Source organism: Actinopolyspora mortivallis DSM 44261 (genome assembly GCF_000384035.1).
Taxonomy (GTDB): domain Bacteria; phylum Actinomycetota; class Actinomycetes; order Mycobacteriales; family Pseudonocardiaceae; genus Actinopolyspora; species Actinopolyspora mortivallis.
Genome location: NZ_KB913024.1, coordinates 1,979,584 through 2,094,926, shown reverse-complemented (window position 1 = coordinate 2,094,926; position 115,343 = coordinate 1,979,584). Strand labels below are relative to the sequence as shown.

At 68.4% G+C, this 115,343-nt stretch carries 84 protein-coding genes, 1 tRNA gene and 1 riboswitch (1 of these 86 running past the window's edge); of the genes, 49 read left to right on the top strand and 36 right to left on the bottom strand.

Annotation, left to right across the window (positions count from 1 at the left end):
• Both ACTMO_RS0109935 and ACTMO_RS0109925 read right to left on the bottom strand, forming a co-directional pair.
• Nucleotides 1–82 carry the beginning of a GMC family oxidoreductase gene (locus ACTMO_RS0109935; protein ID WP_019854540.1) on the bottom strand. The gene continues 1,478 nt to the left of window position 1, outside the view, so 82 of the gene's 1,560 nt are visible here — the first part of the coding sequence; its start codon is at nt 80–82; the stop codon falls past the left edge of the window.
• A 275-nt stretch (nt 83–357) separates the two neighbouring features.
• Complete coding sequence (locus ACTMO_RS0109925) at nt 358–1,890, bottom strand: aldehyde dehydrogenase family protein (RefSeq protein ID WP_019854538.1); 1,533 nt, start codon at nt 1,888–1,890, stop codon at nt 358–360.
• 425 nt (nt 1,891–2,315) lie between these two features.
• Here ACTMO_RS0109925 and ACTMO_RS0109920 point away from each other — a divergent pair, with 425 nt between their 5' ends.
• A complete protein-coding gene (locus tag ACTMO_RS0109920) occupies nt 2,316–2,924 on the top strand; it encodes a TetR/AcrR family transcriptional regulator (protein ID WP_019854537.1) in 609 nt (202 codons plus the stop codon).
• 263 nt (nt 2,925–3,187) lie between these two features.
• Nucleotides 3,188–4,183 (top strand): coiled-coil domain-containing protein, encoded by a 996-nt coding sequence (locus ACTMO_RS0109915; protein ID WP_019854536.1) that lies wholly within the window; start codon nt 3,188–3,190, stop codon nt 4,181–4,183.
• 286 nt (nt 4,184–4,469) lie between these two features.
• Here ACTMO_RS0109915 and ACTMO_RS0109910 read toward each other — a convergent pair whose 3' ends face one another.
• Nucleotides 4,470–4,973, bottom strand: coding sequence for a SixA phosphatase family protein (locus ACTMO_RS0109910; RefSeq protein WP_019854535.1), 504 nt, complete (start codon nt 4,971–4,973; stop codon nt 4,470–4,472).
• Nucleotides 4,974–5,028: 55 nt separating this feature from the next.
• Nucleotides 5,029–5,421, bottom strand: a complete 393-nt coding sequence (locus ACTMO_RS0109905; RefSeq protein ID WP_019854534.1) for a DUF2237 family protein — start codon at nt 5,419–5,421, stop codon at nt 5,029–5,031.
• Between the two features lie 281 nt (nt 5,422–5,702).
• Between ACTMO_RS0109905 and ACTMO_RS22370 the strand changes: the two genes are divergently transcribed.
• From ACTMO_RS22370 to ACTMO_RS0109885, 4 genes are all read left to right on the top strand, one after another.
• The gene (locus tag ACTMO_RS22370) at nt 5,703–7,145 is read left to right on the top strand and encodes a GH25 family lysozyme (protein ID WP_019854533.1); all 1,443 of its coding nucleotides are present in this window, start codon (nt 5,703–5,705) and stop codon (nt 7,143–7,145) included.
• A gap of 261 nt (nt 7,146–7,406) precedes the next feature.
• A complete protein-coding gene (locus ACTMO_RS0109895) occupies nt 7,407–8,645 on the top strand; it encodes a glycosyltransferase family 4 protein (protein WP_019854532.1) in 1,239 nt (412 codons plus the stop codon).
• Nucleotides 8,646–8,649: 4 nt separating this feature from the next.
• Nucleotides 8,650–9,378 (top strand): methyltransferase domain-containing protein, encoded by a 729-nt coding sequence (locus tag ACTMO_RS0109890; protein ID WP_019854531.1) that lies wholly within the window; start codon nt 8,650–8,652, stop codon nt 9,376–9,378.
• Nucleotides 9,371–10,459, top strand: coding sequence for a hypothetical protein (locus ACTMO_RS0109885; protein ID WP_019854530.1), 1,089 nt, complete (start codon nt 9,371–9,373; stop codon nt 10,457–10,459). Before ACTMO_RS0109890 ends, ACTMO_RS0109885 begins: the two co-directional genes overlap by 8 nt.
• Here the strand turns inward: ACTMO_RS0109885 and ACTMO_RS0109880 are convergent.
• Together ACTMO_RS0109880 and ACTMO_RS0109875 are read right to left on the bottom strand one after the other, a co-directional pair.
• The gene (locus tag ACTMO_RS0109880; protein WP_019854529.1) at nt 10,424–11,110 is read right to left on the bottom strand and encodes a class I SAM-dependent methyltransferase; all 687 of its coding nucleotides are present in this window, start codon (nt 11,108–11,110) and stop codon (nt 10,424–10,426) included. The genes ACTMO_RS0109885 and ACTMO_RS0109880 overlap by 36 nt on opposite strands.
• Before the next feature lie 82 nt (nt 11,111–11,192).
• Nucleotides 11,193–11,747, bottom strand: coding sequence for a GNAT family N-acetyltransferase (locus ACTMO_RS0109875; RefSeq protein ID WP_019854528.1), 555 nt, complete (start codon nt 11,745–11,747; stop codon nt 11,193–11,195).
• Nucleotides 11,748–12,090: 343 nt separating this feature from the next.
• On the opposite strand from ACTMO_RS0109875, the gene ACTMO_RS0109870 reads away from it, so the two are divergent.
• Genes ACTMO_RS0109870 through ACTMO_RS0109860 form a run of 3 tightly spaced genes read left to right on the top strand, consistent with a single transcriptional unit; the run spans nt 12,091 to nt 21,877 of the window.
• Nucleotides 12,091–13,854, top strand: a complete 1,764-nt coding sequence (locus ACTMO_RS0109870) for a fatty acyl-AMP ligase (RefSeq protein ID WP_026449055.1) — start codon at nt 12,091–12,093, stop codon at nt 13,852–13,854.
• Nucleotides 13,847–20,299, top strand: a complete 6,453-nt coding sequence (locus ACTMO_RS0109865) for a type I polyketide synthase (RefSeq protein ID WP_019854526.1) — start codon at nt 13,847–13,849, stop codon at nt 20,297–20,299. The genes ACTMO_RS0109870 and ACTMO_RS0109865 overlap by 8 nt, the downstream gene beginning before the upstream one ends.
• 42 nt (nt 20,300–20,341) lie before the next feature.
• Nucleotides 20,342–21,877: a carboxyl transferase domain-containing protein gene (locus ACTMO_RS0109860; RefSeq protein ID WP_033401860.1), complete on the top strand. Its 1,536-nt coding sequence runs from the start codon at nt 20,342–20,344 to the stop codon at nt 21,875–21,877.
• A gap of 59 nt (nt 21,878–21,936) precedes the next feature.
• Here the strand turns inward: ACTMO_RS0109860 and ACTMO_RS20870 are convergent, their stop codons facing one another.
• Nucleotides 21,937–23,178 (bottom strand): PucR-like N-terminal domain-containing protein, encoded by a 1,242-nt coding sequence (locus ACTMO_RS20870; RefSeq protein WP_019854524.1) that lies wholly within the window; start codon nt 23,176–23,178, stop codon nt 21,937–21,939.
• Nucleotides 23,179–23,586: 408 nt separating this feature from the next.
• A tRNA-Pro gene (locus ACTMO_RS0109850) sits at nt 23,587–23,663 on the bottom strand.
• A gap of 135 nt (nt 23,664–23,798) precedes the next feature.
• Here ACTMO_RS0109850 and ACTMO_RS0109845 point away from each other — a divergent pair.
• The 3 genes from ACTMO_RS0109845 (at nt 23,799) to ACTMO_RS0109835 (ending at nt 26,544) form a co-directional block, all read left to right on the top strand.
• Nucleotides 23,799–24,185 (top strand): DUF5313 family protein, encoded by a 387-nt coding sequence (locus ACTMO_RS0109845; RefSeq protein ID WP_033401858.1) that lies wholly within the window; start codon nt 23,799–23,801, stop codon nt 24,183–24,185.
• A 187-nt stretch (nt 24,186–24,372) separates the two neighbouring features.
• Entirely contained in the window at nt 24,373–25,683 is a 1,311-nt protein-coding gene (locus ACTMO_RS0109840) for an aspartate aminotransferase family protein (protein WP_019854522.1), read from the top strand.
• A gap of 255 nt (nt 25,684–25,938) precedes the next feature.
• Nucleotides 25,939–26,544 (top strand): class I SAM-dependent methyltransferase, encoded by a 606-nt coding sequence (locus ACTMO_RS0109835; RefSeq protein WP_019854521.1) that lies wholly within the window; start codon nt 25,939–25,941, stop codon nt 26,542–26,544.
• Nucleotides 26,545–26,638: 94 nt separating this feature from the next.
• Here ACTMO_RS0109835 and ACTMO_RS0109830 read toward each other — a convergent pair whose 3' ends face one another.
• Nucleotides 26,639–28,165 (bottom strand): glycosyltransferase family 39 protein, encoded by a 1,527-nt coding sequence (locus ACTMO_RS0109830; RefSeq protein ID WP_019854520.1) that lies wholly within the window; start codon nt 28,163–28,165, stop codon nt 26,639–26,641.
• A gap of 146 nt (nt 28,166–28,311) precedes the next feature.
• Here ACTMO_RS0109830 and ACTMO_RS0109825 point away from each other — a divergent pair, with 146 nt between their 5' ends.
• The 15 genes from ACTMO_RS0109825 (at nt 28,312) to ACTMO_RS0109755 (ending at nt 46,635) form a co-directional block, all read left to right on the top strand.
• Complete coding sequence (locus ACTMO_RS0109825) at nt 28,312–28,944, top strand: TetR/AcrR family transcriptional regulator (RefSeq protein ID WP_051099253.1); 633 nt, start codon at nt 28,312–28,314, stop codon at nt 28,942–28,944.
• Between the two features lie 739 nt (nt 28,945–29,683).
• Entirely contained in the window at nt 29,684–31,573 is a 1,890-nt protein-coding gene (locus tag ACTMO_RS0109820) for a 2-oxoacid:acceptor oxidoreductase subunit alpha (RefSeq protein WP_019854518.1), read from the top strand.
• Complete coding sequence (locus ACTMO_RS0109815) at nt 31,570–32,631, top strand: 2-oxoacid:ferredoxin oxidoreductase subunit beta (protein ID WP_019854517.1); 1,062 nt, start codon at nt 31,570–31,572, stop codon at nt 32,629–32,631. The genes ACTMO_RS0109820 and ACTMO_RS0109815 overlap by 4 nt, the downstream gene beginning before the upstream one ends.
• Before the next feature lie 83 nt (nt 32,632–32,714).
• The gene (locus ACTMO_RS0109810) at nt 32,715–33,488 is read left to right on the top strand and encodes a polysaccharide deacetylase family protein (RefSeq protein ID WP_019854516.1); all 774 of its coding nucleotides are present in this window, start codon (nt 32,715–32,717) and stop codon (nt 33,486–33,488) included.
• Nucleotides 33,489–33,560: 72 nt separating this feature from the next.
• Nucleotides 33,561–34,925, top strand: a complete 1,365-nt coding sequence (locus tag ACTMO_RS0109805; protein ID WP_019854515.1) for a nucleotide sugar dehydrogenase — start codon at nt 33,561–33,563, stop codon at nt 34,923–34,925.
• A 9-nt stretch (nt 34,926–34,934) separates the two neighbouring features.
• Nucleotides 34,935–36,302, top strand: coding sequence for a carboxylate--amine ligase (locus ACTMO_RS0109800; protein ID WP_019854514.1), 1,368 nt, complete (start codon nt 34,935–34,937; stop codon nt 36,300–36,302).
• A complete protein-coding gene (locus ACTMO_RS0109795; RefSeq protein ID WP_019854513.1) occupies nt 36,299–37,528 on the top strand; it encodes an FAD-dependent oxidoreductase in 1,230 nt (409 codons plus the stop codon). The genes ACTMO_RS0109800 and ACTMO_RS0109795 overlap by 4 nt, the downstream gene beginning before the upstream one ends.
• Nucleotides 37,525–39,033, top strand: coding sequence for a sugar transferase (locus ACTMO_RS20865; protein WP_019854512.1), 1,509 nt, complete (start codon nt 37,525–37,527; stop codon nt 39,031–39,033). The genes ACTMO_RS0109795 and ACTMO_RS20865 overlap by 4 nt, the downstream gene beginning before the upstream one ends.
• Nucleotides 38,942–40,099 (top strand): glycosyltransferase, encoded by a 1,158-nt coding sequence (locus ACTMO_RS0109785; RefSeq protein ID WP_051099067.1) that lies wholly within the window; start codon nt 38,942–38,944, stop codon nt 40,097–40,099. Before ACTMO_RS20865 ends, ACTMO_RS0109785 begins: the two co-directional genes overlap by 92 nt.
• Nucleotides 40,096–41,097: an NAD-dependent epimerase/dehydratase family protein gene (locus ACTMO_RS0109780; RefSeq protein ID WP_019854510.1), complete on the top strand. Its 1,002-nt coding sequence runs from the start codon at nt 40,096–40,098 to the stop codon at nt 41,095–41,097. The genes ACTMO_RS0109785 and ACTMO_RS0109780 overlap by 4 nt, the downstream gene beginning before the upstream one ends.
• A gap of 58 nt (nt 41,098–41,155) precedes the next feature.
• Complete coding sequence (locus ACTMO_RS0109775) at nt 41,156–42,259, top strand: glycosyl hydrolase family 18 protein (protein WP_157063020.1); 1,104 nt, start codon at nt 41,156–41,158, stop codon at nt 42,257–42,259.
• Between the two features lie 52 nt (nt 42,260–42,311).
• Nucleotides 42,312–43,766 carry a glycosyltransferase family 2 protein gene (locus ACTMO_RS0109770; protein WP_019854508.1) on the top strand — a complete coding sequence of 485 codons (1,455 nt, stop codon included), beginning with the start codon at nt 42,312–42,314 and terminating at the stop codon, nt 43,764–43,766.
• Between the two features lie 100 nt (nt 43,767–43,866).
• Entirely contained in the window at nt 43,867–44,544 is a 678-nt protein-coding gene (locus tag ACTMO_RS0109765; RefSeq protein WP_019854507.1) for a LuxR C-terminal-related transcriptional regulator, read from the top strand.
• Between the two features lie 86 nt (nt 44,545–44,630).
• Nucleotides 44,631–45,758 (top strand): glycosyltransferase family 4 protein, encoded by a 1,128-nt coding sequence (locus ACTMO_RS0109760; protein WP_033401854.1) that lies wholly within the window; start codon nt 44,631–44,633, stop codon nt 45,756–45,758.
• Nucleotides 45,759–45,975: 217 nt separating this feature from the next.
• A complete protein-coding gene (locus tag ACTMO_RS0109755) occupies nt 45,976–46,635 on the top strand; it encodes a response regulator transcription factor (RefSeq protein WP_019854505.1) in 660 nt (219 codons plus the stop codon).
• 42 nt (nt 46,636–46,677) lie between these two features.
• Here ACTMO_RS0109755 and ACTMO_RS0109750 read toward each other — a convergent pair whose 3' ends face one another.
• A complete protein-coding gene (locus ACTMO_RS0109750; RefSeq protein WP_019854504.1) occupies nt 46,678–47,511 on the bottom strand; it encodes an alpha/beta fold hydrolase in 834 nt (277 codons plus the stop codon).
• A gap of 89 nt (nt 47,512–47,600) precedes the next feature.
• Complete coding sequence (locus ACTMO_RS0109745) at nt 47,601–49,466, bottom strand: glycoside hydrolase family 2 protein (RefSeq protein WP_026449053.1); 1,866 nt, start codon at nt 49,464–49,466, stop codon at nt 47,601–47,603.
• A gap of 196 nt (nt 49,467–49,662) precedes the next feature.
• Here ACTMO_RS0109745 and ACTMO_RS0109740 point away from each other — a divergent pair, with 196 nt between their 5' ends.
• The 7 genes from ACTMO_RS0109740 to ACTMO_RS0109710 all read left to right on the top strand — a co-directional run bounded on the left by ACTMO_RS0109740 (nt 49,663) and on the right by ACTMO_RS0109710 (nt 62,450).
• Nucleotides 49,663–51,405 carry an AMP-binding protein gene (locus tag ACTMO_RS0109740; RefSeq protein WP_019854502.1) on the top strand — a complete coding sequence of 581 codons (1,743 nt, stop codon included), beginning with the start codon at nt 49,663–49,665 and terminating at the stop codon, nt 51,403–51,405.
• Nucleotides 51,406–52,221: 816 nt separating this feature from the next.
• Nucleotides 52,222–53,919, top strand: a complete 1,698-nt coding sequence (locus ACTMO_RS0109735; RefSeq protein WP_019854501.1) for a glycine/sarcosine N-methyltransferase — start codon at nt 52,222–52,224, stop codon at nt 53,917–53,919.
• Between the two features lie 65 nt (nt 53,920–53,984).
• Nucleotides 53,985–55,178, top strand: coding sequence for a methionine adenosyltransferase (metK, locus tag ACTMO_RS0109730; protein WP_019854500.1), 1,194 nt, complete (start codon nt 53,985–53,987; stop codon nt 55,176–55,178).
• 158 nt (nt 55,179–55,336) lie between these two features.
• Nucleotides 55,337–56,311, top strand: coding sequence for a carbohydrate kinase family protein (locus ACTMO_RS0109725; RefSeq protein WP_019854499.1), 975 nt, complete (start codon nt 55,337–55,339; stop codon nt 56,309–56,311).
• A 20-nt stretch (nt 56,312–56,331) separates the two neighbouring features.
• The gene (metH, locus tag ACTMO_RS0109720; protein WP_019854498.1) at nt 56,332–59,937 is read left to right on the top strand and encodes a methionine synthase; all 3,606 of its coding nucleotides are present in this window, start codon (nt 56,332–56,334) and stop codon (nt 59,935–59,937) included.
• A 58-nt stretch (nt 59,938–59,995) separates the two neighbouring features.
• Nucleotides 59,996–61,459, top strand: a complete 1,464-nt coding sequence (gene ahcY, locus ACTMO_RS0109715; RefSeq protein ID WP_019854497.1) for an adenosylhomocysteinase — start codon at nt 59,996–59,998, stop codon at nt 61,457–61,459.
• A 97-nt stretch (nt 61,460–61,556) separates the two neighbouring features.
• Nucleotides 61,557–62,450, top strand: a complete 894-nt coding sequence (locus ACTMO_RS0109710; protein WP_019854496.1) for a methylenetetrahydrofolate reductase — start codon at nt 61,557–61,559, stop codon at nt 62,448–62,450.
• Nucleotides 62,451–62,623: 173 nt separating this feature from the next.
• On the opposite strand, the gene ACTMO_RS0109700 is transcribed toward ACTMO_RS0109710, so the two are convergent.
• From ACTMO_RS0109700 to ACTMO_RS0109680, 5 genes are all read right to left on the bottom strand, one after another.
• Nucleotides 62,624–64,831: a thiamine pyrophosphate-dependent enzyme gene (locus tag ACTMO_RS0109700; protein ID WP_019854494.1), complete on the bottom strand. Its 2,208-nt coding sequence runs from the start codon at nt 64,829–64,831 to the stop codon at nt 62,624–62,626.
• An 81-nt stretch (nt 64,832–64,912) separates the two neighbouring features.
• Nucleotides 64,913–65,836: a LysR family transcriptional regulator gene (locus ACTMO_RS0109695; RefSeq protein ID WP_019854493.1), complete on the bottom strand. Its 924-nt coding sequence runs from the start codon at nt 65,834–65,836 to the stop codon at nt 64,913–64,915.
• A gap of 24 nt (nt 65,837–65,860) precedes the next feature.
• Nucleotides 65,861–67,561 (bottom strand): aldehyde dehydrogenase family protein, encoded by a 1,701-nt coding sequence (locus ACTMO_RS0109690; protein WP_019854492.1) that lies wholly within the window; start codon nt 67,559–67,561, stop codon nt 65,861–65,863.
• Between the two features lie 166 nt (nt 67,562–67,727).
• Nucleotides 67,728–69,353, bottom strand: a complete 1,626-nt coding sequence (locus tag ACTMO_RS0109685; RefSeq protein WP_019854491.1) for an amidohydrolase — start codon at nt 69,351–69,353, stop codon at nt 67,728–67,730.
• Complete coding sequence (locus ACTMO_RS0109680) at nt 69,353–70,222, bottom strand: hypothetical protein (RefSeq protein ID WP_019854490.1); 870 nt, start codon at nt 70,220–70,222, stop codon at nt 69,353–69,355. The genes ACTMO_RS0109685 and ACTMO_RS0109680 overlap by 1 nt, the downstream gene beginning before the upstream one ends.
• 307 nt (nt 70,223–70,529) lie before the next feature.
• Between ACTMO_RS0109680 and ACTMO_RS0109675 the strand changes: the two genes are divergently transcribed.
• On the top strand, nt 70,530–71,456 hold the full coding sequence (locus ACTMO_RS0109675; protein ID WP_245556295.1) for an NAD-dependent epimerase/dehydratase family protein: 927 nt from the start codon (nt 70,530–70,532) through the stop codon (nt 71,454–71,456).
• Nucleotides 71,457–71,480: 24 nt separating this feature from the next.
• Here ACTMO_RS0109675 and ACTMO_RS0109670 read toward each other — a convergent pair whose 3' ends face one another.
• Both ACTMO_RS0109670 and ACTMO_RS0109665 read right to left on the bottom strand, forming a co-directional pair.
• Nucleotides 71,481–71,663: a hypothetical protein gene (locus tag ACTMO_RS0109670; RefSeq protein WP_019854488.1), complete on the bottom strand. Its 183-nt coding sequence runs from the start codon at nt 71,661–71,663 to the stop codon at nt 71,481–71,483.
• A 112-nt stretch (nt 71,664–71,775) separates the two neighbouring features.
• Complete coding sequence (locus tag ACTMO_RS0109665; protein ID WP_019854487.1) at nt 71,776–72,546, bottom strand: enoyl-CoA hydratase-related protein; 771 nt, start codon at nt 72,544–72,546, stop codon at nt 71,776–71,778.
• Nucleotides 72,547–72,916: 370 nt separating this feature from the next.
• Between ACTMO_RS0109665 and ACTMO_RS0109660 the strand changes: the two genes are divergently transcribed.
• Nucleotides 72,917–74,350, top strand: a complete 1,434-nt coding sequence (locus tag ACTMO_RS0109660; RefSeq protein WP_019854486.1) for an MFS transporter — start codon at nt 72,917–72,919, stop codon at nt 74,348–74,350.
• Nucleotides 74,351–74,608: 258 nt separating this feature from the next.
• Here ACTMO_RS0109660 and ACTMO_RS0109655 read toward each other — a convergent pair whose 3' ends face one another.
• The 3 genes from ACTMO_RS0109655 to ACTMO_RS0109645 all read right to left on the bottom strand — a co-directional run bounded on the left by ACTMO_RS0109655 (nt 74,609) and on the right by ACTMO_RS0109645 (nt 80,544).
• Nucleotides 74,609–76,723, bottom strand: coding sequence for a catalase (locus tag ACTMO_RS0109655; protein ID WP_019854485.1), 2,115 nt, complete (start codon nt 76,721–76,723; stop codon nt 74,609–74,611).
• 247 nt (nt 76,724–76,970) lie between these two features.
• A complete protein-coding gene (locus ACTMO_RS0109650) occupies nt 76,971–78,617 on the bottom strand; it encodes a beta-N-acetylhexosaminidase (RefSeq protein ID WP_019854484.1) in 1,647 nt (548 codons plus the stop codon).
• Between the two features lie 184 nt (nt 78,618–78,801).
• On the bottom strand, nt 78,802–80,544 hold the full coding sequence (locus ACTMO_RS0109645; RefSeq protein WP_019854483.1) for a high affinity choline transporter 1: 1,743 nt from the start codon (nt 80,542–80,544) through the stop codon (nt 78,802–78,804).
• A 1,115-nt stretch (nt 80,545–81,659) separates the two neighbouring features.
• On the opposite strand from ACTMO_RS0109645, the gene clsA reads away from it, so the two are divergent.
• The 6 genes from clsA (at nt 81,660) to ACTMO_RS0109610 (ending at nt 88,397) form a co-directional block, all read left to right on the top strand.
• Nucleotides 81,660–82,334 carry a cardiolipin synthase ClsA gene (gene clsA, locus ACTMO_RS0109635; RefSeq protein ID WP_019854481.1) on the top strand — a complete coding sequence of 225 codons (675 nt, stop codon included), beginning with the start codon at nt 81,660–81,662 and terminating at the stop codon, nt 82,332–82,334.
• Nucleotides 82,335–82,602: 268 nt separating this feature from the next.
• Nucleotides 82,603–83,073: a glycogen accumulation regulator GarA gene (gene garA, locus ACTMO_RS0109630; RefSeq protein ID WP_019854480.1), complete on the top strand. Its 471-nt coding sequence runs from the start codon at nt 82,603–82,605 to the stop codon at nt 83,071–83,073.
• A gap of 343 nt (nt 83,074–83,416) precedes the next feature.
• Nucleotides 83,417–83,893 (top strand): bifunctional nuclease family protein, encoded by a 477-nt coding sequence (locus ACTMO_RS0109625; protein ID WP_019854479.1) that lies wholly within the window; start codon nt 83,417–83,419, stop codon nt 83,891–83,893.
• Nucleotides 83,894–84,180: 287 nt separating this feature from the next.
• Complete coding sequence (locus ACTMO_RS0109620; protein ID WP_019854478.1) at nt 84,181–84,753, top strand: MerR family transcriptional regulator; 573 nt, start codon at nt 84,181–84,183, stop codon at nt 84,751–84,753.
• Nucleotides 84,754–84,856: 103 nt separating this feature from the next.
• A riboswitch (glycine riboswitch) is annotated at nt 84,857–84,958 on the top strand.
• Between the two features lie 188 nt (nt 84,959–85,146).
• Complete coding sequence (gene gcvP / locus ACTMO_RS0109615) at nt 85,147–88,044, top strand: aminomethyl-transferring glycine dehydrogenase (protein WP_019854477.1); 2,898 nt, start codon at nt 85,147–85,149, stop codon at nt 88,042–88,044.
• Between the two features lie 68 nt (nt 88,045–88,112).
• On the top strand, nt 88,113–88,397 hold the full coding sequence (locus ACTMO_RS0109610) for a hypothetical protein (protein ID WP_026449049.1): 285 nt from the start codon (nt 88,113–88,115) through the stop codon (nt 88,395–88,397).
• 51 nt (nt 88,398–88,448) lie between these two features.
• Here the strand turns inward: ACTMO_RS0109610 and ACTMO_RS0109605 are convergent, their stop codons facing one another.
• Together ACTMO_RS0109605 and ACTMO_RS0109600 are read right to left on the bottom strand one after the other, a co-directional pair.
• A complete protein-coding gene (locus tag ACTMO_RS0109605; protein WP_019854475.1) occupies nt 88,449–89,309 on the bottom strand; it encodes a hypothetical protein in 861 nt (286 codons plus the stop codon).
• A 264-nt stretch (nt 89,310–89,573) separates the two neighbouring features.
• Nucleotides 89,574–90,188, bottom strand: a complete 615-nt coding sequence (locus tag ACTMO_RS0109600; RefSeq protein WP_019854474.1) for a PadR family transcriptional regulator — start codon at nt 90,186–90,188, stop codon at nt 89,574–89,576.
• A gap of 64 nt (nt 90,189–90,252) precedes the next feature.
• Between ACTMO_RS0109600 and ACTMO_RS0109595 the strand changes: the two genes are divergently transcribed.
• Entirely contained in the window at nt 90,253–90,936 is a 684-nt protein-coding gene (locus ACTMO_RS0109595) for a hypothetical protein (RefSeq protein WP_019854473.1), read from the top strand.
• 76 nt (nt 90,937–91,012) lie between these two features.
• Here the strand turns inward: ACTMO_RS0109595 and ACTMO_RS0109590 are convergent, their stop codons facing one another.
• The 3 genes from ACTMO_RS0109590 to ACTMO_RS0109580 form a co-directional block, all read right to left on the bottom strand.
• A complete protein-coding gene (locus ACTMO_RS0109590) occupies nt 91,013–92,053 on the bottom strand; it encodes a hemolysin family protein (protein WP_019854472.1) in 1,041 nt (346 codons plus the stop codon).
• Entirely contained in the window at nt 92,050–93,417 is a 1,368-nt protein-coding gene (locus ACTMO_RS20860; protein WP_019854471.1) for a hemolysin family protein, read from the bottom strand. Before ACTMO_RS20860 ends, ACTMO_RS0109590 begins: the two co-directional genes overlap by 4 nt.
• Before the next feature lie 331 nt (nt 93,418–93,748).
• Entirely contained in the window at nt 93,749–94,309 is a 561-nt protein-coding gene (locus ACTMO_RS0109580) for a TIGR03086 family metal-binding protein (protein WP_019854470.1), read from the bottom strand.
• A 266-nt stretch (nt 94,310–94,575) separates the two neighbouring features.
• Here ACTMO_RS0109580 and ACTMO_RS0109575 point away from each other — a divergent pair, with 266 nt between their 5' ends.
• Nucleotides 94,576–96,060 carry a peptide MFS transporter gene (locus ACTMO_RS0109575; protein ID WP_019854469.1) on the top strand — a complete coding sequence of 495 codons (1,485 nt, stop codon included), beginning with the start codon at nt 94,576–94,578 and terminating at the stop codon, nt 96,058–96,060.
• Nucleotides 96,061–96,582: 522 nt separating this feature from the next.
• A complete protein-coding gene (locus tag ACTMO_RS22925; protein WP_157062855.1) occupies nt 96,583–96,930 on the top strand; it encodes a hypothetical protein in 348 nt (115 codons plus the stop codon).
• A 129-nt stretch (nt 96,931–97,059) separates the two neighbouring features.
• Here the strand turns inward: ACTMO_RS22925 and ACTMO_RS0109570 are convergent, their stop codons facing one another.
• The 3 genes from ACTMO_RS0109570 to ACTMO_RS0109560 all read right to left on the bottom strand — a co-directional run bounded on the left by ACTMO_RS0109570 (nt 97,060) and on the right by ACTMO_RS0109560 (nt 101,044).
• Nucleotides 97,060–98,127: a DUF3616 domain-containing protein gene (locus ACTMO_RS0109570; RefSeq protein ID WP_026449048.1), complete on the bottom strand. Its 1,068-nt coding sequence runs from the start codon at nt 98,125–98,127 to the stop codon at nt 97,060–97,062.
• A gap of 74 nt (nt 98,128–98,201) precedes the next feature.
• Nucleotides 98,202–100,313, bottom strand: coding sequence for an FUSC family protein (locus tag ACTMO_RS0109565; protein ID WP_019854467.1), 2,112 nt, complete (start codon nt 100,311–100,313; stop codon nt 98,202–98,204).
• A 137-nt stretch (nt 100,314–100,450) separates the two neighbouring features.
• A complete protein-coding gene (locus tag ACTMO_RS0109560) occupies nt 100,451–101,044 on the bottom strand; it encodes a TetR/AcrR family transcriptional regulator (protein ID WP_019854466.1) in 594 nt (197 codons plus the stop codon).
• A gap of 108 nt (nt 101,045–101,152) precedes the next feature.
• On the opposite strand from ACTMO_RS0109560, the gene egtA reads away from it, so the two are divergent.
• The 4 genes from egtA to egtD are packed head-to-tail and all read left to right on the top strand — an operon-like array spanning nt 101,153 to nt 105,642.
• Entirely contained in the window at nt 101,153–102,502 is a 1,350-nt protein-coding gene (egtA, locus tag ACTMO_RS0109555) for an ergothioneine biosynthesis glutamate--cysteine ligase EgtA (RefSeq protein WP_245556100.1), read from the top strand.
• Nucleotides 102,499–103,845 (top strand): ergothioneine biosynthesis protein EgtB, encoded by a 1,347-nt coding sequence (gene egtB / locus ACTMO_RS0109550; RefSeq protein ID WP_019854464.1) that lies wholly within the window; start codon nt 102,499–102,501, stop codon nt 103,843–103,845. The genes egtA and egtB overlap by 4 nt, the downstream gene beginning before the upstream one ends.
• 14 nt (nt 103,846–103,859) lie before the next feature.
• Nucleotides 103,860–104,666: an ergothioneine biosynthesis protein EgtC gene (egtC, locus tag ACTMO_RS0109545; protein ID WP_019854463.1), complete on the top strand. Its 807-nt coding sequence runs from the start codon at nt 103,860–103,862 to the stop codon at nt 104,664–104,666.
• Nucleotides 104,667–104,670: 4 nt separating this feature from the next.
• The gene (egtD, locus tag ACTMO_RS0109540) at nt 104,671–105,642 is read left to right on the top strand and encodes an L-histidine N(alpha)-methyltransferase (RefSeq protein WP_026449047.1); all 972 of its coding nucleotides are present in this window, start codon (nt 104,671–104,673) and stop codon (nt 105,640–105,642) included.
• A gap of 157 nt (nt 105,643–105,799) precedes the next feature.
• On the opposite strand, the gene ACTMO_RS0109535 is transcribed toward egtD, so the two are convergent.
• From ACTMO_RS0109535 to ACTMO_RS20855, 7 genes are all read right to left on the bottom strand, one after another.
• Nucleotides 105,800–106,021 carry an HC3 family zinc finger protein gene (locus ACTMO_RS0109535; RefSeq protein ID WP_019854461.1) on the bottom strand — a complete coding sequence of 74 codons (222 nt, stop codon included), beginning with the start codon at nt 106,019–106,021 and terminating at the stop codon, nt 105,800–105,802.
• 204 nt (nt 106,022–106,225) lie between these two features.
• Entirely contained in the window at nt 106,226–109,030 is a 2,805-nt protein-coding gene (locus ACTMO_RS0109530) for an aconitate hydratase (protein WP_026449046.1), read from the bottom strand.
• A gap of 269 nt (nt 109,031–109,299) precedes the next feature.
• A complete protein-coding gene (locus ACTMO_RS0109525; RefSeq protein ID WP_019854459.1) occupies nt 109,300–110,070 on the bottom strand; it encodes a sirohydrochlorin chelatase in 771 nt (256 codons plus the stop codon).
• Nucleotides 110,067–110,390: a nitrite reductase small subunit NirD gene (gene nirD / locus ACTMO_RS0109520; protein ID WP_019854458.1), complete on the bottom strand. Its 324-nt coding sequence runs from the start codon at nt 110,388–110,390 to the stop codon at nt 110,067–110,069. Before nirD ends, ACTMO_RS0109525 begins: the two co-directional genes overlap by 4 nt.
• Nucleotides 110,387–112,927, bottom strand: a complete 2,541-nt coding sequence (nirB, locus tag ACTMO_RS0109515) for a nitrite reductase large subunit NirB (RefSeq protein WP_019854457.1) — start codon at nt 112,925–112,927, stop codon at nt 110,387–110,389. The genes nirD and nirB overlap by 4 nt, the downstream gene beginning before the upstream one ends.
• Nucleotides 112,924–114,360: an FAD-dependent oxidoreductase gene (locus tag ACTMO_RS0109510; RefSeq protein ID WP_019854456.1), complete on the bottom strand. Its 1,437-nt coding sequence runs from the start codon at nt 114,358–114,360 to the stop codon at nt 112,924–112,926. Before ACTMO_RS0109510 ends, nirB begins: the two co-directional genes overlap by 4 nt.
• The coding region (locus ACTMO_RS20855; protein ID WP_019854455.1) for a molybdopterin oxidoreductase family protein at nt 114,345–115,343 on the bottom strand (999 nt) is incomplete at its 5' end. The genes ACTMO_RS0109510 and ACTMO_RS20855, both read right to left, overlap by 16 nt.

Here is a 115,343-nt window from a genome sequence, read left to right as displayed (position 1 = left end):
CCGAAAGACGTGCGGCCAGGGCCGCTCCGGCACTGCCGCCGCCGACGACGACATAGTCGAAAGTGGTCGCCTCGTCGCTCATCGTTGCTCTCCTGTTCTGTTCACGCCGACGCGAACTCCTCCTGGGCACGGGGGTGGAGGAGGGCCCGGGGTGGGGTAGCGGTGATCGGTTTCCGGCCGGGGGTCCCACGCTTCGGGGCGGTTCTGATCGGGACGGGGGAGGGTGGGGCCGAGCCGGCACGCCGGGGGGTCGGGGGCACGCCGTCCGGTTCCGTACCGGTACGGCCGTCGTCCGACCCGGCCCCGTCCACCCGGGCGCTCCGGGTGGGCAGAACCGGGTGAGGTGGTGGACCGGACTCACTCGCCGGAGAACCAGCGCTGTGGCTCCGGACGCAGGTTCTGGTAGACGTGCTTGGCCTCCTGGTACTCGCGGAGACCACCGCCGCCGAGTTCGCGGCCGATGCCGGACTGCTTGAAACCGCCCCACTCGGCCTGGGGCAGGTACGGGTGGAAGTCGTTGATCCACACGGTGCCGTGGCGCATCCGGTTGGCGACCCGCTGCGCCTTGCTCACGTCCGAGGTGAACACCGCCCCGGCCAGGCCGTAGTGCGTGTCGTTGGCGATGCGGACGGCGTCGTCCTCGTCGGTGAAGCGCTCGACGGTCAGCACCGGTCCGAAGGACTCCTCGGTCACCGCCTGTGAGCCCTGGCGCACCTCGTCGAGCACGGTGGGGAGGTAGAAGTAGCCGGAGGCGTACCTCTCACCCTCCGGACGGCGTCCGCCGGTGCGCAGCACGGCGCCTTCCTCGATCGAGCGTTTCACGTAGTCCTCGACCTTGGCGCGGTGCTCGGCGGAGATCAGCGGGCCGGTCTCGGCGTCCTCGTCGAAGGGGCCGCCGAGCCTGATGGTCTCCGCCCGGCGGACGATCTCGTCCACGAGCGCGTCGTGGATCTCGTCCTGCACGATCAGTCGAGCTCCGGCGGAGCACACCTGACCGGAGTGCAGGAAGATGGCTGTCAGCGCGTAGTCGACGGCGGTTTCGAAGTCCGCGTCGGCGAAGACCACGTTCGGGTTCTTCCCCCCGAGTTCGAGGGCGACCCGTTTGACGGTGGTGGCCGCCGAGGCGGCGATGGCGCGCCCGGTGTGCAGCCCGCCGGTGAACGAGACCAGGTCGACGTCGGGGTGTTCGGACAGTGGGGCCCCGACCTCGTCACCCCGCCCCAGCACCAGGTTGCCGACCCCGGCGGGCAGCCCCGCCTCGTGCAGTGCGCGCATGAGCAGCACCGCCGTACTCGGGGTGAGTTCGCTCGGTTTGAGCACGAAGGTGTTGCCCGCGGCCAGGGCGGGAGCGACCTTCCAGGCCACCTGTAGCAGCGGGAAGTTCCAGGGTGTGATCAGCCCGCAGACCCCGACGGGTTCGTAACGCACCCTGCTGATGGCCTCGGTCGAGCCGGTGTCCACCACGTGCCCGGGATCGGTGCCCGCGATCTTGCCGTAGTAGCGGAAGCAGGCCGCGATGTCGTCCATGTCGTAGCCGCTCTCCACCACGCGTTTGCCGGTGTCCAGTGACTCCGCCCTGGCGAACTCCTCCCGGTCCCGGACGAGGATGTCACTCACGCGCAGCAGCAGGTCCCCGCGCTCCCACGCGGAGGTGTTCGCCCAGCTTCCCTCGTCGAAGGCCGCGCGCGCGGCCGCGATGGCCCGTTCGGCGTCGGAACGGTCACCCTCGGAGACGCGGGCGACCAGGGATCCGTCCGCGGGGCAGCGGATGTCACGGGTGTTTCCCGCCGCCGCGGCCCGCCACTCACCGTCGATGTAGAGGGTCCGCGTCCGCCCGACCACCTCCGATCGGGAGGTCGTGTCGTTCGCTGGACCGTCGGTCTGCGACATAGTGAAATTCCTGTCGGTGCTTTCGGCTACTGGGCACTATCGCTGTGGGGAACTCGCCCCGGACGAGCCGCGAGCCCGCCTCGTCCGTGTCGTTCGTCGACCGTTCGGGTGATTCGAACTCGGAGTTCGGGGCACGACCCGGTGTCCGGCCGGGTCGCCGTCACCGCCGCGTGTGGGGTCGAACGGGGCGGAACCCGTTGCGGGAGCGACTCTAGCAGGTTTTGTGTACATATGTACATGAAAAGGTCCGCGCATCCGGGAAAGCGATCAATCTTGGCGTTCTGACCAGCGATGACTCTTTTCGGGTGATGTGGGTCGCATCGTCGTCGGGTGGTTTCGTGGCACTGTGTCCCGGTCCGGAGGCGAACGGCTCTCCGGGGACGGAACGCGGAAGGCGCGCACCGCCGGGAGGTGTACGGCAGGCGATGACGACGACGGAGTCCGAACAGTCTCGAACCACGGGCCGGACAGGTCGTGGACAGAGCGGTTCGCGCAAGGATCCCGGGCGCCGTGAGCGGATCGCCCGTGCCGCCATCACCGTCGTCGCCGAGCGTGGGATCGAGAAGCTCACGCACCGCGCCGTGGCCGCCGCGGCTGGGGTTCCGCTCGGATCGACCACGTACCACTTCGCCACCCTGGACGACCTGCTCGCGGTGGCGCTGCGGCAGGCGGCCCAGGACAACGTGGCCGAACTGCGGGAGTACGCGGGCGAGATGAACGCCGCCGGCGACCTGGCCTCCGTGCTGACCGATCTGGTGCTGCGCTACCTCGGCCCGGAAAGGCGCCGCACCGTGGTCGAACACGAACTGTACGTCGCGGCGTTGCATCGTCCGGCTCTGCGTGCGGCCAGCACGGAGTGGGACGCCGCCCTGCGGGACCTGTTCACCTCCTACACCGACGAGGTGTCGGGAAAGATGTTGGCTGCGGTCTTCTGCGGTCTGCTGTGGCAGGGAATCGTTCGTGAACCGCTTCCGGACCGAAACGAGATCGAGACCATTTTCCGTCGTGCTCTGGGCTCGCACGCGGTCCACTGAACAACCTCGACGAAGGTTGATCCCGGCTACACCGGACGGTTACTCGGTTTTTGGCCCCTGCCGTTGATTCGTTCGCTCACCCGTGTGGACAATGGCGGGAGCGATCCGTTGACGCCTGTGCTCGACACGACGTGGTCCCGCCGGTTCGGCTGACCGGAGCACATCGTGGAGCGCCTTTCGGGTGTGCAACGGAACATGCCGCGTCGGGGGGCGTGGCTCGCTCCAACCGAACAACCGCTGTTTATCAGGGATGGGGTGAGACCGTGGGCCAGAACGAGAACCGGGAACTGGTGCCGCTCAAGTCGGATTTCGACGTCGTCTGGCGAGGATTCCGGCGTTCCCAGGTACAGTTCTACATTCAACAGACCGAGGCCGAAGTGCGGATGCTGACCGAGGACCGGGATTCGGCGCTCAGTCAGGTGTCCGAGCTCAACGTACAGCTGGAGCAGGCCCGGGAGGAGATCGAGTCGCTGCGTAAGCGGCTGGACGACGTCTGCCGGACCCCCATCGACGAGTCGGCGCTGTCCGACCGTTTACGCCGGATGGTCCAGCTCGCCAACGACGAGGCGGCGGAGATCATCTCCTCCGCGCGTGCGACCGCCGAGCACGAGTGGTCCCGTTCGGAACAGGCCGCCTCCGAGCTGCGTGAGAGGTACGAACGGCTGGTGGCCGAGGCCGACGACTGGCGCCGACAGGCACAGCAGCAGCGTCAGGAGGCCCTGGAACAGACCAGTCGCGAGATCGAGCGGATGGCCGACGAGGCGGAACAGCACCGCCGCAGGCTGGACCGGGAGGCCGAACAGCGGCGTAACGAGATCGAGCGGGACTTCGAGCTCTCCATGGCCGCGCGTCGGGAGGAGGCGATGCGCGAGCTCGCCGAACGCGACCGCGCCAGCAGGCAGGAGGCGCAACGACGTATCAGTGAGGCCGCCGCCGAGGCCGAGCGACGTACCCAGCGGGCCAACGAGCAGGTCGAGGCGATGCGCGAGCTGCGTCGCGAGCTCGCCGAGCAGGTACGTGCCGGACAGCAGCTGCTCAACGAGGCGGAGCCCTTCCTCAGCGCGTCGGTGACCGGCACGGAGTCGAGCCAGGCCGACTCCTACGTGTGGGCGGACTCCGCCTCGGACGGCGAGCAGCACCCCTCGACCGGGCAGGTGGAGGTCCCGAGACAGCGTGCGCTGCGTGAGCCTCCGGAAGCGGAGGAGGAGAACGACAACGGGGTGCTCTCCGGAACGCCGGCCAGCGCCACGGAGAACTGAGGCGGGGCGTCGGCGGGACGGGTGTTCCCCTCGCCGGGACGGTGACGAAGGCCTCCTCGGAACGGCATTCGCCGCGCGCGGTACTCGTTCGGCGGGTCCGAGCGGGAACCGGGCACGATTCGGAATGTCCGGGGCCGCCCGGTCACGACGGTTTCCGAAACGCGGAGATCCCGGAGCGGGTGGTCGTGGAGGTTCCGTGGTGGATGCCTGATCCGGTCGGCCCCCGGGCGAGGGAGCCGACCGGTGCGGGATCTCCAGCCGGGGAACGGTTCGCGGGACCGGGACCTCACGGTGCCGTGGGCGGGCGCGGCGTGACCGTCTCGACGAGGACGGAGTGGCCGGGAGCGGTTCCGGACCAGGGGTTTTCCTGTTCCAGTACCGCCATCGCCGAGGTCTTCAGCTCCACCGCCTGCCCGGAGAGCGCTCCCACCAGCTCCGAGAGTCCGGGATTGTGGGCGATCAACAGCGTCGTGTGGGCGTTCTCGGGCAGACCGTGGATCACCTCCAGCAGGGTGGCCGCGTCAGCCCCGTACATCCGTGGGTCGAATACGACCTCGGGGTCCGTTTCCAGCTCCGCGAGCACGGCCTCGCAGGTCTGACGTGTCCGCAGGGCCGTGGAGCACTGGAGGAGGTCGACCCTGTGCCCGTGTTCACGCAGCCAGGAGCCCGCCAGCGGGGCCTCACGCCGTCCTCGTTCGGCCAACGGTCGTTCGTGGTCGTCGACCGGGTGGTTCCGCTCCGATTTCGCGTGCCGGAGCACGATCACTCGGTGCCGCGTCGTGGTGGACATGCGGTCTTCTGCTCCTTCCCGGATCCGGATGCCGGGCCCGTGACTCGGTGGGAGCTCAGGTCAGCGCGCTGGGGTCGGAGGGAACGTCGACCGCGTGGCGACGCAGCGTCTCCAGCGGTATCACCTCCACGGCCCGTTCATGGGTGGCCGCCAGCACGACCGGAGGGGCGACCCCGGCCCGTTCCGCCTCCAACCACCGTGTGGCGCAGACACACCAGCGGTCTCCCGCCTGCAGACCGGAGAAACCGAACTGCGGCAACGCGGTGGTCAGGTCGTTGCCCGCTTCGCGCTGCTGTTCGAGGAACTCACGGGTCACCACCGCGCAGACCGAGTGGTTGCCGAGGTCCTCCGGGCCCGTGGTGCAGCAACCGTCGCGGTAGAAGCCGGTCAGCGGATCGGTGCCGCACTGTTCGAGGGGTTCGCCGAGTACGTTGCGTTCGTCGGACATGCTCCCAGCATGGCAGTTGTACCGTGCGGGATCATGGGAGAGGACGCGGTGTCTGGGAGTTGTTCCGGAACGGCCCGCCGGTCCGTCCGGGCGGCCCCGCACCTGATTCGGTCTCCCGCCGGGCCCGGTGCGTCCGCCGAGTGGGATGTCGGAAAGGACATCAAAAACACGTACGGTGTTGAATTGCTTCTTCTGGGTGGCCCGAGGGGGGCAATCTAGGTAGTCGCCTGCGTGTTTTCCGGCGGTTACGTGCACGGTGAGTGCTGGGAGTCTGGGGACCTGTGAGAACCCCCGGCCAAAGTAACCCCGAAGAAGAACCACGAGAAACGGTCGACTTCACGGAGTCGGCGGACGCCGCCGGACGGCGGACGTCCCCGGGGCGCACCCCGAACGCCCCGAACGAGACGAGTTCCCGGCAGCCTGTCACGGGCCGTGTCGAGCAGCTCGTACACCGGACCTGGACCGGAGTCCAGCGCGGGGCCCGGCTGTTCGTGCGGTGGTTGCGGCACTCGCTGGCGGTGTTGACGGCACTGGCCGAACGTGTGGCCCGGTGGAGCGCCCCCCGGGTGCGTCGGGGCCACGAACGTCTGGTCGTCGGCGTCGAGCGGGTCCGGGACCGGCTCGCACCGTGGGTCCGTCGGCTGTGGCGGCGGCTGAGTCCGCTGGTCGAGCGCCTGCGGCGACGGTGTGCCCCCTTCGCCGAGCGGGCGCGACGGAGACTGGAACCGGTCGCGCGCCGTGTGGGAACGAAGGTGGGCCCCCACCTCTCCACCGCCCGCGCCAAACTGGCCGCGACCACGAGTCGCTCCCGGGTGTCGCCGCGCACACGCTCGGTGCAGCTGACCGCAGCGGTCGCCGCCGTCGGCGTGCTGGCGGTACTCGTGGGCACGGTCGGTCCGGACACCTCCGAACGAACCACCCCGGCCGCGCACACGGTGGATCTGCCGACGCAGCGACACACGGAGGCTGGTGACCCCGGTGTGCTGAGTGCCCCGAACAACGACGGCGGAGCGAAGGAGCGGGCCGAGTCCGGCGAACAGAAGTCCGCCGCGGCGGGCAGGCGCGTCTCGCCCGAGGCCGCTGCCGCCGTGGGGCCGAACGCCAGTGGGATCGACGTGTCCAACCACAACGGCTCCATCGACTGGAACGCCGTGGCCGGATCCGGGCAGAAGTACGCCTTCGTGCTGGCCACCGACGGTGGAACCTTCACCAACCCGATGTTCTCGGAGCAGTTCCACGGAGCCAAGCAGGCGGGACTGCTCACCGGTGCCTACCACTTCGGCAGGCCCACCGGATCCGCCGTGGCCCAGGCCGACCGGCTGATGGACACCATGGGGCCGACCGGGGACGGACGTACGCTGCCTCCGGTTCTCGACCTGGAGGTCTCGCCGAGTACCGGCGGGTGCTACGGAAAGACCACCGCCCAGATGCACACCTGGACCCAGAATTTCCTGGACCGGGTGCAGGAACGCAGCGGCCAGCGGGGCATCATCTACGCCAGTCCCTCCTTCTGGAGCACCTGCATGGGTGGCTCCCAGGCCTTCGCCCAGCACCCGCTGTGGTTGGCCTCCTACGGGGTCTCCCAGCCGAGCGTGCCCGGAGGATGGAACAACTACTCGTTCTGGCAGTACACCGAGAAGGGCAGAGTGCCCGGTATCAGCGGTCCGGTGGACATGAACAGGTTCCAGGGCAGCGGTGCCGACCTGCTTCGACTCGCGCGGTGACGCGGTGTGCGTGACCCGACAACGGGGGCGTCCTCCCTTCTCGGGGGGAGGCCCCCGTTTTCTCGTTCGGATCCCACGCGAGGAGGAGTCGGGAGGGCCTCGGTGTGGCTTCCGGGTTCGGAGAGTGCACAGGGGGATCGGATGCGGAGTTTCCTCCAGGAGGGTGATCGGGTCGAGTTACCACCGGGTAGGCTTAGTCCGGTGTCGGAGCCGAAACCAGTCGAACCTCGGCTTCGTGACGTTCCGGTCGTGAGGTGAGTCGTGCGAATCGCTCTGCTGTCCTACAGAAGCAAGCCGCACAGCGGCGGGCAGGGGATCTACGTGCGCCACCTCAGCAGGGGACTGGCCGAACTGGGACACCGGGTGGAGGTCTTCTCCGGGCAGCCGTACCCGGAACTGGACGACGGAGTGGGGCTGACCAGGGTGCCCAGCCTCGACCTGTACCGCGAACCCGACCCGTTCCGTACACCCAGTCCGCGGGAGATACGCGGACCGGTGGATCTGGCCGAGCTCGGCATCATGTGGACGGCGGGGTTTCCCGAGCCGTTGACCTTCAGCCTGCGCGCGGCGCGGATACTGCGTTCCCGGGCCCACGAGTTCGACGTGGTGCACGACAACCAGTCACTGGGATACGGCCTGCTCATGCTGCGACGTGCCGGCATACCGCTGGTCGCCACCGTGCACCACCCGATCACCCACGACCGCCGGGTCGAACTGGACGCGGCCACCGGCTGGCGCAGACTGGGAGTGCGCCGCTGGTACGGCTTCCTGCGGATGCAGCGACGGGTGGCTCCCCGCGTTCCGCGCGTGCTGACCGTCTCCCGCTCCTCGGCCGAGGACATCGTCTCCGAGTTCGGAGTGCCCCGCAGGAACCTGCGTGTGGTCCCGCTCGGAGTGGATCCCGAGGTGTTCCGGCCTCCGGAACGTCCGCGCGTCCCGGGACGGATCGTGGCCATGGCCAGCGCCGACACACCGATGAAGGGAATCGACACCCTGCTCGAGGCGGTGGCCAAGCTGCGCACCGAACGTTCGGTGGAACTGGTGCTGGTGGCGAAACCGGTCAAGGGGGGTGCCACCGAGAGGCTGATCGACGAGCTGGGGATCGGCGACATCGTCCACACGGTCCACGGGCTCACCGACGAAGGGCTCGCCGAGTTGTTCGGTTCCGCCGAGATCGCCTGCGTTCCCTCCCTCTACGAGGGGTTCTCGCTGCCGACGGTGGAAGCCATGGCCTGCGGCACCCCCCTGGTGGCCAGCAGGGCCGGAGCCATTCCCGAGGTGGTCGGCACCGACGGGACCACCGCCGAACTCGTTCCGCCCGCGGACGCCCAGGCTCTGGCCGGAAGGCTCGGAGCGTTGTTCGACGATCCCGCGAGAAGGGCCGCACTGGGCGCGGCGGGTCGGGAACGGGTGCTGGAGCGTTACAGCTGGGCCTCGGTGGCCGCGGCCACGGTGGAGTGCTACGCCGAGGCGATCGAGTCGAGCAGGAAAGGGCAGTGAGGCGTTGCTGACGGTGGATTTCGACAAGCTCGGGGTGCTGCCGGGCCAGCGGGTGCTGGACCTGGGGTGCGGCGCGGGCCGCCACGCCTTCGAGCTCTACCGCAGGGGGCTGCGTGTGGTGGCCTTCGACCATGACGAGGCTGAGCTGGACGACGTGGCCGCGATGTTCGCCGCCATGGAACAGCAGGGGGAGGTTCCCGCCGGAGCCGAGGCCACCACCGTCCGCGGTGACGCGCTCGAACTGCCCTTCCCCGCGGAGTCCTTCGACCACGTGATCGCTTCGGAGATACTCGAGCACATCCCCGCCGACGACCGGGCCATGCGTGAGCTGGTGCGGGTGCTCAAACCCGGCGGCCGGGTCTCGGTAACCGTGCCCAGCTACTTTCCCGAACGGGTGTGCTGGGCGCTGTCGGAGGCCTATCACAACGTCGAGGGCGGACACGTGCGGATCTACCGCAGGGGGGAACTGCTCGACAGGCTGCGGGCGGCGGGGCTGCGTCCGGTGCACCACCACCACGCGCATGCCCTGCACTCCCCGTACTGGTGGCTGAAGTGCGCGGTCGGGGTGAACCGCACGGAGCATCCGCTGACCGGGCTCTACCACCGGATGCTGGTGTGGGACATGCTGCGCGCACCGTGGGTGACCCGTTCCCTGGAACGTGCGCTGAACCCCGTGCTGGGCAAGAGCCTGGTCACGTACCTGTACAAGCCCGCGGGGGTGGCGGTTGCCTGAGCTGCCGGCCGTCGACGGGGTGTTGTCGGCGAGCGCCGCGGCGGCCACCGTCGACTCCATCGCGGCCGCACAGGAGAGTTCCGGAGCCATTCCCTGGTACCCCGGCGGACACGTGGATCCCTGGGACCACGTGGAGTCGGCCATGGCCCTGTCCGTGGGCGGACGCTACGCCGAGGCGGAGCACGCCTACGAGTGGTCGGCGCGCACCCAGCGCTCCGACGGGTCGTGGCCGCTCCGGATCCGGAGGGGAGCTGTCGAGGACCCCGGATCGGACACCAACTTCTGTGCCTATCTCGCCGTGGGGGTGTGGCACCATCTGTCGATCACGGGGAACCGTGTGTTCGCGGAACGGATGTGGCCGACCGTGCGGGACGGGATCGACTTCGTCCTGGCCGCCCAGCATCCCCGAGGGGAGATTCCCTGGGCGCTCGACACCCGGGGTCGGTGTCTGCCGGAAGCGTTGCTGACCGGCTGCTCCAGCATCCACCACAGCCTGCGTTGCGCTCTGGCCCTGGCCGAGTGGGTGGGCGCGTCCCGTCCCGACTGGGAGACGGCACTGGGACGACTGGGGCACGCGCTCCGTGAACACCCCGAGGCGTTCGCGGCCAAGGAACGCTACTCCATGGACTGGTACTACCCGGTTCTCGGCGGGGCGTTGCGCGGCGGACCCGCCTGGGAGCGGCTGCGACAACGCTGGGAGGAGTTCGTGGTCGACGGCCTGGGCGTCCGGTGTGTCACGGACCACCCGTGGGTGACGGGAGCGGAAACCTGCGAGTTGGTGCTGAGTCTGGACGCCGTGGGATGGCGGAGCGCGGCGCTGGAGTTGTTCGCCGCCGTCCAGCACCTGCGGGAGGACGACGGTTCCTACTGGACGGGTCTCGTCTACACCGACGGGAGGAACTGGCCGGTGGAGCACACAACCTGGACCTCGGCGGCGATGGTGCTGGCCGCGGACGCCCTGTCCGGGACCACCCCGGCGAACGGAATCTTCCGTGCCGAGAGGCTTCCGGGGGCACCGTCGTGGCGGGACGGGCCGTGCGGATGTCTACAGGGAGCCGACCTGGCCGCCGACGCGTCGTAGCACCCGCAACGAACCGGTCACCGAGATCTCCTCGAACCGTCCGCTGTCGAGTGCTCTGCGGTACACGTGGAACGGCGGGCGTCCCCCGTCGGCGGGGTCGGGAAAGACGTCGTGGATCACGAGAGCTCCCCCCGGTCGTATCCAGGGAGCCCAGTTCGTGTAGTCGTTCTGCGCCGCGGTCTCGGTGTGCCCGCCGTCGACGAACAACACCGAGATCGGGGTGTTCCAGATCGAGGCGGCCGTGACCGAGTCCCCCACCACGGCCATCACACGGTCCTCCAGGCCGGCCTCGGTGAGGGTGCGCCGGAAGCGCCCCAGGGTGTCCAGGCGTCCGCTGTGCGGATCCACCAGCTCGGGGTCGTGGTACTCCCAGCCCCGCTGGTGTTCCTCGGAACCACGGTGATGGTCCACGGTGACCACCAGCCCCCCGGTGACGCGGGCGGCCGCGCCGAGGTAGACGGTGGACTTGCCGCAGTAGGTGCCGATCTCCACGGCCACGCCGTCGCCGAGGTGGCGCACGGCCGCCTCGAACAGGGCCTCGCCCTCCTCCTCGGGCATGAAGCCGGTGGCGGAACGGGCCACCGCGAGCAGTTCCGGAGGGACCCGTTCGCCGGTGGGGGTCGTTTCGGGGGACGGGGAGACTCGGTTCACCCGGATCCTTTCGTGGGAGACGGCGACAGCGGGGATCCTAGTCGATCCGGGCACGGAGGCGACGGTGTGCTCGCCGGTCGGGTCACGAAGGGGGCGGGACGGGGCCGTCGAAGTCGGCCCTGCGGAGGCGGAAGACCTGCAACAGCAGGCCGTAGTACTTGGTGGTCTCGCCCACCCACTCCATGCCGAGCCTGCGGGCGGTGGCCACGGCCCGGGAGTTCGAGGAGCGGGCCACGGCGAAGATCTCGTCGACGTCCTGGGAGAAGGCCCAACCGATCAGGGCGCGGGCCCCCTCGGTGGCGTAGCCCTTGCCCCACTGGTCCTGGCGCACCTGCCACCTGATCTCTATGTCCTCCTCGTAGGGAGGCAGCAGTCGCAGTCCCAGGCCACCGACGAGTTCGTCGTCCGCGCGACGGACCATCGCCCACCTCCCTGTGGGAGGGGCGAGGTTGGGGGCGGCCTCGATCCAGGCGTCCAGCACGGAACGCATCGCCTTCGGGTCGCCGACCCGCTGCATGACCGGTGCGAGCCACACGGCGACCTCGGGGTTCCCGTAGATCCGGAAGGCCGCCTCGGCGTCCTCGGCGGTCCAGTCGCGTATCAGCAGCCGTTCGGTACGCAGCGACAGGGGCGCCATGTCGCACACGGTACCCGAGGGGAGAGCTCCGGGCCGGGTGTTCCGGGCTCCGTCGGGATCCCCGCGTGGTGGCTCCGGAGTCGCGCAGCGTCCGGTTCGCTCCCGGAGGCGGGGCGGACACGACGACCTCCCCGTGGGAGGTGATTGTCATCGTGGTGACAAGAATTGTTTTTCCGTGGCGCACCACAATGCGTTCGTGGTGCTTTCCTCGTTTTTTTCGAATCGGTCGGTGTTGACAGGGTTTCGGACACCGTGAAATCTTCGTCCCGCTGTTCGGACGGACTTGTCCGACAATTTTTTCCCTTTCGGACTGGTGTTTTTGCCGCTGAGGCGGGAAGGTTGTATGGAATCAACTGTCGCGGTCCCCGTGTATCGGCGAAACGAGGTCGCCCTGACTGACTGTCTGACCCGTTTCGCGACGACACGCGGAAACGCCACCGCGATCACGTTCGTGGACTACGCGACGAGTCCCGACGGGATCACGCGCTCGTTGACGTACTCGGAACTGCACGACCGGGTGTGCGCCGTGGCCGCACGACTCCGGCGTGATTTCCGTCGAGGACAGCGAGCGGCGGTCATGGCCCCCCAGGGGGTCGAGTACGTGGTCGGCTTCCTGGGGGCGATCCACGCGGGCCTGATAGCCGTCCCCCTGTTTCCGCCGGGCCCGGAGGGAGGGCCCGGCAGGATCGCCTCCGTGCTCGCGGACTGCGAACCCTCCTGCGTGCTCACGGTGGAGGAGGAAGACGAGCGACTCGCCCGGACGCTGCGGGAGTGTGGCTTCCCCGACCTCGAACGCGTGGCCGTCGACGTGCTCGCCGAGCGGGCGGGCGACCAGTACCGGCGTCCGGAGACCGATCCCGGTGAGGTGGCCTATCTGCAGTACACCTCCGGATCGACACGAACCCCCACGGGGGTGGAGATTACCCACGCCAACGTACTCTCCAACGCCGCGCAGGCCCTGGAGGCCTATGTGGGCGAGGACCCGGACGCGAGCACGGTGAGTTGGTTGCCCCTCTACCACGACATGGGGTTGGTGCTGTCGGTGGCCGCGCCACTGGTGGGGGGTATCCACACGGTGTTGATGGATCCGGCCGCCTTCCTACGGCGGCCGGTGCGTTGGTTGTGGCACCTCTCGGTGAACTCCCCGTCCGTGACCGCGGCCCCCAACTTCGCTTTCGACTACTGCGCCGCGAAGGTGTCCGAGAAGGACAGGGCGTGGCTCAGTCTGGACGGGGTCCGTTCGGTGATCAACGGCAGTGAACCGGTGCGACCCGCCACGATGGAACGGTTCAACCGCGTGTTCGCCCCCTGCGGACTGCCCCCCGAGAGCCACCGCTGTTCCTTCGGTCTGGCCGAGGCGACCGTGTTCGTCTCGGCCAGCCGGGCGCACCGACAACCGAGGACCGTTCGTTTCGATCGTGTCGCCTTGGGGGAAGGTCTCGCGCGGGTGGCCGAGACGGGAGCGGAGTACAGCGAACTGGTCTCCTGCGGCGGCCCCATCGGACAACGGGTGGCCGTCGTCGACCCGGACACGCATCGTCCGTTGCCGGAAGGGACCGTCGGAGAGATCTGGGTCAACGGCCCCAACACCGGCCGCGGCTACTGGAAACACGACCCGGCCGAGTCCGCGAGCGTGTTCGACGCCCACCTGGTCGAACCGGGGGAGCTGCCGGGCGACGGGTGGCTGCGCACCGGTGACCTCGGAGTCCTCCACGAGGGCGAACTCTACGTGACCGGGCGGATCAAGGACCTGATCGTGCTGGACGGTCGCAACCACTACCCCCAGGACGTCGAGGAAACCGTCGAGCGGCACGAGCAGCTGCGCAAACACCACACCGCGGCGTTCCCGGTGACCGTGGACGGAACCGAACGGCTGGTGGTGGCCGCCGAGTACGCGCGTTCCACACCGCCGCACCTGCGGAATCCGGAGGAGACCGCGGCGGCGGTGCGCAAGGAGGTGGCCGCCGAGCACGGGATCTCGGTGCACGAGTTGCTGCTGCTCGAACCGGACACCGTGCCGCGGACCTCCAGCGGCAAGGTCGCCCGGCAGCTGTGCAAGAGGCGCTACCTGGACGACGAGTTGGGATCCGAGGACCTACATGGCTGATCACTCCGAGATCCGGGAGTGGCTGACACACCGGATCGCCGAGCACACCGGTCAAAGCCCCGCCGATGTGGACACACGACGCCCCTTCGACGAGTTCGGGCTCTCCTCCCGGGACGTGGTGGCTCTGTCCGGGGAACTGGAGAGCCTGGTGGGCAGAGCGCTGCCGTCCACCCTGCTCTGGGAGCACCCGACGGTGGAACGGCTGAGCGAGGCCCTGGCCGGAGCCTCCGCACCGGACGGGACGGCCGCCGCCCCGGAACCGGGGGAGCCGGTGGCGGTGGTCGGAATGGGCTGTCGCTTTCCCGGGGTGAACGGCCCCGAGGAGTTCTGGCGGTTGCTCACGCGAGGTGCCGACACGATCGGCACCGTGCCCGAGGGGAGATGGGAGTCCTTCACCGCAGGACGGGATGAGCCCCTGGAGGGACTTCCCCGGGCGGGTGGCTACTTCGCGGACGTGTCCGGTTTCGACGCTGGGTTCTTCGGCGTGTCACCGCGCGAGGCCGAGGTGACCGATCCGCAGCAGCGCCTGCTGCTGGAAGTGGCCTGGGAGGCACTCGAACACGCGGGCAGCGCCCCCGAGAGGCTGCGCGGCTCGGCCACCGGGGTGTTCGTCGGAGCGGCGGCCACGGAGTACGCGCAGCTCACCGCCGGTGACGTCGACGCCGTCGACGCCTGGACCGGAACCGGGGCGGCCATGAGCGTGATCGCGAACCGGCTGTCCTACCTGCTCGACCTGCGGGGACCGAGCATGACCGTGGACACCGCCTGTTCCTCCTCGTTGGTGGCGCTGCACCAGGCGTGTGCCAGCCTGCGCGCGGGCGAGAGCGTCACCGCACTGGCCGGCGGGGTGAATCTGCTGCTCTCCCCCTCGGTGACGGCCAGTTTCCACCGGGCCGAAGCGTTGGCCCCGGACGGGCGTTGCAAACCGTTCGACGCCGCCGCCGACGGAATCGTACGCGGCGAGGGCTGCGGTGTGCTGGTGCTCAAACTGCTTTCCCGCGCCCGCAGGGACGGTGACGTGATCCACGCGGTCGTCCGGGGCTCGGCCGTGAACTCGGACGGACGTTCGAACGGCCTGATGGCTCCCAACCCGGCCGCGCAGGCCGAACTGCTGCGCGGGGCTTACAGGGCCGCCGAGCTCGACCCCGCCGTGGTGGACTACGTGGAGGCCCACGGGACGGGGACACTGCTGGGGGACCCCATCGAGGCTCGGGCGCTGGGCGAGGTGCTCGGACGGGGGCGGGAGGAGGCACGTCCGGTGCTGCTCGGATCCGTCAAGGCCAACCTCGGTCATCTGGAGGCCGCGGCCGGTGTGGCCGGGCTCCTCAAAGTGGTGCTCGCCATGCGGCACGGGACGCTGCCCGCCACACCGAACCACCGGGAACCCAACCCGCACATCCCGTTCGAGCGGGACCGTCTCGACGTGGTGCGGAACAGCCGGGACTGGCCGCACTACTCGGGGACGAAACGAGCCGGGGTCTCCGGGTTCGGTTTCGGCGGCACCAACGCCCACGTGGTACTGGAGTCCTGGCCTTTTCCCGCCACGGGCGGGGACTCGGACGATTCCCCCCACGTTTTCGTGTTCTCCGGCAGCGACGAGCGGAGACTGCGGGCCACGGCGGAACGGACGGCCACCTGGCTCGACGGTCCGGGCGAGGCGACACCCTCGGGGGAACTGGCCGGGGCCCTGCTGCACGACCGCCAGCACCACGTGGAACGTGCCGCCGTGGTCACCGCCGACCGGCGGGAACTGGTCCGGCGACTGCGTTCGCTGGCCGAGGGGCGTGACACGGCGACCGTGATCCGCGGACGGGCCGACGCCGCCGAGCGGGGGCCGGTGTGGGTGTTCTCCGGTTACGGTTCGCAGTGGCCGGGAATGTGCCGACAGCTGCTGCGGCGGGAACCGGAGCTCGCCGACTCCCTCGGCGAGCGCGACGCGGACTTCCGGAGAACGGCGGGGTTCTCGCTGTACGAGATGCTCTCCGAGGGAAACGTCCCGGAAGGGCTCCGCCACGTCCAGTTGGCCCTGTTCGGAACCCAGCTCGCCCTGGCGGAACTGTGGCGTCGGCGTGGTGTGGAACCGGCCGCCGTCATCGGGCACTCGATGGGCGAGGTCTCCGCCGCGGTGGTGGCGGGTGCGTTGGGGTACCAGACGGGACTGCGGGTCATGGAAACCCGCACCAGGCTGCTGGCGGAGACGGAGTCGGCCGGCGGTGGGGCGATGGCGGTGCTGGAGGCCTCCCCCTCCGAGGTCGAGAGTCTGTCCGAATGGTTTCCCGGGGTGGCCGCGGCCGTGCACACCTCCCCGCGCCGGTGCACCGTCGCCGGACCCGAGGACGAGATCGAACTGATCGTGAAACACTTCCAGCGACGGAACCGGATGGCCACGGTACTGGACGTCTCCGGGGCAGGGCACACCCGCGCGGTCGATCCGTTGCTGGAACCGCTGCGCACCGAGCTGGCAGATTTGGCCCCGGCTCCCGCCCGCGTGCCCGTGTACAGCACGGCGAGCGAGGATCCCCGCCAGCCGGTCTGCTTCGACGCCTCCTACTGGGCGCGCAACCTGCGCAACCCGGTGCGGCTGGACCGTGCCGTGCGGGCGGCGGCCGCCGACGGTTTCGACACCTTCCTGGAGGTGGCTCCCCATCCGATCGTCTCGGGCGGAGTGGAGGAAACGCTCACCGAGGCGGGCGTGAGCTCCCCCGTGGTCGCCTTCAGCTGCCACCGCGACGACGAGGTGGCGGCTTTCCGGGAGAACCTCGCGCGGCTGCTGGTCGGCGGCCACGCCGACACGCGTCCCACACGGCGACGTGTCCGGGACGTGGCACTTCCCCCCACCGCATGGCACCACGAGAGTTTCTGGTTCCCGGTGCGGGCAACACGGCGGGAGCCCGGGGAACATCCCCTGCTCGGGCGGCGGGCCGAGTTGCCGGACGGTGGGATCGTCTGGCGCGGTGACGTGGGAACGCGGTTCCTGCCGTGGCTGGGGGACCACCGTGTGCACGACACCGGAGTGCTGCCCGGCACAGCCTGCGTGGAGATGGTGTTGGTCGCGGCAGCCGCGGCCGCGCGTCGTGCTCCGGAGGAGCTGACGTTGCGGGAACTGGAACTGGACGAGCTGCTCGTGCTCGACACCGAGGTTCCCGTCACCACCCGTGCCGTCCCCGGTGCGGGGGAGGTGACTGTGGAGATCCACTCCGGTTCCCACGAGGAGGGATGGATCCGCCACGCCACCGCCAGGGTCTCCGCGGGGGACGGACGACTCCGGTTGACGACGTGTGAAAAACCGCCGGACCAGGCCGTGCGGCTGTACTCCGGACTGCGTTCCCTGGGGCAGGAGTACGGTCCGGCCTTCCGCACGGTGGAGTCGGTCCGTGCCGGTGGGGGACGGGCCGTGGCCGAACTGGCGTTGCCCTCGGAGGCGGGGTCGGCGGCGGGATTCCGGGCACATCCGGCGCTGTTGGACGGATGTCTGCAGACGCTGGTGGCCGCTGGTCTCGGGCCGGAGAGCCCGCTGGCGGAGACGGAACTGTGCGTTCCGGTTCGTTTCTCCGAGGTCCGGGTTCGCGGTGTCCTGCCGGGTCGGGTCAGGTGCCACTCCAGACTGGAGGAACCGGACGGAAGCGGGGAGGTGCGGGGTTCACTGCTGGTGACCGACGACCGGGACCGCCCCGTGGCCGAGATCGGACAGGTGCGGGCGCGTGGGTTGGCGGCGACTCCGGTGCCGCGCGAGTGCTCCGAGGCCTTCCTGCTGCACCACTGGAGAGAGCAACCACAGCCGGAACCGCGGGAGCGTGCGGGAAGCTGGCTGCTGTTCGGAGCACCGGACGACCTGGCCGAACGGCTGCGTGAACTCGGGCAACGGGTCTCGGTGCGCGGCCCCCTCCGGGAGGAGGTGCCCTCCGAGGCGCTGGACGAACTCGCCGCGACGGCCGAGCATCCCCCGCGCGGGGTCCTCGTCGCCGTGGACGGCAACGATCCGGACTCCCCCACAGGGGCGTCCGGGCGGTGGTTGCCGCGCCTGGCGGGGGTGGTCGCCGCGCTGCGGGAACGCTTCGGCGTCACTGTCCGGCTCTGGATCCTCGGCTCGGGGGAGTACCACTCGGCGCTGCGCTCGTTGGTGCGTGTGCTGGCCTTCGAACACCCGGGAGAACACGTCTCGCTCCTCGAAGCGCGGGAGACCCCGGCGCTTTCCCTGGCGCGGGAACTGTGTGCGGACACTCCGGAGGACGACGTCCGCTGGGAGGGACAACGGCGTCGGGTGGGCAGGCTCTGTCGCGAGACCCGCACTCCCACCCCGGAGGGGCTGCCGGTGCGGGACGGAGCGTACGTGATCACCGGGGGGTTGGGTGGACTCGGTTACACCTTCGCCCGCGAACTGGTCCGTCGGGGGGCGCGGCGCGTGGTGCTCAACGGACGTGGCGCTCCCACACCGGAGCTACGGGAGGACATGGACCGTCTGCGGGAACGTGGCGCCGAGGTCGTCGTGGTCAACGGAGACATAGCCGCTCCGGCGGTGGCCGAGCGGCTGGTCGCCGCCGCCACGGAGGGACGGACGGAGCTGTGCGGGGTGTTGCACGCGGCAGGAGTGGTCGAGGACGTGGCCTACACCGAGCTGGACGAGCGGACCCTGGAGCGGGTGTGGCGCGTCAAAGTGGACGGTGCGCTGCGGCTGCACGAGGCCACGAGGACACTCCGGCCGGACTGGTGGGCGGTTTTCTCCTCGGCGGCGGCCCTGCTGGGGTCCCCGGGGCAGGCCGCCTACGCGGCGGCCAACGGGGCGTTGGACGATCTGGTGCGGTGGCGGCGTGCCCAGGGACTGCCCGCTGTCAGCGTGCAGTGGGGTCCGTGGGGCCGGGTCGGCGGGGCCAGCGCGACGTTCTCCGACGTGCTTCCACCCCTGTCCCCCGAGACCGGTGTCCGTGCCTTCGAGGCCGCGCTCGGCGCCGAGGACGAGGTGGTCGGTGTGGCGTGGCTGAACGCGACACGGGTGGCCGAGCGTTTCCCCGAGGCGACACGACGTCCCTTCTTCCGCGAGGTGCTCGGCACCTCGGCGGAGGAGCACACGGGGATCGACCTCGACCGCCTGCGTGGGCTGGAACCCGACCAGGCGCTGCGTGGGATCACCACGCGCCTGGGCGAGCTGCTGGGGAGGGTCTCCGGTACCGAACCGGGAAGTCTCGACGTCGACACTGCCCTGACCGGACTGGGTTTCGACTCGTTGATGGCGATGCGGGCCCGCAACGCCGTCGAGAACGAGTTCGGGGTCACCGTCCCCACCACCCTGCTGCTGCGGGGAGCAAGTACCGCCGATCTCGCCCGGCACATCGCGGAACGGCTCGGTGTGCGGACCGTGGAGGAGGACACCGACGGTGCGGCCCGTGTGATCGGTCCCCGGGACGCCACGGAACGCTGGATCGCTCGGTTGTGGCGTGAGGCGCTCGACATCGACGAGATCGGCGTGGACCGGGACTTCTTCGCCTCCGGCGGGGACACCTCCGCCGCGGAGAGGGTCTCCGCCGCGGTCGCCGAGCGGCTCGGCGAGGAGGTCGCCGGGCTGTTCGAACATCCGACCGTGGAACGAATGGCCGACCTGGTCCGACAACGTTTCGAGGATGCCCGGGGGCCCGTTCGGCGGTTGCGCGCGGAGGGCGATGCCACGCCGTTGTTCCTGTTTCACCCGGCGGGTGGTCCCACCAGCGTCTACCTGCCGCTCACGGAACGGCTCGGGTCGAACCAGCCCTGCTACGGCCTGGAACGACTGGATCGTTTCGACACCGTGGAGGACAAGGCCGAGGAGTACGTCGGCCTGATCCGAGAGATCCAACCACAGGGACCCTATCGGCTGGGTGGATGGTCCTTCGGCGGCTGTCTGGCCTTCGAGACCGCGCGCAGGCTGACGGCGGCCGGCGGCCGGGTGGAACTCGTGGTGCTCGTGGACACGATCCTGCCGTCGGACTCCGAGCAGCCGCGGGACGAGCTGGTCACCCGGCGTTTCGAGCGCTTCGTCGACCACGTGGAACACACCTACGGAGTGTCACTGCCGGTGTCGCGGGAGGAGCTGGCCGGGCTGGACGAGACTGAGCAGCTGGAACGTGTGATGCACGCGCTCGCGGAGTCCGAGGCCGGGATCGGGCGGGGAGTGCTGCGACACCAGTACACCTCCTATGTGGACGCCCGCATCGCCGAACGCTATCGCCCGGGGCGTTACGACGGCCCGGTGGTGCTCTACCGGGCGGAGCGGGCCGAGCACACCACCACCAAGCTGGATCCGCGCTACCTGCGTACGGACACGACGCTGGGGTGGGACGAGTTCGCGGGTGATCTGGAGGTCGTGCGGGTTCCCGGCGACCACCTCTCGATGATCGATCCGCCGCATGTGGAGCACATCGCCGAGCACCTGCGTGGGCTGCTCCGTGACGGGGACCGTCCGGAAGGAGAGTGATCCGTGGTGGGTGAGGAGTTCCGGGACACCACGGCAGGACGCATGGCGGAGTTCGAGCAACGGTACCGAGCCGCCGTGGTCGGGACCGAGCGGCGGGCGAGGCAGAAGCAGCACCCGCGTGGCAAGCACACCGCTCGGGAACGGGTGGAGCTGCTCGTCGACAGGGGGTCCTTCGTGGAGACGGGTGAGTTCGTCCAGCACGGCGGCGACTGTCTCGACGAGGAGCAGCGTCGTTACGGCGACGGGGTGGTGACCGGTCACGCCACCGTGGACGGACGGAAGGTGTGCCTGTTCGCCCACGACTTCAGCACGTTCGGTGGGAGTATGGGCGAGGCCTTCGGCGAGAAGGTGGTCAAGATCATGGATCTGGCGTTGAAGATCGGCTGTCCGTTGATCGGCCTCAACGACTCCGGTGGGGCGCGGATCCAGGAGGGGGTCACCTCGCTGGCCTACTACGCCGAGGTGGCACGGCGTAATTCCCGGGCCTCGGGAGTGGTCCCCCAGATCTCCGTGGTCATGGGCCCGTGTGCCGGGGGAGCGGTCTACACTCCGGCGTTGACCGACTTCACCGTCATGGTGGATCGCACCTCGCGCATGTTCGTCACCGGTCCCGAGGTGGTTCGCTCCGTCACCGGCGAGGAGATCAGCGCCGAGGAACTCGGCGGCGCCGGCGTCAACGCCTCGTCGGCGGGCAACGTGCACTACGTCGCCGCGGACGAGGAGGACGCCCTCGACTGGGTGCGGACGTTGTTGACGTTCCTGCCGGACAACAACCTGCAGGCTCCCCCCGAGTTCGCCGAGGCGGAGGCCGCGTTACCCGCGAGCGAACTGGACACCCTCGTTCCGGACTCGGCACACCGTTCCTACGACATGCTTCGGGTGCTCGAGGCGGTGTTGGACGAGGGCGAGCTGTTGGAGGTCCAGTCCGCCCTGGCACCGAACGTGCTGTGCGGTTTCGGACGTCTGCGGGGACGCAGCGTGGGGGTGGTGGCCAACCAGCCGATGCACCAGTCCGGGATCCTGGACATCGACGCCAGCGAGAAGGCGGCCCGGTTCGTGCGTTTCTGCGACGCGTTCAACATCCCGGTGCTGACCTTCGTGGACGTTCCCGGGTACCTGCCGGGAAGCTCCCAGGAACGTCGGGGCGTGATCCGGCGTGGGGCCAAACTGATCTACGCCTATTCGGAGGCCACCGTGCCCAAACTGACCGTGGTCACCAGGAAGGCGTACGGAGGTGGGTACGCGGTGATGGGCTCCAAGCACCTGGGGGCCGACGTGAACCTCGCCTGGCCCACCTCGGAGATCGCCGTCATGGGGGCCGAGGGGGCGGTCGAGCTGCTCTACCGCGAGGAACTGGCAGAGGCGGCGGCCAACGGTTCGGTGGACAAGGTCCGGGCCAAGCTCCTGGCGGAGTACCGCGAGGAGTTCGCCAACCCCTACGCGGCGGCGCGGCGTGGGTACGTGGACGCGGTGATCAGACCCTCGTGGACCAGGCAGAGGCTGGCCACCTCCCTGGAGACGCTGGAGACCAAACGTGAGGAGGGCCCGCCGAGGAAACACAGTACGATGCCGCTGTGACCGTGGTGTCTCCCCGGCTGTGTCCGCCCGTGTCCTTCACGGCCCGGTGAGAGGGCGGATCACTCGGCCAGCCACTCCAGGGGTTCGTCGTGGTCGCCGGTGAGCATGTGGGAGGCGCGCAGCACGATCTCCATGTCGAAACGTGATTCGGGATCGTGCAGCGCCGCGCCGAACAGTTCGTCGAGCTGGCGTAACCGGTAGCGGACGGTCTGAGGGTGCACCCGCAGCCGCTGGGCGACCTCAGGAGCCCCGCCCCGGGTCTGCAACCAGCTCAACAGCGTGGTGGCCAGGCGGGCACGTTGCTTGGGACGCAGCGTCGCCAGCGGAGCCAGCCTGCGTCTGGCGAGTTCCTTGATCAACTGTTCGTCCTGCAACAGCAGGATGCTGGAGAGGTCGTCGTGGCAGCGGTTGACGTGTCTGTCCGGCCACATTCCCGAACGGATCAGTTCCATGAGTCGGCGGCACCAGCGCAGCGACCTGTTCGCCTGGTCGAGGGGGACGGGAGAGCCCAGCACCACCCGCCATCCGGCGAGTTCCTTCGACCAGTCGATCCGTTCCGGTTCGTCGTGGTCGCTGGGCACGAGCAGATGTGGCTCGCCGCATTCCAGGTCCACCAGCGCGTTCCAGCCGGACAGCGGATTACTGGTGCTCGGCTGGGTTCGTTCGTACTGTTCCAGTGCCGCCACGGTCACCTTGTCGGGAAGTTTCCACTGCGCGCTCGTGGCCGCCTCCTGGATGCTTCCGGCCGGGGGACGTGGTTCGGACACGAGCAGTTCGAGCAGACGTCTGCGGCGGCGGGCCATCGTGCCCGCCGCGCGGGCCTGGGCGGCGGCGTAGCCTTCCACGGACAGGGCGGTGAGCTCGTCGATGTGGGCGAAGATGGCTTCACCCAGCAGCAGCGTGGTCCGGGGTGGGATGCGGACTCTCTCGCTCAGGTGGGCGACTCGGCGCCAGGCCAGTCTGGCACCGAGTCGGTAGGCGGCCTGGAGGCTGTCCAGGCTGCGCCCTTCGCGCATCTCCGCCTTACCGAGCGCGCGGTGCACGTCGGCGCAGCGGTTCAACGGTGTGCTCGGGTCCGCGATGCGTTCGACGAACCGGCTGAGGGCCTCCTCGATTCCCCGCCTGATGGCGTGGACGTAATGTCGGTCCAGTGGTCGGGCGTATTCCGGAATGCGACGTTGGATCTCGCTCAGGATCTGGTTGGCGAGACTGGGAATCTCCGGGCGCAGCAGTGGTGCCAGGTCGTCGGGGAGCGCCGCCCACAGCCGTGTGCTCTCGGTGCTGTTCATCGCCTTCGTCATGACACTCCCTTTCGGAAGGGGCTCGCGAAAACTCTTTCCGATCCGCACCGCTTTCGTGCTACTGATGAGTAATCACTCTAGTGGGGGGTGTGCCACGAACTTAATCACCTGTTTGGGTGAGCACTTTGTCCGTTCGGTGTATATGAAAAAAGTTCGTTTTGTTGGGGTGTTCGAAAAGGAACGGCGAGCGCATTCGCCCGGATTCGGCCCCCGGCTGATCCGGTGCGCACCCGCCGGAAGGTACCGAGGGGACCGTACGGAGGCTGGCCGGAGGGCGTGCGCACGCCCTTTCGACATCCGCGAAAGGCCGTGGCCGGCAGTGTGAACCGGTCGGTTCCTCATGGGGAACACACGAAAAACCCGCCGCACCGTGTCCTCTTTCGCACACGGCACGGCGGGCTCCGCCACTGGTCGGGACGGCGGGATTCGAACCCACGACCCCCTGACCCCCAGTCAGGTGCGCTACCAAGCTGCGCCACGTCCCGTTCTCGCTCTTTCCTTGTGAACTGTGATCAGCTTACACCACGGCGGAGCGCCCCTCGCAGTGGGGGTGGGTACAACCCCTCGGAGGGGCGCGACGAGGACTACGCTGCGCCGTGATGGGAGCTATGGTCGCAGTGATGGGCACACGCAGACCCAACGCTCTCCAGTGGGTCTGGTACACGTTCGGCGGCAGACTACCCGCGCACCTGTCCGAGTGGGTGCTGCACGACGTCACCTGTCGGACCTGGGTGCTGCGTCACTTCCTGCGCGCCCTGACCCAGCTCGCCCCGTTCTGCGCCGTGGTGCTGCTGTTGCCCGGCCCACTCCACATCCGGCTGAGCTCGGTCGTCCTGGGACTGCTCGTGGGTTTGTTCTACTCGGCGAGCGCGATGGTGGAAACCAACGAACACCGGTTGATCAAACACGGCTACCCGCCGGGCATCGGCAGGGAGACCAGGGCCATCTACCGGGACCTGCGCAGAACAGCCCGGGACGAGGCGCGCAGACGACGTGGGCGGGAGTGAATCCCTGATCCGCCGGCCCGGTGCGAGTGGGGTCCGTGAGCGGGGCGCGGCCTCCGCTCTCCGTGAGTGGCCCGCTCGCCCGTACCGGAGGGCGTATTGCACCGGTCGCGATCACCTTCTAGGTTCGGGATCCGCGTGAGCGGCGGCCACGACGACGGCGGACGGGAACACGGCGGGAAGGCGGACGATGAGCGAGGGTTCCGACCACGGGAAGGGCGAGCACGCGAGTCTGGCGCGGCGGCGCGCGGCGGTGCTGCCGTCCTGGCTCGACACGCTGTACTCCGAACCGATCGACATCGAGAGCGGCTCCGGCAGACACGTCCGGGACGCCGAGGGCAACAGCTATCTCGACTTCTTCGGCGGGATCCTGACCACCATGACCGGCCACGCCGTCCCCGAGGTGACCGAGGCGGTGGCCGCCCAGGCGGGTCGGATCCTGCACTCCTCGACGCTGTACCTGAACCGGCCGATGGTCGAACTGGCCGAACGGATCGCCGAACTCTCCGGCATCGAGGATCCCCGGGTCTTTTTCACCACCAGCGGCACGGAGGCCAACGACACCGCCCTGCTGCTGGCCACCGCCCACCGCTGCTCCAACCAGATCCTGGCGCTGCGCAACAGCTACCACGGTCGCTCGTTCTCCTCGTTGTCCGTCACGGGCAACCGTGCCTGGTCGCCGAGCAGCCTCTCCCCGGTGCAGACGAGTTACGTGCACGGCAGCCGTCGGAGGGGAACCCCCTTCGCCGGGCTCGACGACGCGGAGTTCACCGCTGCCTGTGTGAACGACCTCGAGGACGTGCTGGCCCAGCTGCACGGGAACGTCGCCTGCCTGATCGCCGAGCCGATCCAGGGAGTCGGCGGTTTCACCGCCCCTCCGGACGGGATGCTCGCCCGTTTCAAGGAAGTACTCGACCGGCACGGCATCCTGTGGATCAGCGACGAGGTGCAGACCGGGTGGGGACGTACCGGTGAGCACTTCTGGGGATGGCAGGCCCACGCCGACAACGGCCCTCCCGACATGATCACCTTCGCCAAGGGGATCGGCAACGGGCTGCCCATAGCGGGGGTGGTCGCCCGGGCCGAGGTGATGGAGTCCCTGGAGGGAAACTCGATCTCCACCTTCGGCGGCAGCCCGCTGACCGCCGCGGGTGCCCTCGCCAATCTGGAACACCACCTGCGCAACGATCTGCGGGGCAACGCCCGCGAGGTGGGAGCGGTGCTGCGCGCCGAGCTGTCCGAGGCCGAGGCGCTTCCCGCCGTGGGCGAGATACGGGGAAGGGGCCTGATGCTCGGTGTGGAGCTGCTGCGTTCCGACGGTTCCCCGGCTCCGGAACTCGCCGCCGAGACGACCGAACAGGCTCGTGCCCGTGGGTTGTTGATCGGTAAGGGCGGACTCGAGGGCAACGTGCTGCGGATCGCTCCGCCGTTGAGCCTGACCGAGCAGGAGGCCAGGCAGGGAGCGCGCGTTCTGCTCGAAGCCCTGCGTGTCTCCTGCTGAACGGGTGAGCCCGCCCACCGGGTGTCCGTGGCCTCCGGAGCGGGCACGGATAGGCTGAAACCGGGAAGACCGTGACGGAACCCGTCGCGGTTCCCGGAAGCGGACCGAGCCCGGGACCGCCTGCCCCGAGTCCCGTGACCGGGGACGAGGAGCGGGCGTGTGCCCGGGCAGCACCCGACCGGAAGGCCAGTGTTGACACGATCACAGTCCCCGCGACACCCCCGAACCGGCAGCTCCGACGGCGCGGCTTCGCGGGTGAACTCCCTGTTCACCGAGTACCGCACCTTCGTGACCAGAGCGGTGCGGGAACCCTCCACCGTCGGCGCGGTGTTGCCCAGCTCCCCGGTACTGGCCAGGGAGATGGCCGCGGTGGTGCCGAGCACCGAGCGGCCGGTCGTCGTCGAACTCGGCCCGGGAACCGGAGCGCTCAGCGGGGCGATCGCACAACGGGTTCCCGAGGGGGGCAGACACGTCGCCGTCGAGATCGACCCCGGTATGTGCGAGCACCTGCGTGCCACCCACCCCGGCCTGGAAGTGCTGGAGGGGAACGCCGAGCGTCTGGGGGAGCTGTTGGCCGGGGTGGGGATCCACTCGGTCGACGCCGTGGTCAGCGGCCTGCCCTGGTCGCTTTTCGACGCGGAGTCCCAACGACGTGTGTTGCGTGAGGTGGGCGGGGTGCTGGCTCCCGGCGGAGGATTCACCACGATCGCCTACGCCCATGCGCTCGGACTGCGTGGGGCCCGGCTGTTCCGTCATCGTCTCGGGGAACTCTTCGACGAGGTGATCACCTCGCGCACCGTGTGGCGCAACGTCCCTCCCGCCCGGGTCTACGTCTGCCGCAGACCCGTCCTCCGGGGATAGGGGCCCAGCCCGGCGCCGGCGGAGCCGAAGCGGCGGTGCCCAGCGGGAACGTCGCCGTGTGTGGTGGGTGGACGAGCTCCGCGAGGTCGTGTTCTCAGAGGGTTCTGACCCGGGGCCACAGCTCGGACCAGTTCGCCCTCGGCTGCGTGTAGAGCGTCACCGGCACCCCGCGCGCGATGTTGACCACACCGTGTCTGCTGGGCACGGTGGCCAACTGCCGTCGCTGTCCGAAGTGGTGGGTGATCGCGTCCCGCCCGCCCACATAGAGCATGGCCCGCGCCGAGTCCGGAGGTTCGCCGAAGAACCAGTACCCCCGGTGCGGGCTGTAGACCCTGGGCAGCCCCAGTTCCCGTCCGTGCACGTCCAGCGCCGCGGCTATCGGATAGGTCGAACCGACGATCACGGTGTCCTCGCGCAGCGGCTCGGGCAGTTCGGCGTAGGCCTCGGCGGTGGTGTGGGCGAGTTCGTTCCAGCCGGTTTCGTACATACGGCTGTAGTTGACGATCTCCGGATGCGCGGACAGAAAGGACAGGGGATAGATCGGCAACATCGCCAGCGGAAGCAACGCCGAAACCGGATAGGCCACTCCGGCGAGCCAGCCGAAGGCGGTACCCCGCGTTCGGCCGCGTTGTTGCAGACCGACCGCAGCGGCGGCGAACAACAGCCCGAACAGCCCGGCCGGGTAGTTCGGCCTGCCGCTGACCACCAGGAAGAACCCGACAGTGCCCACCACGGTCCATCCCAGGCAGCGGTACTCGGTGAACTCCGGGCGGTGCAGCAGCGTCCAGAGCCCGTAGCAGCACAGCACCGCACCGACGAGCACACCGGAGAACAACAGCGCGTTGGGCAGGAACAGCCACCTGTCGGTCTCGGAAGCCACCACGGTGCCCATGTCCAGGGCGGGCCATCCGTTGCGGTGCTGCCACACCAGCGTCGGCAGCGCGGTCACCAGCACCCCCAGCCCGCCGAACCACAGGGCGGGCCTGGTCAGCAACCGACGGGGACCCGCCACGGCCACTCCCAGCAGGAACATCACGCAGAGTACGACCACCTGGAACTTCGTCTGCACACCCACGGCGACCACGAGCGCGGCCGCCCACAGCAGCCGGTCCCGGTGAAATCCGAGTGAACACAGCCGGATCCAGCGGGTGAGCAGCCACAGCACCACCCCCCATTCCAACGGTGCGAGGGTGGCCGCGGCGAGCCAGTGGCCGCTGAGCAGCAACCAGGGGGACAGCGCGTAGGCTGCGGCGGCCAGGGTCTGCGCGCGGTGATCGCCCCCGAGTTCCCGGGTGAGCAGGGCGGTGACCACGATCCCGGCCATCGTGACCAACGCGGGCAGCACGCGAAGCGCCACCAGGGAGCCGGGGAGGAGTTCGTCGGACCAGCGGGCCAACAGCGGCACCAGCGGTTGCTGGTCCATGTAGCCCCAGTCCAGGTGGTACTTGCCCGCCGCGAGGAAGTACAGCTCGTCGGAGAGATAGCCGTAACGTCCGCTGAGCAGCAGCAACAGTGTCCCCGTGGCGCCTGCGAGAGCCAGCACCGGGACGCGGGCGAACGTGGTCGTCCGGCCGCGCCGCCGCGGGAAGGCCCACTCCTCCGATCTGGTCGTCACGGACATGGACACGGTTCCTCCCTCGGTCGAGTGGCGGATCTGATCGTGCCAGAGTCCGGGTGGGGGAAAGGACCCGTGGTGATCCCGGTGCGGAGGCTCGGCTCGTGTTCGCAAGCCTGCCGGGAGGAGTGTGGTGGCCGACAATGGGACGGATGAACGGGCGTGAACGGGTCGAACCACTTCCGGAGGAACCGAGGAGCGGTTCCGGGCGCAGAGCACAGCTGCTGTCCATCGCCGCCCGGTTGTTCGCCGAACAGGGTTTCACGGCCACGACGGTCCGGGAGATAGCCGAGCAGGCGGGCATCCTCTCCGGCAGCCTCTACCATCACTTCGCCTCCAAGGAGGAGATGGTCGACGAGATCCTGCGTTCCTATCTCGGTGCCCAGTTGGCCGCGTTCCGGCGGGTGACCGAGGAGGGGGGTGACCCGCGCCAGGAACTGACCGGACTGATCCGGGTCTCCTTCGCCGCGTTGCCCAGGCACCGCCGGGCCATGGCGATCCTGCATCACGAGGGGGACTACCTGGCGGGCTTCGCCACGTTCGAGTACCTGGGCAGGGCCAACAGGGAGTTCGAGCGCATCTGGGTGCGGGTGCTGCGTGACGGCCAGCGTCGTGGGGTCTTCCGTCCGGAGCTCAACCCCGGGTTGGCGCATCGCCTCATCAGGGACTCGGTCTCCTCCGCCGTGCGGTGGTACAACCCCACCGGGCGGATGAGCGCGCGGGCCATCGCCGAGCACTACACCCGGATCTTCTGCGACGGAGTGGTGCTCTCCGAACGGGAGTGACTCCGAAGAGCACCCCGTTTTTCCCGCATGCTGGGAAGCGCGGGGTTCCTGCGGGTGTGATTCCGCCTCTCCGGGGGCGTGGGGAAGGGACCCAGGAAGATATGGCCGATGTCACATCCGGGGTTTTTCCGACACGGGAGAATTTCCTTTCCACCGTTCGGGAGAGGATTCTCCGCGGCGCGTGTCGTTCCTCGTGTTTTCGGGGAAACCAGGAGGAACGAGTCCGGTCGGTTCTTCCGGCAAAGGAGGGGTGTGGCCGCGGGGGCGTCTCTGCTCACGGGGGGTTCGTTTCGGAGGCGCCGGGGGAGGGAGGTGAGGTGGAGATCCTCCGGCGCAGGCGCCTGTCGGGCGAGGACTGCCGCCGGGGCGTGCCGGACGGTTCCTCCCGGGGAACGTGCCACGGGCGGTGCGGAACCGTGTGGGGCGGAATCCGTTCACGTAAAAGGGCAACCTGTGACTAATCCTTTTTTCGTGTCGATTCCTCGATGCTGTCGTCGCCGTGGTGTGGTGTTGTTCTTCGCTTTCCGTGTTCCGTCGTGGGAGAAGAGTGGAAGTGTGGTTTCCCCGAATCACGACGGAGGGGAGGAATGCGTCGACCACCCGAATCGGCGTACCGTGAGTATGTCGCGTGCGGTTGCGGCTTGATCGCCGGACGCGGTCCACGGTACGAACAGCGGCAGCGGACGAGCGGGCCACGTCAGGGGCGCGCCGTCCCGCACGGTGAAGGGGAACTGGTCAAGTGGTGGCGACGAACGGACATCGACCCGAGGAACGGACGGAGACGCGCCGTAAGGCCAATCGCGTCGTGATCCGGTTCGCCGGGGATTCCGGTGACGGTATGCAGTTGACCGGTGACCGTTTCACCTCGGAGGCCGCGGCGTTCGGCAACGACCTGGCGACGCTGCCGAACTACCCCGCCGAGATCCGGGCCCCCGCGGGAACGTTGCCCGGCGTGTCCAGCTTCCAGCTGCACTTCGCCGACTACGACATCCTCACTCCCGGCGACCGTCCCGACGTGCTGGTGGCGATGAACCCGGCGGCGTTGAAGGCCAACCTCGGCGACCTCTCCGACGGGGCCACGGTGGTGGTCAACACCGACGAGTTCACCAAGCGCAACCTGAAGAAGGTGGGCTACGAGACCTCGCCACTGGAATCCGGGGAGCTGGAGCGCTTCACGGTGCACCCGGTGGCGATGAGTGAGCTGACCAAGGGCGCGGTGGCCGAGACGGGGCTGACCCGCAAGGAGGCCGAGCGCTGCAAGAACATGTTCGCGCTCGGGCTGCTGTCGTGGATGTACTCCCGACCCACCGAGGACACCGAGCGGTTCCTGCGGGAGAAGTTCGCGAGCAAGCCCCAGGTGGCCGAGGCCAACGTGCTGGCCTTCCGGGCCGGGTGGAACTACGGGGAGACCACCGAGTCGTTCGCGGTCTCCTACGAGGTGGCCCCGGCCAGTCTGCCCCGGGGGACCTACCGCCAGGTCACGGGTAACCAGGCGCTGGCCTACGGCCTGGTGAGTGCGGGTTGGCGCAGCGAACTCCCGGTGTTCCTGGGCAGCTACCCGATCACCCCGGCCTCGGACGTGCTGCACGAGATGGCCAGGCACAAGAACTTCGGGGTGACCACCTTCCAGGCCGAGGACGAGATCGCGGGAGTGGGAGCGGCCCTGGGGGCCTCCTTCGGTGGTTCCCTGGGAGTGACCACGACCTCCGGCCCGGGGCTGGCGCTGAAGTCGGAGACGATCGGGCTGGCCGTGGCGCTGGAGCTTCCGCTGCTGGTGTGCGACATCCAACGCGGTGGCCCGTCCACCGGACTTCCGACCAAGACCGAACAGGCCGACCTGTTGCAGGCCCTGTACGGCCGTAACGGCGAGTCCCCGGTGGCGGTGGTGGCACCACGTTCTCCGGCCGACTGCTTCGACATCGCGTTGGAGGCGGCGCGGATCGCGCTGACCTATCGCACCCCGGTGCTGCTGCTGTCCGACGGAGCGACCGCCAACGGCTCCGAACCGTGGTTGATCCCGGACGTGGAGCAGCTTCCCGACCTGCGGGTCACGTTCGCCACCGAGCCGAACGCCTCCGACGGTTCGGGGGAGTTCTGGCCATACGTGCGGGATCCGGAGACACTGGCCCGGCAGTGGGCGATCCCCGGCACTCCCGGTCTGGAGCACCGGGTCGGCGGGCTGGAGAAGGTCGACGGCAAGGGCAGCATCTCCTACGACCCGGACAACCACGACGCCATGGTGCGGCTGCGCCAGCGCAAGATCGACGGCGTCGAGGTGCCCGACGTGGAGGTGGACGACCCGAGCGGGCGGGCGCGTGTGCTGGTGCTGGGTTGGGGGTCCTCGTACGGGCCCATCGGTGCGGCCTGTCGCAGGGTGCGCCAGCGGGGCATGGAGATCGCCCAGGCACACCTGAGGTATCTGAACCCGATGCCGTCCAACCTGGGCGAGGTACTGCGCGGTTACGACCGGGTGATCGTGCCGGAAATGAACACCGGACAGCTGGCCATGCTGCTGCGGTCGCGTTACCTGGTGGACGCCCGGTCCTACACGAAGGTGGCCGGGCTGCCGTTCCAGGCCGAGGAGTTGGAGAAGGTGCTGTCCGACGTGGTGCAGGGGAGCGAGCTGTGACGACGGATCTAGGGTTTCCCGCGGTGGACGGTCTGGCCGGTGTTCCGGCGGGCGGGCAGGAACTGTCGACCAAGGACTTCACCAGCGACCAGGAGGTTCGCTGGTGCCCCGGCTGCGGGGACTACGCGGTGTTGGCCGCGGTGCGCGGTTTCCTGCCCGAACTGGGCATTCCCCGCGAGAACACGGTGTTCGTCTCCGGAATCGGTTGCTCGGCCAGGTTCCCCTACTACATGAACACCTACGGGATGCACTCCATCCACGGCCGCGCCCCCACCATCGCCACCGGGCTGGCCACCACGCGTCCGGACCTCAACGTGTGGGTGGTCACCGGGGACGGCGACGGGCTGTCCATCGGCGGTAACCACCTCATCCACGCGTTGCGCCGCAACGTCAACATCACCGTGCTGTTGTTCAACAACCGCATCTACGGGTTGACCAAGGGGCAGTACTCGCCGACCTCCGACCAGGGCATGGTCACCAAGTCCACCCCGGTCGGTTCGCTGGACACCCCGTTCAACCCGGTCTCGCTCGCCCTCGGAGCCGAGGCCAGTTTCGTGGCCCGCACCCTGGACTCCGACCGTGCGCACCTGACCGAGACCCTGCGGGCCGCCGCGGCGCACCGGGGTTCCTCGCTGGTCGAGATCTACCAAAACTGCCCGATCTTCAACGACGGGGCCTTCGACGTCCTCAAGGACGCGGAGGAGAAGCAACGCAGGCTCATCCAGGTGAACCACGGCCAGCCCGTCACCTTCGGCCCGGAGGACGAGCGCTACGGTGTCGTCCGCGACGACAACGGTGAGCTCCGGGTCGCGAAGCTGGCCGAGGTCGACGAGAGCGAGGTCGTGGTCCACGACGCCCACCGCGAGGACACCAGTCACGCCTTCGCGCTCTCCCGGCTCGGGGGGCAGCACCTCGACCCCACGGTCACCGGAATATTCCGGGCCGTCTCCCGGCCGACCTACGACGACCAGGTACGGGCCCAGTTGACCGAGGCGGCGGAGCAGAAACCGGCCGACCTGCAGAAACTGCTCACCGGCAACAACACCTGGACAATCTGAGGTAGCGGAACTACCGACGGTGTCGGATCCGTCGCGAGCGTGTCCGCTCTACGCTCCCCGGGCAGACGTCCCGGGGGGTGAGCATGACCGATCCGGAAACCGTCGAGGAACAGCACATCAGCCGGTCCCTGCCTCCGGTGCTGATGTACCACTCGGTGGCCGAGTACGACAGCGATCCCTACAACGTGACCGTGCGCCCCGCACGTTTCGCACGTCAGCTGTGCTGGCTCCGGCTCCGGGGGTGGACCGGGGTCGGAGTCGGGCATCTGCTGCGGGCCCATCGCGCGGGTGACGCGCGCGGCCTGGTCGGTCTGACCTTCGACGACGGTTACGTCGACTTCGAAACCACCGTGGTCGAGCTGTTGCGCAGACACGGTTTCACCGCCACCGTGTTCGTACTGCCCGGACGGCTCGGTGGGTACAACGGGTGGGACGGGGACGGGCCGACCAAGCCGCTGATGACGGCGGAGCAGGTCCGGTGTGTGGCGGCCCGGGGCATGGAGGTGGGCTCGCACGGGTTGCTGCACCGGCGGCTGTCCACCCTGCCCCACCACGAGGCGGTCGAGGAGATCCACCGCAGCCGTGCCGAGCTCGAGGAACTGGTGCAGGACGAAGTGAGCGGTTTCTGCTACCCCTACGGTGACCTCGACACGGTGACCGAGCAGGAGGTGCGGGCCGCCGGTTACTCCTACGCCTGCGCGGTCCGCCCTCCACACCGGGGAGGGCTGTTCACCCTGCCCCGGATCTACGTGGGCGACCGTGACAACGGGCCCCGGCTGGAGATGAAGCGGTGGCGGGCCGCGCTGCGGGAGTCCGGGTCCTTCCGAGTGGGTAGACATTCTCCCCACGGTGTATGAGGCGTTCCCACCGACAAGGGTGTCACCGTCGAGCCGGATGTCCGGGAACACCGTCTGCTCCGGGGAGGGATCGTGGAGGGTTTTCCGCTGTCGTTGGCGGTCAACGGTCGGGAGTACGAGTTCGCCGACAGGTTGGTGAGCTATTCCGCCGTGGAGTCCGGTCCCTCGTCCTCCGCGGTGACACCGGAGTCGGTGGCGGTGGTCGGACTCGGCTACGTGGGGCTGCCGACCGCCGTGGAGTTCCACACGCAACACGTGCGGGTGATCGGTGTCGACGTCAGTCCCGATCGTCTGGAGAACATCCGGCGGGGAGAGGTCGACCTGGCCGAGTCCGACCGACGGCGGCTGCGCGCGGGCCTGGAGAGCGGCGGCATCCGGGTGAGCTCGGACAGTTCGCTCATCGGCTCGGTCGAGGCCGTGGTCATCTGCGTTCCCACACCGGTCGGAGCGGACAACACGCCGGACCTGGGGGCCCTGCGCGAGGCGTGCCTGGGGGTCGTCGAGCACATGCGTGCCGGGCAGACCGTCATCCTCACCTCGACGAGCTATGTGGGAACCACCCGGGAGCTGTTGGCCGAACCGCTGCGACGGCGTGGTTTCACGCCCGGCGACGACGTGTACGTGGCCTTCAGCGCCGAACGCATCGACCCGGGCAACCCGGACCACCGGCAGCAGGACACCCCTCGGGTGCTGGGCGGGATCACCGAGAGCTGCGCCAAGCGGGCAGCGAGCGTGATCAGCTGTGTCACCCGCTCCGTGTTCCTGGTGAGCTCGCCGGAGGCGGCGGAGCTGACCAAGCTGTACGAGAACGTGTTCCGGGCCGTCACGCTGGCGGTGGCCAACGAGTTCGCCGAGGTCTGTCGTGGGTTGGAGCTGGACCCCATCGAGGTGACCCTGGCCGCGGGGACCAAGCCCTACGGATTCCTCGGCGGGTTCCCCGGCCCGGGGGTGGGTGGGCACTGCATCCCCTGCGATCCGTACTACCTGCTGTGGCAGCTGCGTGAGCGGCGGGCACAGGCGCCGCTGTTGGAGCAGGTGATGCGGGCGATCCGGCAGCGACCACACCAGGTGGTGCGGCGTGCCACGGAGCTGCTGCGGGAGCACGGTGTGGCGACGCCGAACCCGCGGGTGCTGGTGATCGGGGTCAGCTACAAGGCCGGGGTGGGGGATCTGCGGGAGTCTCCCGCCCTGCCGATCCTGGGCGGGCTGCGGGCCTCGGGAGCCGAGGTCGCCTACCACGACCCCCTGGTTCCCCGGGTCGAGCTGGAGGACGGCACCGAGCTGGTCGACACCGAGTGTCCGGAGGGACAGCGGTGGGACCTGGTGGTGGTGCACACGCTGCACCCCGGAGTCGACTACGACTGGGTAATCGATTACCCGCTGGTGTTGGACGCCACCTACCTGTTCGACCGGGTCCCACACCGTCGGTTGTTGTGAGGAGGGGACGTGTTCGCCCGTGAGGAAGACAACCCGACCACGCCCGTCGGTATGGACACGAGCTCTCCGGCCCTGGTGTTCAAACTGGACGACAATCCGCTCCACCACGGTGGTCTGGGGGTGATCCGGAGTCTGGGGCGCCTCGGGGTGCCCGTCTACGCGGTGTGCGAGAGCCGGTTCGTTCCCGCCGCCGGTTCGCGTTACCTGCGTGGCTACTGGCGCTGGCGGGCCACCACGGCCTCCACGGAGGAGGTACTCGACGGTCTGGGTCGGATCGCGCGCCACCTCGGACGCCCCACCGTGGTCATCCCCACCGACGACGCCGGAGCCATCCTGCTGGCCGAGCACTCCGAGCGGGTCCCTCCGGAGCTGCTGTTCCCCGGTTCGCCCGGCGGCCTGCCCCGCAGGATGGCGGGCAAGGACTCGTTGTCCGAGTTGTGCGCGCAGCACGGGATCCCGACCCCCGTGACGGAGACGGTGGCCACCTGGTCGGCGGCCCGCTCCTTCGCTGCCGAGGTCGGTTGGCCCCTGGTGGTCAAGCTGACCATGCCGTGGCGGGCCCGCGGACGTCCCCGTCCTCCCAGCACGAGCGTGGTGAGCGACCTCGACCGCCTGCGGGAGCTGTTCGAACGAGCCGGGCAGCCGCTCCTGTTGCAGGAGTTCCTCCCCGACAGTGGGCACGAGCGTTCCGCGCGGGACTGGTTCTTCCACGGTTATCGGGGTGTCCACACCGACGAGGTCGTGGGCTGCACCGGTGTGAAGGAGCGCTCGTACCCTTCCGGAGCCGGACTGACGAGCTGCGGACGGTGGGCGAGCAACCCGGAGCTCGCACGTTCGGCCGTGGCGTTGCTCCGCGACACGGGCTACCGCGGTCCGGTGGACATGGACTGGCGCCGGGACCCGCGTGACGGGCGTTACAAGCTGTTGGACTGCAATCCCCGGCTGGGAGCCCAGTTCAGGTTGTTCAGTGACGAGTCCGGCCTGGACCTGGCCACCGTCACCTATCTGGACCTGACCGGCCAGCCCCTCCCGAGGCTGGAGGGAACCGACCGGCGCTTCGTCGTGGAGAACTACGACCCGCTGGTCGTGCTCGCCGACCGCGGTGTCGACGGCCCCCCGCTCCGTGAACGGCTCTCCCCACTGTGGCGGGCCGAGGAGAGGGCCTGGTTCGCGCGCGACGACCTCGTGCCGTTCGGGTTGATGTGCCTGCGTATGGGATGGCGCGCGTTGACCCGGCGTGTTCCGTTCCCGAGTCGGCAGCCCCGGGGACGTCCACCGCGATTCCGTCGGGCACGGGCGGTGACACCCGGGGGACCGGTGGCCTCGGGGCAACGGGTCGGACAGGAAGAACACCGAGTCGAGGGGGTCCGAGGATGAACGAGACAGTGGACGTCGCCGTCGTCGGCGCCGGACCGTACGGTCTGTCGCTGGCCGCGCACCTGCGTGCCGCCGGCGTCAGCCATCGCCAGTTCGGGGTGCCGCTGAACCTGTGGCGCACCGCCATGCCGCGGGGCATGTACCTGAAGTCCCAGGGTTTCGCCTGCAGCCTCTCGGATCCCCACGCCAGTCACACGCTGGAGACCTTCTGCCGGGAGACCGGTCGGGTCTACGCCCACATCGGTGTTCCGGTCTCGTTGGACACCTTCCTGGAGTACGGCACGTGGTTCGAGCGCAACCACGCCCCCGACGTGGAGCAGGTGCTCGTCGACCGGCTCCGTCGGACCGGGGACCGCTACGAACTCGAACTGACGGACGGTCGTACGGCGAGCGCGCGGAACGTGGTGGTCGCCACCGGGGTGGAGCACTTCGTGCGGATGCCGGACGTGCTGGCCGAACTGCCCGCCCACCTGTCCTCGCACGCCAGTGCCCACGTGGATCTGGGGGTGTTCCGGGACCGCGAGGTGGCGGTCCTGGGAGCGGGGCAGTCCGCGTTGGAGACCGCGGCCCTGCTGCGCGAGTCGGGGGCCTCGGTGCGGATCGTCGCCCGGCGCGGGCGGATCGCGTGGAACGGACTCCCCCCGGCCGAGGAGCGGAGCCTGCGCAGCAGACTCCGCGAACCCGAGGCCGGCCTGGGAACCGGATGGGCCACCTGGTTCTACTCCGAACACCCCGAGCTGTTCCGGTTCCTGCCGCCCGCCACCAGGGTGAGACTGGCCCGTACCGCCCTCGGCCCCGCCGGTGCGTGGTGGCTGCGGGACAGGGTGGACGGAAAGATCCCCATGCTGCTCCAGCGCGAAGTGGAATGGGCGGATCCGGCGGGGGACCGGGTGCGGCTCGGACTGCGTCGGGGCAGCGAGACCAGCACGCTGTCGGTGGACCACGTGATCAGCGCGACGGGGTACCGTCCCGACCTCGGACGGTTGTCCTTCCTCAGCCCCGAGCTCCGCGCCGGGGTGAGCACGCTGGACCGCACCCCCCGCGTGGGGTCCGACTACCAGTCCTCCGTACCCGGACTGTTCTTCGTCGGTCCCGCCGTCGCCCCGAGCTTCGGCCCCGTGATGCGGTTCGTCTACGGGGCGCACCACGCCTCCCGGGCGGTGACGGCGCGGATATCACCGGCCCGGGAACGCAGGGTCTTCGCCGTTCCGGGGACCCGCGGATGACCCGCCAGCTGCCCCGTCGGGACGTGGGGGGCGACGACACCGCCCGGCCCGGGACGGAGACCACATGGTCGCATCGGCCCGAGGTCCCGCTGCCGGGCCGGTGGGTGCGCCTGCTTCCCCGGAGACTGCTGCTGGGCACGGACGTTCTGGCGTTGTGTGCGGTGCTGCCGTGGCTGGGAGTGGGGCCGGTGGTGGCGCTGGTCCACTCCTGTGGGGTGCTGGTGGTGCTCTCGGCTCGGGGAGCGCACCGGCTGCGTCTGTGCGCACGGGCCTCGGACGAGTTCGGACACGTGGTGCTCGCCAGCGCCCTGTCGTTGGTTCCGTTGGCGCCCGGCCTCGGGCCGGTGCGCACGGCCGTGCTCGGCGGGGGGGTGACGGGTGCGCTGTGCGGTGCGCGGCTGCTGGTGAGCGGGGTGTTGAGCACTCTGCGTGTTCGCGGCAGGCTCGTCGAGACGGTCCTGGTGGTCGGTGGTTCCGACGCGGCGGGGGAGATCCTGCGGGATCTCGGGCGGCACCCCGAGTTCGGACTGCGTCCGGTCGGGGTGCGTCACCGCGGCGGTGTCCCCGAGGACGGACCGGTGGTCGCGGAACCGGCAGAGCTGGAGGAACTCGTCCGACGGTACGCAGCGACCAGGGTGATTCTCTGCCCGGAGAGCTCGGAAGCGGACGAGCTCGTCGACGCGGTACGACGCTGCCGCTGCCCTTCGGTGGACTTCTGCGTGCTGCCGAGACTTCCGGACCTCGGCCTCGCCGTGCCGAAGGCGGCGCTGGACGAGGTGTGGGGAATCCCGTTGCTTCCGTTGCGCACGGGGGGCCGGACGGTGGCGGCACGCTCGACCAAGCGGGTGTGCGATCTCGCCCTCGCGGTTCCCCTGCTGGTCGCGGTGACACCGTTGTTGGCGGTACTCGCCGCGCTGGTGCGGTGCGGCGGTGGACGCAGCCCTCTGTTCCGCCAGGAGAGAGTCGGCAGGGACGGGGGACTGGTGCTGGTGACGAAGCTGCGCACGGTGCTGGCGGTGGACGAGCACACCGGCTGGAGGCCGTTGCCGGAGCAGTGCGGGCGCCTGGGCACGTGGTTGCGCCGTACCCACCTCGACGAGCTCCCCCAGCTGTGGGATGTGGTGCGCGGTCGTCTGTCGCTGGTGGGCCCGCGACCGGAACGGCCGTACTACGCGGTGCGCTTCTCCGCCGAGATCCCCCACTACGCCGACCGGCACCGCGTCGCGGGGGGAGTCACCGGTTGGGCACAGGTGAACGGTTTGCACGGCGACACCTCGATCGCCGAACGGGCCCGTTTCGACAACCACTACATCGAGTACTGGACGCCGTGGACGGACCTGGTGGTGCTCGTGCGCACGGCGGGGGTGCTGGCGGGATTCGGGCAGGGACACAACGAACACGAGGAGGCCGGGAGTGCGAGTACTACACGTGATCACGGGCTTGGGTGTCGGTGGTGCCGAACTGCAGTTGTACGAACTGGTGCGGCGCAGCAGACACGACTGTGAGGTGGCCGCGCTGTACAACGCGGGCGAGGTGGCCGGGATGATCTCCGAGGCCGGTGTCCCGGTACACGACCTGGGAATGCGCAGCAACACGGAGCCGAGCGCGCTGTACAGACTGCGTTCGCTGATGCGCTCCGGAGGGTTCGACGCGGTGCACACCCACCTCTATCGCTCCTGCGTCTACGGCCGGCCGGCCGCGCGCCTGGCGGGGGTGCCGGTGGTCGTCGCCACCGAACACTCCATCGGACAGACCCATCTCGAACGCAGACGTATGACCACCGGGGTGCGGCTGCTCTACCTGGCCAGTGAGCGGTTCGGCGACACCACGGTCGCCGTCTCGGACACCGTGGCCGAACGACTGCGGCGCTGGGGTGTGCCCGGACGCAGGATACGGGTGGTTCCCAACGGGGTCGACTTCGACCGGGTGACCTTCGACCCGGTAGCCCGCCGCCGTACCCGCACCGAGCTCGGTCTGTCCGAGCGGGAACGAGTCATCGGGGTGCTGGGCAGACTCGACCCGAACAAACGTTTCGACCTGCTCATCGAGGCGGCCGCTCCCCTGCTCGACGAGCACACGCGGGTGGTGCTGGTCGGCGACGGTCCCGACCGGCAGCGGCTGGAACGGATCGCGCACGAACACGGGGTCTCCGACCGGGTGCTGTTCGCGGGGCAGCGCAGTGACGTCGCCGCGGTGCTGTCGTCCTTCGACCTCTTCGTCGCCTGCTCGAAGCAGGAAACCTTCGGGCTCTCGGTGCTGGAGGCGTTGGCCAACGGGCTCGTCGTGCTCTACACCACCTGTCCGGCCCTGGAGGGAGTGGACACCGACCGGGCCGTCGAGGTGGAGGGGACTCCGGAACGGCTCCGTGCAGCCCTGCGGGGCGAGCTGGAGGCACAACGTCCCCGTGCTCAGGTGGAGCAGCTGCGCACGCTCTACGGCATGGAGGCGGTGACCGAGCGTCTCGACTCGTTGTACGAGCACCTGTTGGCCCGCGGGGGAGGCAGCTCCTCCCAACGGGGGAGGACGCGAGACCTCACGACCGGTCCGACCACCACGGGGGTGCACCGATGAGGGCACTGGTCACCGGAGCCGCTGGTTTCCTCGGCTCCCACTTGGTCGAGCACCTGCTGGAGAACGGGCACACCGTGGTCGCCCTGGACGACGGGAGCACGGGGGACTGGCGGAACCTGGACTCCGCTCCAACCCGGCGGTTGCACCGGGTGCCCGGAAGCGTGCTCGACGCGCGCACCGTGGACGAGGCGGCCGCGGGCTGCGACGTGATCTTCCACCTGGCCGCCGCCGTGGGGGCCTTCGTCATCCGGGACCGCACGTTGGACAGTCTGCTCACCAACATCCACGGAACCCAGCACGTCATGGAGGCGGCCTCGCGGCACCGCGCACGGGTGCTGCTGGCCTCCACCAGCGAGATCTACGGCAAGAACGACAAGGTGGGACTGACCGAGCAGGACGACCGGATCGTGGGTTCCCCCCTGAAGTCCCGTTGGTCCTACTCGGAGGCGAAAGCGGTCGACGAGAGTCTGGTGCGGGCCTGGGACGAGGAACGGGGCGTGTGGTCCGTCACGGTGCGCCTGTTCAACACCGTGGGACCCCGGCAGAGCGGCCGCTACGGGATGGTCCTTCCGCGTTTCGTGTCCAAGGCGCTGCGCGGAATGCCGCTGACGGTCTTCGGAACGGGGGAGCAGATCCGGTGTTTCTGCCACGTCGCCGACGTCGTTCCCGCACTGCTCGATCTGGTCCGTACCGAACGCGCCCGTGGCCACGCGGTGAACCTGGGCAGCGCGGAACAGGTGTCCATCGTCGGGCTGGCACACCGCGTGATCGCCCTGACGGGGTCCCGCAGTGGGATCGAGTACCACTCCTACGAGGAGGTCTACGGCAGCGGCTACGAGGACATGCGACGTCGGGTTCCGGACTGCACGCTCGCGCGGGAGCTGGTCGGTTTCCACCCGGCGCACGACATCGACTCGATCATCCGTTCCGTGATCGACGAACACACCCGCACCGCCGACCGGACCACAGTGGCTTCCTCGCTGTCCGGTCGCGAGTGACCCGTGATTGGTGGCGGTGATGCGTGCCGGTTCCGGATCGTCGGGGTTTCGCCGCCGGATGCGTCTCGGCGGCTGGCGGACCGGTCTGCTCACGTGTGTGCCCGCACTGGGGTTGGTGTTGTTGATGCTGGTGTGGTCGGTCGAGTCCGGCCCCCGGTCCGGCCCCTCCTCCCGATCCGGGACCGACGTGGTGGCGGCGCTTCCCTTCTGGAACCTCGAACGGGGAAGAAGCGCTGTGCTGCGGCACAGCCGCGTGTTCAGTGAGGTGTCACCGTGGATATACGGTCTGGACTCCCGGGGTGGGGTCGTCAGCCAGGTGCCTGCCGAACGCGCCGCGGCGGCGAACTCCCTCGTGAACCGGATGCGGGACACGCGGCTGCGGATCACTCCCACCGTGGCGAACATGACCGACGGGCGCTGGTCCTACGAGGCCGTGGCGCCGGTACTGCACGATCCCCGGCGCAGGAGGGAGCACGTCCGCGAGGTCGTCGACCTGGTGCTGCGCAACGACTACGCCGGGGTGGACATCGACTACGAGGAACTCCGGGCCTCCGACCGCGCGGCCTTCAGCGCACTGGTCCGTCAGCTCGCCGCGGCCCTGCACGCCCACGACAGGTCGTTGTCCGTGGCGGTGTTCGCGAAGGCCTCCCGGAACGGCTACGACGAGCGCAACGTGGCCCAGGACTACGCCGCGATAGGTCGGTTCGCCGACCAGGTGCGTCTCATGGGCTACGACCGGCACTGGTCCACCTCCGCCCCCGGTCCGGTGGCGCCGGTGGACTGGGTCCGCGAGGTGGTGGCCTACGCCCGGGACACCATTCCCGCACACAAGATCGTGCTGGGTGTGCCGCTCTACGGATACGACTGGTCCGGGGGACGCGGTGAGCCCGTGACCTGGGCGGAGGCCATGCGGCTGGTGCGGGAGCACGACGTCGGGGTGCGGTTCGACGAACAGAGCGCGACACCCTGGTTCCGCTACACCGACGCCGAGGGAAACGGTCACGAGGTCTGGTTCGAGAACGCGACCAGTTCCCGGGCGAAGTTCGAGGTGGCGGACCGGGCCGGCATCGGTGGTGTCTACCTGTGGATGTACGGAGCCGCGGATCCGGGTACCTGGACGCGGTTGCGTCACGTGTTCTCCCGGGGAGAGGAGGGGCGATGATCTCCCGAACCCGCGCCCCGTCCCGTGTCCCGAGCGAACGGCGGAGGTGACCGTGGTGATTCCGTGGTGGCTGTTGGCGGTCCTGGTTTTCGGGGCCAACTTCGTGCTCTGGGGCGGAGTGGGGCTGCTGCGTGCCACGAGCGCCCTCCTCGGCTGGTTGCGCACCCGTGTGCTGGCGCGTTCGTGGTTGCTGCGCGCGCTGTCCGACCTCGGGAGGCTGTGTTCGCCACCGCGGGCAGTCTCGGAAACGGTTCCTCGTCGGGCGGGGCGGATCGGAGTCGAACGAGTGGCCGTGCTCATGGCCGCGCACAACGAGGAACTGGTGATACGCCGCAGCCTGGAGTCGGTGCTGGCGCTGGTTCCCGCCGAGAACGTCCACGTCGTCTCCGACGGCTCCACCGACCGCACGGTCGAGATCGCCGAGAGCACGGGGGTGAACGTGATCAGCACCCGGGCCAACGTGGGGAAGGCCGGGGCGTTGCGGGAGGCGGTGGAGCGCTTCGAGCTGGTCGAGCGCTACGCGTTCGTGCTGCTGCTCGACGCCGACACCAGACTCGACGACAACTACTTCCGGGCGGCACTGCCCCTGTTCGAGAACCCGGAGGTGGCGGCGGTGGCCGGTTTCGTCCGCAGCGACTGGGACCGGTCCGGCATGTCGTTGTTGGGACGGTTGCTCGTGTGCCACCGGCAGCGGATCTACGCGCTGAGCCAGTACCTGCTCAAGTTCGGCCAGACCTGGCTGCGCTGCAACGCCACCCACATCGTTCCCGGATTCGCCAGCATGTACCGCACGGCGGTGCTGCCCTTCATCGACATGAACCCGCCCGGGCTGGTGATCGAGGACTTCAACATGACCTTCGAGGTCTACCAGAAGGGTCTTGGCAAGGTGGGCTTCACCCCGCGGGCGGTGGCCTACACCCAGGATCCCGACAACCTGCGGGACTACGTGCGACAGACCAAACGCTGGGCACTGGGACTGTGGCAGACGGTGCGACGGCACCGCCCGCGGCGAAACCTGTTCAGCTGCATGGTGTTCCTGCTGATCACGGAGCTGCTGACCAGCAGCCTGATGATGGTGCTGCTTCCGGCGGTCCTGCTGTTGCTGCTCGTACCGGTGCTGTTTCCGGAGTTCGCCGCCGACTCCGCCCTCGGACCCCTCCACGAGGCGGTGGCCGAACACGTCTCACTGGTCACTCTGCTGTTTGGGGTGGTGCTCGTCGACCTCCTGCTGAGCCTGCTGGCGGCACTGCTGTTGCGCCGTTCCCGCTTCCTCGTGTTCGGGGCCTTCTTCCTCGGGCTGCGTGTCCTGGACTGTGCGTTGTCGCTGTACACTCTGCCGCTGGCCTGGTTGACGAGGTCGACGGGTCGGTGGAGCAGCCCGGGCCGGAGAGTGCCCCCGGGCGGTGCGACGCTCTCGAGGCCCACCGTGGCCCACACCCTGCGTGGAGAGATCCTTCCCGGAACCGGCGGCGCCTCGAACGAGCGTGCCTCCACCGGAGGGCCCTGAGGGGACTTTTCCCCGGACCGTCCCACGAGGAGTTCCGCGGAATCCTGGCCTGCGATCGTGTGTGACCTGGGGCAGAATCCGATGTGAACACCGAAGGTCAGTGGGTGTGCCGGGGGGCGGGATGCTGCGTCTGCTGTTGGTGGACGAACAACGCATGTTCGTCGAGGCGTTGGGCCAGTGTCTGTCCACCGCGCCGGACCTGTGGGTGGCGGGCAGCGCCGACCCGTTCGAACAGGAACTGGCGGACAAGATCGCGGCGGCTCGTCCGGACGTCGTGACGGTGGATCTCGTCTCCTGTGGGAGCGAGGCATCGGAGGTGCTCCGCCGACTGAACGAGGCCTGCCCCGCTGCGGGGATCGTGGTACTGGCCTCGGGACCGGGGCGGGAGCTGGCCGTGGAGGCGGCGCGTGCCGGAGCGCTCGCCTGGGTGCCCAAGGAGCGCGGTATCGCCGACCTGGTGACGGTGATCCGGGGGGTGAGTCGGGGAGAGGGGTGGTATCCCCCCGAGTTGTTGGGGCCGGTGCTGCGTTCCCTGCGACGGCAGGACGCTGGTTCCGGAGGGAGCGGGCCGCTGGAGTCCCTCAGCTCCAGGGAGCGGGACGTGCTGGCGGGGATGGTGGAGGGAAAACGATCCCGGCAGATCGCCGAGGAGCTGTTCGTCTCGGTGCAGACCGTACGGACCCACACTCGCAGTATTCTCGACAAGCTCGACGTCCACAGCCAGATCGAGGCGGTCATGCTGGTTAGGTCGGGGGAGGGGACGAGGGACCAGGCGTGATCGTGGGGCGACCTTCCACAGGAGCGGCCTCCTCCGGGACTCCGCGTTCCCGGGGAGGGCCGGGGAAGCGCGGAGCACGGGTGTTCATGGTCATCACACGCCTCGACGGGGGTGCGGGGGTCGTTGCGTTATGGTCGGCGGTGGAGCTGCTGGCGCGTTCCTACGCCGTGACCATCGTCGCCGGCGTCGAAGGCGGTCTGCTGGAACGGGCACGTCGGGCGGGAGTGCCCACGGTGGTGGAGCCGAGTCTGTGCAGGCCGATCCGACCGTGTCGGGATCTCACGGCGTTGTTCCGACTGACCTGCCTGTTCCTCCGGGAGAGGGTCGACGTCGTGCACACCCACACCGCCAAGGCCGGGGCGGTGGGAAGGCTGGCCGCCCGGTTGGCAGGTGTCCCTCGGGTGGTGCACACCTACCACGGCTTTCCGTTTCACCCTTTCCAACCAGGGGTCGTCCGGGAGAGTTACGTCCGGATCGAACGCCTGCTCGGTCCGCTCACCGACACCGTGCTCTGCGTGGGGAAGTCGGTCACCGCCGAGGCGGTGGAACGCGGGCTGGTGCCACGGGACCGCGCCCGTACGGTCGGGGTGCCGGTTTCCCGCGAGGTGCCGCGCGCCGATGCCGTGACCAGGGCCCGAGCGCGGCGCGAACTGGGCGTCTCCGAACACGGACTGTTGGTCGGGGCGGTGGGACGGCTGACGTACCAGAAGGCCCCGGAGGACTTCGTGACCGCCTTGCGGCTGCTGTCGGAGCGGCACGAGGTCCGCGGCGTGTGGGTGGGGGACGGGGAGCGTCGTGATTCCGTGGCCGCGCTGGCGCGGAGAGAACTCGGGGAAGGGCTCCTGCTGACCGGCGAACGGGAGGATGTGCGGCGGTTGCTTCCCGCCTTCGACGTGTTCGTGCTGCCGAGCAGGTACGAGGGCCTGCCGTTGGCCCTGGTGGAGGCGATGTGGTGCGGGTTGCCCGTGGTGGCCACGGCGGTCAACGCGGTTCCCGACCTGGTCGTTCCGCCGGACACGGGGCTGTTGGTGCCGCCGGAACGTCCGGACGCCCTGGCCGCCGCTGTGGCGGAGCTGCTGGGGTCTCCCGTCCTGCGTGCCCGGATGGGGGAGGCGGCACGCCGGCTGATCGACGAGCGTTTCGACCTGGCCGCGCACTGCGACGAGACGGAGCGCGCCTACCGCCTCGAACACGCCGAACACCGAGCGAAGTGAATTCTTCACTCAGTGTGCAAGCTTTGTGGTGACCGTGTACAACTGGGGTATCGGATCGGCGAGTCCGGAGCGGATGCACCGAACGAGGGTTCGTAACCCGTTCGCGAGTGTCCACCGGACAGGCCGAGCGCGTCCGGACTCGCGGCCCCGTGCGGGCACGGGCGAGGAATCCGTGCAGGGTGTGTCGCGCGGGCGCCACGGCGACGAGGGGGGACCAATGGCTCGGTTGGTGCTGGGCGATGATCACGCCGTTTTCGTGGACGCGTTGGTGACCGTGTTGCCCCAACGGGGAATCGAGGTGCTGGCCACGGCCGACACCATCGAGGGCACTGTGGGCGTGGTCCGGGACAACGCACCCGAGGTGTGCCTGGTGGAGCGGTTCTTCGTCGACGGGGACTCCCTGGACTTCCTGCACGAGATCATGGCGGCCGGAGGGCCCCACATGCGGGTGGTGCTGCTCACGGCGGATCGTGAGCCGGCGGCGGTCCGCCGTGCGATGCGGGCCGGGGCCGCGGGATACGTCAACAAGATGTGCGGGCTGACCGCCCTGGTGGAGGCGGTAGGCAAGGTGTGCGCGGGACAACCGGTCACCAGACTGCCCGCCTTGGCGCAGCGCAGGATCTGCGGTGAGGACAGTGGAAGGGGGGCGCCGTTGGAGGAACTCACCCCCCGCGAACACGAATGTCTGCGGCTGCTGGCCACGGGTGCGCACACCGCCAACATGGCCCGTTCCCTGGGCATCTCCACCGCCACGGTACGCAGCCACGTACAGGGCTTGCTGACCAAGCTGGGAGTCCACTCCCGACTGGAGGCGGTGACACTGGCCATCCGGCACAGTCTTCTCGACAGCGGTGACGCTGCCGAGCGACAGCGGTGACACCGCCCTGGGAGACACGGAGGCCTCCTCGGTTGGGTCCGCTCAGCGGTGGCCGCCGATGTGGTCGAGCAACAGCTCGTTGATCCGTTCCGGAGCCTCTTCGGACATCCAGTGGGAGATCCCACGCAGCACCTCGAAGCGGTAGTCGCCGGTCACATAGGAGGCCGTCGCCTCGGCGGCCCGGGCTCCCACGGCGGCGTCCTCGGTGCTCCACACGTAGAGGGTGGGGACGGTGATCCTTCCCACGGCTCCGGTGTGCCGCATGGCGCGGTACCAGTTCAGCGCGGCGGTGAGCGCGCCCGGTTCCCGCATCCGGTCGAGGTAGGTCGCCACGTGCTCGGCGGGAACGCGTTGCTCGAAGAACTGTTCGAGGCGTTGTGCGCCCTCGGCCAACAGGGTGTGCTCAGCGTCCTCGGAGCGGAAGAGCCGCATGTAGGCGGATCTGCGCTGTTGGTCCGGGTCGTGCGTGATCGCCTGCCCGAAGGCCTCCGGATGGGGGACGGACAGCGCGGACAACGTCCGTATCCGATCCGGTGCCGCTGCGGCGGTGGCCCAGGCCACGGCCGCTCCCCAGTCATGACCGACCAGGTCGAAACGCTCCCACTCCAGCCGGTCGGCCATCGCCAGCACGTCGCCGACGAGTTCCTCCATCCGGTACGCCTCCACCCCCTCGGGACGCACACCGGGGGAGTAGCCCCGTTGGTCGGGCGCGACCGCGTGGTAGCCCGCGCCGGCGAGAGCCGCGAGCTGGCTCCGCCACTGCAGACCCGACTGGGGGAAACCGTGCAGCAGCAGCACACCCTGAGCGGCGGGCGGCCCCGCCTGCAACGCGTCGAACTTGCCCGCCGCGGTGGGAATCGTCACGTGATCCGGCACACGGCCACCATACGCGCGATCCGCGACCGAGATCCAGAACCCGACCCACGCGAACGGGGAAACGGAGCGCCGGTTGCGTCACCGTCCGGTCACGGAACCGGCGTGCCGGCCCCGATCACGGCCTCGTTGACCCGTTCGACCCGCTCGACGACTGGTTTGACGACCCGCCTGTCGTAGGTCATCAGACCGTTGACCTCGTTCTCCACGTCGGAGAGCTGGGTGTGGACCGCCGCCGAGAGACCTCCGCGTTCGACCGCCTCGATCAGGGAGTGTCCGAGCTCCTCGTACCGGCGGGTGAGTCCCTCCCGCGTGTCGACCATCTCGTAGGCATGCGGTTCTCCCGGCCACAGATGTCCCGGTACGACCAGGCCGAGACCGCCGTACTCGCCGTCCACGGCGGCGCGTTCGGAGGTGGCTTCCGGTCTCCCCGGGCCCACGTAGGTGTGGTCGTCGTAGATGTCACCCGTGCCGGTGTCCGGCAGGGACGAGCAGCAGTTCACGCCGCTGGAGGCGTTCACCAACCTGCTCGGGTCCAGACGTCGGACCGTGCCCGCGATGCGGGCGGTGTCGAACTCGCCCCATCCCTCGTTGAACGGGACCCAGGTCACCAGTGAGGTCACACTGTCCAGCTGGTCGACGATCGTGGTCATCTCCCGTTCGAAGGCCCTGGCGGCCTCCTGGCCGGGAGGACCGTTGGTTCCACCGCTGTCCGAGTCCAGGGACGGTATGTCCTGCCAGACCAGAACTCCCGTCCTGTCGGCCCAGTAGTACCACCTCTTCGGAGCCACCTTGGTGTGTTTGCGCACCATGTTGAACCCCATCCGGCGGGCCTGGACGAGGTCGTGGCGCAGCGCCTCGTCCGTGGGAGGGGTGTGCAGACCGTCCGGCCAGAAACCCTGGTCGAGCAGGCCCTGCTGGAACAGGATCCGGCCGTTGAGCGCCATACGCTGTCGTCCCCGTGAGTCGGTGACCAGCTCGATCGAACGCATGCCCGCGTAACTGTCCACGCGGTCCAGCTCCTGTCCGTCCGGTCCCAGCAGCCGCACGGTCAGTTCGTAGAGGTACGGATCATCCGGGCTCCACGGGCGGGGGTCGGGCACGGGTGCCCGCACGGGTTCGCCGGCCGGCGTGCGGGTGCGTGACACCACCGCGCCGTCCGGACGGGAGACCGTGGTCTCCACGGCGGAGGCGTCCTCGCCCCGGATCTCGGGGGCCATCCGGAAGCTCTCGTCACCGAGGCGGGGAGTGATGTTCAACTCCGCCAGATGGGTGGGGGAGACCGGTTCGAGCCAGACGGTGCGCCAGACACCCGAGGACCCCGTGTAGAAGATCCCGCCGGGTCGGTCGCGTTGTTTGCCGAGCGGATAGGGCCCACGTTCGTTGGTGTCGGTGACCGCCACGGTCAGCCGCTGGTTCCCTCGGGGACGCAGTGCTTCGGTCACGTCGAGGGTGAACGAGGTGAACCCTCCCTCGTGAGTGCCCAGCCGACTGCCGTTGACCCACACCGTCGCCCGCTGGTCCACCGCGCCGAAGTGCAACAACACCCGGTCCTGCTGCCAACCGGGGGGAACGCGGAACTCCCTCCGGTAGAGCATGTGGTCGTCGTGCCTGCGGATCCCGGACAACGCGGACTCCACCGGGTAGGGGACCAGGATCCGCTCGGGAAGGCGCTGTCGTCGATCCGGCGGGGCGTCGCCGCCCGCGTACCTCCACTCCCCGTTGAGGTTCCTCCAGCGGGGGCGCTTCAGCTGCGGACGGGGGTACTCCGGCAGTGCGTTGTCCGGACCGACCCGTTCGGTCCACGGGGTGCTCAGGGGAGGTCGTTCCGGACGCCACCCCTCCTCCGGGGGCGCGGCCGCCGCCGGCATGACACAGAGCACGAGGAGACCGGCCAGGGCCACTCCACCGGCGGTCCGCAGGGGGTGGCGGAGACGTCTCGGCCGCGACGACCTCATGGGGGCTCCTTCGAGTTTTTCGGCGAGCACCAGCGGTCGACATTAGTGACCGAGAACACGGGCTAGGTCAACGTGCCACCCGCGTGGTTGACCCGTGGGGAGGAATGCTGTGGCCCCGAAGGGGTGAGGCGGTTAGCTTGTGAGATCCCCCGCACGTGCCGGGGCGGGAGAACACGACAGTGGAGAGTGATCGAGAATGACGGAGACCACAGCCTCCGGGCGGGCCTCCCGGTCCGAGCGGCCGGAGGAGGGCACCGCGACCGAGCAGTTCCGCTCAGCCCGGGACTTCCTGCTCCGCAACGCCGAGGACTACGAGGCGGCACGCGCGGGCTTCCGCTGGCCCGAACCGAGGTATTTCAACTGGGCACTGGACTGGTTCGACACCATAGGCGGCGAGGTGGACCGGACGGCGCTCTGGATCACCCGTCCGGGAGGAGACTCCGAGCGGGTCTCCTACGCGGAGCTGACCACGCGGTCGAACCGGGTGGCCAACTGGTTGCGCGGACTCGGGGTGAGTCGTGGGGACCGGCTGCTGCTCATGCTCGACAACCGTACGGAACTCTGGGAGACCCTGCTGGCCGCGATGAAGCTGGGGGCGGTGACGATTCCGGCCACCCCCTTGCTCGGCCCCGGGGAGCTGGGGGACCGCCTCGAGCGGGGAAGGGTCCGGCACGTGGTGACCTCCGTCGAACACGTTCCCAAGTTCGACGGCATCGGCGGGGACTACACCGGCGTGTCCGTGGGTGGGGTGCGGCCCGGTTGGTGGGACTACACCGAGAGCGCGAGTGCTCCGACCGAGTTCCTCCCCCAGGGCAGAACCCGCGCCGAGGATCCGCTGCTGATCTACTTCACCTCGGGAACCACCGCCCTGCCCAAACTCGTCGAGCACACCCACCTCTCCTATCCGGTGGGGCATCTGAGCACCATGTACTGGATAGGGCTGCGGCCCGGTGACGTGCACCTCAACATTTCCTCTCCCGGCTGGGCCAAGCACGCGTGGAGCTGCCTGTTCGCTCCCTTCAACGCGACGGCGACCGTGTTCGTGCACGGTTACGAGCGGTTCGACCCCGAGCGTCTGCTGGACGAGATGTCCCGGTGTGGTGTGACCAGCTTCTGCGCTCCCCCGACGGTCTGGCGCATGCTCATCCAGTGTGATCTCGGGCGAGTGGCCAACCCACCGCGACGAGTGGTCAGTGCGGGGGAACCGTTGAACCCCGAAGTGATCGACCGTGTCTCCGAGGAGTGGTCGGTGACGGTCCGTGACGGGTTCGGGCAGACCGAGAGCAGTGTCCAGATCGCCAACACCCCCGGACAGCCCGTACGTCCGGGGGCGATGGGACGACCCCTTCCCGGGTTCGACGTGGTGCTGGTGGACCCGGTGACGGGGGAACCCTCCGACGAGGGGGAGATCTGTCTGGCGCTCGATCCCCGACCGGTGGGGCTGATGAGCGGTTACTCCGAGGAGGGCAAAACCACCGAGGTGCTGCGCGACGGTTACTACCACACCGGGGACGTCGGTCGACGGGACGCGGACGGTTACATCACCTATGTGGGACGCACCGACGACGTGTTCAAGGCCTCCGACTACCGCATCTCGCCGTTCGAGCTGGAGAGCGTGCTGTTGCGGCATCCCGCCGTGGCCGAGGCCGCCGTGGTTCCCGCCCCGGATCCGGTGCGGTCGGCCGTGCCGAAGGCCTACGTGGTGCCGGCACCCGGATACACCGCCGACCGCGACACGGCGCTGAGTGTGCTGCGTCACGCACGTCAGCACCTGGCGCCCTACCAGAGGATCCGCAGGCTGCAGTTCGCCGAGCTTCCCAAGACGATCTCGGGCAAGATTCGCCGCGTGGAGTTGCGTAACAAGGAACAGAACCGTGTCCACGACGACGCGGTCGTCGAGGAGTTCCGCGAAGAGGAATTCGACGAGCCGAAGGGGTGAGATTCCTTCCGTTCCCCGTTCCGTTCCGGTTCGGGGAACACTTCGCTCGTTCGGACCAGTGGGCCGAAATCCTGAATGCCGCACAATCGATTATGCGGATTGTCGACAATAATAAAGTAGAAAAGAATCAGGGGGCGTGGAGGTACGGAGCTAGGGGAGGTGGAGACCCCGTCCGGGGTTCTTCGGCCCTCGAAGGGGCGCTGAGCTGCGAAAAGAGGTTCCGGTTCGACTGGGGGTGGGGTGTCTCACCGTCATCGGAGTACGAGCGTAACATCCGTGCCCTCTCCTGCGATGGAACGGGCAGAAGCGAATACGGAACGCGGAAACTCCCCCTGTCGGGGCCTCGGGTTCGTCCGATCGCACTCTTGCACCTCGCGTGGTTTTCGTGATACGCGCCGCGCACGCGTATTGTACGTCAAGTTCGGATCGAACGCCTTTGTCAGATCGTGACCTGCGGGGCGAAAGAGCGAATTTCTCCAGGTGAGGGCGGATTTTTTCACGGTGGGTGATCACGTGAATCATGCGATCCTACTATTTTTATGATTAGGGTCACAGCTATTTGCTGTTGCATTTTCCGTGAATGCGCCTAAGTTGGGTTCTCGGCGTACGGAATCTGCGTCGGGATCGGACGGCAAAGGTGCCGACCGAGTGTGCTGATCGGTGTCAGTGCGCGGCCCGTCAGGCGGCTGCCCGCATCGGTCCGGCGTGCCCCTTGTGTGAGGTGACCCGGCGCGCCCGTGAAAGCTCGGGGCGGCGAAATTCGCCGCGGTTCCGAGCGGTGCAGTGGCGCTTGACCAACGCGAGTGGGAGCTGAGTATGACCAAGAGCGTGGACGATCTTGCCCGTGGTGACCAGGAAGGGGACGATCAGGACCCGGTGTACCGCGAGCAGCAGGCGTTCGGCGACAATCCGTTGGAAGTACGCGACACTGATCACTACACGCATGAGTACGTCGGCGGTTTTGTCGACAAGTGGGATGATTTGATCGACTGGAAGAAGCGCTACGAAAGCGAAGGAAACTTCTTCATCGATCAGTTGCGCGCACGCGGTGTCAAGACCGTGCTGGACGCTGCGACGGGAACCGGTTTTCACTCGGTTCGACTTCTCGAAGAGGGGTTCGAGACCGTCAGTGCCGACGGAAGCCCGCAGATGCTGGCCAAGGCCTTCAGTAACGGACTGGCCTACGGTGGTTACATCCTGCGTGTGGTCAACGCCGACTGGCGTTGGCTCAACCGGGACGTGCACGGCGAGTACGACGCGATCATCTGTCTGGGCAACTCCTTCACTCACCTGTTTTCGGAGCGGGACCGCCGCAAGACCCTGGCCGAGTTCTACGCGATGCTCAAGCACGACGGTGTCCTGATCATCGACCAGCGGAACTACGACTCGATTCTGGACAACGGGTTCTCCAGCAAGCACACCTATTACTACGCTGGTGAGGACGTTTCCGCGGAGCCGGACTACATCGACGACGGTCTGGCGCGGTTCAAGTACACATTCCCGGACAAGTCCGAATTCTTCCTCAACATGTATCCGCTGCGGAAGGACTACATGCGGCGGCTCATGCGTGAGGTCGGTTTCCAGCGGATTGACACCTACGGTGACTTCCAGGAAACTTACGGTGAGAACGAGCCGGACTTCTACATTCACATAGCGGAGAAGAACTACCGCACCGAGGACGAGTTCATCGACATGTATTCGAGTGCGGTACACACCGCACGCGACTACTACAACTCGGAGGACGCGGACAACTTCTACTACCACGTCTGGGGCGGTAACGACATCCACGTCGGCCTCTACCAGACCCCGCAGGAGGACATCGCCACCGCCAGCGAGCGCACCGTCCAGCGGATGGCGGACAAGGTGGAGATCAACTCCTCGACCAGGATCCTGGACCTGGGAGCCGGTTACGGCGGGGCCGCCCGCTACCTGGCCAGGACCTACGGATGCCACGTCACCTGCCTCAACCTCAGCGAGGTCGAGAACCAGCGCAACCGTGAGATCACCAGGGCCGAGGGCCTCGAGCACCTGATCGAGGTGGCCGACGGCTCCTTCGAGGACATCCCCTACCAGGACAACGCCTTCGACATCGTCTGGTCGCAGGACTCCTTCCTGCACAGCGGTGACCGGGGCAGGGTTCTGGAAGAGGTCGTCAGGGTTCTCAAGCCGAAGGGCTCGGTGCTGTTCACCGACCCGATGGCCGCGGACTCGGCGAACAAGAACGACCTCGGTCCCATCCTGGACCGGTTGCACCTGGATTCGCTCGGTTCGCCCGGTTTCTACCGCAAGGAGCTGGCGCGGCTGGGTCTGCAGAACATCGAGTTCGAGGACCTCAGCGAGTATCTGCCCGTCCACTACGGCCGGGTGCTGGAAGTGTTGGAGAGTCGGGAAAAGGAACTCGCCGAGTTCATCGGCGAAGAGTACCGGACCCACATGAAGACCGGACTGCGCAACTGGGTGCAGGCCGGCAATGGCGGGAGCCTGGCCTGGGGCATCATCCACGCCAGGGCATGACAGCCGTCGCGTACGAAGAACGTTCGAAGAAATCAGCAGTGAGGTGAAGTTCAGCCGTGACTGAGATGAACCGCAGGTTGTTCACCAGTGAGTCCGTGACCGAGGGCCACCCGGACAAGATGTCCGACTCGATCAGCGACGCCATCCTGGACGCGATGCTGGCCCAGGACCCCCGCTCCCGCGTGGCGATGGAGACCATGATCACCACCGGCCAGGTGCACCTCGCCGGTGAGGTCACCACCGAGGCCGACGTGGACATCCCCGCCACCGTGCGGGAGAAGATCCTGGAGATCGGCTACGACAGTTCGGCCAAGGGCTTCGACGGCAACACCTGCGGCATCAGCGTCTCCATCGACGCGCAGTCCCCGGACATCGGGCAGGGCGTCGACAGCGCCCACGAGACCCGCGTCGAGGGTGCCATCGACGAGATCGCCCAGCAGGGCGCCGGTGACCAGGGGCTGATGTTCGGCTACGCCTCGAACGAGACCGACGAGCTGATGCCGCTGCCGATCGCTCTGGCCCACCGCATGTCGCGCAGGCTGACCAGGGTTCGCAAGGAGGGCGTGCTGCCCTACCTGCGCGCGGACGGCAAGACCCAGGTCACGGTCGAGTACGCCGGGGACCAGCCCGTCAAGCTGGACACCGCCGTGCTCTCCACGCAGCATGCCGAGGACATCGACCTCGACGCGATGTTGGCCCCCGACATCCGCCAGCACGTCATCGACCCCGAGATCGAGCGGGTCGGACTGGACACCACGGACCTGCGCCTGCTGGTGAATCCGACGGGTCGGTTCGTCACGGGTGGTCCGATGGGGGACTGTGGTCTGACGGGGCGTAAGATCATCGTGGATACCTACGGGGGTATGGCGCGGCACGGTGGTGGCGCGTTCTCGGGTAAGGATCCGTCGAAGGTGGACCGGTCGGCGGCGTACGCGACTCGGTGGGTGGCCAAGAACGCGGTGGCCGCGGGGTTGGCCAGTCGGATCGAGGTGCAGACGGCCTATGCGATCGGTAAGGCCGCGCCGGTGGGTCTGTTCGTGGAGACCTTCGGCACGGAGAACGTGGATCCGGTCAAGATCCAGGCGGCGATCAACGAGGTCTTCGATCTGCGTCCGGCGGCGATCATTCGGGATCTGGACCTGTTGCGGCCGATGTACGCGCCGACGGCGGCTTACGGGCACTTCGGGCGGACGGATGTGGACCTGCCCTGGGAACGCACCAACCGCGTCGAGGCCCTGAAGAACGCCGCTGGCCTCTGACAGCCGAACACGTGACGTGACGTGTCGTCGACGCCGCGGGGCGCGGTTCTCCCGCGCCCCGCGGCGTGGCGAGCAACACCAGGTTCTTTCCGTCCCCCACATGACCGCCGGCCGGTGACGGGCCACCGACATCGGCCTTGGTGAAGGAGTTTTTCGCAGTGCAAATCGCGGTGACCGGTTCTATCGCCACCGACCACCTGATGTCTTTCCCCGGCAAGATCGCCGATCAGCTCATCGCGGACCGGCTCGACCAGGTCTCCCTGTCGTTCCTCGTCGACGAACTCGAGGTACGCAGGGGCGGTGTCGCGGGCAATATCGTGTTCGGGCTCGGCCAGCTCGGTGTGAAGTCGCTGTTGGTGGGCGCGGTCGGCGAGGACTTCGCCGAGTACCGCGCGCTGCTGGAGCGCTACGGTGTCGACACCAGTGCGGTGCACACCTCCAAGACCGCCCACACCGCTCGGTTCACCTGCACCACCGACGAGGTGCAGAACCAGATCGCCTCGTTCTACCCCGGGGCGATGTCGGAGGCCCGTGAGATCGAGCTCAAGCCGATCTCCGACCGGGTCGGTGGGCTGGACCTCGTGGTCGTCTCGGCCAATGATCCCGAGGCGATGCTGCGGCACAGCCAGGAGTGCCGCGAGCGCGGCTACCAGTTCGTGGCCGACCCGGGCCAGCAGCTCGCCCGGATGGACGGCCCGCAGATCCGTAAGCTGGTGGAGGGGGCCAAGTACCTGTTCACCAACGAGTACGAGCACAGCCTGCTGCTGCAGACCACCGGCATGGCCCACGAGGAAGTGCTGCAGCAGGTCGGCATGTGGGTCACCTCACTGGGCGAGAACGGAGTGTGTGTCGAGTCCGCCTCGGCACCGACGATCGAGATCGCTCCGGTCAAGCCCAAGCAGGTCGGCGACCCCACCGGTGTCGGCGACGCGCTCCGTGCGGGCTTCCTCGCGGGACTGGCCAACGGGCTGGAACTCGAGCGTTCCATCCAGCTCGGATGCACCCTGGCGACCACGTCCCTGGAAACCGACGGGCCGCAGGAATACGAGGTGGACAAGGGATCGTTCGTGGCCAGGTTCGCCGAGGCGTACGGCAACCAGGCCGCCAGTGAGATCGAGTCCGTGCTTCGCTGAAGCGTTCGGAAGGCAGCGTGATGACGACACAGGAAGAATCGGGCCGTCGGGACAACGACCCGAGTGGGTTTCTCACGGCCATCGCCGAACGCGTGCTCGTCGGGGACGGCGGCATGGGTACGGCGTTGCAGGAGCACGACCTCACCCTGGAGGACTTCAACAACCTCGAGGGTTGCAACGAGATCCTCAACGAGACGCGTCCCGATATCGTCCGTTCGGTGTACCGGGGCTTCCTGAAGAACGGCTCGGACGCCATCGAGTCGAACACGTTCGGCTGCAACCTGCCGAACCTGGGCGAGTACGGGATCGAGGACCGCATCCGGGATCTCGCCGAGAAGGGAGTGGCGCTGGCGCGGGAGTGCTGTGACGAGTACTCCACGCCGGAGAAGCCACGTTTCGTGCTGGGCTCCATGGGACCGGGCACGAAGCTGCCCACGCTCGGCCACGCACCGTACGCGGACCTGCGGGACGCCTACCACCAGCAGGTCCTCGGCATGCTCGACGGCGGCGTCGACGTGGTGCTGGTGGAGACCTCGCAGGACCTGCTGCAGACCAAGGCCGCCATCGTCGCCGCCAAACGCGCGATGCGGGACCAGGGCAAGTGGGTGCCGATCATCGCCCACGTCACCGTGGAGCAGACCGGGACGATGCTGGTCGGCTCCGAGATCGGTGCCGCGCTGACGGCGCTCGAGCCGCTGGGCATCGACATGATCGGTATGAACTGCGCGACCGGTCCGGCCGAGATGAGCGAGCACCTGCGCGTGCTGGCCGACCACGCGCGGGTTCCGATCTCGGTCATGCCCAACGCGGGACTGCCCGAACTCGGCCCGAACGGGGCGGTGTACCCGCTCACCCCGGAGGAACTGTCCGAGGCGCTGGTCGACTTCGTCAACAACTACGGAGCACGCCTGGTCGGCGGCTGCTGTGGTGTCACCGGTGAACACGTGCGCCAGGTGGCCGAGGCGGTCAGCGGCCTGAACCCGGCCCCGCGCGAACCCGAGATCGTCCCCTCGGTCTCCTCGGTGTACCAGGCGATCCCGTTCGAGCAGGAAGCCTCGATCCTCAACGTCGGCGAGCGCACCAACGCCAACGGCTCCAAGGCGTTCCGGGAGGCGATGCTCGAAGGGCGTTACGAGGACTGCGTCGAGATCGCCAAGGCGCAGACCCGCGAGGGCGCGCACATGCTCGACCTGTGCGTGGACTACGTGGGCCGCGACGGCACGCACGACATGCGTGAGCTGGCCTCGCGGCTGGCCACGGCCTCCACGCTGCCGATCATGGTCGACTCCACCGAGGCCGACGTCATCGAGGTCGGCCTGGAGCACCTCGGCGGCCGGTGCGCGATCAACTCGATCAACTACGAGGACGGCACCGAGGAGGGCGGTCGCTACGACCGCGTCATGAAGATGGCCGTCGAGCACGGTGCCACCGTCGTGTGCACCTGCATCGACGAGGAGGGCCAGGCTCGTACCGCGGAGTGGAAGCTGCGCGTGGCCGAGCGGCTCATCGAGGACCTGACCCGTAACTGGGGTCTGGACAAGTCCGCGATCATCATCGATCCCCTGGTCTTTCCCATCACCACCGGCCAGGAAGAGGTCCGCAGGGACGGCATCGAGACCATCAACGCGATCCGGGAGCTCAAGAAGCGGCACCCGGAGGTGCAGACCACGCTGGGGCTGTCGAACGTCTCGTTCGGTCTCAACGCGGCCGCGCGGCAGGTGCTGAACTCGGTGTTCCTCAACGAGTGCCGGGAAGCCGGTCTGGACAGTGCCATCGTGCACGCGTCCAAGATCCTGCCGATGAACAAGATCGACGAGGAGGCGCGCCAGGTCGCCCTGGACCTCGTCTACGACCGGCGGCGTGAGGCCACCGACACCGAAGAGGCCTACGACCCGCTGCAGAAGCTCATGGCCCTGTTCGAGGGCAAGTCGGCGGAGTCCAGCGGGGCCTCCAAGGCGGAGGAGCTGGCCGCCCTGCCGCTGTTCGAGCGTCTGGAGCAGCGCATCGTCGACGGTGAGAAGACCGGCCTGGAGGCCGATCTCGACGAGGCGATGAAGGAGAAGAAGCCTCTCGAGATCGTCAACGACACGCTGCTGTCCGGGATGAAGACCGTCGGTGACCTGTTCGGCTCCGGCCAGATGCAGCTGCCCTTCGTGCTGCAGGCCGCGGAGATCATGAAGACCGCCGTGGCCTACCTGGAGCCGCACATGGAGAAGGAGGACTCCGGCGGCAAGGGCAGGTTGCTGCTGGCCACGGTCAAGGGCGACGTGCACGACATCGGCAAGAACCTGGTCGACATCATCGTGTCCAACAACGGCTACGAGGTGGTCAACATCGGCATCAAGCAGCCGATCAACACCATCCTCGAGGAGGCCGAGAAGCACGAGGTCGACGCGATCGGCATGTCCGGGCTGCTGGTCAAGTCCACGGTCATCATGAAGGAGAACCTGGAGGAGATGAACTCCAGGGGACTGGCCGAGAAGTACCCCGTGCTGCTCGGTGGTGCCGCGTTGACCAGGTCCTTCGTCGAGAACGACCTCGACGAGCTCTACCAGGGCGACGTGCGCTACGCCAAGGACGCCTTCGAGGGCCTCAAGCTGATGGACCGCATCATGCAGGCCAAGAACGGCGAGTCCCCCGAGGAGGACGAGGCGGAGCGCCAGAAGAAGGCCGAACGCAAGGCCCGGCGCGAGCGCTCCAACCGGATCGCGGAGAAGCGCAAGGCCGAGCAGGGGCCGGAACCGGACGAGCGGGACGACAGCGTGCGCTCGGACGTCGACCCCGACGTGCCGGTGCCCACCCCGCCGTTCTGGGGACCCAAGGTCGTCAAGGGGCTGTCCAGCAACGACTACCTGGCGCTGCTCGACGAACGCGCGACGTTCTTCGGACAGTGGGGCCTGCGCGGTGCCAAGAAGGGACAGGGCCCCAGCTACGAGGAGCTGGTGGAAACCGAGGGACGCCCGCGGCTGCGTGCCTGGATGGACGAACTGGCCACCAAGGGCATCCTGCAGCACGCGGCGTTGGTCTACGGGTACTTCCCCTGCGTGTCCGAGGGCAACGACCTGGTCGTGCTCGACAAGGACGCCCCGGACGCCCCGGAGCGGTTCCGGTTCAACTTCCCCCGGCAGAAGCGTGACCGCAGGCTGTGCCTGGCCGACTTCTACCGTTCGCGGGAGAAGGCCGAGGCCACCGGGCAGGTCGACGTGCTGCCGCTGCAGCTGGTGACGATGGGGCAGCCCATCGCCGACTACGCGAACGAACTGTTCGCCGCCGACGCCTACCGGGACTACCTGGAGATCCACGGGCTCGGTGTGCAGCTCACCGAGGCGCTGGCCGAGTACTGGCACCGGCGCATCCGCAGTGAGCTGCAGTGGTCCTCGGGTCTGACCGTGGCCTCCGAGGACCCGGAGAACGTGGAGGAGTTCTTCAAGCTCGGCTACCGCGGTGCGAGGTTCTCGCTCGGTTACGGCGCTTGCCCCGATCTCGAGGATCGCGCCAAGATCGTCGAGTTGCTCGGCGCGGAGAACATCGGTGTGGAGCTCTCCGAGGAGTACCAGCTGCATCCGGAGCAGTCCACGGACGCGTTCGTGGCACACCACCCCGAAGCCAAGTACTTCAACACCTGAAGACTCGGCCGTCAAGGCCGCAGAAGCTGCCCGATAGAGGAAACGAGGAAGGGAAATCATGAGCCCGAAGTTGCAGAAGGCAGGCGGCATCGAATTCGCTATCGCCGATCCGAAGCTGGCCGAGCAGGGCCGGCACCAGATCCGGCTGGCCGAGCACGAGATGCCGGGCCTGATGGCGACTCGGCGTGAGTACGCGGACAGCAAACCGCTGAAGGGCGCGCGTATCGCGGGCTCGCTGCACATGACCGTGCAGACCGCGGTGCTGATCGAGACGCTGGTCGAGCTCGGCGCCGAGGTACGTTGGGTTTCCTGCAACATCTTCTCCACCCAGGACGAGGCCGCCGCGGCCGTCGTGGTCGGCCCGAACGGCACTCCGGAGAACCCCGCCGGTGTTCCGGTCTTCGCCTGGAAGGGCGAGACCCTGGAGGAGTACTGGTGGTGCACCAACCAGCTGTTCCAGGGCTTCTCCGACAACCAGGGTCCGAACATGATCCTGGATGACGGTGGCGACGCCACCATGCTGGTCCAGAAGGGCGTCGAGTTCGAGACGGCCGGGGCCGTCCCGCAGCCCACCGAGGACGACCCGGAGGAGTTCAAGGTCGTGCTCTCGGTGCTGCGTGAGAGCCTGGCCAACGACAAGCAGCGCTTCACCAAGGCCGCCAAGGAGATCAAGGGCGTCACCGAGGAGACCACCACCGGTGTGCACCGTCTCTACGAGTTGGCCAAGTCCGGTGACCTGCTGTTCCCGGCGATCAACGTCAACGACTCGGTCACCAAGTCGAAGTTCGACAACAAGTACGGCTGCCGCCACTCGCTGATCGACGGCATCAACCGGGCCACCGACGTGCTCATCGGCGGCAAGGTCGCCGTGGTCGCCGGGTTCGGTGACGTCGGCAAGGGCTCGGCCGAGTCCCTGCGTGGCCAGGGCTGCCGGGTCATCGTCACCGAGATCGACCCGATCTGCGCGCTGCAGGCCGCGATGGAGGGCTACGAGGTCAAGACCATGGACGACGTGGTCGAGACCGCCGACATCTTCATCACCACCACGGGCAACTTCGACGTGATCACCGCTGACCACATGAAGCGGATGAAGCACAACGCCATCGTGGGCAACATCGGCCACTTCGACAACGAGATCGACATGGCCGGCCTGGAGAAGATCCCCGGTATCAAGAAGACCGAGATCAAGCCCCAGGTGCACGAGTACACCTTCCCCGACGGGCACGCGATCATCGTGCTGTCCGAGGGCAGGCTGCTCAACCTCGGGAACGCCACCGGCCACCCGAGCTTCGTGATGTCGAACTCGTTCACCAACCAGACGATCGCCCAGATCGAGCTGTTCAACAAGACCGACGAGTACGACCGTGACGTCTACATGCTGCCCAAGCACCTCGACGAGAAGGTCGCCCGGCTGCACCTCGACGCGCTCGGCGTCAAACTCACCAAGATGACCAAGGCTCAGGCCGAGTACATCGGTGTGGACGTCGAGGGGCCGTACAAGCCGGAGCACTACCGCTACTGATCCGCTCCGCGCACGAACACGTGTGACACGGGTGGCCACCACTGATCGTGGTGGCCACCCACGTGTGTGGAGCCCAGGACAACAAGGAGGCCTGAACGTGACTCGGGTCGTGGACCGGCTACAGCCGGGCAGGACCGTGTTCTCGGTGGAGTTCTTCCCTCCGCGCGGCGACGCCGAAGAGCAGATCCTCTGGAAGGCCGTGCGCGAACTGGAGCCGCTGAACCCCGCCTACGTCTCGGTGACCTACGGGGCGGGCGGTTCCAGCAGGGATCGCACGATCCGCACCGTCGGGCGTATCGCCCGTGAGACCACCATGCTGCCGATGGCCCACCTGACCGGGGTGGACCATTCCAAGGACGAACTGCGACACGTCGTCGGCTCGTTGGCCGACGAGGGGATCCGCAACATCCTGGCGATCCGGGGGGATCCGCCGGGGGACCCGATGGGTGAGTGGATCCCGCACCCGCACGGCATCCTCTACGCGGACGAACTGGTACGGCTGGTCCGTTCCTGCGGGGACTTCTCGGTGGGGGTCGCCGCCTTCCCCCACATGCACCCGCGCTCCACGGACGTGGAGATCGAGACCGATCATCTGGTCAACAAGATCCGTGCCGGTGCGGATTTCGCGGTCGCGCAGCTCTTCCTGCAACCGGAGTACTTCCTCCGGCTGCGGGACCGTCTCGCCGCGCGGAACTGCCACGTTCCCCTGATCCCGGGGGTCATGCCCATCACCACCCCGAAGGTACTGAGCAAGTTCGAACACCTGGCGGGGGTTCCGGTGCCTTCCGAGGTCTCGGCGGTGCTCGATCCGCTGGCCGAGGACCCCGAGGCGTTCCGGGCGGCGGGAATCGAGCTGATCACCCGACTGTGCGAGCGGCTGATCTCCGAAGGGGTTCCCGGGCTGCACTTCTACAGTCTCAACCGGGCCAAGGCCACCCGCGAGGTGGTGGACAACCTCGGCCTGGCCGAAGGAGTACCACAACCGGTCTGAACCGTCCGGGAGGTGGAGGTGTCGCCGCCGTGTCGCCCACACGGCGACGCCTCCGGGCCGGTGTCGTCAGGGGCCGACGGAGGTCCACGGACACGCCCCCGTTCCGTGGTCCCGCTCGCCGGACCACGGCTCGTGCAGCCAACGACGGTAGAGCCCACCGGGCGTGTGCTCGGTCATCCACGCCCCCCTTCTTCCGAGTGGACCATCTCCAGCGCGGTCTTTTCGACGGTCTGCTCGTCCAGCAGCACCCGGTAGGCCGCTTCCCCGAGGGGGACGAAACAGTCCCCGCTGGTCACTCGCCGGAGGAGACCGGAGAAGCCGCCGTCGACCAGCGCGGTGACCACGCGTTCCGAGATGCCCCCGCTGGCTCTGGTCTCGTCGACCACCAGCACTCTGCCGGTGGCCGCCGCCTCCGCGTGCAGCCGCTCGCTCGGAAGCGGAGCCAGCCAGCGCAGATCCAGCACACGGACCCCGATCCCGTGCCGCCCCAACCGCCGGGCCACCCGGAGACTCATCGCCAGACCGTTGCCCGAAGTGACCAGGGTGAGGTCGGAACCGTCGAGGTACCGGCGAGCGGATCCGAGCTCCACCTCCCCCTCCGCGGGGAAGGCGGCCGTCCAGGCCCCGTCGCCGGGTTCGTACAGGTCGCGGGTGTGGTACAGCGCGATGGGTTCCAGGAACACGCAGACCCTGCCGTCCACGGCGGCAGCGGCGACACACGTGCGCAGCATGGCCGCTGCGTCGTCCGGACGGGAGGGGGAGGCCACCACGATCCCGGGGATGTCCAGCAGCGCGGCCACACTGTTGTCGTTGTGGAAATGTCCCCCGAACCCCTTCTGGTAGGCGTAGGCGGGCACCCGCACCACCATGGGGTTGCGGTAGCGTCCCCGCGAGAAGAATCCCAGGGTGCTGGCCTCCCCGCGGATCTGGTCGGCGGCGTTGTGCAGGTAGGCCAGATACTGGATCTCGGGGATGGGCAGCAGTCCGGTCAGCCCGCTGCCCAGCGCGGTGCCCAGGATGCTCTGCTCGTCCAACACGGTGTCGAAGACACGCCCGGCCCCGAATCTCCGGTGCAGGCCGCGAGTCACCCCGTAGACTCCCCCCTTGCGGGCGACGTCCTGTCCGAACACCAGGGTGCGTCCGTCCCGGGCCAGGATCCCTTCGAGAGAGCGGTTGATGCTCTGGGCCAGGGTCAGTTCCGGCCGTTGTCGTGTGGGGGAGTCCGTTGTCGGGACAGAGAGCTCCCGTGCCCGTGAGCGGATCCCCTCCGGCGTGTTCCGGGCGATCGGCTCGGCGATCTCGGCGAATCCGGTCAGTTTGCGTCTTCCCAGGGCCCACTCGGCGGTCTCGGCGACCTCGGCGCGCCTGGCCTCGTAACGGTCGATCACCTCTGCGGGGGTGAGTACCCCGTGTCGTACCAGCGCCTCGGCCGTGGCCAGCAGCGGGTCCCGTGGGTAGTCGGCGAGGATCTCCTCCCGGGAGCGGTAGCCGGACTCCACGTCGGACCCCGCGTGTCCCATGAGGCGGACGGTGCGCAGGTGCAGGAAGGCGGGGGCCCGGTGCTCGCGTACCCACGCGGCGGCCCGTTCGGCGGTCTCCAGGCACTCCAGCGGGCGGTGGCCCTCGGCGGCGAAATACGGCAGCCCCGGACGGTTCGCGAAGGTCCGACTCACCCAACCCCGCGGGGTGGCCACGCTGATCCCGATCCCGTTGTCCTCGCACACCAGCAGCAACGGTAGCGGGATCCGCTGGTAGGCACAGTGCAACGCGGTGTTGATCGCGCCGGTGGCCGTGGAGTGGTTGACCGAGGCGTCGCCGAAGCTGCACACCACCACGGAGTCCCGGGGCCACTCCGACTCGACCCCCAGCTTGGCGGCTCGTTCGAGACCGAAGGCCAGCCCCACCGCCCGGGGAAGGTGGGAGGCGATGGTGGAGGTCTGCGGCAGCACGCTCAGCTCGGCGTTGCCGAACACCTTGTGTCTGCCACCCGCGATCGGCTCCTCGGCGGCGGCGACGACGCCGAGCAGCACGTCGCGCAGTGGCTGACTGCCCGGCAGTTGGGCCGCCCTGCGCAGGTAGAAGCCCCCCGAGCGGTAGTGCAGCAGCGCCGGGTCGGTGTGCCGCAACGCCGCGGCCACAGCCGCGTTCGACTCGTGTCCGGCCGAGCCGATGCTGTAATAGCCGACCCCGCGTTTTCCCAGTTCACGAGCTGCCAGATCCAGGTGTCTGCTGCCGCACTGGCTGTCGAAGAGGTCCAGCAGCCGTGCGGCCCGTTCCGTTCCCGGGGGGAAGGAAGGGGTCTCCGGAGCGGAAAGCTCCCGAACCCTGCGCGGGAAGTTGTCGTCGACCGGTTCGGTGTGCTGGTGCTCTGACGGGGACATCTCTCTTCCGATCAGGGGAGGCGTTTTCCGGACGGGCCGAGGTCCGGACGTCCGGTTCGGCACCCCGGCGCGGGATTTGGCTCACTCCGGTTCCGCGGCGGGCCAGTTCGCGCTCAGCGCGGCACAGGACTTCGCGAGACGGTCCAGAGCCAGGGGAAGCAGGGGGTTGGTGTTGTGTGGTCGGTATATGGCCTTGACCCTGCGGCAGGGTTGCTCACCCGATATCCGCTTGACGCGCAGCTGCTCGTCGGGGACCGCCAGCGCGGGCAGCAGCGCGCTTCCGAGGCCGCGACCGACGAGGTCGCGTATCACGCCGTAGTCGTTGCTGCGGAAGACGATGTTCGGCACGAAACCGGCCGCGGCGGCCATGCGTACCAGCACTCGTCCTCCCGCGGTGTCGTCCCGGGTGCAGATCCACGAGTCCTCGGCGAGTTCGCCCAGCGCCACGCTGTCCCTGGCGGCCAGGCGGTGTTGTTCGGGCAGGGCCAGGCGGAGCGGTTCGGCCAGCAGCTCCTCGGTCCGCAGTTCCGTGGGCCAGCACCGGGGATCCAGGTCGTACTCGAAGACCACGGCGGCGTCCACGACCCCTTCGAGCACGTCCCCGAGGACCTCGTCGGGTTCCCCCTCGTCGAGCTGTACCCGTGCGTGGGGACGTTCGGAGACCAGCGCCGCCAGCACCTCGGGGAGCACCCGGGCGTTGGCCGTGGCGAAACTGGCCAGCCGCAGGCTGCCCTCGTCACCCACGGCCATGGCCCGGATCTCGCGTTCGAGTGTTTCCAGCTCCCCGAGCACCTCCCTGCCACGTCGGGCGAGTCGTTCGGCGAGGGGAGTGCAGTGGATGCTGCGCGCGGTACGTTCGAACAGGTTCGCACCGAGGGTGCGTTCCAGCAGCACCATCTGCTGGGAGACGGCCGAGGCCGTGTATCCGAGTATCCGGCCGGCCTCGGCGAACGAACCGGTGCGCACGCACTCCTGCAGGGTGCGCAGGTGTATCGGATTGAGCACGTCGTGTGTCCCCGGTGGGTGGTCTCAGCGGTGTCCACGGAGTTCGGTGGGAAGCCGGTAGTCCAACTCGGGCTCGACGGCTCCCACATCCATCTGGGCCTTCTGCAATCTCCCGGAGAAGTCCCAGTTCAGCGACTGCCAGCGGGTGAACTGGTCGATCACCCACATGCCGGATAGCCTGCTGCCGTTGCCGGACTCGCCGTTGCCTCCGAAGGGCAGGTGTGCCTCCGCTCCGGAGGTGGAGTTGTTGGCGCTGACCATTCCGGCGTTGATGCCTTCGCGGAAGCGGAAGGCTGTGCCCGGATCCGTGGTGTAGACGGCCGCCGAGAGGCCGTATCCCGGCAGGTTGCCCAGTTCGACGGCCTCGTCGAGGGTCTCGAAGGTGGTGACCCCGACGATCGGGCCGAAGACCTCGTTGCCGAACAGGAAGTCGTCCGCGCGTACTCCGTCCACCAGCATCGGGTGGTAGTACAGCCCCGTGGAGTGGTCGCCGCGGAATCCCTTGCGGGGGTTGGAGTCGGTGATCTGCCCCGTCGACTCCGAGCCGAGTACACGGTGGTGGGGGGCCGTCTCCGCGAGGGCCTGTTCGAACCGGTCGGCGAACTTGCGGTCCAGCATCGGGCCGTAGAGCACGTCCTGGGTGGGATTACCGATGGTGGCCTCCCGCAGGGCGTGGTCCAGCCGTCGGACGAACTCGTCGTGGACGTCCCGGTGCACGATGAGGTTGCCGAGCGAGGTGCAGCGCTGCCCCGCTGTTCCCCACCCGGAGAACAGGGCGCCCTCCACGGCGAGATCGAGGTCGGCGTCGGCGGCCACCACCATGGGGTTCTTGCCCCCGAGCTCCAGGCAGGGGGTCTGCAGGTGACGTCCGCAGAGTTCGCCGATCTCACGGCCCACCCGACTGGATCCGGTGAATCCGACCTTGTCCACGACCCCTTCCCGCAGGGCCGTGCTCAGTCCCTCGAAGGTCGCCTCGCCCTCCGCGTAGACGAGGTTCAGCACCCCTTCGGGGACGCCGGCTCTCCAGGCCAGTTCCGCGAGGGCGCGCGCGGTGGCGGCGGCGTACTCGGCCGGTTTCCACACCACGGCGTTGCCGCAGACCAGGGCGGGGGCCAGGTACCAGGAGGGGACCGCCACAGGGAAGTTGCCCGCGGTGACGACGGCGGCGACCCCCACGGGTGCGCGGAAGGTGAACAGCTGTTTGTCCGGCATCTCGGAGGGGACCGTCTGCCCGTACAGTCTCCGTCCCTCGCCGACGAAGTAGTCGCAGGTGTCGATGATCTCCTGTACCTCGCCGAGCGCTTCGGTGTAGGGCTTGCCGATCTCGCGGGTCACCAGGCTCGCCAGTGCCTCCTTGTTGGACTCCACGAGCCGGCCGAAGCCGGAGACGACACGTCCCCGCACCGGAGCGGGAACCTTGGCCCACTCCCGCTGGGCCCGGCGGGCCTGGCGCGCGGCGGAGACGAGCGCGTCCGGTCCGTCGAGACGGACCCGGGCGACCACGTCGTCCAACTCCGCCGGATTGCGCGAGAGGTACTGTCCGTACCCCTCCTCGGACGTCGCCTGTCGTGTGGAGTCGATGGAACCGATCACCGATCCGCACTGCGTGGCCTCCACGGGGCACCCCATTTCCGCCGGTGTGTTCGGACGTTCGGTGTGTGCCGTAGCACACCCCGTGCCGTCACCGTAGACGGTGTGCGGCGCGGCGCCGAGGACCAGAAGCATGATTCCTGTTCGTGTCGAGCACGAGAATTTCTTGGTCCGCCGGTGTGGTGCGTCGTCGGGAACCGTCCCAGGCGGAGACTGCTATATTTGTAGCAATAGTATTTTCAGTTTTGAATGAAATTAACGGAACACCAGCCCACCCCAAGCGGAAGACGAGGAAGGACGGTCACCGACCGGAACTGTGGACCACCCGTCCCCCCACCATCGTCAGATCCACACCGGTCTCACCGATCTCGGTGAGGGGGAGCTCGAAGGGATTCCGGTCCAGCAGGGTCAGGTCGGCGCACTTGCCCCGTTCCACGGAACCGGTGTGTCCCTCCAGGTGATGGGCGCGGGCACTGCCGATGGTGGTCGCCGCCAGGGCGTCGGCCAGCTCGAGGGACTGTTCGGGCAGCAGTGGCCACCGGTCGTCTCCCGGTTCGGTGCGGTTGACGGCCGTGTGCACGGCACGCATGGGAGCCGCTTCCGAAACCGGCCAGTCACTGCCCGCTGCCAGCAGCGCGCCCGAGTCGAGCAGGGTTCGGAACGGGTACTGCTGGTTGTAGCGTTCCCTGCCGAGGTAGGGGGCGGTCAGTTCGAGCATCGCGGTGTCGTTGTGGGCCCACTCCGCCTGGATGTTGGCAATGACCCCGAGCTCGGCGAAACGGGGGAGATCCGCCGGATCCACCACCTGCAGGTGAGCGATCTGGTGTCGGTTCGCGCTGGGACCGTTGGCGTTTCTGGCGGCATCGACGGCGTCCAGTGCCTGACGCACGGCGAGATCCCCCACGGCGTGGAAGTGCACGCCGAACCCCGCCGCGTCGAGAACCCGTACGACCTCGTCGAGTTCGGGCTGGGGCACATAGGCGATGCCGTGGCCATGGCCGTGCAGGTAGGGCCGCAGCATGGCGGCGGTGAAGTTCTCGCAGACCCCGTCGAGCATGATCTTGACGGAACGGGTTCCGAAACGGTTTCCCACCGTGGTTCTGCTCCGGTGGGTCAGTTCCGGGACCTGCTCCAGACCGCGTGTCCTGTTCCACCACAGGGAACCGGTCACCCTGCCGGTGAGCAGGTTCCCGCCGTCGAGCTGCCGGTAGTAGTCCAGCGGGTCCGGATAGCCCAGATAGGAGCCGAGGATCGCGTCGTGCCAGGCGGTCACCCCACGTTCGTGCAGGTGACGTTGTCCTTCCGACAGCGCGCGCAGGTACTCGGAGTCCGGTGTCGGGGGAACGTGTTTACTGACCAGGTCGACCGCCGTCTCGTGCAGCGTCCCGGTGGGCCTGCCGTGGTGGTCGCGCTCCACGCGCCCACCCGGCGGATCGGGGGTGTCCCGGTGGACCCCGGCCCTACGCAACGCCGCCGAGTTCACCCAGGCCCCGTGCTGGTCCTCGTTGATCAGCAGGGCTGGGCGGTCACCGGTCACCTCGTCCAGGGCCGTGCTGCTCGGGCATCCTCCGGCGAACAGCCCCATCTCCCAGCCACCTCCGAGGATCCACTCCACCCGAGGATTCGCCGCCGCGTACTCCGCCACCCGGCGCAGGCACTCGGCCTCGCTCGCACTGTCGGTCAGATCGCAGCGGATCCGTTGGAGCCCGCCGTAGAGCGGATGCACGTGGGCGTCCTGCAGCCCGGGCAGAAGCAGACGCCCGCGCAGTTCGACGACCTCGGTGCGTCCGGACACGAGTGCGGTTGCCTCCGCGTGTCCGAGGGCGACGATCCTGCCCTCCCGTACGGCCACCGCGTCGGTGAACGAACCGGCCGGGTCCATCGTGGCGACGGGACCGCCGAGGAATACCGTGTCGGCCGCAGGCATCAGGACTGTTGCTCCTCCGTGATGGCGGCCACGGCCAGTTCACGGGCCTCGTCTCCGACGTAGGGGAGCTGGAAGTCGCGTCGGCGGATGTGGTCCACCAGCTCCGGCTGGGGGGACAGGCCGTGGGTGCGCAGGTAGTAGCAGACGGCACCCGGCCAGATCCAGCTTCCGTCGGTGTGGAAGGTGAGAGGGACCGAGGAGCCGGCCGTCGGGTCGAGCCTGTCGCTGTCGTAACCGCGTGCGGCGAGGACCACCGGGGCCCTTTCCAGGTACTCCAGCACTCTGTCCCGTTCGTCGGCGGCGAGGGCGGGCCGGTTGTTCACCGGTCGTCCCACCGCGTCGGTTCCGTCGAACACCTCCGCCCTGCGGAGCTGGTCGACCGCCGTGGCGGTTTCGGGGACCCGCACACCGGCGCGTTCGGCGAGCCAGCCGGGAATGTTGTGCACGGCACGCGGGTACAGGCGAAGTTCCGCCGCGAACTCGGCGTGGGGGGGATGGTTCTCCCAGGCGGGTTCGTGTTCGCCGTCGAAATCGACGCTGTAGCTCGCCGGGCGACTGAGACGGTAGGTCGCGCTGGTCCAGGTCCCGCGGTTCTCGCGGTACATGCCGTGGCGCAGGCGGGCGAACAGCTCGCCGAGTTCGGCCGGCGGGGCCAACGGGATCTCGGTTCCGTTCGGTGCCGTCAGTTCGGCGTCCAGCTCACGGTGTGCTCCGACGGAGCGGTACCGCACGCTCACCTGGCTCCATCCGGGGGGAAGCGCCTGTACGAGGGTACGGCCGATCCGTTGAATCATCTCCTGCTGGGCCTGTTCGTCCAGCGTCCCCGGAGCGCCCGCCCCCGTGGTGTTCGGTGATTCCGGTTGGCTCATACCTGACATCCTCCCAGTCGAATGCCGCATCCGTTTGCTCCCGCGAATCGCCCGGCACCTCGCGTGCGACGGGAACAGCCCGCTCGGAAGCTTAGGGGTCGTTTCGGAACGAGCTACCGGGGTGGGTCGTGGTGGGAGGTGTTTCCGGTAGCCGACGAATATTCGGATCGACCGCGTGTGTCGGAAAACGACTGGTGAACACTCCGTGTTCAAATGCGAACACGAATTCACTCAAGGGGGTGAGGCTCCGCGCGTTAGGGTTCATGAGGGCGTCGTCGACCATGGTGCGGGGGTCTTGTCCTTGCGTGTGTTCGTAGCCGGAGCGACCGGAGTGATCGGACGCAGTCTGCTGCCGAGGCTGGCGGAACACGGCCACCGAGTGACCGCACTGGTACACGAGAGCGCCCCGTCGCCGGTTCCGGAAACCGCGGACACACTGGTGCGGGGGAACCTTCTCGAACCGGAGCGGTTGTGCGGGATCCTGGAGGACGCGGCCCCGGAGGTGGTGATACACGTGGCTTCCGGCTTCCGGGAGTGGGACCCCGCGGCCGGGATGCGGCGCACCGCGCGACTGCGGCAGCAGGGGACGAGCAATCTCGTCGCGGCCTCCCTTCACGCCGGTGCCCGTAGGATCGTGGCGCAGAGCGTGGCCGCGTACGAGCCGGGCGGCACGGGAGTGGCGGACGAACGCACACCACTGTTCACCACCGCCCCGGGACACTGGGGCGAGGCGGTGCGGGCCGCCGAACGCCTGGAGGAGTTGCTGTTCGACACCAGCGAGCTGGAGACGGTGGTGCTGCGTCTGGGTGAGCTGTACGGCGCCGGGACGTGCTACGCCCGACACGGCCGACTGTACGACCGGGTGAAGGCCAGTGAACTTCCGCTGGTGGGACGTGGTTCGGGAATGACGTCGTTCACCCACGTCGAGGACGTCGCGCGGGCCGTGCTGCTGGCCTCGCACGAGGTGGAGCCGGCCGTCTACAACATCGTGGACAACGAGCCCGCCGAGAGCGCGGAGTGGCTGCCCGCCTACGCCGGGATGATCGGAGCCCCGGAACCCGTCTCGCTCACCCCGGAGCAGGCGAGGCGGCAACTCGACTGGGAGACGGTCCACCGCCTGGCCGAACAGCGCGGCGCGACGAACTTCCGCTTCCGCGAAGCGACCGGATGGCGACCACGGTGGCCCACCTGGCGGGAGGGCTTCGCGGAGCTGTTCGGCCTGTGGCCCTCCTGAGCCGGCACGGCCCCGAGGGTGGGGTCACCCCTGCTCGTAGTCCTCCTCGGTGGGCACCACGATCTCCTGTTCGACCAGGTCCGCGGGATCGGCGTCCGGATGCAGCTCCGAGTCCGCCGGACCGGACGGGAGTTCGTTCTCCTCGGCGGGATTCCCGTAGTACTGGGCCTGTTCGGCCACGTCCCCTTCCGGTTTTTCGAAATCCATGGCGCTCACTCCTGCCGACTCCACGTGGATCGGTCAACCGTACTGGGGCGTCGGGTGACTCTCCTCGACACGGCACCCCGGGCGAATCCGTCTCCGCCCAGGCACCGTCGGATCAGTCCCGCGACGAGGAACGCGCCCCGTACCGCCCCGGCCCTGTCCTGCCCCGGGAGTCCCCGTTCCCGCGCAGGACGGTCATCATCCGGTTGTGTGCCGCGTACGCGGCCAGTTCCGAGGCGGTCTCCAGACCACTGTAGATCCGCTGCTTGATTTCCGCCATCGCCGCTGGCGAGTACTCCAGAGCGAGAGTCCGCGCGTACTCCAGAGCGCTGGGCAGCACCTTCTGCCTGGGCACGACCCGATCCACCAGTCCCAGGGAACGGGCCTGGAGGCCGGTCACCTTCCGTGCTGACAACAGCAGGTCCATCGCACGGTCGATGCCCACCAGTTTCGGCAGCAGCCAGCCCACCCCGTGTTCGGCCACCAGGTCGGCGCGACCGAACGCCGTGGTCAGACTGGTCTCGGGGGAGGTGAAACGGATGTCGGTGAACAGCGCGGCCGCCAGACCCGCTCCCGAGGCGGTGCCGTTGATCGCGGTGATCACGGGTTTGCCCAGGCGCATGCTCAGGTTCGGGCCGCGGGAGGTGCCCTCGGGGGCGGAGCGTTCGACTCCGGGAGCCGTGATGTCCGAGCCGGCGCAGAAGCCGTTTCCGGCTCCCGTGACCACGATCGAGCGGACAGCGGGGTCCCGGTCGGCCTCCTCCAGCAGGGCACAGTAGCGGTCCCGCATGGTCGGGGTCCAGGCGTTGAGCCGTTCGGGCCGGTTCAACGTCAACAGCAGTACCGCGTCGTGATGCTCGGCCAGGACCTCGTCGGTATTCGCCATGCGATCACCTCCGCCGGGGCTGGTCGAAACCTACCCAGCCCTGTGACTCATCACAAGCCCGCTGACTCCGGATGGGTGAGTGACCCCGCCCTGTCGATGAGGTGCCGCCCGGTCTGACCTTTCCGTGTCGGGGACGATCCGCTTGCTCTCCTCCGCCGGGTCGGTTTTGTCGGAAACCGGCGGACGGGGCCGGGTGACGATGGACACGAGGGGGCGGTGACGCCGTGCGCAGCGCCCCATCCGCAACGACTTCCAAGCAGGTGGAAGCCGTTGCGGACGGGTTCGTCCCGTCCCGGGCCCGGCGGGCGGGACCGGGTGCTTCGTGATGAGCTGGACCGGCCGGTCCCGATGTCTCCCGACGAGGTGAGTGGTGAGTCGAGTCGAACGAGGATCGCCCACGTCCCCGGAGCAACGGGAAAGCACCAACGAGCACCGCTGGCGCGTGCTCGCCCTGTGCCTGCTGGCCGGGTTCATGACCCTGTTGGACGTCAGCATCGTCAACGTCGCGCTGCCCTCGATCCAACACGGACTCGAGGCTCCGCACGTGGCGCTGTCCTGGGTCGTGTCCGGGTACGCGTTGACGTTCGGGCTGGTGCTGGTGCCGATGGGCAAGCTCGGTGACGCCCACGGTCGGGGCAGGATGTTCCTGGTCGCGCTCGCGCTGTTCACGCTGGCCAGCGCCTTGGCCGGCATGGCGTTGAACCCACTGTGGCTCGTGCTGGCCCGGTTGTTGCAGGGGGCGGCCGGCGGCATGCTCAACCCCCAGGTGATCGGGCTCATCCAGCAGCAGTTCCACGGACGGGAACGCGGCACCGCCTTCGGCATGTTCGGCGCGGTGGTCGGCCTCTCGACGGCGGTCGGGCCGTTGCTGGGCGGGCTGATCATCGAGCTGGCCGGGGTGCAGCAGGGATGGCGGTGGGTGTTCTTCGTCAACATCCCCATCGGGGTGATCGCCCTGCTGGCCGCCCTCCGGTTCATGCCCCGTTCCAGGGGGTCCGCGGAGCTGCGCGGCACCGATCTTCCCGGGGTGCTGCTGCTCGGATCCGGAACGGTGTGTCTGTTGCTTCCGTTGGTGGACCAGCAGGACCTCGGAAGGCTGAGCTGGTTGCTGTGGGCCGCCGCTCCGGTACTGCTGGCACTGTTCGTCGGGTGGGAATACCGCTACACGAACAAGGAGGGCTCTCCCCTCATCGACCTGCGGCTGTTCCGGATCAGCAGCTACAGTTTCGGCTCCGCGCTCGGGATGCTGTACTTCGCCGGGTTCACCGGCATCTTCTTCGTGCTCGCGGTGTACTTCCAACGCGGACTGGGGTATTCGGCGTTGCAGGCGGGACTGGCGCTGACTCCCTTCGCCGTGGGATCGGCGGTTTCCTCCGCCTTCAGCGGACGGGCGGTGCATCGGATGGGTCGACGTGTGGTGCTGCTCGGGCTGTCCGGGGCACTGCTCGGGCTGTTGGCCACGCAGCTGTTGCTGGCCGGGCGGCTCGGGCACTCCGCCGGGATGGTCACCGCGTTACCGCTGCTGGTGGCCGGTGTGGGCAGCGGCATGGTCATCTCGCCGAACCAGACCGTCACCCTCAGCGGAGTGGAGGTCACCCGTGGCGGTACCGCCGCGGGGGTACAGCAGACGGGACAGCGGATCGGTACCGCCATCGGTACCGCCACGGCCTCCGGCCTGTTCTTCTCCCAGCTTCCCGGGGACTACGACGTGGCCATCTCGCACGGTCTGGTGGCCTCGGTCTGCTTCGTCGCGGCCGCGATGCTCGTCGGTCTCGCCGAGCTGACACTGTGCCGGCAACGGTGAGGGGACGGTTGGTGGAGAAGGGGGAGAGAGAAGAAGCGGACTGTGTCATTCGGCAACGAATCCCGTCGTCGCACCGTCCCGTGCCGCCCCGTTTCGACAGGGTGGCACACACCCGTGTTCGGCACGGAACTGAGTGGTGAACACGCTCGGAGCGGCCGCGCGCGGTCCCGCCCGGCGACCCGGGGGGCGACAGACAGGGCGGGACCGGGGTCGCGCCTCGGCTGTTTCTCCGGAGCGCGAGGACGGCCGTTCGGGTTCTCAGGCGACCACAGCCGCCGTCTCCCTGCTCCACACCCGGTGTCCCGCGAGGAGCTCGGCGAACTCGGAGAGGAAATCCCAGGGGACGGAACCCTCGGTTTCGGCCACGGTGACGACCCCCTGGTCAGTCACCACGTCCGGCCCCTCGGCGTGGCGCACCTCGATACCGGCGCGTCGCAGCAGCCTCGTACCCTCCCCACTGGCGGCGACCGGTTTGGCGTGCTTGTAGGCCTCGGCCACGAAATGCACGGCATAACCGTCGGCGAGCAGCGTCTCCACGCTGTCCGCCCCTCCCGGCACGAACACGGCGTCGTACAGCACCGAGGAGGTGGTGGTGACCGCCCCGTTCACGGTCACCTCGGTGGAGCCGGCCGAGCGCAGCGTGCCGTCCCTGGGAGCCAGCAGTTCGGCCGTGGCGTCGCGTTCGGCGAGATAGCGGCGCAGCTGGTCGACCGCCTCGGCCTGCACACCGTCGGCGAGCAGCACCGCCACCTTCCGGGTGGCTATGGAGTCGGTCGCCGAGTTCGCCTGGCTCAGTGCCGGTGAACTGCGTCCGTGGTTGGTGGTGGCCGGAGCCGATGGGGGGCTCACCCCGATACCGGTGGCCACGCGGGTGGCCAGGTCGTGGTCGACGTGGTTGAGGTGCTCGACCGTGCGCTCCCGGATGTGGGTGTGTTCGACCTTGCCCAGTTCGAAGCGGAACGCGGCGACGATGTGCTCCTTCTCCCAGTCGGCCATGCTGTTCCAGAAGAGCGTCGCCTGCGTGTAGTGGTCCTTGAAGCTCTCGCTGCGTTTGCGGATCTTGGCTCCTTCCACCTTCTCCTGATAGTGGGAGAAGGCCCCGTTCTCCGTTCCGGCCAGTGCCGGACAGCCCCCGGCGAGGCTGTTGTCGTAGTAGCTGGTGCGACCGCGGTGGATTCTCATCTGCGCGAATCCGTCCCGTTGGTTGTTGGTCACCTCGGCGACGGGGCGGTTCACCGGTATCTGCGCGAAGTTCGGACCACCGAGGCGGATGAGCTGGGTGTCCAGATAGGAGAAGTTGCGGGCCTGCAACAACGGGTCGTTCGTGAAGTCGATGCCGGGAACGACGTTCGCCGTGTGGAAGGCCACCTGTTCCGTTTCCGCGAAGAAGTTGTCGGGGTTCCTGTCCAGCCGCATGCGCCCGACCGGCCGTACGGGGACCTCCTCCTCGGGGATGATCTTGGTGGGGTCGAGCAGGTCGAAGTCGAAGTCGAACTCCCTGGACTCGTCGACCAGTTGTACGCCCAGTTCCCACTCGGGGTAGTTGCCGGACTCGATCGCCTCCCACAGGTCCGCCCGGTTGAAGTCGGGATTCTTGCCGGCCGCCTTCTGGGCCTCGTCCCACACCAGGGAGTGCGTGCCCAGCAGGGGCTTCCAGTGGAACTTGACGAAGGTCCCCCGTCCCGCGGAGTTGACCAGTCGGAAGGTGTGGACCCCGAAGCCCTGCATCATGCGGTAGCTGCGCGGAATGGCCCGGTCGGACATCAGCCACATCATCATGTGCATGGTTTCCGGTTGCAGGGAGACGAAGTCCCACAGGGTGTCGTGCGCGGAGGCGCCCTGGGGGATCTCGTTGTGCGGTTCCGGCTTGACGGCGTGCACGAAGTCGGGGAACTTGATGCCGTCCTGGATGAAGAACACGGGCATGTTGTTGCCGACCAGGTCGTAGTTGCCCAGTTCCGTGTAGAACTTCGTGGCGAACCCGCGAACGTCCCGTACCGTGTCGTTGGACCCCCGGGACCCCTGCACGGTGGAGAAACGCACGAACACGGGGGTGCGCTTGCCCGGATCGGTGAGGAACTCGGCCGTGGTGTAGTCGGCCAACCAGGTGTCGTAGGGCTGGAAGTGCCCGTAGGCCCCGGCCCCTCTGGCGTGTACCACTCGTTCGGGGATGCGCTCGTGGTCGAAGTGGGTGATCTTCTCCCGGGCGTGGAAGTCCTCCAGGAGGGTGGGGCCGCGTTCCCCGACCGACACCGAGTCGTCGGTGTGGTCCACGCGTACTCCCTGCTGGGTCGTCAGATACCCGTCCTGGGAATCCTTGCGGACCCCGTCGAGTTGGTTCTGCTTGTCGTCCTGCCGGTCCTGGGACGCCATGTGTGTCACCTCCGAGTGCGGACACGGGACTCGTGTCCCGGGTTCCCACTCGGTGTGCTCGTTATTCGTGGCCCACGGAGAGTTCCGCTCCCTCCGGGAAGGAATCCGGCGTTCCCCGGAAGGAGGCCGGGGAAGGGGGAGTGCGGAAGGCGGGGATCGTTTTCCGGCCCCGAGCCGAACCGAAAACGGCGCATCCCGGCACGAGGTCGGGATGCGCCGTGGGCTCTTCCGTCCGGGAACGGAACGGTCAGTTGTCCGACCAGGGAATCTGTTCGGAGCGGTAGAAGTCGATCCCCTGCTCCTGCCAGCGGGGAGCCTGATGGGCGACCCGGTTCCGGAAGGACTCCCAGTCGTGTGCGCCGGCCGGGGACCACCCGAGCTCGGCGACGGCGGGCAGTCGGGGGAACGCCATGAACTCGATGTGGTCGGAGGTGGTCAGGGTTTCACTCCACAGCGGGGCCTCCACCCCGGCCACGGCGCTTTCCGGCACGGACTCCATGTGTGTGCCGGGGTCCCACTGGTAGGCCTCCCGGACGGTGGTCGGTCCGGCCCAGTCCAGTCCGAGTTCGGTGTCCTCGTTGTACTTCTGGTCCAGGTAGCTGTGGTTGGCGGGCGAGAGCAGGATCGGATTGCCGCGTTCGGCCGCCTCGGCGACTTCCTCGTTCGAGGTCGATGTGCCCCAGTACTGCACCATCGCCTCCTTGGAGGGAGTGGCCTTGGCGTACTCGTGCCATCCCACGGGGGTCTTGCCGTACTTCTCGACCAGAGGCAGCACGCGGGACATGAACCGCTGGTAGTCCTCGTCGGTGGTCGAGTGGGCCTCGTCGCCTCCGATGTGCAGGTAGCGGCCCGGAGTCAGCTCGGCGACCTCGCGGATGACGTCCTCGACGAAGCGGTAGGTGATCTCCTTGTCCACGCACAGGGAGCTGAACCCGACCTCGATCCCGGTGTACAGCGGTGGGGCCTTACCGTCGCAGTTCAGCTCGGCGTAGGAGGACAGCGCCGCGTTGGTGTGCCCGGGCATGTCGATTTCGGGGACCACAGTGATGTTGCGTTCGGCCGCGTAGCGGACGATCTCGGTGAACTGCCGCTTCGTGTAGTAGCCGCCGTCACCGCCCCCCACTTCGGTGCTTCCTCCGTGGGTGGTCAGCCTGGGCCAGCTGTCGATCTGGATCCGCCAGCCCTGGTCGTCGGTCAGGTGCAGGTGCAGATAGTTGATCTTGTACTGGGCGATCTGGTCGATATAGCGTTTGAGCTGGTCCACCCCGAAGAAGTGGCGTGCGACGTCCAGCATCGCCGAGCGGTGCTCGAAGCGTGGTTTGTCCACGATCGTTCCGGCGGGCACGGGCCAGGGACCGTGCCGGGGGAAGTCGCTTTCGGCTTTGGCGGGCAGCAGTTGTCGCAGCGTCTGGGTTCCGTAGAAGAGTCCTTCGGAGCTGGTCGCGTGGATCGTGAGCCGGTCTCCCCGCACCTCCATGCGGTAACCGGACTCGCCCAGCCGCCCTTCGGAACCGTCCAGCTTCAGCACGATGTCGCCCCGCTCGGGCTCGCCCCGGTTGAGTAACAGCCCGTAGCCGGTGGAGGGACGCAGTTGTCGTTGCAGGTAACGGCCCACCTCGGTGGCTTCCGTGTTTCCACGGGGCGTGTGGATGCCGGTGTTCCACCTGATGTGGAACCTCTCGCCCGGGATCGGATCGACCGAGGTCGGTGCGGGGATGACGTCGCCCAGCGCCGTGGATCCCCCGTTCGGAGGTTGGCCGTTGCCCCGATCCGGGGTGGGTTGGGGGGCCGCCGCCGAGACCGTGCCGCAGGCCAGCAGGGCGCTCGTGGCCAGGGCGAGGGCGGCCGGAAGTCGGTGGTGGTGTTTTCGGGTGTTCTCCCGAGGTCGTTTCATGGTGGTCTGTACCTTTCTTCGGAAACGGTCGGATAAGGTATAGACCAAAGTGACGGGTGTGGTATATCACCCGGATGGAGTAGGCCTGCTGCCGCGGAACCAGTAACCACGGGACACGAAAGAGCTCGGCACCGTTCGCCCTACCGGGCGCCACGGTGCCGAGCTCCGCACGGATCGGACCGGTTCAGACCCTGGCGGTGGAGACCTCCTCCTCACGGGAGGGTTCCTCGACGAGGTCGTTGCCCCACTCGGCGCGTTCCGGGGTGTCCGGTTCGAGGGCCGCCATCGGCACCGGAGCACTCCTGCGTCGGGTGATCGCCGAGACCACCATGATGGTCAGCAGGGAGGCCACCATCGTCACGGTGCGGAACGGGAACTGGACCGCCCCGTCCTCGTACCAGGGCCAGGGGAGGAACGGCGAGATCCCGAAGAGGTCCTCACCCGCGGACAGGCGCAGCACCACGGCGACGACGAAGCCGCAGGCGGCTCCGACGCGGTTGGCCCACGGCACGAACAGGGCGCACACCAGCATCGGGAACAGCATCACGAAGATCAGGTCGCTGGCCAGGTACCACAGGTCGTAGACGCTGCTGGCTCGCAGCGCCATCAGGGTCGCCGCCGCGCCGATGATCACGATCAGCCTGCGGATCATCTTCTGCACCTGGTCGGAGTCGGCCCTGGGGTTCACCAGGCGGCGGTACACGTTCCAGCCGGTCAGCGAGGAGGCCGAGAGTACGGAGGAGTCGACGCTGGACATCACGGCGGCGGCGAGCACGCCGAGCCCGAGGGCGGCCACCCCGGTGGGAAGCAGGTAGCGCAGCACGTAGGGCAGCACCATGGACGGGTTGTCCAGCGGGGGAGCCCCCTCCGCCTGGAAGTTGGCCGCCGTGGCCACGATCCCGATGAGCACCGGCGGGATGGCCGCGAGCACGCACATGACGCCGGCGCCGATCGAGAGCCTGCGGGCGTTGCGCGGGCTGCTGGAGGAGAGTACCCGCTGGAAGTACACCTGCCAGGGGATACCGCCCAGCATCAGGGCGAGACCGGAGTCCCACCAGGTCCAGTAGGCGTGCCCCCAGCCCGGATCGTCCCAGCCGGTCAACGGCGGGAAGAGGGAGGCGTAGGACTCGAAGTCGAAGTTCGAGGGATAGTTCGCCCAGGCCTCTCCCATGCCGCCGACGGCGGAGGCGGCGAAGGGAACGGCCACGACGAGACCGACGAAGATCAGCACGACCTGGACCACGTCGGTGATGGCCACCGACCACATGCCGCCGACCACCGTGTAGGCGATCGCGATGACGGCGGAGAGGATGATCGAGACGGTGAAGTCCAGACCGATGATGGTGCCGAAGGTGGTTCCCAGCGCCGTGAGGATGGCACCGGTCCAGAAGATCTCCCCGAGGATGGCCGGGATCGAACCGAGTCCGGCGACGTGTTTGCCGAACCGGATGTCGATGGGATCCAGCATCGTGGTGAACCGACCCCTGCGCATCTTCTTCGCGAAGAAGAGACCGCCGATCAGCAGACTCAGCGCATAACCCCAGGGGGCCTGTGCCCAGGCCATGCCGCTGCTGAACGTGCTCTCGGCGGCACCACTGATGTAGCCTCCACCGACCCAGGTCGCCGTCATCGTGAACACGCCGATCCACAGCGGCATGTTGCGCCCCGCGACCATGGTGTCGCCGAGCCCGCCTCCGCGTCGGGCGGCCACGAAAGCACCCAGCCAGTAGAACAGGGCGTAGAACGCCAGCATGGCGATCAGTCCTGGCCAGGAAACATTCGGCTCCGCGATGGCCACGTAGCCGAGGGCGAAAGCCAGAACGGTCACGAAGATGCCGATCTTCAACATGCCACGTTTGCCCCCGCCGACAACCGGTGGTCGGGTGCTGTCGTCACCGTTCGTACGTGTTTCGGCAGGCACGTTCATCCCTTCCTGTTGGTGCCAGAACGGTTCGGCACCATAGCCAGAAATAGCTTGGATGTACAGATGTACTAGTTACGTCGAGATAACGAACTCTTGTTGTCGACCGTCCTGCCCGTGTCGTGTTCGCTCGGTGTTCGCACGTGATCCCGATAGTCAAAATGCCAGGTCAGAAAGCTTCCAATTCGTTTCTTCGTGCTCGCTCGGCCGTGTTCGGACCTCGACCGAAGCGGCGGCGCACAAGGGGTGCGCTGTTGTGGTCCTCACGGGAAAAACGGATGTGTGTTCTGTGTCACCAATACTTGTGAAAACGTTTTGCTCGGGGTTTGCGACATCCGTTCGTCGGATTGCTTTCACACGCATAGTATTTGAACGATTACTCGGAGTTTTTTGATTTTTCGGTCGCCTAGGAAGGCTTCCGTGGGGTGTCTTTGTGGTCGATCCGTGTGATGACTGTGATTACTGCGGATTGTCGACAATTTTATGGTAGGGAAGTGGAATCGTCCGTCGTCGGGGTGGGAGGTCTCTACGGCGAGTGGGGCCGATCACCTCGGCGGGTCGGAATGGGCGTGCCGCCCTCGGCCCCGCAGCCTCTCGGCGCACGGAGGCCACCGCTCGGCGCGGTGTTACGTGTTGCACCAGGACACCGGAGGTTCGACCGCGCACAATCGGTGGGGAAAGCGGTGAGAGCCAGCCCGGAGTCGGCGGAGGTGTTGACTCGGATGCGCGGTGACGCGGCACAGGTCCCGGAGGCGGACGACGGTGACGCCCCGGGGGAACGGCAACTTCCCACCGCCCCGTGCTCCGTGGTGTGGAGTGAGGGGCATCCGTTCGTCCTCGAAGGGCTCGGAGGGCGTTGGTGTTGGGTGGGAGTGGACGACAGGGGGCGTCCACGCTTCCTCAGTAACGCCGACCTCCGGCGCAGGGGGTGGACTCCACCCGCCCGGTGACTGGGGCGGGCCCGTTCGTCGTCGGTCGTGGTCTCCGACTAGAGTGAGACGGGTACGGCGTCCCGGGAAGGCGGTCCGGCGGGGTTTCCGAAGACGACCCTCCCGGGCGGTGCCGTGAAGGGCGGGTCCGGTCGCAGGCTGTGGGCCCGTGCGTGTGCAGGGGAGGGTCTCGTGGTGCAGGACGCCGACGGCGCCACTACGGGATCGGCGTCGAACGGCGACGACAGACCTCCCGAACAGGGGATCGACCGTCTCAAGGAGGTCGCCGCGGACGTCTGGAGAGATCCGTGGTGGACCCTGCCCAACGCGCTGAGCGCCCTACGACTCGCCGGTGTACCCGCCTTCCTGTGGCTGCTGCTCGGGCCGCACTGGGACCTGCTCGCCCTGCTGGTGCTCGTACTCAGCGGCCTCACCGACTGGCTGGACGGAAAACTGGCCCGCTGGCTCGGGCAGTACAGCAGGGTGGGGCAACTGCTCGACCCCGCCGCCGACCGGCTCTACATCGTGGCCACCCTGGTGGCGTTCGTGCTCCGGGGAGTGATCCCCTGGTGGGCCGCGGCTGCGTTGGTCGGGCGTGACGTGGTACTGACCCTGTGCCTGCCGGTGTTGCGCTACCACGGCTACGAACCGCCCGAGGTGCACTACCTGGGCAAGGCGGCCACGTTCTGTCTGATGTACGCCTTCCCGCTGCTGTTGCTGGTGCAGGGCGACTTCGCGCTGGACTGGCTGGTCCGTCCGGTGGCCTACGCCTTCACCTGCTGGGGCGGGGCGCTCTATCTGTGGGCCGGTGTGCTCTATCTGGGCCAGGTGATCAGCGCGGTACGATCGTCGTGGGTACGCAGTTGACACCCGGGACCCCTGTTCCACGGGGTGCTGTCGTGTACCGAGGCCGCCGTCTCGCGCCCGCGAGGTCCGGTTGCCGGTGAGACCGGGTGAACCGGGTGTGCGGCGACGATCGGGCACACGGATGTGATCTTCGTTGCGGTTACTGTGGGAATAGGGCGGTGATCTCGACATGAGCCGGTACGGATCCCGGGACAGGCCGTCCAGAGCTTTGCGTGGCGCGGTACGTTTGATGGCACTGGCACGACCCATGCGCAGGAGGAGAGCTCAGGTGAGCACCAACGACGGGCCCGGCGACGTACCGCCGGAGCAGTCATCGGAGACCACGTCGGTCTTCAAGCCCTTCCTCTCGGAACAGGAGAACGCCGAGAGCGCACCTTCTGAGGCCGCCGCGTCCGGTGTCGACGCGCTGCCAGCCGGGTCCGCCCTCCTGGTGGTCAAGCGTGGCCCCAACGCCGGATCCCGTTTCCTGCTGGACCGGGAGACGACCAGTTCCGGACGGCATCCGGACAGCGACATCTTCCTGGACGACGTCACCGTCTCCCGCAGGCACGCCGAGTTCCGCAAGGAGGGGACTGAGTACGTCGTCGTCGACGTGGGAAGCCTCAACGGAACGTATGTGAACCGTGAGCCCGTGGACACCTCGGTGCTGGCCAACGGGGACGAGGTTCAGATCGGCAAGTTCCGCCTGGTGTTCCTGACCGGTGCGTCGGCCGAGGGCGGTCAGCAGGAAACCCGATGAGCAGAGCCCGGCCGCGAGCGGTGGAGGGACACCGCCGCGTTGTCACGGGGAACCAGGGCCGTTGATACGGCTGCCGGGCGTGGCGTGGTGACGCACGTGCGGCAGCGGACTCGTGCGCGACGTCCGGATGAAGACACCAGGCCCGGGTGCGCGATGTGTTCCCGTCGAGTGGCTCGGAACCACGGTTGGGCGCGTCCCATCGGGCGATCCGGGGCAGCGAGGGGAGCAACCGTGTGTCCCGTGGGCGGCGTCTTCGCCGTATCGCGGGTAGCGTCGAAGGCGTCGGTGCGCGATCCTCGAAGGAGATGTCACGCTTCGGCGCGCTGGAGGAGGCGATTTGACGATGAGCAGCGAGATGCGCGTCGTCGGCGTGCGAGTGGAACTGCCGGCCAACCAGCCGATCCTGCTGTTGCGCGAAACCGACGGCGAGCGGTATCTGCCGATCTGGATCGGATCGGTGGAGGCGACCGCGATCGCTCTGGAACAGCAGGGGGTCCGGCCCGCGAGGCCGCTGACTCATGACCTGCTCAAGGACGTGATCGGCGCACTCGGGCGGGAACTGGAACAGGTGCGAGTTACGGATCTCCAAGAGGGGACGTTCTACGCGGAGCTGGTCTTCGACGGGGACGTGCGTGTCTCGGCGAGGCCGAGCGACTCCGTTGCTCTGGCCCTGCGCACGGGAGTTCCGATCCACGCCGAGCAGTCCGTGCTCGACGAGGCGGGGCTGCTGATCCCCGACGAGCAGGAGGACGAGGTCGAGAAGTTCAAGGAGTTCCTGGACTCGGTCTCGCCCGAGGACTTTCGGGGAGCCGACACCTGAGGCGTTCGGCACGGCCGGTCACGGCGGTGACGGGCCCGCCGCCGTGTCTCCGGACGACGACATGTTCCGAGACGTGTGGGGGAGTTCCTCTCCGGTCGGATCCGACGAGCCGCGCGTCGCGTTGACCCTGTTCGCCGACGGTCCTACTGTCGAAGGACACGCGAAGGTCGTGCGCACGGTGTTCGGGCGGACGGGGCGACGACGGGCCCGGCTCCGGGAGCAAGGGAGGATGTGCTGCCTCCTCCTGATCCGGCAGTCGCCGGTGCAGCGGCCGAGGGGAGGCGCGCGTGGTCGAGAACGCATCATGGCTTGACACCGAACAGGGCGGGGACGAGCTTTTTCCGGACGCCGCGTTGCCGGACGAACTGGTCGGTTACCGTGGGCGTGCGGCCTGTCAGATCGCGGGGATCACTTACCGGCAGTTGGACTACTGGGCGCGCACCGACCTGGTGGGACCCTCGATCCGGTTGGCCGAGGGATCCGGTTCGCAGCGGCTGTACTCCTTCAAGGACATCCTCGTGCTCAAGGTCGTCAAGCGACTGCTCGACGCCGGGGTGTCGCTGCACAACATCCGTATCGCCGTCGAGCACCTGCGCAGCCGGGGAGTGCGCGACCTGGCGGGAGTGACGTTGTTCAGCGACGGCACGACCGTCTACGAGTGCACCTCGGCCGAGGAGGTCGTGGACCTGCTACGCGGTGGGCAGGGGGTGTTCGGTATAGCGGTCAGCGGTGCCATGCGCGAGATCAGCGGAACGATCAGTGATTTTCCCGCGGAGCGGGCCGACAAGGCCGGCAGGGGAAGCGAGACCGAGGACGAGCTCTCGCGCAGGCGACGGACGCGTCAGCCGGAGAGTTCGTGACCGTCGACCGGATCCGCGGTCCGGACTGTGGGAAAACGGTGCCGAGAGGAGCACGCGTACGATTTCCGAGCCGGCGTCAATGAGGTACGCTCACAGCTGTCGCTGACCCCGTACGGGAGAGTCCGTGCCGGAAGGGCTCCGGTACGGCGCCGAAGGAGCAACCCCTCCCCGATAACCTCTCAGGCCATGGGACCGTACGGGCGAGATACCTCTGGAAAGAGGGCTTCGCCACAACGGAGTGGTGGAACCCCGCCGACGGTGCAAGCCCGGATGCATGGGCGAAGCTCTCAGGCGTCCGCTTCGCGCGGGCATTGACAGAGGGGGAGGCCGGTACTTCCGCGTGGAGTGCCGTCTGCTCTGTCCGAGATGCCCGCGACGATTGAGGTTTTGGCGATGACGGAGGACCGTATACCGCTGGCTGCTCTGGAACACGGAACTCCTTTCGCGGATCGTCACGTCGGTCCCATGCCCGCCGAGCTGGCGCGCATGCTCGACGTGGTGGGGGTCGGTTCGCTGGAGGAGCTCGGTGAACAGGCAGTACCCGCCGGTATCCGTGAGCGCGACGCGCGACTGGATCTGCCCGAGCCGGCCACCGAGGCCGAGTCGTTGGAGGAGCTGGCCCGGCTGGCCGGGCGCAACACTCCGCACGTGGAGATGATCGGGCTCGGCTACTACCCGACCGTCACCCCGCCGGTGATCCGCCGCAACGTGTTGGAGAACCCCGCCTGGTACACGGCCTACACCCCGTACCAGCCCGAGATCTCCCAGGGGCGGCTCGAAGCGCTGCTGAACTTCCAGACCGTGGTCGCCGACCTCACCGGCGTACCGGTGTCGAACGCCTCGATGCTGGACGAGTCCACGGCCGCCGCCGAGGGGATGACCCTGGTCCGGCGCGCCGGACGTTCCAAGTCCCCCCGTTTCGTGGTGGACACCGACGCCTTCCCGCAGACGCTCTCGGTGATCGAGACCAGGGCCGAGCCGCTGGGTATCGAGATCGTGCGCGCCGATCTCTCCCGGGGCGTCGAGGGACTGCCCGACGGAGAGTTCTTCGGGGCACTGCTCGCCTACCCCGGTGCCTCCGGGGCCGTCCGCGACCACGAGGAGGTCATCGCCGAGATCCACCGGCGCGGGGGTATGGCCGTGGTCTCGGCGGACCTGCTGGCGCTGACCCTGCTGCGTGCTCCGGGCGAGATGGGAGCGGACGTGGTGGTGGGTACCACCCAGCGTTTCGGTGTCCCGATGGGCTTCGGCGGCCCGCACGCGGGTTACATGGCCGTCCGCAAGGGTGTGGAACGGCAGTTGCCCGGCCGGCTGGTCGGGGTCAGCGTGGACGCCGACGGCAACCAGGCCTACCGGCTGGCGCTACAGACCAGGGAACAGCACATCCGCCGGGAGAAGGCGACCAGCAACATCTGCACCGCCCAGGTGCTGCTGGCCGTGGTGGCCTCGATGTACGCCGTCTACCACGGCCCCTCCGGGCTGCGCTCGATCGCCACACGCACGCACCGCATGGCCGCCGTGCTGGCCGAGCAGCTGCGTCGGGGCGGGGTTGAGGTCCGCCACGACCGGTTCTTCGACACGGTGCTCACCCGGGTTCCGGGCCGGGCGGACGAGATCGTCGCCGCCGCCCGTCGCAACGGTGTCAACCTGCGCAGGGTGGACGCCGACCACGTCGGTGTCAGCTGTGACGAGACCACCACGCGGCAGCGGCTGGCGCTGGTGTGGGAGGCCTTCGGCCTCACCGAGGGTGACCGCACGCCGGTGGACCGGTTGGACGCGGAGGTGCCCGACGCCCTGCCGAGTGGCCTGCTGCGGGACAGCGAGTACCTGACCCACCCGGTGTTCCACCGGCACCGGTCGGAGACCGCGCTGCTGCGTTACCTGCGCAGGCTGTCCGACTCCGACGTGGCGTTGGACCGCAGCATGATTCCGCTGGGCTCGTGCACGATGAAGCTCAACGCCGCCGCGGAGATGGAGCCGATCACCTGGCCCGCCATCGCGGAGCTGCACCCCTTCGCTCCCGCCGAGGACGCGGCCGGGCTGCTCCGCGTGATGGAGGACCTGCGGAACTGGCTGTCGGAGATCACCGGCTACGACGCGGTGAGTCTGCAGCCGAACGCGGGCAGCCAGGGCGAGTTCGCCGGGCTGCTGGCGATCCGTGCCTACCACCGCCAGCGCGGCCAGCAGCAGCGTGAGGTCTGCCTGATCCCGGCCAGCGCACACGGAACCAACGCGGCCAGCGCCGTGATGGCCGGGCTGCGGGTGGTCGTGGTGCGTTGCGACGACGAGGGCAACATCGAGATGGACCACCTGCGTGAGCTGGTGGACAGGCACCGTGACGACCTGGCCGCGATCATGGTCACCTACCCCTCCACTCACGGTGTCTACGAGGACACCGTCCAGGAGGTCTGCGGGCTCGTGCACGAGGCCGGCGGGCAGGTCTACGTGGACGGCGCGAACCTGAACGCGCTGATCGGCCTGGCCAGGATGGGCAAGTTCGGTGCCGACGTCTCCCACCTGAACCTGCACAAGACGTTCTGCATCCCGCACGGCGGCGGCGGGCCCGGTGTGGGGCCGATCGGGGTGCGCGAGCATCTGGCCCCCTTCCTGCCGAACCACCCACTCCAGCCGCAGGCCGGACCGGAGACCGGCGTGGGTCCGATCAGCGCGGCCCCGTGGGGCAGCGCCTCGATCCTGCCGATCTCCTGGGCCTACATCCGCATGATGGGTGAGGACGGGCTGCGTCGGGCCACGCTCACCGCCGTGGCCGCGGCCAACTACGTGGCACGGCGACTGCACGACTACTTCCCGGTGCTCTACACCGGCAAGGGCGGTTTCGTCGCCCACGAGTGCATCCTCGACCTGCGGGAGATCACCAAGAACGCGGGGCTGAGCGTCGACGACGTGGCCAAACGGCTGGCCGACTACGGGCTGCACGCCCCGACGATGTCCTTCCCCGTGGCGGGGACGCTGATGGTGGAGCCCACCGAGAGCGAGAACCTGGAGGAGCTGGACCGGTTCTGCGACGCCATGATCGCGATCCGGGCGGAGATCGACAAGGTGGCGGCCGGGGCCTGGCCCGCCGAGGACAATCCGTTGGTCAACGCCCCGCACACGGCCTCGGCGCTGGCGGGGGACTGGGAACACGCCTACGGTCGGTGGGAGGCCGTCTACCCGATGGGCGTTCCGGAGGACAAGATCTGGCCGCCGGTGCGGCGGATCGACCAGGCACGCGGGGACCGTAACCTGGTGTGCTCCTGCCCGCCGCTGTCGGCCTACGAGGGCCAGTGAGCGCGCCGACGACTCGTCTAATACGGTGGACGCTTTACGTGACCGACTCCGAGAGGGGCAGGAGCAGCATGCTCACCATCAGTGAAAACGCGGCCGAGGTCATCAAGTTGATCCTGGTCGGCGGAGAGTCCCCCGAGGGGGCCGGTCTGCGTATCAGTTCGCCGGACGGGCAGGCCGCGGCCGAGAGCCTGGAGGCGACGGTCGCGACCATCCCCGAGGACAACGACGAGGTCGTCGAACAGAGCGGTGTGCGCGTCTTCCTGGACGAGCAGGCCGCCGTCGTGCTCGGCGACAAGACCCTGGACGCCGAGCGGGACGACAACGGGGAACTGGGCCTGACGGTCAGCGGGTGAGCCCGCGCAGTGTGCCGGCGGGGCGGTCGGGACGACGAACGACCGCCCCGCCTACTGGTCCAGCAGCCGTTCGCACAGCTCGATGAGCCGTTCCCGCAGCCGTGAGGCTCGCAGGCCGAAGTCCCGCTGCTGGCGAACGTACTCGGCCCTGCCCTGTGGGTTTTCTATCTCGATCGGTGAGTAGCCGAGTTCGCGCAGGTCATAAGGACTGGCCCTCATGTCGAGTTCCCGAATGCGGGCGGCGAGTTCGAAGGAGTCGGCCAGCAGCTCGGCGGGCACGAACGGATCGAGTTTGTAGCACCATTTGAAAACGTCCATGTTGTTGTGCAGACAGCCGGGCTGTTCGAGGCGCACGCGGTCCCGCTGGGTCGGTTGCAGCGTGTTTCTCGGGCGTGCTTGCCGGCTGAAGAAGCGGAACGCGTCGTAATGACTGCACTGGATGCGCATGGACTCGACGAACTCGTCGGTTCCCTTGCTTCCGAGGCGTAACGGCCATTCGGAGTGCCTGAGATCGTCGTGGGGGAGGCGATAGACCATCGCCCATTCGTGCAGTCCGAAACAGCCGAGCTGCGGTGGGCGCGATTCCGTGGCGCTGAGCAGCCGATGGACGAACCGTACGGTCTCACGCCGCTGGGTCGTCAGTTCCTCCGGATCGACCACGACCCCGTGCGATGTGCGGACGTAGCCCTTGCGCCGCAGGAAGTCCTCGCCGTGCTCCAACGCCACCCCGAAACCGGGCTGCCAGCGCTCCAGGCGGGAGGGGCGTTGGGTGTAGTAGGTGAACATGAAGTCCATCACCGGGTGTTTTTCGCCCCGCTTCCGCCGTTGACGGTGCGGTTCGGTGTAGGCCCGCATGCGTTCCCGGTGCGCGTTCTCCCGCGCTCGCCACTCGTCCTCGGCGAGAACGATCACCGTCTCTCCTTTCCTGGAGTCAGCACGGAGTCAGTACGGTGCTGACCGGTCTCTGATCGCGGGATGAAAGTTGTTCGTGCTCACCATACGGCCGAACCCGGAAGCGAGGTACAGGGCTTCGCGACGGCCTGTCGTCCCGGATGCGAACCACCCGGGACCCGGACCGTCCGTGCGGTCTCGCAGCGTCGCCGTACGCGGGTGGGGGGGGGCGGCCGGGATCTCGCGTGTCGGACCCGGTCGTGAACTCGCCGGTGGGGGAGACGCCTACTGCTCGTAGCGGTGTGACTGGGCGATCAGTTCCTGCGGGTCCCACGTGAGTCGGCCACTGTCGAGGGCCTCCACAGTGTGGTCCAACCACTCGATTTCGGCGCGGTGCATGGCGATGACGTAGTCGTTCTCGATCAACAGGACCGCTGGGAGTCGTTCCGACGCCCGCTCGGTCTCCGTGCTCTCCCGCCCGACCAGTTCGACCAGCTCGGCGCGTCGTCCGCGCAGCAGCTCGGCGGCCGTGGACGGTGGTAGGACAGCCAGGAACGACAGTGCCGCCGGAAAGGCGGGAAACTCACGTGCGGGTGTGGACAGCAGGCGGCGCAACGAATCGAACAGTTCCTCGCGTCCCACCTCGGTGAGAGTGTAACGGGTGCGTGGCGGGTAGTTGCCGCTGCGTTCGGTGTCGGTGGCGGCGATGAGCCCGTTCCGCTCCAAACGGTTGACGATCTGCTGAATACTGTTGCGGCTGCGGATGTTGACCACCCTGTCCTTGCCCCGCTCGGTGATCAGCTTGTGCATCCGGTAGGGATGCATCGCCTCCTCGTACAGCAGAGCGAGCACCACCAGGTTCAGCGGTGCCCGCGATTCGCCTCCGGAACGTCGTGTCATGCCTTGACTTTACATATAGTCATAAAATGACTAGAGTTGGGTAACGCGGAGAAGGAGTTCGACCATGACAGGGACGGATCCGGCCACACGAACCAGCCCACTCCGTGTGGCGGCGGGACTTCTACTCGTGGGCACCGTGCTTTACGTGCTGCCGACGGCACTACACGGGAATCCGCCGGTGGGCTCGGCGAGCGCCATGCTGGAGTACGTGCACCAGCGCCCTTCCTGGCGAATCACGCATCTGACCAATATTCTCGCGGTACTGTTGTGGGCCTGCGCGTTCTCCGTGGCGACCCCGGTGCTCGCGTCCACGACGACGGGACTGACACGGGCGTTGCGCGTGGTGTTCACCGCCTCGACGGCGGTGTTCGCGGTGTACTTCAGCGTTCACGCCTTCGGTTTGACGGTCGCCGCCGACCAGTACTTCGCCTCCGGCGCCGACCAGGCGGCCGTGCTGGAACGCACCGAGACGGTACTGATTCTGCTCGGCAGCATCGCGTTCACCGCACAGGCGATGCTGGGGATCTCCATAGCACTGGCCGGTCTCACTCTGGCCCGGACGATGACACCTCGGTGGCTGGGTTGGTCGGCAGTGGTGGCCGGAACCGGGTGGTTGACCGGAGCGTTGCTGATGAACTTCGCGGTCATCGTGCCGTTCACCGTGTTGGTGTGGCTCTGGACGGCACTGTTGGCGGTTCGGATGTGGCGCCTGTCCGGTGGTTCTCCCCACCGGGCCGTGACCGGCTAGCGTACTCGTCACCAGTGTGTGGACGAACCGGCTCGTGCGACTGCCCCTCGGCGTCCGGCAGCGGGACCGGTGGCCATCAGGCCACGTGGGTGCCGTCGCGCACGGTTCCCACGTACTCCTCGACCAGGTCCTCCAGGGCGACCACGCCCCGCGGTCTGCCGCCGTCGTCGACGGCGGTGGCCAAGTGGCTGCCGGTGCGGCGCAGCGCCGTCAACGCGTCGTCGAGCCGATCCCCGGTACGCACGCTGGGCAAGGCACGCACCCGCGCTGGGGAGACGGGAGTGCGGGCGGGCTGGTCCGCCTGGTCCAACACGTCCTTGACGTGCAGGTACCCCAACAGTCTGCCGTCCTGTCCCCGCACGGGAAAACGGGAGAACCCCGTGGAGGAGACGGCGTGCTCCACGTCGGCCAGCGTCGGCTCGCCGGGAAGCGTGGTCAGCTTCTCGAGGGGAACCAGCACGTCGGCGACGGTGCTCTCCACCGAGGACAGCGTCTTGGCCAGCCTGCGGTGCTCGGACTGGTCCAGCAGCCCTTCCCTGCGGGACTCCACGAGCAGCTCGGCCAGTTCGGAGGAGGTGTAGGCGGTCTCCAGGTCCTCCTTGGGTTGGACACGCAGCAGCCGCAGCGCCCCGTTGGCCAGCATGTTGAACAGCGCGATGAACGGCCGGGCGATCTTGACGAAGCCCACCAGGACGGGAACCAGCCACAGCGCCAGCCGCTCGGGTTCGGCGATCGCGAAGTTCTTCGGCACCATCTCGCCGATCAGCACGTGCAGCACGACCACCACCGCCAGCGCGACCGCGAAGGCCACGGTGTGCAGCAGCACGGCCGGAACGGGAACCGACCCCAGCAGTCGTTCCAGCTGGTGCGCCACCGCCGGCTCGCCGAGCCGCCCCAGTCCCAGCGAGCAGAGGGTGATCCCCAGCTGCGCGCTGGTCAGCATCAGCGAGCCCTCCTGGCTCGCCCGGATCACGGTTCTGGCCCGGTGCACCCCCTGCTCACGCAGTGCCTCCAGCCGGTCCCGCCGGGAGGACAGCAGGGAGAACTCGGCACCGACGAACAGTGCGTTCAGCAACAGCAGCAGCACGGTGAGACCGATAGCCGTTCCATCGGTCATCGGGCCACCTCCCGCGCCCGGCTCTCCTGGGTGGGTAACTCACGCGGTTCGCGGTCGGCGGGAACGCGTTGCAGCCGCAGCTCGGCGATCCGGTGCCGGTCCATCGCGGCCACGGTCAGCGTCCACTCGCCCTCACGGATCCGGTCGCCGGGCGAGGGGATCCGTCCCAACCGGGCGAGCACCAGTCCCGCGACGGTTTCGTAGTCCCCGTCGGGCATGGCGAAGCCGGTGGCTTCCTCGACCTCGTCGGCCCGCAGCAGCCCGGAGATGGTCCAGCTCGTTCCGCCGGTACGGCGCACGGCAGCGGCCTCCCTCGGGTCGTGCTCGTCCCGCACGTCCCCGATGATCTCCTCGACCACGTCCTCCAGGGTGACGATGCCCGCGGTACCGCCGTACTCGTCGACGACCAGGGCCAGTTGCAGCCCGGAGCCCCGTAACCGTTCGAGGAGCGCGTCCCCTTCCAGGGTTTCCGGGACGGTGGGAACGGGTTTGGTGAGTCCTCCGACGGAGGTCTCGGCGCGCTCCTCCAGCGGCACCCCGAAGGCCTGCTTGACGTGGACCACCCCGTGCACGTTGTCCAGGTCGCCGCTGTGCACCGGAAAACGCGAGAAGCCGGTGCGCCGGGCCCTGCCGAGCAGTTCGAGCACGTTGTCGGTGACCTCGAGTGATTCGACCCGCACCCGGGGGGTCATCAGTTCCTGGGCGGTGCGTTCCCCGAAACGCAGGGAACGGTTCATCAACTCTGCCGTGGACTCGTCGAGGGTGCCGTGCTCGGCGCTGGAGCGCACGATCGAACCGAGCTCCTCGGGTGAGCGTGCCGAACGCAGCTCCTCCTGGGGCTCGATGCCCAGCTTGCGCAGGAACCAGTTCGCGCTGTCGTTCATCCCGTTGATCAACGGGCTGAACAGGGTGGAGAACCCGGCGTGGTAGCCGGACACCGCTCGGGCGGTCGACAGCGGGCGCGCGATGGCCAGGTTCTTGGGAACCATCTCGCCGAAGACCATGGACAGGGTGGTGGCCAGGAAGATCGCCAACACCAGGGCGATCGGCACGGCCACGCTCTCCGGGACGCCGGTGGTGCTGATCAACGGACGGAGCAGGTCACCGATCAGGGGCTCGGCCACGTAACCGGTGACCAGCGTGGTCAGCGTGATCGCGACCTGGGCGCCGGACAGCTGGAAGGACAGGGTGCTGTGCGCACGCCGCACCGATCTGGAGCGCCGGTCACCGACCTCGGAGACGTGGGCGTCGATGGTGCTGCGTTCCAGGCTGGTCAACGAGAATTCGGCCGCGACCGCCAACGCCGTGCCGAGGGTGAGCACCCCGACGAACAGCAGTCCGGCCACAGCGAGCAGTACGTCCATCAGCGGCCGCCCCGTCTCCGGTCGCGGTGGGGCCGTAGCCGCGGGCTGACAGGTTCGCCGGGTCTTCGACCCGGCCCGGTACTGTCGTCGGTCGAGTGCGCCTCGGGCACTTGGGGTTGTCCCTCCTCCGGATACTCACGGGTGCCGCGCTCCACCGCGGGGCCGCTTCGACCAGTACGGCACGGGTGCGAGCGAGAGCCCTCTGCTGGCACATTCTAGCGTCGGCACCGGTGGTGTGGGCGAGGCTGTGACGGGAATATCCGCCCGACTGGAACGGTTTTCCTTCCCGGAAGGCGGAACCTCCCGGCCTCCGCACGGACGTTCGGCCCGCTCAGGGCCTCCTGCCCACCAGGGCGAGCAGTCTGCTCTGCTGGTCGGCCGTGTCGGGCAGCTGTTCGGGGGCGGCGAACACCCCCGCATGGCGTAGCGCCTCCCGCTGCGGTTCGAACACCGCGTAGACGGCCTCGACCAGCTCGGGATCCAGTCGGGTGTCGGCGTGGATGCCCGTGGCCAGGTCCCAGGCGTGCACGGCCAGGTCCATGGTCATCTGCCAGCCGTACTCCTCGGTGGGAATGGTTCCGCCGGTCACGTGCACGCGTCCGTCGAGGGAGGCGGCGTCCCAGGCGGCCCGTGCGGCCGAGCTGGCCTTTTCCCAGGCCTGTCGCGGGTTTCGGCCGACGTGGTCGCCGTCGAAACGGTCGCCCACCTGGGCCAGGGTGTGTCCCTCCAGCAGCCAAGGAGCCCACAGTTGTTCGCTGATCAGGTGATTGAGCAGGTCACGGACGTTCCACTCGCTGCACGGGGTGGGGTTGTCCAGCTGGTCGACTGTCGTCTGCCGGACACGCCGGTCGAACTCGCGCATGGCCAACCGGTGGGCGGGCAGCAGTTCCATTCGTCTCTCCGTGTGGCGCCGGAATCGAGGAGGTTCGCCCGGCCAGCCTATCCGATCGGACGGGAGGCGGCGTGTCCGCGGAAGCCCGGAGTGAGCGGCCGTGCTACAAGCGTGACCGAACACGGAATGGGAATACTGTGTGAAGTATTTTTCGGGGAAGAGGTCACACGTACGAGGGACCCGATACTTGTGTCCTGTTACTAAACGCGTACCCTCCCGCAAGTTACCAGGTGGCTACAGCCGCCGTGCCATGCGTACGAGAGGACGTGATCGTGAACACCTCCACGGTTACGAACGACCCACGCGGAAAAGGGTTCCTCGGGCAACCCCCCGGGCTGTCGACGTTGTTCTTCACCGAGATGTGGGAGCGCTTCTCCTACTACGGGATGCGCGCCATCCTCGCCCTCTACCTGTACACGGCGGTCGCCGAGGGCGGTTTGGGCCTGGACAAGAACACCATCGCGGTGCCGTTGGTCCTGGCATACGGATCCTCGGTGTATCTGACCGGCGTCGCCGGTGGCTGGTTGGCCGATCGCGTTCTCGGGTCGCAACGTGCCATCTTCTACGGCGGCGTGCTGATCATGTTCGGGCACGTCGCCATGGCCGCACCCGGTGGTCTCACCGCGCTGGGAGTGGGGCTCGGCCTCATCACGATCGGTAGCGGTCTGTTGAAGCCGAACGTGTCCAACGTGGTGGGCGGCCTCTACGACAAGGAGGACACACGGCGCGACGCCGGATTCTCGATCTTCTACACGGGCATCAACCTCGGTGCCTTCATCAGCCAGATCCTGACTCCGGCCCTGCAGACCGGCATCGGTTTCCACTGGGGCTTCGGCGCGGCCGCCGTCGGGATGGCCCTCGGCCTGGTCCAGTACGTTCTCGGACGTGGCCGTCTCGGCGAGGCGGGGCGCCAACCGGTCAACCCGCTGCCCGCCGATCGCAGGAACACGATCCTGACGAGGGTCACGCTCATCACCGTGTTGATTCTGGTCGTGCTCGGGGGGACCGTCTTCCTGTGGGGTATCCCGGGTTTGATCAACACCATCACCGGCATCTCGATGGTACTGCCTGTCGCGTACTTCGTGGTGATGTTCAGAAGTAACCAGATCACCAGGACGGAGCGGGACCGCTTGATCGCGTACATCCCGCTTTTCCTGGCCACGGCCGTCTTCTTCCTGCTGTTCGAACAGCAGGCCGCGACGCTGGTGGTGGTCACCGACTTCCAGACGGACACCACCGTGTTCGGCCACGAGTTCCCGGTGGGATGGTTCCAGTCGATCAATCCGTTGAGCATCATCATTCTGGCCCCGCTTTTCGCCGTGATGTGGACCAAGCTCGGACCACGGCAGCCGAGTACCCCGGGCAAGTTCGTGGGTGGCCTGGTCTTCGTGGGGCTCGCCTTCCTGTGGGTGGTGTTCTCCAGCCTGTTCACCAACGAGGAGGGACTGCTCAACCCGTTCATGATCGGGTTCGTGTTCGTGTTGCTGACCATCGGTGAGCTCATGCTCTCCCCGGTGGGGCTTTCGGCGACCACCAAGTTGGCCCCCGAGGCCTTCTCCTCGCAGACCATGGGGTTGTACTTCCTGGCCCCCGCTCTGGGACAGGGTGTGGCCGCGCAGGTGACGAAGTTGTACTCGGACCAGCACCAGAACCTGTACTTCGGTGGTGTCGGGCTGGTCACCGTCTTTCTGGGCGTCCTGCTCGCGCTGATGGTTCCTTTGATCAAGAAGTACATGCATGGCGTGCTGTAGCGCCGATCGTGGAGGAAGTCGGACCGTACGGATGCTGTCGGGTGTCCGGGGCGGTGGAAACCGCGCCGAAGCCGAAGCAGTGTGAGTGTGGTTCGCTCCAAGGCTCCTGGTACTGACGGGCACGGCCGTCACCGACTGCTGATCGCGTGGTGACGGTCGTGCCCGCTGTTGTTTCGACAGCCGGGGAAGGCGTCGTGGCTGACTGGCTGTGGGGATTCTTCCGTCCTGATAACGCGTGACCTGCTTTATCGAATGTCGATCTTCGAGGGTTTCGCCGCATAACCTGTGCAAGACACTTGATCATGGGAACAAGGAGTGATCTTTGGGTCTGAAGAGAGTTCTGCGATCTCTTGCCGCTTTTTTCGGGATCGTTGTTCTGGGGATGCTCAGTGCCGCGGCGAACGCTGTGGCCGCTCCGGGCGGAGCCGCGAAGGCTCCCCACCGCTTTGTCTTTCGCATCTGGAGGTCCGCAATCCCCACTCGCTGGGGAGTCACGAGATCTGGCCCGACCATCCGGACTGGATGGTCGAATTCAGAGGGCCCGGTCAGGGCCAGCTTTCCAAGTCCGTCACCGTTTCCAACACGGTGTCGACTTCGAGTGGGGTGGGAAACGGCAAGGTCAGTGCCGAAGTGGGCTTCGATGTCACATGGTCCACCACTACGCGCACCTCTTGGACCTCGCCGAAGATATCTGCTGGTCAGAAAGTTATGCTCCGTGCGGGCAAAGTGGTACATCGGACCGGATTCGAAGTCTGGAAAATCAATGAGACCGTGCATCCGACGTGCGGTACCTCGCAGCGGGAAGTACGCCTGCCGAACGGTCACGCCGACCGGTACGAACACCTTGTTTACAGAACGGACTACCTGTGATCACCAGTCCGGTGCATGACATGCACGGGGTCAACTGATCCGCTTCGGCACGGGCCGTCCCGTCGGGGACGGGCGGCCCGTGCGCCGCCGGGTCCGAACGCGTCCGTGACGGGGCGGGATCCCGGAGCCTCAGGGCAGGGCGACGATGTCGCCGAACACGGTGTCGGTCTCGCGCAGCCGGTGCTCGGCCGGACTGTCGTAGACGACGAACAGCTTGTCCCCGTCCGACTCGGAGACCACCGAGACTCCCTCCGCGTGGTCGTTTCCCTCGCCGTGCGGCAGCTCCACCTCCACCGGCAGTCGGTCGGCCCGCAGCACGGAGGGCTCCTCGGTGTGGAGCGCGTCCTTCCAGCGGTGCACCCGCACCGGCCCGTCCAGCTCCATCGTCGGACCGGCGAGAACCAGCAGGTCGTCCCCCTGCGGACACAGGTCCCGCACTCCCAACCCGCCCAGGTCGAGGAAGTGCTTGCGGTAACGGGACCCGCCGAACCTGTCCAACACGAGCTCGCCGGTGCGGGATCCCTCCAGGGGCGCGATCTCCAGCACCACGGCCCAACCACGCAGTACCGGACCGCGCAGGCCCAGCAACAGGTGCCGGCCCTTGACGGCGATCCCCTCCACGTCGAACCCGTTCTCCTTGGCCGGGATGCGGAGGAAGGGGCTGAGGTGGGCGTCGGTGGCGAGGGCCTCGGTGAGGCTGTCCCCACGCCGGGCTCCCAACACCGCCGAACGTCTCCCGTCGGTGCTCTCCCGCACCACGTGGGGCAGCCCCCCGCGGTCGTGTTCCACGGCCAGTCGAGCCACGATGTGGCGGTTCGGCCGGTCACGCACCTTGGTCAGTCTCTTCACGGCCTTGGTGTCGTCGTGCTTGGCCTTGATTCTCTTGCGGACCAGGCTGTGTGACCCCACGGCCCACAGCCAGCTTCCGTCGTAGCCCAGTCCCTCGATGTCGGCCTCGGCGTCCTCGTCCCCGGGCAGCGGGACGAGATCGGCCAGGCGAAAGGTGCGCTGGGCTCCGTAGGAGTCCGCGTGGTCCCCCACCGTGACGCTCATGCGCTCCACGCTCGGTGTCTCGTCCCCGGCCAGCCACAGACAGCCGCCTCCCCCGTCGCGGATGGCCGAGATGTTGACGTGTGTCCCGGCGGAGATCGAGTCCGCGTGGAAGCGCAGCGCCATTCGCCGTTCGATGTCGTGCATGACCGCATTATGCTGTCCGACGCGGGATCCGTGGTCCTCGACGGAGGGGATGTCGGTGTCGCGGCGGCGTTCGCTCACCCCGCTGCCGTTGTCCCGCTCTCCCGCCGAGGGACGCGGCCGAACTCGTGGGCGAGGTCGTGCAGGGTCTGTCCGATCCGGTCGAGCAGGTTGATCGTCCGGTGCAGCGAGGTGGGGCCGGTGGGCAGGGCCTCGGCGATGTCGTGCAGGGATTCGAGACAGGGGCGCAACGCCCGCGAGGTCTCCCCGAAGGGGCGGTCCCCCTCGTCGGTCAGCGCCTCGGCGCAGGCGGCCAGGGCCCACAGGGCTTCGGCGAGCCTGTGGCGGGTGTCCTCGTCGGTCATCTCCACGGTGTGTTCGAGCAGCACCGCCAGGTTGCGGACGTAGTAGGCGCAGCCGGTACCCACGATCAGCTCGCGTTGCAGCCTGCTTCCCCGGGAGCGGAACAACGCCCCCGTCAGCGGGCGTGCGCTGGTGCGCAGCTGTTGCAGCTTGCCGTCCAACTCGCGGGCGTCCTCGTGGAAGGCGGTGACCGTGCCCTGGTGGGCGGTCTCGTCCCCGGCTCGGCGCAACAGGTCCCGCAGGGTGAGCAGGAACTCCCGCGAACGGGCGCTTACCACGGTGCGGGTGCTCGTCGGCAGCACCAGCACCGCCGCCAACACTCCCGCCGCCGCTCCCACTGCCGTCTCCACGAGGCGGGTACCCAGCACCGACGCGGAGAACGTGCCGAGAATGCCGTAGAGGATCCCCAGCGTGGTGGTGACGAAGAAGGTCAGGGCCGAGTAGGAGTAGCCGAGGAAGTAGAAGGCGAGGAACAGGCAGCACAGCACCAGGACGAGCTCGGTGACCGGGTGGCCGGTCACCTGGGAGGCCACCAGGATCCCGGCGAGCACCCCGAAAACGGTTCCCGCCGTGCGCTGCCAGGCCCGGACGAGCAGCTCGCCCCGGCTGTTCACGCTGATGAACACGACGAAGGCGGTGATCACCGCCCAGTACCAGCGGTTCGGGGAGACGAACTGGCCCCCCACGATGGCCAGCGCCGCCGCGCAGGTCGCCTGGGCGGCGACACGGACCTCGGGGCGGCGCAGCCCGGTGTCCTGGTCGACGCGTTCCTGCTGGTCCGTCTCCTGCTGTCGGGCCGGTGGGGGCTCCTCGTCGACCTCCTCCGCACCGTCCTCACCGAGTTCGGAGGTCGCCTGGGCCAGCTCCGTCATCGCCGAGCCGAGTCTGCGCACCGTCATCGCCAGCTCGACCGAACCCTGACGTTCGAAGTCCTCGGCGACCCGACGGCTCACCGAACGGAACTCCGCCGGGTCGGTGCGCAGCACGTCCAGCAGCGGTGCCAGGGCGGGCACCGCCCCGTTGTTCTCCGGATCGTCGAAGGACCGTGTCAGGGGAGTGAGCAGGTTCTCCGCGGCCAGCTCAACCTCCAGCAGCCGCTGGCGCAGCAGTGCGCGCCTGCGTTCGTCGAGGCCGGGCAGCTGTTCGAGCACACCCTCCAGCATGAGAGCCGTCTCGTTCAGCCGGACGGAGTGCGTCTGCAGCGCGCGGCGGTGCCTGACCGAGTTCGGGTTCTCGGCCAGCTCGCGGACCGCGTGCAGCAGGGAGTGCACGTGGGCACGCATGGTGCGCCTACCGCGTTCCAGCACTCCCTGGGGATCGTCGCGCAGCAGCACGAACCGCAGCAGACACGCCGCCAACGCCCCGCACACGGCGGACAGGGCCATGGCGGGGATCTGCTCCAGGGTGGGGCGCAGGAACATCGCGAAGAAGTAGCCGAAGAAGCCGACGAATCCCAGGGCGAAGTAGCGGGCTCCGAAACGGCGGATGTAGGTGGCCACGAAGATGACCACGAGGAACAGTGCCACCTTGAGCGCGGGAAGAGGTTGGCTGACCGTGGCCACGGCCAGACTGGCCGTGGCCGGTATCGGCATGAGCAGGGTCGTCACCAGCCGCTGGCGCTGGGTCGTGTCGTTGACCGCCACCGAGGACTGGATGGCCACGACCGCGCCGATCAGCGCGTTCGACGGTGACTGACCGAGCAGGGGGAGCACGGGCAGCAGCACCAACAGCGTCAGGGCGACCGAACAGCTCACCCGCACGGCGGTGCGGAGCCGGCGGAGAGCGGGATCCGAGGCGACGAAGCGGTTCCACCACTCGCCCCACATGCGCTCCTCCGCGTAGCCGTGTTCCGGAAGGTCTCTTCCGGGGATGTCGACGGGCCGGTGGCGAGATTACGCCGCACGTTCCGCCACGGCATCGCACACACTCCCGCCTCGGAGCCCGATGAGCCGAGGATCACGGATCACCCGTTGCGGTGGCGGCGGACGCTCTCCTCGACGAGGTCCAGTACCGGGTCGAGGTCGTCGGCGGGAAACCCCATGGCCAGATGGGACACCAGCCCCTCCAGCACCAGTTCGAGGTAGGCGGTGAGCACGTCGACGTCCACGTCGTCCCGGAGGTTGCCGGAGCGGCGCTGGCGTCGGAGACGTTCCCGCGTGGCCGCGGTCAACTGCTCCGAACGCTGGGCCCAGCGACTGCGGAACTCGGCGTCGGTGCGGAGTCTGCGTGAGACCTCCAGCCTGGTACCGAGCCACTCCGCCCCCGGCACCGAGCCCTGGCGACCGTGCGGATCGGAGAGCAGGTCACGCATCACCTGGACCAACCCCTGCTGGGCGACCACATCGGCCATCCGTTCCGCGTCGTCTTCGGCCAAGGCGAGGAAGAGGGACTCCTTGTCCTTGAAGTGGTGGAAGATGGCGCCACGGGAGAGCCCGGTGGCTTCCTCGAGCCTGCGCACGGTGGCGCCCTCGTAGCCGTGCCGTGCGAAGCAGGCCCGGGAGCCGTCCAGGATCTGGCGGCGTCTGGCCTGCAGATGATCCGAGCTGACACGAGGCATGGGCTGATCGTCGCAGTCCGACGGGGCAACCGCAATCCGTACGTACGTTTTGTGAGTTCTCCCGGCAGTCCTCGGGGTCGCTCTCATATACCAGCACCCGAAGGTGCGGTGCAAGTGGTGCGTGCCGAGCCGATCACCGGTAGCGTCAACGGACACGAGCGGACACAGGCGGTGATGAACGTGGCCGTGTCGACCCTCGGTGGAACCGACACAGAACCGGACACCCACGAGGTGCCCACCTCGCGTCTGCGGAGCCGTGCCGAGGCCGAGGCCTACGTGGCCTCGGTGTGTTTCAAGCACGGCCCTCCGCGGCTGCTGGGAACCGAACTCGAATGGACCGTGCACCACGCGTGCGACCCCCGACGCCCCCTCTGCCCCGACACCCTCACCAGAGCCCTGGGACCCTACGCCCCACCGACCCTGAACCCGGACAGTCCGCACCGCGAACTGCCCGGCGGGTCGAGGATCACCGTCGAACCGGGAGGCCAGGTCGAGATATCCAGCCCGGTACACGCGTCGATGACCGAGCTGTTCCGGACGGTGTCCACCGACACGGCCCACACCCGGGACCTGCTCGGCCGTGCCGGGCTCGTGCTCGGAGACCACGGTCTGGACCCGTGGCGCACTCCGCGCAGACTGCTGAACTCACCGCGCTACGCGGCGATGGAACACTCCTTCAACCGGATCGGCAGCGCCGGTAAACGCATGATGTGCAACACCGCTGGGGTGCAGGTGTGCCTGGACGCGGGGGAGCCGGCCAGAGTGGCCGCCAGGTGGCAGGCCCTGCACGCGTTGGGCCCCGTGTTCACCGCCGTGTTCGCCAACTCCCGGCTGTCTCTGGGGCGGGAGACCGGGTGGGCCTCCGCACGGGCCCGGTGCCTGCTGCACACCGATCCGCCACGGACCTCGCCCGCACCGACGAGCACCGATCCGGCTCTGGACTGGGCCCGCTACGCGCTCGACGCCCCGGTGGTGTGTCGGCGCCGCGAGAACGGGGACTGGACCCCGCCGTGCGGAGCGAGCTTCGCGGAGTGGATCGCGGGGGCGTTCGGAGACGCTCCCGACCGGCAGGACCTCGACTACCACCTGAGCACGATGTTTCCTCCCGTACGTCCGCGCGGGTACCTGGAGGTCCGCTACATCGACGCCCAACCGGGGGACCGGTGGATGGTGCCGGTGGCCGCGTTGGCGGCGTTGTTCCGTTCGGAGACGGTCGTGGACAAGGTACTCGAGGAGACCGCGGCCGTGGCCCATAGCTGGATCCCCGCCGCGCGGGACGGTCTGCGGAACCCGGAACTCGCCCGCGCCGCCGCCGCGGTGTTCGACCTGGCCTGCCGATGTCTGGAGGCCGCGCCGGACGCGCCCGAGGGACTGGCCGAGCGGGTGGACACCTTCGTGCACGGGCGACTCGACCACGGACGGCGGCAGTCGGGGGACACGGAAGGAGAACACTGGTGAGCACGCTCGGACCGGAAATCGTCGATCTCTCCGCGGAGGAGCTGCGCGAGCGCGTGGCGGTCGAACTGGACAGAACCCGTCGGCGCAGCGCGGCACTGACCGACGTGGTGGACGACGAGGAACTGGTCAAACAGCACTCTCCGCTGATGTCGCCCCTGGTGTGGGACCTCGCCCACGTCGGCAGCCAGGAGGAACAGTGGCTGGTGCGCGACGTCGGTGGCAGACGCGCGCTGCGCCCGGACATCGACGATCTCTACGACGCCTTCCAACACGCCCGCGCCGAACGTCCCGAACTGCCGCTGTTGGGGCCCGACGAGTCCCGACAGTACGTGGCCACCGTCCGGGACAAGGTCCACGACGTGCTGGAGCGGGTGCCGCTGCGGGGCCGCAGACTGGTCGACAACGCCTTCGCGTTCGGCATGATCGTGCAACACGAACAGCAGCACGACGAGACCATGCTGGCCACCCACCAGCTGCGCCGGGGGGATCCCGTGCTCCACGCTCCGGATCCACCCGCGCCGCCGGAGGGCACGGAGACCTCCGGGGAGGTGCTGATCCCGGCGGGGAGCTTCACGATGGGAACCTCCGAGGAGCCCTGGGCGCTGGACAACGAACGCCCCGCCCACCGGGTGCACGTGGACGACTTCCTCATCGACGCCCACCCGGTGACCAACGCGGACTTCTTCCGCTTCGTCGACAGCGGGGGGTATCAACAACCGCGTTGGTGGAGCGAGGAGGGCTGGCGGTATCTCCGGCACGCCGGTCTGGAGGCGCCGCTGTTCTGGCGACGTAGCGGCGACGTCTGGATGCGGCGCAGGTTCGGTCGGGTGGAACCGGTCCCGGCGCGGGAACCGGTGATGCACGTCAGTTTCCACGAGGCCCTGGCGTACGCGAACTGGGCCGGAAAACGACTCCCGACCGAGGCCGAGTGGGAGAAGGCCGCCCGGTTCGACCCCCGCAGCGGGCGGTCGAGGCGTTACCCGTGGGGGGACGCCGCACCGGAGCCCCACCACGCCAACCTGGGGCAGCGGCACCTGCGTCCCGCCCCGGTGGGGGCCTTCCCCGAGGGACGTTCCCCCGCCGGGGTGGGGCAGCTCATCGGGGACGTCTGGGAGTGGACCGCCACGGACTTCGCCCCCTACCCCGGATTCGAGGCCTTTCCGTACCGGGAGTACTCCGAGGTCTTCTTCGGTCCCTCGTACAAGGTGCTGCGCGGCGGTTCGTTCGGAACCGATCCGGCCGCCTGCAGGGCGACGTTCCGGAACTGGGACTTTCCCGTCCGTCGTCAGATTTTCGCCGGTTTCCGCTGCGCGCGTACTCCCTCACGCGCCGAACTGGACTGATCGGACCACCACGAATGTGCCGTCACGTCGGTTATCTGGGATCCCCGGTGGGACTGGACGAGCTGCTGCTGCGTCCGGCCCACTCACTGCTCGAACAGAGCTGGGCACCGAACGACATGCGTGGGGGAGGGACGGTCAACGTGGACGGCTTCGGGGTCGGCTGGTACCAACCGGCCACCCCGGTGCCGAAGCGTTACCGGGCCGCCGGGCCCATGTGGGCCGACGACAACCTCCCCGCCGTGGCCGAGAGCGTGGCCGCCGGTGCCGTGGTCGGGGCGGTTCGTTCCGCGAGCCGGTCCACGCCGGTGGTGCACACCGCGTGCGCACCGTTCACCGCCGGTCCCTGGCTGTTCAGCCACAACGGCCGGGTTCCGGGGTGGCCGCACTCGCTGGCCGACCTCGTGGACAAGCTGGACAGTACCGAACTGGCCGAGTTGGAGGCACCGGTGGACTCCGCGCTGGTGTGGGCGTTGCTGCGGCACCGGATGGCGGAGGGAAGCCCCCCGGCCGACGCGGTACGCGACACCCTGGTCGAGGTGGTCACCGCCGTTCCCGACGCGCGGATGAACCTGCTGCTGACCGACGGGAACACGCTGATCGCCACCACCTGGACCCACTCGTTGTCCGTGTGCCGTACCGCCGAGGCGGTGCTGGTGGCCTCGGAACCCTTCGAGCTTCCCCCGACGGTGCTGGGGGAGGTGCACGCGGGCGCGGAGCATCCCCCTTGGGAATCCGTCCCGGACGGCTGTCTGGTGGTGGCCGACCGCGTGACGACGAGCCGTACCGCACTGTTCGAAACCCCCGAACCGGAGAGCGGGTAATCCGATGAGTCGAGTGGAACTGCGGGACTACCGCGCCGAGGTGGACACCACGCGGGAACTGGTGGCTGACGCACGCGCGGGGCTCACCGCCTCCCCCAAGTGGCTGCCGCCGAAGTGGTTCTACGACGCACGTGGCAGTGACCTGTTCGAACGCATCACCGAGCTGCCCGAGTACTACCAGACCAGAGCGGAGTACCGGATCCTGGAGCGGTACGCGCCCGACATCGCGGAGAGAACCGGAGTGGACTCCCTGGTGGAGCTGGGTTCCGGCTCGTCGTCCAAGACGGTTCTGCTGCTGGACGCCCTGCGCAAGAACGGCACCCTGGAGTGTTTCGTCCCCTCCGACGTCTCGCACGCCGCCCTGCGCGGGGCGCTGTCCCGACTCTCGGTGGACTATCCGGAGGTCGACCTACACGCGGTGGTGGGAGATTTCGAGACCACACTGGAGGTGCTTCCCCGAGCGGACACCAGGATGATCGCACTGCTCGGCGGGACCATCGGCAACATGGAGCCGTGGCAGCGGGATCGTTTCCTGCGGCAGGTGCGTGGGGCGCTCGACGGTGGGGAGTGGCTGTTGCTGGGCACCGACCTGGTCAAGGACCCGGAGCGGTTGCGCAGGGCCTACGACGACGGCGCGGGCGTCACCGCCGAGTTCAACCGGAACGTGCTGCACGTGCTCAACCATGGGCTGAGGGCGGACTTCCCGGTCGAGGAGTTCGTGCACTGTGCCCGTTACGACGGGCGGCGGGAGCGTGTCGAGATCTCGTTGCGTTCACCCCGTGCGATGCGGGTGTGGCTGGACGAGGCGGCCCTCGCGGTCGAGCTGTCCGCCGGCGAGGAGATCGAAACGGAGATATCGGCGAAGTTCCGGTACTCGGGGGTGCGCACGGAACTCCACGAGGCGGGTTTCGAGCTGGTCGACTGGTACACCGACCGGGATCGGGACTTCGCCGTGGCCCTGGCGAGGGCGAGCTGAGCGTTTCCGGGGCCCTGGCAGCGCCCCGGGATGCCGCCGGGCTGCTGTCCGTTCCCGGCCCGGCACGGGCCGGGCCGGTGGGGCGCGGGGGACGGGCGGGTCCGCCGTCGGAACCACCATCGTCCCCCCGGACGACGGCGGACGAGCGCGACAGGGCTCATGCCTTGGCCCCGACCCGTTCCTTGGCGACCTCCATGCAGTCGTCACAGGTGGGCCAGAGCCAGTTGAGCTCGTTGGACTCGGCGGCCACGACACGTCTGCCGCAGAGGGTGTCGAGGGTCTCCCCCTCGCCGTGCTGTCTGCCGCCCGGCAGCGGCCCCGCGATGGCGTGACGTTGCCGCTCGGCGGGCTGCCAGTGATGCTTGAGTTCGGTCGTCATGATCACACCTCCATGCGGGAGACGTGCGACTCGTGCGGAGGTGATGCGCGTGGACGGAAACTGTGCCCGTTCTCACCTGTCCGAGTGAGTCGTATGGTCAACGGAGGCAAAGCCCGCCCCGGATCCTAGTCCTAAGAAACATAGTACGGCACCGTGGTCCACAACATGGGCCACGGTGCCGTACGGGCAGTCGTGAGGGAAGGGTCAGGAAGTGACCATGTTCCGCAGCACGTACTGCAGAATGCCGCCGTTGCGGTAGTACTCCGCCTCACCGGGGGTGTCCACGCGGACGTCGGCGTCGAACTCGACGGTCGAGCCGTCCTCCTTGGTGGCTGTCACCCGCACGGTGGAGGGGATCTCTCCACTGTTGAACGCGGTGATCCCGTTGATGTCGTAGTGCTCGGTGCCGTCCAACCCGAGCGAGCGGGCCGTGCTTCCGGCCGGGAACTGCAACGGGATGACGCCCATACCGATCAGGTTGGACCTGTGGATGCGCTCGAAGGACTCGGCGATCACGGCACGCACCCCGAGCAGGGCCGTTCCCTTGGCTGCCCAGTCACGGGAGGAGCCGGAGCCGTACTCCTTGCCCGCGAGCACCACCAGCGGGGTGTTCTGCGCGGCGTAGTTCTGCGCGGCGTCGTAGATGAACGCCTGCGGCCCGCCCGGCTGGGTGAAGTCACGGGTGTAACCGCCCTGCACGTCGTCGAGCAGCAGGTTGCGCAGCCGGATGTTGGCGAAGGTGCCCCGGATCATCACCTCGTGGTTGCCGCGCCGCGAGCCGTAGGAGTTGAAGTCCTTGCGCTCGATGCCGCGCTCCTGCAGGTACCGACCCGCGGGGGAGTCCGGCTTGATGGCGCCGGCCGGGGAGATGTGGTCGGTGGTCACCGAGTCGCCGAGCAGCGCGAGCACCCTGGCCCGCGAGATGTCGGTGAGCGGCTCCGGTTCCAGCCCCATGCCCTCGAAGAAGGGAGGTTTGCGGACGTAGGTGGAGTTCTCGTCCCACTCGAAGGTCTCGCCCTCGGGAGTGGGCAGCTCCCGCCAGCGCTTGTCCCCGGTGAACACGTCGGAGTAGTCGCTGGTGAACATCTCCTGGGTGATCGCCGAGTCGATGGTCTGCTGGATCTCCTGGGGACTCGGCCAGATGTCGCTCAGGTAGACCGGGTTGCCCGCCGTGTCGTGACCGAGGGGGTCGTTGGCGAAGTCGAAGTCCATCGAGCCGGCCAGCGCGTAGGCGATGACCAGTGGCGGCGAGGCGAGGTAGTTCATCTTGACGTCCGGGTTGATCCGGCCCTCGAAGTTCCGGTTACCGGACAGCACCGAGACCACCGACAGGTCGTTGTCCTGCACCGCCTGCGAGATCTCCTGGGGCAGGGGCCCTGAGTTGCCGATGCAGGTGGTGCATCCGTAGCCGACCAGGTGGTAGCCCAGTTTCTCCAGGTAGGGCCACAGGCCGGCCTTCTCGAAGTAGTCGGTGACCACCTGCGAGCCGGGGGCCATCGAGGTCTTGACCCACGGCTTGGTCTGCAGCCCCTTGTCCACGGCGTTGCGGGCGAGCAGCGCCGCGCCCAGCATCACCGAGGGGTTGGAGGTGTTGGTGCAGGAGGTGATGGAGGCGATCACCACGGCGCCGTGGTCGAGCTCGAACTCCCCGAGCTCGGGCGAGGAGATCCGCACCGGGTTGGAGACCCGCCCGTCGGAGCCGTTGGCGGCCGAGAGCTTGGGCCTGCCGCCCTCGTCGTGGTGGGTCACCGCCGGGGCGTCACTGGCGGGGAAGGACTCCTGGCCGGCCTCGTCCAGGGCGCTGTCGTCGGAGCTGACCGAGACGTACTCCTTGAGCGAGCCGCGGAAGGAGCTCTTGGCCTCGGAGACGGCGATGCGGTCCTGCGGCCGCTTCGGCCCGGCGATGGAGGGGACCACGGTGGACAGGTCCAGCTCCAGGTACTCGGAGTACTCGGGCTCGTGGTCCGGGTCGTGCCACAGGCCCTGTTCCTTAGCGTAGCTCTCCACCAGGTCGAGCTGCTCCTGGGGCCGACCGGTGAGCCGGAGGTAGCGGACGGTCTCCTCGTCGATCGGGAAGATCGCGGCCGTGGAGCCGAACTCGGGGCTCATGTTGCCGATCGTGGCGCGGTTGGCCAGGGGAACCGAGGCCACTCCGGAACCGTAGAACTCGACGAACTTGCCAACCACGCCGTGCTTGCGCAGCATCTCGGTGATGGTCAGCACCACGTCGGTGGCGGTGGCTCCCGGGGGGATCTCGCCGGTCAGTTTGAAGCCGACGACCTTCGGGATGAGCATCGAGACGGGCTGGCCCAGCATGGCGGCCTCGGCCTCGATGCCGCCGACGCCCCAGCCGAGCACGCCGAGGCCGTTGACCATGGTGGTGTGCGAGTCGGTTCCCACACAGGTGTCCGGATAGGCCTGCCCGTTGCGGGCCATCACGCCCCGGGCGAGGTGCTCGATGTTGACCTGGTGGACGATGCCGGTTCCGGGCGGGACGACCTTGAACTCGTCGAAGGCGTTCTGACCCCACCGCAGGAACTGGTAGCGCTCCTTGTTGCGGCCGTACTCGAACTCGACGTTGCGCTCGAACGCGTCGGGCTTGCCGAAGACGTCGATGACCACCGAGTGGTCGATGACCAGTTCGGCCGGGGCGAGCGGGTTGACGGCGGAGGCCTCACCGCCGAGTTCGACGACCGCCTCCCGCATGGTGGCCAGGTCAACCACGCAGGGGACGCCGGTGAAGTCCTGCATGATCACCCGGCCGGGGGTGAACTGGATCTCGGTGTCCGGTTCGGCCCGGGGGTCCCAGTTGCTCAGGGCGCGCACGTGGTCGGCGGTGATGTTCACCCCGTCCTCGGTGCGCAGCAGGTTCTCCAACAGGATCTTGAGGCTGTAGGGCAGCCGCTGCGCTCCGCTGACGGCGTCGAGTCGGAAGACCTCGTAGGAGGAGTCGCCGACACGCAACGTGTCGCGGGCGCCGAAGCTGTCCTTGCTCACAGGTGCAGTCACGTTTCACTCCATCTCGTGACGGGCGTGCGCAAGTTCGGGAACCGCACGGGGTCCGACGAAGTCTCGCGCACGTGGTTCGTGCGCGCGGACCCTCAGTTTAAACAGTACGCTTGTCCTATATGCGCCTTCAAGGCAGGGGAGGGGGAAACGAACCCCCGTGTGTACACGTTCGCGCAAACTTAGCGGTTTTTCGCGGCGTGAACGGGAGCCTCGTTCCGGAAGAGCGATGCTGTCGGCTCCCGTCTCCGTGACCACACGTGCGGGGGAGCCTACCGGTACCGCCACGGCAGGCGTGCCAGCGCGGCCCGGTAGCGACGCACCACCAGCCGTGCCACCTCCCGGTCCTCCCCCAGGGGAGCGGCGACTCCGGCGCTGGGCAGCTCCGACAGCCACCGGTGGAAGAGTCCGGGCGCCAACAGGTAGGGGGCCACGAACGCGCGCGGGCCGTACCCGCCCGCCGCGCACACCGCGCTCGTCCGTGGTTCCGCCGAGGTGACGTAGGTGGGTCGCAGCGGCTCGCCCCGCGGATGAACCCGGGCACCCAACGCCGCGGCCATGTCCCGCACGTCGGCCAGCGCGGCGGGATCGGCCGAGCCCGCCGCGGCGAACACCACCGGATCACCGGGACACCACCCGATCCGGCCGAGTCCGCGCACCATCACCCCGACCAGCTCCTCGGCAGGTCCCAGCGGCTCGGACACCGCGACCTCGGCGTGACCGTGCGTCGCCAGCTGGGCGGGCAGGTCCGTGCGCACGTGATAGCCGGAGGACAGAAAGGCGGGCACGGCCACCACGGGCCCGGGTAGTTCGTCCAGGGCCTCCGCGACGGTGGGGCCGGTCACGTCCACGTTGGCGACCCGGTGCCGCACCCGGAGTGTCTCGGCGGCGGCACCGGCCAGGCGTTCCACCGTCTCGCCCGCACGCGGATCCCGGCTACCGTGCGCCACCACCAGCAGGGAGGGCGGACACGCGGCGGAGGCCGCCGGGGAGATGGCCACCCTGGCGGCGTCCTTTCCGACGGGAGCTGTGGATTCGTTCACGACAGTCCGATCTCGATCACACCCTCCCGGCGACGTACCGGGTAGGTGGGCAGTCGTCGCGTCGGTTCGTCCAGGCACTCTCCGCTGCGCAGCGAGAACACCTGTTTGTGCATGGGGGAGGCCACCGTGGGCTCTCCCGCGCGGTCGCCGACGATGCCGCGACTGATCACTCCCGCTCCGCTGAACGGGTCCACGTTGCCCACCGCGTAGAGCTCGTCCTCGGCGGTGCGGAACAACGCCACGGTGTGCCCGGCCACGAGAGCGGCCATACCGAAATCGGTGGGCAACGCGGAATCAGCGCAGACGCGATGCCAGTTCACGCCGACACCTCCTCGGAGACGAGCCCGGAGCGCTCCGTGGTGGGAACGGGGAGCATGACCGGAGCGGGACGGATCTGCCCCCGCTGCTCGGTGAACTCGATCGTCGGATCGGGTGCCTGTGGGGCGTTGACGAACGAGACGAACCGGGAGAGCTTGTCCGGGTCCCGCAGCACGGCGGCCCACTCGTCGGTGTAGTCACTGATGTGTCGGCTCATGGCCTCCTCCAGGTCGGCGGCGATCCCGAGCGAGTCCCGCACCACCACCTCCCGCACGTGGTCCAGACCGTGTTCGAACGACTCGATCCAGCCCGCCGTGCGCTGCAACCGCTCGGCGGTGCGCACGTAGAACATCAGGAAACGGTCCAGGATCCTGATCAGTTCCTCGTCATCCAGGTCGGAGGCCAACAGTTCCGCGTGACGTGGACTGAACCCCCCGTTGCCGCCGACGTAGAGGTTCCAGCCCCTCTCGGTGGCGATCACGCCGAAGTCCTTGGACCTGGCCTCGGCGCACTCCCGGGCGCAGCCGGAGACACCGGCCTTGATCTTGTGTGGGGCCCGCAGTCCGCGGTAGCGCAGTTCCAGCCGGATGGCCATGCTCACCGAGTCCTGGACACCGAAACGGCACCAGTCGGTGCCCACGCAGGACTTCACCGTGCGCAGCGCCTTACCGTAGGCGTGGCCCGACTCGAAACCGGCCTCGACGAGCCTGCGCCAGATCTCGGGCAGCTGCTCCACCCGGGCGCCGAACATGTCGACCCGCTGACCACCGGTGATCTTGGTGTAGAGCCCGAACTCCTCGGCCACCTCCCCCAGCACGATCAGTTTCTGCGGAGTGATCTCCCCACCGGGGACACGGGGCACCACGGAGTAGGTGCCGTTGCGTTGCATGTTGGCCAGGAAGCGGTCGTTGGTGTCCTGCAGGGTGGCCTGCTCCTCCTCGAGGATGTGCGAACCACTCAGACCGGCCAGCACGGAGGCCACGGCCGGTTTGCAGATGTCACAGCCCCGTCCCGTGCCGTAGCGCGAGATCAGCTCCGAGAACGAGCCGATCCCGGTGGCCCGCACGATCTCGAACAGCTCGGAGCGGGACTGCGGGAAGTGCTCGCACAGCGCGTTCGAGGTGACCACCCCGGCCTCGTCGAGCAGGGTCTTCAGCATCGGCACGCACGAGCCGCAGCCGGTTCCCGCTTTGGTGCAGGCCTTGAGTCCGGCCACGTCCTCGGCGGAACCCGCCGAGATCGCGGCCGTGATGTCGTTCTTGCTCACGTTGTGGCAGGAACACACCGTGGCCTCGCCCGGCAGGGCCCCCGCGCCGACGCCTCCCGGGGAGGAACCGGGAAACAGCAACTCCTCCGGGGCGGCGGGCAGCGGCCGACCGACCAGGGGACGCAGGGTGGTGTAGGTGCTCGCGTCGCCGACCAGCACTCCGCCCAACAGGGTGGAGGCGTCGTCGTCGAGCACCAGCTTGGCGTAGGTGCCCGCGGCGTTGTTGGCGTAGGTCACCTCCAGCGCTCCCTCGGAGGTTCCGTGCGCGTCGCCGAAGCTGGCCACGTCCACCCCGACCAGTTTCAGTTTGGTCGCGCTGTCGGCGCCCTCGAACTCGGCTTCCCCACCACCGGTCAACTGCTCGGCGACCACCGTGGCCATCTGGTAGCCGGGAGCCACCAGACCGTGACAGCGTCCCCGCACGGCGGCGCATTCGCCGACGGCCCAGATGCCCGCCTGGCTGGTGCGGCAGCTCGGGTCCACCAGGAAACCGCCGCGCTCGCCCACCTCGATCCCGGCGGGTCCGGCCAGCTCGTCCCGGGGGCGGATGCCGGCCGAGAACACCAGCATCCCGGTGTCGATCGCGGTTCCGTCCGTCAGCGACACCCCCGAGACCACGCCGCGCTCGTTTCGCCACACGCTCTCCACGGCCGTGCCGGTGTGTACCCGCAGTCCCAGTTCCTCGACGAGACGGGCGAGCACGGCTCCGCCGCCCTCGTCGACCTGAACGGGCATCAGCCGGGGAGCCACCTCGACCACGTGCGCGTGCATGCCCAGTCCCCGCAGCGCGTCGGCGGCCTCCAGCCCCAGGAGTCCGCCCCCCACGACCACTCCGTTCGTGCCGGGTTCGGCGGCGGCGCGGATACCGTCCAGGTCCTCCAGGGTGCGGTACACGTGGCAGCCGGGAAGATCGCTTCCCCGTACGGGAGGAACGAAGGGACGCGATCCCGTAGCCAGCACCAACGCGTCGTAATGGAGAGTTTCGCCCTCGGTGGTGAGTACCGTGGCCTCGTTCGGGTTCACCCGAGCGGCTCCCACTCCGGTGCGTAACGAGACGCGGGGATCAGCACGTACCTCGGCTCCCGTCAGACTCAGTTCCTCGGCCGTGGTTCCCTTCAGATAGGTGGACAACCCGACCCGGTCGTAGGCCGGACTCGGTTCCTCCCCGAGGACCACGATCCGCCAGTGCCCGGCGTGGTCGCGTTCCCGTACTTCCTCGACCAGCCGGTGTCCGACCATTCCGTGGCCGATGACGACGAGTGTGTTGCTCATGCCGCGTCCTCCTCGGAAGGGACATCGCTGTCCTCGGTGACTTCGGAAATCCGGTCTCGTTGCAGCGCCGCGCAGAGCCGACGCACGTCGTCGGCGCAGCTGCCGCATCCCGTGGTGGCACGCGTGGCCGCGGCCAGGGCGGGGACGTCCCGGGCCCCCTGCCGGAAAGCCGTGCGCAGTGCCGTCTCGGAGACGTTGTTGCAGTGGCAGACCACCGCTTCGGAAACCGCTCCGCCGCCGGCGGCGGCGATGCCGAACAACGGCGCGAAACGGTTCGAGAGAACGGGGGATCCGGCCTCGTGGACCCTGCTGAGTTCGGCACCGGCCTCCCGCAGTCCCACCAGGTTCGCCGCGAGCAGCCGGTCGCCGCTCAGGGCCAGTCGTGCGTAGCGGTGCCGACGCGGATCGTTGAACGCCACGTGGTCGACTCCGGCGGTGTTTCCCGCGAGCAGCTCGACCGGTCCGAGCGCGACGAGATCCAGACCGTCTCCCCGGGCCCGGACGATCTCGGTGTGCCGGTACCGGCGTTCGGGCGAGGTGGTGAGGATCTCGGCGAGGGTCTCGGCCTGACGACGGGCGGCGCTGAGGGTGCACCACCCCGTTCCGCTCGTCGCCGCGCAGGACCCGATCGCGTGAACACGGGGATCACTGCTGCGCAGGCGCTCGTCCACCCGAACACCGGTGTCGCCGACCTCCAGGCCCGCCGCCAGGGCCAGCTCCGTGTTCGGGCGCGTTCCGGTGCACAGCAGCAACGCCTCGGCCGGCACCGGTTCCCCCTCACGCAGCACCAGTTGTCCCGACCGCAGTTCCACCGGTACCGCGCCCCAGTGCTGCTCCACTCCGACCTCGCGGAGCCGCCGGGCAACCGCCGCCGAGGCACCCGGATCGAGTTCCCCGCTCATCAGGCGAGTGTCCTGGTGGACCAGGGTGACGTGGTGTCCGTGCACGGCCAGCGCGTGGGCGCTCTCCACCGCCGTCAGGTCCGCACCGAACACGGCCACCGCCGCCCCCGGAGTGAGCGCGGTGCGCATCCCCACGCAGTCCCGTGGGGAGTCCACGTGCCACACACCGGCGGCGGGACGTCCCCCCGCCTCGTAGGCCCCCGGGACGTCGGGGTGTTCGCGGTGTGCCCCCGTGGCCAACACCACCGTGTCGTAGGGATGTCGGCCTCCGTCCTCGGTGAGGACGACGCGGTGGAGCCGGTCCAGGAAGACGGCGCGGGCGGCGACGGTGCGTACCCGCTGGTCGTGTTCCGGAAGGGCGAGCAGATCCAGGGAGAGTTCCGTGGTCAACGCCGCCAGCCCCAGCCCGGGGTCGTAGGGGCCCTCCGGCCGTGCGCCCACCACGGTCACCCGCGTGTCCTCGGCCGTGCCCAGCCGTTCGGCGAGCCGGTGTCCGGCCGGTCCGTGTCCGATGATCACGACTCGGCGCATCCGGATGCCTCCTCGGCGGTGATCGAGACGGGACAGACCTTGAACTCGGGGATGCCGCTGCTCGGGTCGGTGTCCGGTCCGGTGAGCAGGTTCGCGCCTTCCCCACCGCCGTAGTGGATCGGCAGGAACACCGTGTCCCGCCGGATCGACTCGTCCAGTTCCGCCCGGGCCCGCACCTCCCCGTACTCCGAACGGATCACGGTTCGCTGGTCCTGGGAGACACCCGCCCGCGCCGCCACGTCCGGATGCAGCCGGACGAACCCCTCGGAAGCGGAGGCGGAGAGCTCGTGCACCCGGCGCGTCTGCACCCCGGTCTGGTACTGCTCCATGATCCTGCCGGTGGTCGCCACCAGCGGGGGCTGCCGTTCGCCGACCCCCGCCGTGGGGGACCAGTCGACCGCGACGAAGCGGGCCCTGCCGTCCGGATGCGCGAAGGAGTCCAGGAACATACGCGGGGTGCCGGGGTGAGGGGACTCGCCGGTGCCGCGTGGACAGGGCCAGTGCAACTGCTCACCGGCGTCGAGCCGCTGGTAGGTGATGCCGGAGTAGTCGGCGGGGCCCCCGGCCGAGGCCCGGGCCAGCTCGTCGAAGACGCTCGGGGCGTGGGTCGGGAAACGTGCCGGGTCCTGGCCGAGTCGTACGGCCAGTCCGTGCAGCACCTCCAGATCCGACCTGGCCTCTCCCGGAGGGGGCAGCACCTCGCGTCGTCGAAGCACCCTGCCCTCCAGGTTGGTCATGGTGCCCTCCTCCTCGGCCCACTGGGTCACCGGAAGCACGACATCGGCCATCTCCGCCGTCTCCGAGGGCACGAAATCGGCCACCACCAGCAGGTCCAACGCCTCCAGCCGCCGCTCGACATGCGCCGAACGCGGCGCGGACACCACCGGATTCGATCCGAACACCAGCAACGCCCGCGCGCCCCCGCTGGTTCCCAGCCCGTCCAGCAGCTCGTAGGCACTGCTTCCGGGCCCGGGCAGTTCCTC

Coding starts and splice junctions, on each gene's coding strand:
- ACTMO_RS0109795 (WP_019854513.1), top strand. CDS start 36,299: ATGAACGAGACAGTGGACGTCGCCGTCGTCGGCGCCGGACCGTACGGT.
- ACTMO_RS0109650 (WP_019854484.1), bottom strand. CDS start 78,617: ATGAAACGACCTCGGGAGAACACCCGAAAACACCACCACCGACTTCCG.
- ACTMO_RS0109870 (WP_026449055.1), top strand. CDS start 12,091: ATGGAATCAACTGTCGCGGTCCCCGTGTATCGGCGAAACGAGGTCGCC.
- ACTMO_RS20860 (WP_019854471.1), bottom strand. CDS start 93,417: ATGGACGTACTGCTCGCTGTGGCCGGACTGCTGTTCGTCGGGGTGCTC.
- ACTMO_RS0109810 (WP_019854516.1), top strand. CDS start 32,715: ATGACCGATCCGGAAACCGTCGAGGAACAGCACATCAGCCGGTCCCTG.
- ACTMO_RS0109905 (WP_019854534.1), bottom strand. CDS start 5,421: ATGTCCGACGAACGCAACGTACTCGGCGAACCCCTCGAACAGTGCGGC.
- ACTMO_RS0109825 (WP_051099253.1), top strand. CDS start 28,312: ATGAACGGGCGTGAACGGGTCGAACCACTTCCGGAGGAACCGAGGAGC.
- ACTMO_RS20870 (WP_019854524.1), bottom strand. CDS start 23,178: ATGACGAAGGCGATGAACAGCACCGAGAGCACACGGCTGTGGGCGGCG.
- metK (WP_019854500.1), top strand. CDS start 53,985: ATGAACCGCAGGTTGTTCACCAGTGAGTCCGTGACCGAGGGCCACCCG.
- ACTMO_RS0109655 (WP_019854485.1), bottom strand. CDS start 76,723: ATGGCGTCCCAGGACCGGCAGGACGACAAGCAGAACCAACTCGACGGG.
- nirB (WP_019854457.1), bottom strand. CDS start 112,927: ATGAGCAACACACTCGTCGTCATCGGCCACGGAATGGTCGGACACCGG.
- ACTMO_RS0109740 (WP_019854502.1), top strand. CDS start 49,663: ATGACGGAGACCACAGCCTCCGGGCGGGCCTCCCGGTCCGAGCGGCCG.
- ACTMO_RS0109920 (WP_019854537.1), top strand. CDS start 2,316: ATGACGACGACGGAGTCCGAACAGTCTCGAACCACGGGCCGGACAGGT.
- ACTMO_RS0109680 (WP_019854490.1), bottom strand. CDS start 70,222: ATGAGCCAACCGGAATCACCGAACACCACGGGGGCGGGCGCTCCGGGG.
- ACTMO_RS0109560 (WP_019854466.1), bottom strand. CDS start 101,044: ATGCCTCGTGTCAGCTCGGATCATCTGCAGGCCAGACGCCGCCAGATC.
- ACTMO_RS22925 (WP_157062855.1), top strand. CDS start 96,583: ATGGTCGAATTCAGAGGGCCCGGTCAGGGCCAGCTTTCCAAGTCCGTC.
- ACTMO_RS0109645 (WP_019854483.1), bottom strand. CDS start 80,544: ATGAACGTGCCTGCCGAAACACGTACGAACGGTGACGACAGCACCCGA.
- ACTMO_RS0109925 (WP_019854538.1), bottom strand. CDS start 1,890: ATGTCGCAGACCGACGGTCCAGCGAACGACACGACCTCCCGATCGGAG.
- ACTMO_RS0109595 (WP_019854473.1), top strand. CDS start 90,253: ATGACAGGGACGGATCCGGCCACACGAACCAGCCCACTCCGTGTGGCG.
- ACTMO_RS0109865 (WP_019854526.1), top strand. CDS start 13,847: ATGGCTGATCACTCCGAGATCCGGGAGTGGCTGACACACCGGATCGCC.
- ACTMO_RS0109760 (WP_033401854.1), top strand. CDS start 44,631: ATGGTCATCACACGCCTCGACGGGGGTGCGGGGGTCGTTGCGTTATGG.
- gcvP (WP_019854477.1), top strand. CDS start 85,147: ATGACGGAGGACCGTATACCGCTGGCTGCTCTGGAACACGGAACTCCT.
- ACTMO_RS0109590 (WP_019854472.1), bottom strand. CDS start 92,053: ATGACCGATGGAACGGCTATCGGTCTCACCGTGCTGCTGCTGTTGCTG.
- ACTMO_RS0109780 (WP_019854510.1), top strand. CDS start 40,096: ATGAGGGCACTGGTCACCGGAGCCGCTGGTTTCCTCGGCTCCCACTTG.
- ACTMO_RS0109840 (WP_019854522.1), top strand. CDS start 24,373: ATGAGCGAGGGTTCCGACCACGGGAAGGGCGAGCACGCGAGTCTGGCG.
- ACTMO_RS0109570 (WP_026449048.1), bottom strand. CDS start 98,127: ATGCACGACATCGAACGGCGAATGGCGCTGCGCTTCCACGCGGACTCG.
- ACTMO_RS0109610 (WP_026449049.1), top strand. CDS start 88,113: ATGCTCACCATCAGTGAAAACGCGGCCGAGGTCATCAAGTTGATCCTG.
- ACTMO_RS0109565 (WP_019854467.1), bottom strand. CDS start 100,313: ATGTGGGGCGAGTGGTGGAACCGCTTCGTCGCCTCGGATCCCGCTCTC.
- ACTMO_RS0109910 (WP_019854535.1), bottom strand. CDS start 4,973: ATGTCCACCACGACGCGGCACCGAGTGATCGTGCTCCGGCACGCGAAA.
- ACTMO_RS0109700 (WP_019854494.1), bottom strand. CDS start 64,831: ATGTCCCCGTCAGAGCACCAGCACACCGAACCGGTCGACGACAACTTC.
- ACTMO_RS0109665 (WP_019854487.1), bottom strand. CDS start 72,546: ATGGCGAATACCGACGAGGTCCTGGCCGAGCATCACGACGCGGTACTG.
- ACTMO_RS0109735 (WP_019854501.1), top strand. CDS start 52,222: ATGACCAAGAGCGTGGACGATCTTGCCCGTGGTGACCAGGAAGGGGAC.
- ACTMO_RS0109845 (WP_033401858.1), top strand. CDS start 23,799: ATGGGCACACGCAGACCCAACGCTCTCCAGTGGGTCTGGTACACGTTC.
- egtD (WP_026449047.1), top strand. CDS start 104,671: ATGAGTCGAGTGGAACTGCGGGACTACCGCGCCGAGGTGGACACCACG.
- ACTMO_RS0109690 (WP_019854492.1), bottom strand. CDS start 67,561: ATGCTTCTGGTCCTCGGCGCCGCGCCGCACACCGTCTACGGTGACGGC.
- ACTMO_RS0109830 (WP_019854520.1), bottom strand. CDS start 28,165: ATGTCCGTGACGACCAGATCGGAGGAGTGGGCCTTCCCGCGGCGGCGC.
- ACTMO_RS0109600 (WP_019854474.1), bottom strand. CDS start 90,188: ATGACACGACGTTCCGGAGGCGAATCGCGGGCACCGCTGAACCTGGTG.
- ACTMO_RS0109625 (WP_019854479.1), top strand. CDS start 83,417: ATGAGCAGCGAGATGCGCGTCGTCGGCGTGCGAGTGGAACTGCCGGCC.
- ACTMO_RS0109745 (WP_026449053.1), bottom strand. CDS start 49,466: ATGAGGTCGTCGCGGCCGAGACGTCTCCGCCACCCCCTGCGGACCGCC.
- ACTMO_RS0109875 (WP_019854528.1), bottom strand. CDS start 11,747: ATGGCGCCCCTGTCGCTGCGTACCGAACGGCTGCTGATACGCGACTGG.
- ACTMO_RS0109685 (WP_019854491.1), bottom strand. CDS start 69,353: ATGCCTGCGGCCGACACGGTATTCCTCGGCGGTCCCGTCGCCACGATG.
- ACTMO_RS0109755 (WP_019854505.1), top strand. CDS start 45,976: ATGGCTCGGTTGGTGCTGGGCGATGATCACGCCGTTTTCGTGGACGCG.
- egtC (WP_019854463.1), top strand. CDS start 103,860: ATGTGCCGTCACGTCGGTTATCTGGGATCCCCGGTGGGACTGGACGAG.
- ACTMO_RS0109510 (WP_019854456.1), bottom strand. CDS start 114,360: ATGCGCCGAGTCGTGATCATCGGACACGGACCGGCCGGACACCGGCTC.
- ACTMO_RS0109775 (WP_157063020.1), top strand. CDS start 41,156: ATGCGTCTCGGCGGCTGGCGGACCGGTCTGCTCACGTGTGTGCCCGCA.
- ACTMO_RS0109535 (WP_019854461.1), bottom strand. CDS start 106,021: ATGACGACCGAACTCAAGCATCACTGGCAGCCCGCCGAGCGGCAACGT.
- ACTMO_RS20865 (WP_019854512.1), top strand. CDS start 37,525: ATGACCCGCCAGCTGCCCCGTCGGGACGTGGGGGGCGACGACACCGCC.
- ahcY (WP_019854497.1), top strand. CDS start 59,996: ATGAGCCCGAAGTTGCAGAAGGCAGGCGGCATCGAATTCGCTATCGCC.
- ACTMO_RS0109670 (WP_019854488.1), bottom strand. CDS start 71,663: ATGGATTTCGAAAAACCGGAAGGGGACGTGGCCGAACAGGCCCAGTAC.
- ACTMO_RS0109860 (WP_033401860.1), top strand. CDS start 20,342: ATGGCGGAGTTCGAGCAACGGTACCGAGCCGCCGTGGTCGGGACCGAG.
- metH (WP_019854498.1), top strand. CDS start 56,332: ATGACGACACAGGAAGAATCGGGCCGTCGGGACAACGACCCGAGTGGG.
- ACTMO_RS0109580 (WP_019854470.1), bottom strand. CDS start 94,309: ATGGAACTGCTGCCCGCCCACCGGTTGGCCATGCGCGAGTTCGACCGG.